Genomic DNA, 83,356 nt, shown 5'->3' on the forward strand with positions numbered 1-83,356 from the left:
GTTTCTCTCAGAGGACTACGTTTCCAAAATTTTTATGAAAACAACGGGAATGTCGCTTCCGAATTATATTGCCGAGCGGCGCATTGAGCGGGCCAAGGAGTATTTACGCAGTTCCTCACTTCCGATCAGCAAAATTGCGATGGAAGTCGGCTATGGAAATTTTTCTTATTTCAGTAAAACGTTCCGGGAGCTGGTCGGATGTACACCAAATGAGTACCGGAGCAGACAAAAATAACAAAAAAACGATGTCAATAACAAAAAAACGTTCTGCTTAAAAAAGAGATGTGAAAAGACATCTCTTTTTTAATATACAGACTGCCGGAAAATAATAGAAAAACGCCCCTCTTTTTTGTATAATATGTTCATCGGTTGAAACGAGAGCATGAAAAAGAAAAATTGTAACGATTCAGAGCCATGCGAAATGGAAGAAAAATCGAGATGGGACTCTGAACAGTTACGAAAAATCTAAAGGAAAGAAGGGATGATATGTGAGCGCCAACCATAGTAAAACCAAAAAGAAGAGCTCCATAGGATTTGTAGAGGGAGTGAGAAGAAGCAAGCCATTATACTTACTGATGCTTCCTTCTATCATCATTTTTGCCCTGTTTACGTACTATCCGATGTACGGAATTGTGATTGCATTTAAAAACTTTACACCTGCGGATGGAATTATGGGAAGCAGCTGGGCAGGACTGAAATATTTCAAGCAGTACTTTAACTCTTATCAGTTCGGTCTGACCATCAAAAACACAATCATCATCAGTCTTTACACCATCGCAGTAACATTCCCGCTCCCTGTTATCATGGGACTGCTGGTTAACCAGATGAAGGCACAGAAATTTAAAAAATTCTTCCAGGTATCGACTTACCTGCCGCACTTCATCTCTACCGTTGTTATGGCCGGAATGCTGATCCTGTTCCTCTCCCCGAGTACAGGTATTATCGCAAAGCTGGTCGGACTGCTTGGATTCAAGCTCCCGAACCTGATGGGAAGCGCAAAAGCATTCCCACACATTTATGTATGGTCTGAGGCATGGCAGCATGTAGGATGGGACAGTATCCTCTATATCGCAACACTTTCCTCTGTAGACCCGACCCTGTATGAAGCGGCGACGATGGACGGTGCCAACAAATGGCACAAAATGATCCACATCGATGTTCCGGCTCTGCTGCCGACGGCAACCATCATGTTTATCATGAGAATGGGAAGCGTCATGAGCGTTGGATTTGAGAAGGTTTACCTGCTGCAGAATACACTGAACAGTACCTCAAGTGAGATCATTTCCACCTATGTGTATAAGATGGGTCTTGTGAGCAGCCAGTACAGCCTTTCCGCTGCAATTGGCCTGTTTAACAACATTATCAACCTGGTTCTTCTTCTGGCAGTCAACTTCCTTTCCAGTAAAATGAGTGATACCTCACTGATCTGACAGAATTTTGAGCCTACATAGGAATGGAGAGCAAAAATATGAGTAAAGCAAAAGCAGTATCAACAAACAAAGTAAAGAAATCCAGAGAAGACTGGATTTTCGATATCATCCTGTATACGATCGGCGTGCTTCTGATCATCATTACCCTGTATCCGATGTACTTCATCGTCATTGCATCGTTCAGTGATCCGGCAGCCGTATCCAACGGACAGATTATGTTCCTTCCAAAAGGAGTTAACTTCAAAGGGTATAAGCAGCTGGCGAGCTACGCAAAGCTGTGGACTGGCTACCGGAATACGATTGCTTACGTAATTATGGGAACGCTTGTGACACTCGTTGTCAATATTCCGGCTTCCTACGCGCTTTCCAGAAAGCATTTATATGGAAGAAGATTTTTCACAGCATTTTACCTGATCCCGATGTTCTTCACCGGCGGTCTGATTCCAACCTACCTGGCAGTACAGAGATTTCATCTGCTGGACACCTTCTGGGTTATGGTTGTTCCGTTCTCCGTTGTAACGTATTACATCATCGTAGGACGAACGTTCTTCAACAACAGTATCCCGGAGGATCTCTGGGAGGCGGCGCAGCTGGATGGATGCGGATATCTTGGCTTCTTCTTCAAAATTGTCCTTCCACTTTCCAAAGCCGTTATCGCTGTTATCGCCCTGTGGGCGGCAGTAGGACAGTGGAATTCCTACTTTAACGCATTGATTTATATCCGAAGCGAAAGTCTGCAGCCATTGCAGATTGTCCTTCGAAGCATTCTGGTCGGCAATCAGACCATGAGTGCCATGAGTACCGGCGCTGCAGCCGTTGAGGCAAAGCAGATGGCCGACCTCATCAAATACGCGATCATCGTGGTTTCCTCCGCGCCGATCATGTGTATGTACCCGTTAGTGCAGAAATACTTCAATCAGGGTGTTATGCTCGGATCACTAAAAGGCTGATCCTGCGGACAGGAGAGAAGTATTGCAAATAAAAAATCATAAAGGAGAGATGATGATGCGAAAGAAAACAAAAATGGCCTGGAGCGTTGCTCTTTCGGCCGCAATGGCAGCTGGACTGCTTGCAGGATGTGGAAGTAATGGAGGAACGGAAAGTAAGAGTGGAAGCACTGCAGCAAGTTCTGCCAAGACAGAATCTTCTGCCAGTGACACGACAGATACCAGTGACCGCCCAACCTACAAAATTGCAACGGTAAGATGGACCGATACCTGGCCGACCGATTTCCTGCATGAAGGCGTCATGAAGGAAATCGAGGACAAGATGAATATCAACATCGACTGGCAGGTTTATTACAACAGTGACTGGTCCGAGCAGAAATCTCTGCTGCTGGCTTCCGGAGACCTCCCGGATGCATTCCTTGGATCTATCTGCTTAACACAGGCAGATATGGCACAGAACAAATCGGCATTCCTGGATCTGACAGATCTGATCGAAAAAGATATGCCAAACCTGAAAGCAGCCTTTGAGGCTGATCCGGAACTGAAAGCAGTCTGCACCAGCCGTGACGGAAGAATCTACAGCTTACCGAAGAAGCTTCCGCTTCGTCCGAAGGTTTGCGGCGATGTTATGTGCATCAACCAGGAATGGCTGGATAACTTAGGACTGGAAACTCCGAAGACCTATAAAGAACTGGAAGAGGTTCTTGTTAAATTTGCGACAGAAGATGCTGACGGCGATGGCGATCCAACCAATGAGATCGGTATCACAAATGCAGCAAGCAGCGGACTGTTAAGCGGTGATCTGCGCCACATCCTTTCCCCGTTCGGAACCATGGTAAGCCGTGACGGAAACTACATGGGACTGAATGGCGAAGGAAAACCGGTCTTCATGCCGATGGAAGAAAATTACAAAGAAGCAGTAAAATGGATGCGTCAGTTATGGGAAGAGGGCGTTGTTGACCCAGAGTACTTCACACAGGATGGCTCCATGCAGACAGCAAAACAGCAGGCTGATGGCGGTTCTCAGGTAGGTCTTATCTTTGGATGGACTGCAGACGCTCAGGTTGGTCCGAACGTAAATCAGTTTAAGACTCTTGAGGCAGTAGAAGGCTACGATGGAAACCACTACGTAGAAGCAGCAACCAATTACCTTGATATCTCCGACCGTGAGCTCATGATCTCCAAAGACTGTAAAGATCCTGACACCCTGCTGAAGTGGGCAGATGAATTTTACACCGATCTTGCATCGTTACAGACCTTCTATGGTTCCGTTGGAAGCCAGATCACAGACAATGGCGACGGAACCTACAATGTAGATGTACCAAGCGATGGATCTTCTCTGGATACCTCTGCATGGTCCAACTCCTTACGTGATTTCGGTCCGAAATACATGAACGAGGATTTCTATGACAAAGTTTCTCTTCCTGAGGATCAGGGCGACGGTGTCAAACTGGCCGATGATGCAATCAATGAGAAATACGTTGATACTGAGAAAAACTGCGGATTCCCGATGGTTCAGTATACCGACGAAGACCTTTCCAGAATCACGGCAATCGGAACCGATATCTACAAATACGTAGAAGCACAGTATGCTCACTGGGTAGTAGACGGCGGCATCGATGATGAATGGGATTCCTACATCGATCAGCTGAAAGCTATGGGTATTGATGAGTTCCTCCAGATTCAGACAGATGCTTACAATGCATACAAAGAAAATCTGGCAAAATAAACAGAAAAAATATTACCTGTAAGAAGCAGGCGTTGATCCGGCGGGTCAATGTCTGAGGTGCAAAACAGCAGGAGAAACGGCAGGCCAGAAATGACCTGCCGTTTTTGAAAAAAGGAGGATTTTTACATGTTTTGGGAAAAAGAGGGTAAGTTAATTTATTCTTACGATGGCGAGACCGTCTGCATCGAAGCGTGGGGAAAAGATGCACTGCGTGTGCGCGCGACAAAAAATCGAAGCTTTACCGGCCGCGACTGGGCGCTGGAAGCAAAGGACGCGCATGCGGGAGAGGTTGAAATCTTTGAGGATCCATCAGCAAAAGGCGGAGCCTTTGCCAATATGTACGAGGGAACGGATACTTCCTACGGAAAAATCACAAATGGAAAGCTTCATGCAGTGATCGATTCCGGCAGCGTCATTACGTTCTATCATGAGGATGGAAGAGTTCTGTTAAAGGAGCATTTCCGCCGTCTGCGCGATGAGGAAAGCATGCCGCTCAACATCATGGGACGCGAGTACAGCAACGGCGTCGGGGATAATTTCCGTATTGTAACGCGGTTTGTAGCAAGAAAAGGTGAGAAAATCTTCGGAATGGGACAGTATCAGCAGCATGAGCTGGATCTGAAGGGCTGTATGCTGGAGCTGGCACAGAGAAACTCACAGGTCAGTGTTCCGTTTTATCTTTCCAGTATCGGCTACGGCTTCTTATGGAACAATCCGGGCGTCGGACAGGTGATGTTTGCGAATAATGGAACGGAATGGGTAACAGAATCCGGGAAAGAAATCGATTATCTTGTGATTGCAGGTGATACGCCTGCCGAGATCGAGGAGAATTATATGACGCTGACCGGAAAACCGCCGATGATGCCGGAGTACGGTATGGGCTTCTGGCAGTGCAAGCTCCGCTACTGGAACCAGGAGCAGCTCTTGTCTGTAGCAAGAAAATACAAAGAGCTTGGCATACCGCTTGATGTGATTATCGTCGATTTCTTCCACTGGACGAAGCAGGGCGAGTTCAAATTTGATCCGAAATACTGGCCGGATGTGCCGGGCATGTGCCGCGAATTAAAGGAGATGGGAATTCAGGTTGTTGTGTCGGTATGGCCGACCGTTGACATTTATTCCGAAAACTTCGAGGAGATGAAAGAGAAGGGCTATCTGGTTCGCACGGAGCACGGTGTACCGCTGACGATGCTCTGCGGCGGAAATGAAGTTTTCTTCGATGCGACTAACCCGGATGCAAGAACATATGTCTGGGAGAAGATCAAGAAAAATTATTATGATCAGGGTGCCAAGCTCTTCTGGCTGGATGTGGCAGAGCCGGAATACAGCGTTTATGATTTCAAGAACTACCGTTATCAGCTCGGAAGCGTACAGGAGGTCGGAAATATTTATCCGAAATATTATCTGAAAGCGTTCTATGACGGCATGACGGCAGAAGGCGATACCATGCCGATCAGCCTGATCCGTTCTGCCTGGGCAGGCAGCGCAAAATACGGTGCGCTTGTCTGGTCGGGCGATATTGTAAGCTCCTTTGAGTGCTTCCAACGCCAGGTACAGGCCGGCCTTAACATGGCAATTGCCGGTATTCCGTGGTGGACGACCGACATCGGCGGCTTCCACGGCGCGAGAACGGACGACCCGGATTTCCACCGTCTGTATATCCGCTGGTTTGAGTATGGCTGCTTCTGCCCTGTCATGCGTCTGCACGGAAACCGTAACCCGCAGGAGGGCTACGGCGCAGAGCAGATTGGTTCCGGAAGCGACAATGAGATCTGGAGCTTTGGCGATGAGGCATATGAGATTTCAAAGAAATACATTTTCCTGCGTGAGCGCCTGAGAGATTATATCCGGGTACAGATGAAGAAAGCACATGAGGACGGAACCCCGGTGATGCGGCCTGTTTTCTATGATTTCCCGGCCGATCAGGAAAGCTGGAATGTGGAGGACGCTTATCTGTTTGGACCGGATCTCTATGTTGCACCTGTGATGGAGGATCACGTAACGGAGCGCGAGGTTTATCTCCCGGATGGAACAGCATGGTTTAACGCATGGACCGGAGAAAAGTATGAGGGAGGACAGAAGGTAACGGTTGCTGCACCGCTGGATACTATTCCGGTATTCGTAAAAGAAGGAGCGGATGCAGAAAAGCTGCTGAACATTTTCTCTGAATAAGAGAATGTTACCGCTCACCGGTACCAGGCGAACGGTAACAAAGAATCATGTTCTCACCATGTAAAGCACGGACTCTGCATGGACAAAGCCCAAAAATGTGATATAATGGGCTGTGTTACAAAGAACATAGTTGCAAATATATTCCGTGAGTGTAAAACGACTGCCGGAGCTGCGCGGTAAGGTGCGGCGTCCGGCAGTCGCTCTACAGACAGAAAAAAAGGAGGGGTGGATGCGCTTATGAATCTCTGGCAGAAAGGAAAACGAAGGATGCTGCGCAGCGTTCGAATACGCAGTTTGAAGGATACGTCCCTGCGGCTTGGAACTCCGGTTTTTCTGGTCCTGATGGGGCTTGTTGTCTGCCTGCTCTGGGGCGTTTGGGAAAACCGCAAGCTGGCAGATAAATATATTGCCGATACGGCAAAGCTCTATGTCGATCAGATCAACCGTGATATGTCGCAGATCAACAGTGAACTGATCTATCTGCTGGATTCTGACAGCAACATCAAAGAAATCCCGGATCAGATAACATCGACAGATGCTCAGTATTATGAAATGGAGCAGACGCTGCGGGAGCGAAACCGCGTGCTGAAGATCCGTTACCATGAGATACAGACCTTCTTTGTCTACGGCCAGAAAGCCAATGTTCTGATTACGGACAGCGGAACTATGTTTACCGAGAGTAAGGGAATGACAACGCTGAATCAGATGCTGATGTCCTATCTGCAGATTATGACATCCAAGGATTCGATCAGCACACAATGGACCGTGATTACGTTTGGCGACGACGACTATATTGTCGGCTGGTACGCGAAAAACAAAAAAGTTATCGGCTGCGTCATCAATCTGAATCTGATTTTCCGGACCATCCGCGCCAAAACAGAGGAGTATGATGTCATTCCGTTTATGGTAGATGCCAGAGGGCGCGTGATGACGCAGGCAGACACATCGGAAAAATATAAGAATGAGATTATCGATTTTTCCAAAGCGGGAAAGAAAAAGGAGAAAAATGCGACGGTCTATTCCTACCAGCTTGGCACGGTCGGAAAAATCAATCTTATGGTTCTTCCGGGAGGAGGTATTCTTGAGAATGTACTGATTATGCAGATTGCATTCGTCGTCCTGATCGCGGTTCTTCTGATTGTCTGCGCACTGGAAATTACAGCATATTACCACCGGATTCTGGAACCGCTGGAAAAATTCGGACAAAAACTGGAGGAGCTGGAAAAAGAACAGAGTCTGAATGACGATGGAAGCAACAATCTGTTAGAGCTGGAGTCTGTGAGCGGCAAATTCAAGGAACTGCTGCGGAAAATACAGGGATTGAAAATTGCAATCTACGAAAAAGAGCTTGCCGAACAGAAAGCCGAGCTGGAATACACGCAGGAACAGATCAAGCCGCATTTTTTCCTGAACTGCCTGAGCCTGATCCATGGCATTGCGGATAAGAATAATGAGGGAGAGATTGTGGAAATTACAACGGTGCTGTCGGATTATATGCGCTATATTTTTCAGGATTCCAAAAAACAGCGAGATGTAGAGGAAGAACTGGAGCATATTGAGGCATATATCCGCATCCAGAAGCTGCGGTACGGGGAAGAAGCCTTTTCCTTTGAAGCGACGATGGACGGTGATATCGGAGAATGGAAGGTTCCGTCTCTCCTGTTGCAGACACTGGTGGAAAACTCCGTGGTACACGGTGTATCCCTGGATCGGAAGAGTGAGATTTCCCTGTATCTGACAAATGAGACGTATGAAGACGGCGAGTACCTCTACATTTGCATTTCCGATACCGGAAACGGATTCTCAAAAGAAGCATTGGATGCGATCGAACATGACACGCCGATTATCTATCACGGCCGCCACCATGTCGGCATTTCCAATATCAAACGCCGTCTGGCACTGATGTACGGGGAACGGGCAAGTATTACGTGTTCTAACATGGATGAAAATTACGGAGCTGTTGTAGAAGTACGGCTTCCGAAGACAGAATAAAGAGAAGAGAGAATAGCAAAGGCGGGAACTCCGGGAAAAGATGCAGGAGGTTCCCGTTTTTTTGTCGGGAGAGCGATCGGACAAAAGGAACTCCCGGGAGGCGTTTGAAAAAAATGACAGGAGTTCCCGGAAGCTTTGGATTCCGAAGAACTCCTGTAAAGGGGAGAGATGATTCAAAAATTGTGGTAACGATTCAGAGCCCCATCTCGATTCCGCTTCCGCTGCATCTCGATGTTGCTTCTCGCCATATGAAATTCCAGAAAAATAGCTCATTCATGTAAACATGATTCGCGATTTTTCTTCCATTTCGCATGGCTCTGAATCGTTACAAATTGTGTTTAAAATCAGATGCGGGAAACTCCGTCATCGGTATAACGCTCGTAGGAAGCGCCTTCGTATCCGACCATGCGGATGCTTTCCTCTTTGATATCCGGTACGGATTCTGCAAAATCGGCAACCGGGATTGCGCAGCCTTTGCGGATGAAGAGCGGAACCTCATTCAGCGCAACTTCTACGTAGTGGATACCTTTCGGAAGAACCTCCTGGAACATGTTTCCATTGCCGAGGAATTTTACAAACATCATTTCTTCCGGCAGATATACGTAACGGCCAATGGCATTCTGGGTGTAAACCGGTGCGATCATGATCTCATTACCGATCATCAACTGATCTTCTGTATTTCTTGCCAGCTTGTCATCCGGGTAAACGAAGGCAAGCGGTTTGAAGTACATATCATCGTTTAAAGCAGCCTTCATGTACTCACTGTACAGATACGGAACGAGGCGGTAGCGGACGCCGATGACGTTGCGGAAGTCCTCGATATGCTCAAACTGGTAAGGTTCCTGCTCACGTGTTCCGAGTGCAGCATGGTTTCTCATCAGAGGAGTGAAAACACCAAGTGCCAGCCAGCGGAGCAGCAGGTCTCTTGTGGTATTTGCACCGAATCCGCCGAGGTCGGCTCCGGTATAGAGGAAACCGCACATGTTGAGGGACGGCATCATCTTCAGGTTCAGCAGGATATGTGACCACCACGAGCAGTTGTCTCCGGTCCAGATTCCACCGTAACGGTGCATGCCGATGTAGGAAGAACGGGAGAACATCAGGATTCGCTTATCCGGGGAAATTCGTTCAAAAGCTTCACCGGCAGAACGTGTCATGTTGTAGCCAAACAGATTGTGTACCTTGTCATGGCGGACCTGTTCGCCGTTTACGTTGTGATAGAAGCGTTTATAGTCCTCATGGTTGTTTGCCAGTGCCTGAAGCTTTCCGCCTACCATGTAGTGCGGAACCTCCGGGTCACCTTCCACATATTTCTTTGCAGTCTCCTTGAAATCAGCAAGGCCTTCCTGGGAATAGAAGATGGATGGCTCGTTCATGTCATTCCAGAAGGCATCGATTCCCTTGGAAACGAGAACATCGTATTTGTCACCAAACCATTTTCTGGCATCTGCATTTAAGACATCCGGGAAATGAGTCCAGCCCGGCCATACAGTAGCTTCGAAGTAGGAGCCATCCTCGCGGCGGCAGAAGTAGCCTTTTTCACAGCCCTCTTCGTAAATGTCATAACCCTCTTCGACTTTCACACCGGCATCGATGATCGGAACGAGATGGATCTTTTCTTTTTTCATATCCTGTACAAATCCCTCGAAATCCGGGAAACGTTCTTCATTTACGGTGAAGTCCTTGTAATCCTGCATGTAGTCAATATCCATGTAAACCATATCGAGCGGCACATGGTTTTCGCGGTATTTTTTTACTACCGTGCGGAAATCATCCTCTGTTTTGTAGCCCCAGCGGCTCTGACCGTAACCGAAAGCAAACTTCGGAGCAATGTAGCTGCGTCCGATAATGCCACGGAACTGTTTTACGATATCAAGATCGGAATCACCGGTGATCATGTAAACGTAGAGATCTGCGTTTTCGCAGGAAACGGTCATCGTATCGGAAGTTGTGTAGCCGATATCGAAACGCAGGGTGCCCGGATAATCGAAGAAGAATCCTACGTGTGTCTTGCCGGAGATGATGATGAAGTTGTGTGCTGCATACAGAGAGGTTTTGCTCTCTACGTGGTTTGGATCATCAGCGCAGTCACTGATGTAAAGAAAGCCGCGTTTGTTGATACCGCGGTTGGCTTCGCCAAGTCCGAATACCATGTCATCGTCAGCAAGCTTTGTGGTGAAGGAAAAGCCGTTTTCGGTGGAGAAGGTACCGTAATCCGGGTTTCCTTCGGAAGAGGGGATCTCTTTTACAACGGCTTCGGTTTCAAATGGGGTTCCGTAGACAAATTTTTTTACCATGTCATCCTCCTTGTAACATAAATGGAAAATATAGTGTTTTGGTGAGGTTTAGCGCAACACCTTTATAATTTTATTATAACAGGGATCAGGAAAATGTCTAGCAAAAATCATCCTTTTTTTAACCGAATCAAGTAAGTCCCCTGCTTCCATTGCGAAAAGCAATAAGCAGTGGGTGGGGACTTGCTTGTATCAGGAGTGGTACAAGCCACTCCTGATAAGCTGCGAAGCAGCTATTCGGTTATGAGCAAGTAGCGAAGCGGATTGCGAATATCCGCTTTGCCCCAAAAACGCGGTAACTGCGCAGAGTCATGCGAAATGGAAGAAAAATCAGTCTTTTTCGGAAGCTTCGGCTGATGTTTTCTCTTCTGTGCGTTTTCGGAAATCCCGGGGGCTGCAGCTGTAGGTACGAAGGAAGATTTTGGAATAGTAGCTCTGATGATTGAAGCCGCATGCAGTACAAATTTCCGCGATCGACAGTTTCGTATTGTTTAAAAGATGGCAGCTCACCTCCAGGCGGTAATGGTTCAGAAAATCGATCGGACTCTGGTTCAGATAACGGCGGAAAATCTGACAGCACTTGTTGCGGCAGACTTTTCCGGCGGCCGCAATTTCGTCGAGATTGATGGACTCGCTGTAGTGGCTGTAAATATAAGACACCATATCACGCTGTACGAGAAGATCCGGCTCCTTCGGTTTTGCGGCCGCCTCATTTGGCATCATCGGATGGCTGCGCAAAAGACGGCACCATAAAAGCGATAGAAGTGCGGCGGCTTCTATTTCATAGGCGGCCGGATGCTCTTTTTTAATGCGGAGAATTTCAGGAAGAAGCTGCAGTGCTTCGGCATCCTCCGGAAACTCCGGTTTTAAATGAAGATATTCCAGAGACGGATTCGAGAGAACCGGTGCAATATACGACTGGTACAGAACACTGTTCGTGATGAAAATTTTGGGATGACACAGAATACGGATAAAATCGCAGTCCTGCCCGTTTTCGGAATATCCATAGTGCATTTGGCGGGAATTGACCATGAGTGCTTCACCGGTGTTTAATAGAACACGTTTTCCATTCATATAATAGTTCATCTGTCCGGAGCGGATATACACCCATTCGATGTCTTCATGCCAGTGGCAAAGTGCCCTGTGATTCGGATAGGCGGAAAGAAGTCCTTCCCGAATAGAAAGCGGAATGCCGACTTCATCGTAACGGACGATTTCAGATGCATCCTGCATGATTTTTGTTATAGGATCATTGACCATAAAAAGCTCCTCTTTCGTCTTGTTAAAAAATACAATAATTATAAAAATACGGAATATTGTCATTGAAAAAACGCTAAATTCGAGATAATATGATTATAACATATCAATTCATCCGGCAGCAAGAAATTCTGCTTATGAATATGGGATTGAGGTAACGATCGGTGATAATGTATGGCTTGGCGGAAACACGGTTGTTGTGCCGGGGGTACATATCGGAAGTAATGTGGTTATCGGAGCAGGAAGCGTCGTGACAAAAGATATTCCGGACTGGAGTGTTGCCGTGGGAAATCCGTGCCGTGTGGTAAAAAAGATTACAGAAGAAGATAAACAGTATTATTTCAAGGACAGAAAATTTGATGATGAGGCATGGGAGGTCATCAAAGATCTGTAAAAACGAAAAGCTTTCCTGGGCAGTCATGCGATGAAAAAACTCTGTACCGTATCCATCTGGGAATTTCCGGGGATACGATGCAGAGTTTTTTACTTTACCTATGCGATAGGAGACAGGAAATTCTGCCGGATTTTGCTATGGCAAAAAAAATGTGAATCCTATTTTGGGCAGCAAAAAATGCCCAGAGCCGGAATCGAACCAGCGACACGAGGATTTTCAGTCCTCTGCTCTACCAACTGAGCTATCTGGGCATTTGGATTTCCTGTTGGAAACCTTTGCTAATATAACATGAATTCACGAAAATTGCAACTGTTTTGTTGAAAATCGTGAAAAAATTGTGCTTTTGGGGGAATGGCGGTGTATTTTCGTTCGAGAATGTGGTAGTATAAAAGATATGCAAAGAGGAAGCAAGGAGAAGTATTAAAAAGATTATGAAAATTATTCTGACTGCGGTCAACGCAAAATATATTCATTCCAATCTCGCAGTTTACACGCTGCAGGCGAGCGCGGAGAAAGCCGGTGTGTTCCCGGAGATCCGTGAGTTTACGATCAACCAGTCAAAAGATTCCATGCTGCGGAGTCTGTTTCTGGCGCATGCGGATGTCGTCTGTGTGTCGTGTTATATCTGGAACATATCTATTGTGGAAGATTTGATTACAGAATATCACAAAATCAGCCCGGAAACGAAGATCTGGCTTGGCGGGCCGGAGGTGTCGTACCACGCGGAGGAGATGCTGGAGCAGTATCCGTTCCTTGACGGAATCATGAAGGGTGAGGGCGAAATTACCTTCCGTGAACTGGCAGTGTATTACCAGAATCAGGAGAACGGCACGGAGGGGAAAACGCTTGAAGAGATCCACGGCATTACATACCGTGATGCAGAAGGAGCCATCAAAAGCAACCCGTGGCGTCCGGCCATGGATCTGTCCGAGGTGGATTTTCCGTATGCGAATCTGAAAAAATTCGAGAACCGCATCATTTATTATGAGTCAAGCCGCGGTTGCCCGTTTTCATGCAGTTACTGTCTTTCTTCTATTGATAAGCGGCTTCGGTTCCGAAATCTGGATCTGGTCAAAAAGGAACTCGCCTTTTTCCTGGAACAGAAAGTACCGCAGGTCAAATTTGTGGACCGTACGTTCAACTGCAGGAAAGACCATGCAATGGCGGTCTGGAAATTCATTGCAGAGCATGACAACGGCGTGACGAATTTCCACTTTGAGATCGCCGCTGATCTGATTACTGAGGAGGAACTGGAACTCTTAAATACCCTGCGTCCGGGGCTGGTACAGCTTGAGATCGGCGTTCAGTCTACGAATCCGCAGACGATCGAGGCGATCCACCGGAAGATGGATTTTGGAAGAGTCACAGAGATTGTAAACCGGATTGCGAAGGGAAGAAACATCCATCAGCATCTCGACCTGATCGCGGGCCTGCCGTATGAGGATTATGACAGTTTCCGCCGTTCGTTTGCGGATGTCTATGCACTGCGTCCGCAGCAGTTACAGCTGGGATTTTTGAAAGTGCTGCGCGGTTCTTTCATGTATGAGCATACCGAGGAATATGACTGTCATTATCAGGAGCGCGAACCATATGAGGTACTGTACACGAAATGGCTGCCGTACGACGATGTGCTGAAGCTCAAAGACGTGGAGGAGATGGTGGAAGTCTACTACAACAGCGGCCAGTTCGTCCACACACTGCCGATGATCGAGCGTCTGTATGAGAACCCGTTCGATTTCTTCCAGGAGCTCGGCGATTTCTACCGGGCAAAGGGCTACAGTGAGGCGGCACATAACCGGATTCAGCGGTATGAAATTCTGCTCGAGTTTTTGCAGGACGAAAAACAGCAGGATGAAGCATTCTTCCGTCAGATGATGGTGCTCGATCTGTATGCGCGTGAAAATATGAAGACACGGCCGCGCTTTGCAAAAGATCCGTCCGAATGGAAAAACGAGTCGCGTGACTTTTATCAGAAAGAAGCCGAAACGAGAACGCTTCTGCCATCGTATACGACATACGATTGGAAGCAGCTGCAGCGCATGACGCATGTGGAAGTTTTTGATTACGATGTGCTCGGAAACGGGGAAAAGGCGCGTATGGTACTCCTGTTTGATTATCAGAAGCGCGATCCGCTGACGGGAAATGCGGAGATGATCGACTGCAGTGAGCTTTTTTACGCTTGACATTTCAAAAGAACATGAGATACTAGAAAAGGTAATAAAAGATGAAAATACAAGATTTTGTAGTGCTCGATCTTGAGACAACGGGTCTTTCTGTAAAGGAAGACCAGATTCTGGAGATCGGTGCAGTAAAAGTGCAGGGCGGAGAGGTCACGGCATCGTATGAGACTTTCGTCAATCCGGGCAGAAAAGTGCCGGAGCGGATCACGGAACTCACCGGAATCCGGGATGAGATGATTGCGAATGCGCCCGATGTGGAGACTGCTGTCCGCGGCTTTCTGGATTTCTGCGGCGGCCTGCCGCTTCTGGGACACAATATTCTGTTCGATTACAGCTTCATCAAGCAGGCAGCGATAAATGCCCGTCTGGACTTTGAAAAAGAAGCGTGGGATACGTTGAAAATTGCACGGAAAGCCCTCCCGGATCTGGAGAGCAGAAGCCTTGAAGCACTCTGCGGCTACTATCAGATCCCGCGGGAACACGCACACCGTGCAATGGACGATGTGCTGGAAACGCTGGCACTGTTCCGAAAACTGGAAGAAGGATTTTCGGAAGATCACCCGGAATGGTTTGCCGCAGCGCCTCTGAAGGCAAAAATGAAACGCGAGGTTCCGGCGACGGAGGCACAGAAAAAATATCTGGCGGATCTGATCCGGTACCATGAGCTGGATCTCGAACCGGAGTGGGGAGCACTCACAAAAAGCCGTGCATCCCGCATGATCGATCAGATTATTCTGGCACATGGAAGAATGGAAAAACGACAGAGAACTGAGAAAAAATAGAAGAGAAAAAGAAAGGATGGAACGATGAGTAATAAAGTCAATCGAAAAGCCCCGACAGAGGCACAGAAAAAGAAGAAAGATCCGCTGGCAAAGAAGAGAAATGCAGCAAAGATGCTGGCATTGATTCTTGCAGTGGTTATGGTGCTTGGTATGGTTCTTCCAGCACTTTTATGGCTGGTGTAAAGAGATTCTGTAAAAGACAGAGTGAAATGGGAAACGGATCAAGAAGAGGCACAGTATGAAAAACAGCAGAAAAATGAGAGGCCTGCTGGTGATGCTTATCGCATTTGCATTCTGCTTTCTGGCAGAACCAGTCAAAGCGGATGACCGGACAGCGCTGGACGGAATCTATGTAGAAGACATTTCCGTCGGCGGTATGACCGAAGAGCAGATCACACAGGCAGTAAACGACAAAATTGAACAGTTAAAACCCTCGGTTATCAACCTGTCTGCCGGAGAGCAGAATGCACAGGTGACAGCAGGGGATCTCGGACTTTCCTGCGCCAACCCGGAGGTGGCAAGAGAAGCCGTCACAATCGGGCAGGAAGGCAATGTACTGAAGCGGTTCCTGACACAGAACCGGCTCAAAAATGGAGAGACGGTGACGTTTTCCCTGAAATATACAGTCGATGGCGAGGCAGCGCGCCAGGCGGTAGAAAACAACACGGCCGTGCTGAACCGCGAGGCAACAGATGCAACGCTGACCCGCGAAAACGGCGAATTTATCGTCAATCCGGGCCAGACCGGATGCAGCGTCAACGTGGATGAGTCCACGGCGAAGGTTGTCAATTACCTGACGACAAGCTGGCGGGGCGGCATCGGCGGCGTAGAACTGGTAACAGAAGAAACACCGGCAGGCGGTAATCCGGAGCAGCTTGCACTTGTCAAAGATCTGCTCGGCGAGGGTACGACGGAGTATGGCAACGGTACGAGCGGCAGAAAACAGAATGTCGCAGTCGGCGCAGAGAAGATTAACGGAACGCTGGTACAGCCGGGCGAGGAATTTTCCGTAGAGGCGGTCGTTGTGCCGTTTGATGCGGAAAATGGTTATGCACTGGCGGCATCGTATGAGATGGGCAAGGTCGTCGATTCGTACGGCGGCGGTATCTGCCAGGTTTCCACAACGCTTTATGTTGCGGTTCTGAAAGCGGAACTTGAGGTGACGGAGCGGTACAGCCATTCCATGATTGTCCACTATGTGGATCCGTCGATGGATGCGGCGATTGCAGAAGGATTGAAAGACCTGAAATTCGTGAACAACACCGATGCGCCGATTTACATTGAGGCGAGCGCTGATGGAAGCACCCTGCGTTTTGCCATCTATGGCCATGAGACGAGAGATCCGAACCGCACGGTCCGCTATGAGAGTGAGACGACAAGCACGGAGGATCCGACGCCGAGCCTGACGGAAGATGCGAATGCATCGTTTGGAACAATTGAACAGACATCGTACGGCTATCAGGGTTCGACGGCGCGGCTGTGGAAGATTGTGAATGACAATGGAAATGAGACGAAGGAACAGGTGAATTCCAGTACTTACCGGATGACATCGAATGTCTATACCGTGGGAACAAAGACGGACAATGCAGCGGCGCGTGCGGAAATGCAGGCGGCGATTGCGGCAAATGATCTTGCAAAAGCAAAGGAAGTTGCAGCGAAATACAGCCAGAGCAGTTCGTCATCGAGTTCTTCGGAGAAGAAGGAAGACAGCAGCGATGATTCGGATTCGGATGGTACGGAAAAGACGGACGACAGCAGCGATACAGAGAAAACGGAGGACGATGAGGACTAGGCGTTTTCTGGTTACTGTTCACTTAGCAGTGAAACACTTGCTGTTTCGCTGCGTAAGAACATGATTCAGGTGTGAGCAGCCCTCCTTTTGCGAAGCAAAACTTTAGATGAGGGCTGCGAATGTTACAATTCGCTGGGAACCAGTGAATTGTAACATTTTCCGTGAAAAATGGGAAAGCAGAGGGAAAAGGAGTACGGATTCCGTCTGCTTTTTCGTTTGAAACAGGAAGTTCGAGGAGGACAAGGGATGCGAAAGGGTAAATTACAGCAGAGCGTGCTGGTGCGCTCGGTGTTTAAGATGCTGGGGCAGAAAAGAGAGGACGCAGCGGGGCCGGCGGTCGGACGCGGGGTATCGGCACTTGCAGGAGAAAAGGAGACGCAGGTGTTTTCGTGTGCGCCGGTGCTGGTGAAGGATCCGGAGGACGCGGTGCTCGCGGTCTGCCGGGTGTGCAACAGTATGGCTGCGGCGGGGGCATCGGCAAAAGGAGTGCTGGTGTCGCTGATGCTGCCGGAGGCGATGGAAGAAAAGAATTTAAAGGAGCTGATGCGGGCGGTTGACGGTGCGTGTGTGCGGTATGGAACTGCGGTGATCGGTGGGCATACGGAGGTGACGGACGGGGTTTTGTATCCGGTGCTTACCGTGACGGCGGCAGGCGGGACAACGCGTGCGGGGCTGTTTGATCCGTCGTGTGTGACAGCGGATTTGGATCTTGTCGTGACGAAGGGGATTGCGCTTGGCGCGGTGTCTTATCTGGCAAAGACAAGAAGGGATGAGCTTCTGACGAGATTTTCTCCGGGATTTATCCATGGGGCGGCGGATTTTTCGGAGGATTACTCTGTCTGCCGTGAGGCGGAGATTGCGATCGGGCACGGTGCGGCTGCGATGCAGGATCTCTCGGAGGGCGGGATTTTCGGGGCGCTCTGGGAGATGGCGGACGGCGCGGGTATCGGGCTTGATGTGGCGCTGAAGAGGATTCCGATCCAGCAGGAGACGGTGGAGATCTGTGAGTTTTTCGGGGTGAATCCGTATCAGATGCTTTCGACGGGGGCGCTGCTGATTGCGGCGGCGGACGGCGAGGGGCTGGTGCAGAAAATGGCACTCGAAGGGATTCCATCGGCGGTGATTGGGCGGACGACATCCGGGAAGGAGAGGATTCTCCGGAACGGGGAAGAGGTCCGGTATCTGGATAAGCCGCAGATGGATGAGATGTACCGGGTTGGCAGATAAGGCTTAAATATACGACAGGAGTGATTGATAAAATGGCACATTTGAATATTGTTCTTCATGAGCCGGAGATTCCGGCAAATACAGGTAATATCGGACGGACGTGTGTGGCGACGGGGACGAGGCTGCATCTGATTAAGCCGCTGGGGTTTGATATTTCGGACAAGGCGGTGAAGCGCGCGGGGCTGGATTACTGGCCGAAGCTGGATGTGACGGTGTATGAGAGTTACGAGGATTTTCTGGAGAGAAATCCGGGGGCGAAGATTTACTATGCGACAACGAAGGGGCCGCAGACGTATGTGGATGTGCATTACGAGGAAGACTGCTTCATCATGTTCGGAAAAGAAAGCGCAGGAATCCCGGAAGACATTCTGTACGACAACCAGGAGACAGCAGTGCGGATTCCGATGATTAATGATATTCGGTCGCTGAATTTGTCGAACTCGGTGGCGATTGTGCTATACGAGGCGCTGCGGCAGAATAACTTTGGCCATATGCAGCTCGCGGGGCATTTGCGGACGCATGAGTGGAGGTAGACGGCCCGGAGTCCCTGACTACGTAGTGGCGGGGGACGCCATTGCTGTGCTCGGCTGAGTAAAAAGGGTGAAAGACGTAAGGCTTTGGAAAGTCGTTGCGTCTTTTTTTGTGTTGAATAGGGTTATTTTGATTTCTTATGGTTCAGGATTCGAAGAATCCTGTCGCGGTTGTAGCGTTGGGTGATGACGAGGAGGAGGTCGAAGAGGGAGGCGGCGAGGGAGGTCAGGAGGAAGACGGGGAAGGCGTGGAACCAGTGGGAGGCGAGGATGGGGAGGAGGCTTAAGGGGATGATGACTTCGTGGACGAGTTCAGCCTGGCACATGGCGCCGGCGATTTCGGGGAGGGTGTGGAGGGATGGATCGAAGAGGTCAGGGTAGTAGGTGGGGAGTTTGTTTTTCCAGGTTTTGACGCGGAGAGTGCGGTAGAGCTTTTGCTCGAAGGGGCGGAGCTGGTACCAGGAGCGGGTGAGATCGGCACGGTTTTTCATCGTATGCTGGAAAACGAAACCGGTCAGGAGGCGGATGGCGAAGTGGTAGGTGGTGGTCGCGAAGGTGATAGCCAGCGTCAGAGAGAGATCGGTGTGGGCTGCGGCGTGGAGATAGATAAAAAAAGCGGTCGCGGCGAGGAGGAGGGCGGTGACGATGTTGAGGGTCAAGGGGAGGTTTTTGGTCTGTTTCATGGGAGCATCTCCATTCTTTAACTTGAGTTTTTGATAAGAACATTGTATCATGGAACGGAAGTGACATCAAGAAACTCATATCAGCGGGATGGAGGGAATCGAATGCTTACCATTATTTATGGTGATGAATCAAATTGTGTTTATAATACCAATGTTTATTTTAAAAATACGTATGAACCGGAGTGGTTTGAGACGGAACTTGCAAAACAGATTGTTCGAGAGGTGGATGATTCTGAAGTTCTGAGCAGCGAATGTATTCAGAGTCCGGTTCTTGGACAGATTCCGCCGGAACGCTTGTCTGGTGGTGTGAAGACACTGCTGTTAATACTAAATGAACCGGAAAAAATTTTCAATGCATCTACTTGCGGAGATAATTGTGCAAAATGGATTCTGGAAATTGGAAAACGAGAAGATGTGACGATTAATTTACGGCATATGATGGATTTTGGAAAAGATACGGTGTTTGAAATAAAAATTAAAAATGGCGGAGAAATTGTACATTCTATGAAGGAACTGATACCGATTGCAAGTAAATATTTGAATGAAATGAAGCAGGAGTAAAACGGATGAAAGGGTCACATAGAATTATCGTTGAATCAAGAAAAGTAAAATATGATTTTACGGTGAAAAGAAATATTACGATTCTGACAGGAGACAGCGGATCCGGGAAAACGGTTTTAATGGAGCTGATTCGTGATTACAGAAGATACGGGGCAGACAGCGGTGTTCAGGTATCCTGTGATTGTGAATGCAGAACGATAGAAAATGAAGATTGGGAAAGAACCATACAGGAAGCCTCGCCATGTATTTTTTTCATTGATGAGGGAAAACGTTTTTTATATACGAAAAACTTTGCCAGAGCTGTACAGCAGTCGGAACATTATTTCGTGATTGCAACACGCGAAAAGCTGCCAATGCTTCCATACAGTATGAATGAAATCTATGGCTTTCGTAAGTCAGGAAAATTTCATGAGGCGAAACAGACATATAACGAAATTTATCGCATTTACGGAGATTTTACAGAAGGTCAAAAAGTTACACCGGAATTTGTAATTACAGAGGATTCGAATTCGGGATATGATTTTTTCAAAAGTTTGGCAGATAAAAAAGAAATTCCATGTATTTCGGCGAAGGGAAAATCAAATATTATTTCTACTTTGCAGGAAAGAAAAAAAGCAGAAGATAGGATACTGGTGATTGTAGACGGAGCTGCGTTTGGAGCGGAGGCGAAGGATGTTGTTACGTATTTGAAAACGTATGGCGGAGCTTTATATGCGCCGGAATCATTTGAATGGATGATCCTTACAGCGGGTGTTATTCCTGGAAAAAGCCAGAAAGAAATTTTGGCGGAACCAGAAAACTATATTGAAAGTGCAAAGTTTGTAAGCTGGGAACGGTTTTTTACAGACTTATTGATAACAGAAACACAAAATGACCCTGTATGGGCATATTCCAAAAAGAAATTGCCTTCCGCATATCTGTCCGCAAAAGTCATGACAGCAATGCAGAAAGTAATGGATTCTATTGAATGGGAATAAAAAGAATGCAGCTTCCGGAAGAAAAGAGGGAGCTGCATTCTTTTTATAAGGAAGAAGTTAAGATCATTTCCAATTCGGCGAAGACCTGCTCGGCGTAAAGCTGTTTGATTTCGTGGCGGGTCATGCCGGAGACGTTGGTCTGGAAGGTGAAGGTGTGGGCTTGGGCTTTGTATAAAATACAGAAGTAGACGACGCCCTGTACGCTGTCAGCGTTGTTGGGGTCGAGATTTCCGGTTGTGCCGGTGATTCCGATGGCGATGGCGGTGTGCAGGTTTTCTTGTACTGTGCGGGCCATGGCTTCGGCGCATTCGGGGGAGTAGACGCCGTGGATTTCGATGACGGAAGGGTCGACGCCGACGAGGACTTTGGTTTCGTTCAGATACGTGACGTAGCCGCCGGGGAAAATGGCAGAGGCGCCTTCGGTGTCGGTGATCAGGGAGGCGATCAGGCCGGAAGTGCAGCTTTCCATGGTGGAAATGGTGGTGTGGGATGCAATGAGCTGTTTGATGATGGAATCAATGGTGTTTGGGTTCATAGTGAAAATTACCTCCAGAGTTAGTTTGATATGTCTGGCAAAAAAGCCCCTCGGCGGAGGGGCTTATTTTGGTGCTTCGCCTTTGGCGAGTGTAAAGATAAATTCGGTACCAACGCCCTCTGTACTGATGACATTGATATTCTGGTTATGCGCAGTGATGATCTCTTTGACGATCGAAAGCCCAAGTCCCGTTCCTTTGCGGTCCTTGCCGCGGGAGGCGTCGAGCTTGTAGAAGCGCTCCCAGATTTTCGTGATGCTTGCCTTTGGAATGCCGCAGCCGGTGTCCTTGACGGAGACGAAGACTTTACCGTGCTTCTCCGTTGTCTCAACTGTGATGGTGGAATCGTTGTTGCTGAATTTGATTGCATTATCAATGAGATTGTACAGCACCTGCTGGATTTTTCCCATATCGGCGCAGACGTATAAGGTGCGCGATGCGAGGATCAGTGAAATGGAAATCCGCTTTTTTGTGCAGGTTCCCTCAAACGAAGCGGCGGTATCCTTGATGACGGCGTTGATGTCAAACGAGGTCAGATCGAGAATATTCCCTTTATCGTCGATGTCGTTCAGCGTCAGCAGGCTCTGCGTCAGCTTGTGCAGCCGTTCTGTCTCAAACAGAACGATTTTCAGATATTTTTCCTGCATTTCCGGCGGAATCGTTCCGTCGAGGATTGCCTCCACATAGCCTTTGATCGAGGTCAGCGGTGAGCGGAAGTCGTGAGAGACGTTCGCCACAAATTTCCGCTGGTATTCGCCGGTCTTGTTCAGCTCGCCGGACATGTAGTTCAGCGTGGAAGCGAGATACCCCATCTCATCGTGAGATTTAACATCAATTTTGTGGGTCAGGTTGCCGGAGGCATACTCCTTTGCACCGTTGATGATCTTTTTCAGCGGCCGGTACACGACGAGGGAGAAAAAAATCAGAATCACAAACGAGAGTCCGAACACGAGCAGGAACAGAAAATCAATCCGTGCCAGCAGACTTTCCCTCTGCTGATAGACGTCCTGCAGCGGAAGGTGGATGGCGACATAGCCATTGATCCGGAAATCGGAGGTGACGGGAACCATGACGCTCAGCATCTTGTCTTCGAAATAGCCGAAAAACGTTCCCGTGCTGTAATACTCGCTGCCGAGCGCAACCGGATCAAAACCGTCGATGATCTCCGGGTTTTCCTCATCGAGTGCAGCTGCCGTGTTCAGCAGAATTTCCCCGTCTGCGCTGATGAGCCAGATCTGGGAATTGTGATAGGAAGCCAGTGCACTGAGCGAATTGTAAAGATCCGTCAGGGAACGCTCACTGTGGTAATAAAGGTCGCCCTGTTTGGAAGCGATCTGCGTGGCCTCCCGGTACAGACTGGTGCTCGCGCTGGAGACCAGACTGTCCTCCACCATGCGGGAGCCGACCGTTGAGATCAGCGTAAAGCCGGCAATGGCGAGAATGACATAAATGAGAATTAATTTCCGGTAAAGCGTGCGTCGCATTATTTTTTAACCTCAAACTTGTAACCGATGCCCCAGACCGTCGTGATGGCCCAGGAGGAATGGTCCTTGATTTTTTCGCGGAGACGTTTGATATGAACGTCTACCGTGCGGGTATCGCCGATGTACTCATAGCCCCAGATATGGTCGAGGAGCTGTTCTCGCGTAAAGACCTGGTTTGGTGAGGAAGCAAGGAAGTAGAGAAGCTCCAGTTCCTTCGGCGGCATATCGACGGTGCGGCCCTGGTAAATGACGGAATAGTTCGTCTGGTTGATGATAAGATCCGGGTACTCGACACATTTTCCTGCGGTCGCGGACACCGGGATCGTGCGTGATGGCTGAAATCTCCGCAGCACTGCTTTCACACGGGCAACGAGCTCCTTGGAATCAAATGGTTTGATGATGTAGTCATCCGCGCCGAGTTCCAGGCCGAGGACTTTGTCGAACACCTCGCCCTTTGCCGAGAGCATGATGATCGGAACATCGGAATCGTGCCGGATTTCGCGGCAGACCTGGTAGCCGTCCATGCCGGGCAGCATCAGGTCGAGCAGAATCAGGTTCGGCTGGAAGGAGTGAAACTCCCGGACAGCCTCTTCTCCATCGTTTACAATTTTTGTGTCATAGCATTCCTTGGTCAGATAGAGAGAAATCAGTTCTGCGATATTGTTATCGTCATCGACGATCAGAATTTTCTGTTTGGAAGCCATAAAAGATTCTCCTTCACTGGGGACAGGACGGAACCGCATACAGTATGCGTTCCGTCCCATATTTTCCTGAGTTTTTATTTCTTAAACGTAACAATCGTAACGCCGGCATCGCCCTCGCCAAATTCCGCTAAATGGAAGTCCGCTACGTGTTTCTGGCGGCGCAGATAATTGTGAATGCCTTTCCGCAGTGCGCCCGTTCCTTTTCCGTGGACAACGCGGACACTCGGCAGATGGGAGAGATAAGCGTCATCGAGATATTTGTCGAGTTCGGCAACCGCTTCATCCACCGTTTTTCCGAGCAGATTGATCTCGGTAGAAATCGTGGCAGCCTTGGAAAGCTTCGATTTTCCGCTGCTTGTGCAGGAGATGGACGGGCCGGTGATGACAGCCTCGTCGATCAGCACAAGGTCGGAGATATGCACTTTGGTCCGCATGATACCCATCTGGACGAAGAGATTTCCCTTCGAATCCGGGCGGGTGCTGACAGTACCTTTGAGATTCATGCTTAAGACTTTGACGGCATCGCCGAGATGAAGATCCTGCGGGCGGAGATTTCCGGTGCGCTTCGGCACTTCCTTCGCCTTTTTCTTATCGAGCTTGTTCATTTTTTCACGCAGAGCGGTACGTTTCTGCTCCATTTCGCGGACGGAAACATTCTCTTTTCCAAATTTCTGGAAATCGCGCATCGTCTGGTCGGCGTATTCCTTCGCCTCGCGGAGAATTCTCTGTGCCTCCTCGGTTGCATCGGAGATCATCTTTTCTTTTCTTGCGTCGATCTGTTCCTGATTCTTGGCAAGGCTCTGCTTCAGGGATTCGACTTCCGCGCGGGTGCGGGCAAGCTCTTCTTTTTCGCGTTCCAGCGTGATCCGGTTCTGCTCGAGAGTGGTCAGAACGTCTTCAAACGATTCATCCTGCTCGCTGATTTCGTCTTTTGCCTTGTTGATGATGTAGTCCGGCAGGCCGAGTTTGCTGGAAATCGCAAACGCATTACTCTTTCCAGGAACGCCGACGAGCAGGCGGTATGTCGGGCTTAAAGTCTCGACATCGAATTCACAGCAGGCATTCTCCACGCCCGGTGTGGATAAGGCATAGATTTTCAGTTCACTGTAGTGTGTCGTTGCCATGGTGCGGATGCCGCGCTCGTGGAGCGTAGAGAGGATCGCGATGGCAAGCGCCGCGCCCTCTGTCGGGTCGGTACCGGCGCCGAGCTCATCGAACAGGACGAGGGAATTGCGGTCTGCCTTGTCGAGGAAGGAAACCACATTCGTCATGTGGGAGGAGAAGGTACTCAACGACTGCTCGATGCTCTGCTCATCACCGATATCGGCGTAAACCTCGTCGAAAACGGAAAGGGAGGAGCGGTCGAGTGCCGGAATGTGAAGTCCGGACTGGCCCATCAGTGTTAAGAGTCCGACCGTCTTTAAGGAAACCGTTTTACCGCCGGTATTCGGTCCTGTGACGATCAGAAGGTCGAAATCTTCGCCGAGCGACAGATCAATCGGAACGACTTTTTTCGCATTGATCAGCGGGTGGCGTGCCTTGCGCAGGTGGATTTTACCTTCGGTGTTGAAGATCGGCTCATTGGCGTTCTGCTCCATTGCAAGAGCGGCGCGCGCGAAGATGAAGTCAAGCTCTACCATGTTTTCGAGGTCGTAACGGATCTCATCGCGGTGCAGGTCTGCCTGGGCACTCAACGTAGAGAGGATGACCTCGATTTCTTTTGCTTCTTCAATTTCCAGCTCACGGATATCGTTGTTCAGTTTGACAACGGCCATCGGCTCGACAAAGAAGGTGGAACCGGTCGAGGACTGGTCATGTACCATGCCAGGAACCTGGCCTTTGTACTCGGATTTGATCGGGATACAGTAGCGGCCGTCGCGCATCGTGATGACGGCATCCTGCAGATACGTGCGGTAGGAACCGTTGACGAGCGAGATTAACTGGCTGTGGATTTTTTCCTCACACGATTTGATGGAACGACGGATGCGGCGTAGATTCGGGCTTGCATCATCGCTGATTTCATCCTCGGAGAGAATACAGCGGCGGATTTCCGTGGAAAGCAGCGTCAGAGGCTCCAGTGTTTCGAAGAGATCTTCGAGGCTGTCCGGCGTCTGGTCCGCATTTTCGCGGCGGCCGTACGCTTTGACGCGTGCCGTGTTTTCCAGAAGTGCGGCGGTCTGCAGAAGCTCCGTGATGTTCATGGAGCTGCCGATTTCGAGACGCTTTAATGCGCCGCGGATATCTTTGGCATCACCAAAGGAAATGTGGCCTTTTTTAAAGAGCCGGGTGAGCGCGTCGTGTGTCTCGTGCTGCATCCGCGTAATCTGGGAGAGGGAAGAAGAAGGAACGAGCTCCAGACATTTCTTCCGGCCCAGCGGAGAACTGGCATACGAAGCCAGTTGTTCGATAATTTTGTCGTATTCGAGCGTTTTTAATGCTTTCTGATTCATAATACTTACCTTTTCGTAATTCATAATTCAGTCATTGTCTACAGATAACGCGGTATTTTTGATGCAATACCGCACGGATCTGATGTTACAGTTCACAGGTACCCTGCGAACTGTAACATTCGCAGCCCTCATTTAAAGTTTTGCTTCGCAAAAGGAGGGCTGCTCACACCTGAATCACTTTCTTACGCAGCGAAACAGCAAGTGTTTCACTGCTGAGTGAACAGTAGCGATCTGATCATATATCTGCACGGGAAGTACAGACCGGAAGTGGAATGTGGGTCACAGGTTTTTCCACTCCCCCAATTATACCTTAAAAAAGAAAAGAAAGAAACCCCAAGAACGAGAAAATGCAGGATGTTGCGCAAATGAGAAAAAAATGTAACAGTCTTCATAAAATGTTCATATCTATCTGGTAAAGTTTTTTGTATATGTGAAGATTGCGGAAGCGCATATGCGCAGAGCAGTTCGGTATGGAATACAGATGTATGGAGAAAGAAATGTATGGAAAATGACCCAAAACCTTACAAATTCATGAAAGAGAGCATCAAAAAGCAGCCGCCCGACTGGAAAAAGATTGTTCTTCTGATTGCCGGATGGCTGGCACTTGCGGCGCTTGGCGGTCTGGTTGCGGCCGCGGTATTTGCGGTGACAGAGCCAAAGATTGCAGAAGCAGTTACCAGGGAAGAGCCGCCGGCGAAAGTGGATATCCCGGGAGATGAGGATCCAAACAGCGGACAGGAGCCGGATGAGACAATTACCGCATCTTCGGCGAGTGCGTCGGTAGACAGCAGCGGCTCCGGTTCGGAAATCAGCAGTTCTACAGTGGATAGCAGTACTTCAGAAAGCAGTGTATCCGAAAGTACGGTTTCCGAAAGCATAGAGGAGAACGGAGCGGCAGGGGGAACGGAAAGCAGCACTTCCGAAGAGCCGGAGGAGGGCAGCGAGGTTTCCAGTGTCGATGGGGAAACGGATGCGGAGGAAAAGGACAGCAGCCTGAAAAATTATGAAGCGCTCTACCAGGATATGCTGGAAGTAACGGAAAAACCAAAACGAGCGCTGGTTACTGTCATCGGCATTACCAATCAGATGGACTATTTTAACCAGAACTATGAAAACCAGCAGCAGATTTCCGGTCTGATTGTTGCGGACAATGGGCAGGATCTCTTTATTCTGACGGAATACCGCATCGTGGAAAATGTGGAGCGGATTCAGGTCACCTTCTGGGACGAGACGATGGTGGATGCCACATACCAGCGCCACGATCCGAGCACCGGCCTTACGATTGTGAAGGTGGATGAATCGAAGCTGGATGAGGAAACACGGGACGGTCTTGCGGTTGCGCCGCTCGGCAGTTCGTATCTCGTCAGCCAGGGTGACCCGGTCGTGGCTGTCGGAAGCCCGGTCGGCTACAGCAATTCGATTGCGTACGGTGTGGTGACTTCGGTTACGAACAAGATTTCCGCGCTGGACAATGAGTACAATCTGCTGACCACCGACATCCTCGGCAGCACGGACGGCAGCGGCATTCTGGTAAATCTTGACGGCGAAATCGTCGGCATTATTGCGCAGAGTTACAGTGCCAAGGGAAACAACGTGGTGACGGGCATTGCGATTTCCCAGATCAAAAAGCTGATCGAAAATCTTTCCAACAACGTGAGCCGCGCGTATATCGGCATCCGCGGACAGGATGTCACAGAAGAACTTTCCGATAAAACCGGCATTCCAAAAGGCGTTCTCATCAGCCGCGTCGCAGACGATTCTCCGGCGATGATGGCGGGCATGAAAGAGTACGATGTGATTGTAAAGCTCGGGGAGCACAAGGTTGAGACGATCAAACAGTACCATGAACAGCTTGGCAAATACAGCACAGGAGACGTGGTTACCGTGACGGCGATGCGGAAAGGCGCCGAAGGGTATGCGGAGATGACGTTTGATGTGACGATGGGGGAAGTATAAAAAACAGAGGCTTTCGGGAGCAGAAAAAGCCGGTTTTAGCCGGTGGGGCTTCCGGAAGCTTTTCTTTTCGAATGGTTTTTCAATGGCGGATGAAAAAATACGTGCATTCTGCAGGAAAATCTGGTAGAATTGGTAAGGCATGCAGGAGCACAGGCTTTGCATCATAAAAACGGCATCATAGAAACAAAAACGGAACACTGTGTCCGCATTTATTTTAGAAAAAGAGGATTTATTTTTATGAAGTATATCAACGAACTCCGGGAAGGAAACCGCATTTCCGGAATTTATCTCTGCAAACATAAACAGTCGGCTGTTACCAAAAACGGAAAACAGTACGAAAACGTGATCTTACAGGATAAAACCGGTACGATCGATGCGAAAATCTGGGATCCGAATTCTATGGGAATCCGTGAATTTGAAGCACTGGATTATGTAGATATTATGGGAGATGTTTCCAGTTTTAATGGAGCACTTCAGGTTTCCATTAAAAATGCAAGAAAAGCGGAAGAGGGCGAATATAATCCGGCGGACTATCTGCCAACGAGCCGTTACGACATCAATACGATGTATCAGGAGCTGCTCTCCTGGATCGGAACGGTGAAAAATCAGTATCTCTCCGAACTGCTGACGTATTATTTTATCCAGGATCAGGAGACCGCAAAACGGTTCCGCATGAGCTCTGCAGCAAAAAGCGTGCATCACGGATTCGTCGGCGGCCTTTTAGAGCATACGTTAAGTGTCACCCGTTTCTGCGATTTTATGGTAAAATCGTATCCGATTCTGAACCGCGATCTGCTGATTACGGCAGCAATTCTGCACGATATCGGAAAGACGAAAGAACTCTCCTTATTCCCGCAGAACGATTACACCAATGACGGACAGCTGCTCGGCCACATCATGATCGGTGCGGAGATGGTACACGATGCGGCGCAGAAGATCGACGGTTTCCCACAGGAACTCGAGAATCAGTTAAAGCACTGCATTCTGGCGCACCACGGCGAGCTGGAATACGGTTCCCCGAAAAAACCGGCAATGGTAGAGGCGGTAGCGCTGAACCTGGCGGACAATGCCGATGCCAAAATGGAAACCCTGACCGAGCTGTTTGACGCAGCGCCGGCCGGCAATGAGTGGCTTGGCTACAACCGGTTCTTTGAGTCCAACATCCGCAGAACAGGAGACTTTTCATGAGCTATCAGAAAAATGATGTACTGACGGTGAAAATTGAAGATATGGGACACGACGGAGAGGGTATAGGCAAATGCGAGGGCTATACCCTCTTTGTCAAGGACACCGTCATCGGCGATCTTGCCGAGGTAAAAGTGATCAAAGCAAAGAAAAATTACGGCTACGCGCGCCTGATGCGCCTGATCGAGCCGTCCGTACACCGCGTCGAGCCGGTCTGCCCGGTTGCACGTCCGTGCGGCGGATGCCAGTTGCAGATGCTCGACTATGCGGAGCAGCTTCGCTTTAAGGAGAAGAAAATCGCCGGAAATCTCCAGCGCATCGGCGGCATGACGGAGATCCCGATGGAGCCGATCGTGGGGATGGAAAATCCGTTCCGCTATCGAAACAAAGCCCAGTTTCCGATCGGGCAGGATAGAAATGGAAAGCTGATTACGGGATTTTATGCGGGAAGAACGCATCAGATCATGGAAAACCGGAACTGTTATCTCGGCGTGGAGCAGAACGAGGAGATTCTGAACCGCATTCTTGCCTGGATGGAGGAGAACGGCGTTCCGGCATACAACGAGGAGACCGGCAAAGGCCTGGTGCGCCATGTGCTGATCCGGTTTGGATTTATGACGAAAGAGATTATGGTCTGTCTCGTTGTGAACGGAAAGAAACTGCCGGCCGAGGAGAAACTCATCAAATCGCTGACAGAATTCGAAGGCATGACAAGCATTACCCTAAGCGTAAACCGTGAGCGGACCAATGTGATCATGGGAAAAGAAATCCGCTGCCTGTGGGGACAGGGGTATATCACAGACTATATTGGAACCGTAAAATATCGGATCTCCCCGCTGTCCTTCTACCAGGTCAACCCGGCGCAGACGGAAAAGCTGTACGGTCTTGCCCTGGAATATGCAGGTCTCACCGGAAATGAGACGGTCTGGGATCTCTACTGCGGCATCGGAACGATTTCCCTGTTCCTCGCGCAGAAAGCCAAAAAAGTCTACGGCGTCGAAATCGTCCCGGAGGCAATTGCGGATGCGAAGAACAATGCGAAAATCAACGAGATCGAAAACGCTGAATTTTTCGTTGGAAAATCGGAAGAGATTCTTCCGGCCTACTACGAACAGTACGCCAAAGACCACCCGGGCGAACACGCCCACGCGGACGTCATCGTCGTCGATCCGCCGAGAAAAGGCTGCGAAGAAAACCTCCTCCACACCATGGCCAGCATGCAGCCGGACCGCATCGTGTATGTATCCTGCGATTCCGCAACGCTGGCACGAGATGTGAAGGTGCTTGGGGAGCTGGGGTATGAAGTAAAGAAAGTCCGAGGGGTTGACCAATTCCCGATGACGTGCCATGTGGAGACTGTGGTGTTGCTACAAAGGAAAAATATGTAGAAATCCTTGAATTTACGCACTTTGTGGAGTTTTTCAGTTTCAGAAAAATAGGTGAAAATCACAAAGAAAAGAGCCTTGTGAAGAAAGTAACCGTTGTTGTTGCGTTAGACCTCGGGACGGGGAACACAAAGAATCTTGAATATGAAAATGAATAGAGAGCTATCAGATCATTGATAGATTATAGGGATACTTGTTAAAAGCGGGTGTCCCTATTTTTTATAGGGCATTCCAGAAATGGAGTGTCTTTTTTATACCAAAATATTAAAAATTCAGGAGGAGAATGAAAATGACAAACACAGCGTTAAGAGCAGAGAATAGCAATTCTCGCACAATTACTTTCAAGAGCAGGGAACACGAAAAATTTTATGAGGAATATCTGAAAAAATGCAGATATCAGGATGTTTACCATCGGGCTTTGGTTTATTGCCTGGGTATCGACAGGGACACAAGAAATAATGTGAATAAAATCTATAATTTTAAAACTGGATGTGTAAAAACGGAATGCCTGCAGGAAGGGTGGCAGACCAGTGGAAGTTTACGAATTGTCCGTATGGCATTTAACCTGTATTGTAATGGAACACCAAGTGTCGGAGATTACGAAGCAGAAGAAGATCAGTTGAAAGAATGTCAGTGTTATACCGTAGAGGATCTGTTTTGCTGTGGATATGCCCGGTATTTCTGGGAAGCCATTAAAATCCGTTATCCAGAGTATTGCTTTTACAAAGACTGGGAGGATATATATGCTGAAAATTAGATTACAGGGTACTTTGAGGGACATTCAATGGTTTCGCCGTATTTTGGAAAAGCATAAGGAACTGGATGTCCTGGAAATATCTGATGCTTACGCAAATAAAGGAACAAGTAAATATTTTCGTGTTTATGTAGAAGTAGAAGAAAAACAGTAAATCGGAGGAAAGTATATGTGTAAAGTAATTGCTATTGCAAATCAGAAGGGCGGAGTAGCCAAAACAACGACAACCATCAATCTGGGAGCCGGATTGACAAAGAATGGGAAAAAAGTAGTGCTGGTAGATGCAGATCCACAGGGGCATCTGACAATGGGACTGGGATTTCCCAAAAATCTCAAAGTGACTTTAAAGAGTATGATGGAAAATATCATCATGGGACTGGAGTTTGATCCAAAGGAAGCAGTCTTGCACCATGAAGAAGGGATGGATCTGATTCCGTCCAATAAATTGCTTGCCGGAATGGATATGTCCTTATTTACTGTTGAGGATAGGGAAAAAGTACTGAAAGAGTATCTGGAACTGCTGAAGGATGAATATGATTATATTCTGATTGACTGTATGCCATCCCTGGGAATGCTGACAATCAATGCGTTGAGTGCAGCGGACAGTGTATTGATTCCGGTACAGCCACAATATTATGCGGCAGATGGACTTATGGAACTATTGAAAGTGGTAAAAGGAATCCACCAGAGGTTTAATCCGGAATTGCAGATAGAAGGCATTTTGTTCACAATGGATAATTGCCGTTACAACAATGCAAAGAGAAATAAGCAGGCAATCATAAGCACATATGGAGATGATATTAAGATTTTTGAGCAGACGATTCCAAGAACGGAAAGCCTTGCAGAAACAGCATCTGAAGGTGTAAGCATATTTGCTTATGATGGAAAAAGCAAAGGGGCAGACAGTTACAGGGAACTGGTTCAGGAGGTGTTGAAACATGCGTAGACCGAAAAAAGAGATTCAGCTTACCTCTTATGATGAGTTACTGGGATTAGAAGAATCACCGGAAAAGAGTATGAACCAGGTTATGGAAATAGAACTGGAAAAGCTCTATCCTTTTAAAAATCATCCGTTCCATGTAAACGATGATGAAAAAATGGCAGAAACCGTAGAGAGCATTAAAACATACGGTGTTTTGACTCCTGCATTGGTAAGACCTCGACCAGATGGCGGATATGAGATGATTTCCGGGCATAGAAGAAAAAGAGGCTGTGAACTGTGTGGAAAGACTACATTGCCAGCTCTTGTCCGAAATTATACGGATGATGAAGCGGTCATTATTATGGTCGATTCCAACATTCAGCGTGAAAATCTACTGCCAAGTGAGAAAGCTCATGCCTATAAGATGAAATATGATGCAATGAAGCATCAGGGAAGTAAAGGTGAGAAATATACAGCAGATATGGTTGGGGAAGCCGCAGGGGACAGTGGAAGAACTGTGCAGAGATATATCCGTCTGGCGGCATTATCAGATGCTTTGCTGGAATATGTGGACAATAATAAAATTCCTATGATTGTGGGAGAAAAGCTGTCTTATCTGAAGCCAGAGGAACAGGAGTGGCTTCTGGAAGTGATTACCAACAGCAGCATTTTTCCGACAAAACAACAGGCAGAACAGTTAAAAGAATGCAGTGCAAATGGAAAATTAAACCAGAGTTATATCTATGCTGTTTTATTAAAAAAGGAAAGCAGTAAGATCAATGTGACGATTCCGGCAAAGAAAATTGGAAATTATTTTCCGGAGACATATTCTAAAGAACAGATAGAAGAAGTCATTTTTATGCTTTTGGATAAATGGAAAGAAAACAAAGAAGGAGTAGCAGATGCAGAAGATACAGTTTGATTATTTTACGGGGATGGAAGCGGAACAATACAGCTTTTATCGTGTCCCTAAAGTGCTGTTTACCGAATCATGCTTTAAAACTCTTTCTTGTGAAGCAAAGGTATTATACGGTCTGATGCTAGACCGTATGAGCCTGAGCATTAAGAACAGATGGCTGGATTCAGAGGACAGAGTATACATTATTTTCACTGTGGAAGAAATTGCAGAGTTGATGAACTGCGGAACTCAAAAGGCAGTGAAACTGGTAAAAGAGCTGGACAGCAGTAATGGGATTGGATTGATAGAGAAGAAACGTCTGGGACTGGGAAAACCGAATGTTATTTATGTGAAAAATTTTATGATCAGAGAGGTTCCAGATCAAAAGCCGACAGGTAATTGTGCAAATCTGCAATCTGAGCAGGAAGATCATAAAAAAAATGCAGATTTGCAATCGAAACAGGAAAGACATAAGGAATGTGCAGATTTGCAACAAGAAGCAGAAAACAAGGGGAAAACAGGCATTTCTCTGAATTGTGAAAATCATCATTCAGGAGTAGTGAAAACCACAATTCAGGATTATGGGGAATCACAATTCCAGAATAGTGAAAATCACAATTCAAGAATGGTGGAAACCACAAATCCAGAATTTCCAGAATCACAATTCCAAAATAGTGAAAATCATCATTCCAGAATAGTGGAAATCACAAATCCAGAATGCCCGAAATCACAATCTAATAATACTGATATTAACAAGACTGATATTAGTGAAACTGAGATAAATCAATCTTATCCAATCACATCAGGTAATTCCAAAAGGAAAAAAGATGTGATGGAGGAGATGAGAGCATATCGTGAAGTAATTCATGAAAACATAGATTATCAATATCATGCCAAAGAAGATGTAGATGAACTGGTAGAACTGATAATTGAAGTTATGATGATGCCGGAGGACAGTATGATTCGGATTGCAGGAGTAGAAAAACCAGTTGCTTTGGTGAAAAGCAGGTTTATGAAACTGAATTATTCACATATCGAATATGTGCTGTTCTGTCTGAACCGGAATACAACTAAGGTTGGGAATATTAAAGCCTATCTTCTGACTGCCCTGTATAATGCCCCGGCAACGATAAACAGTTATTATCAGGCAGAAGTTAATCACGATATGTATGGAGGATAAAGGAACATGAAGAAGATGATTAAAAAAGTGATAGCACCAGTGCTGGTGATTACGGTATTGTTTGCAGTATTAAGACCGTTTTGTATCCAGGATGGGGAGTGCAATTATTTCTTGCTGTTACTTCTGATGGGGATACCGTTTGGAATTGGAAAAATGTGTGTCTGGATGGTTCCAAGAGGCTTTGACCTCGGAGGAACACTGGCAGTATGGACAATGAATCTTCTGATCGGAGGATTGATCGGAAGCATCATTCTTCTTGCAATGGTTGGACAGGCGATCATTTATCTCTGCGTTTTTCTGATTACACTTCTTACAGGGATACATAAAATACCAAGAATAAAATGAAATAGATTTTTTGAAAAGCAGCTAAGACAAAAATTAGCTGTTTTTTTTCGAGAAACTTTGCGACACAATGGCGTAAAGTTGGAACAAATTGCAGGAAAGGAGACACCGTATTGAGCAATCGTGCAATTTCCACAGAACTTATTGAATTGGGAGAACGGATCAGAAAACGCAGACAGGAAATGAAGTTGTCACAGGAATCTTTTGCGGAAAAAGCAGGTATCAGTGTCAATACGGTCAGCAGGATTGAAGGCGGGCAAACGGCAATGTCTGTTGAGATTTTCAGGAAGATGATTGAGATATTGGAAACAGATGCCAATATCCTGCTGGGGAAAGAGGAAGGTGATACAGAAAGGCAGGAATCAGTTCAGGAAGTGCTTTACCAGATTCAGAAGCTGGAATGGAAAGAGCAGAAAATTATCATGCAGACCATAGATTCTCTGATAGACAGTTTTAATGAATACAGGTGAAATTTCACCATATATGGGGTGCAAAATAAAAAAACTCCCCATATATGCTAAGGATAATAGAATCCTGTGTTGTTAAAATGGAAAACAGAGAGATAAAGAAGGGAGATAGGATTGATGACCAGAGAAGAAAATTTGCTTTATCGGAGGCAGTGTCCTTATGATGCAATGGGAGACTATTCTGTTTTGATGGAAAATGAAAAGAACATAAAAGCAGAAAGAAATGCCAAGAAGTCTGATCCTGGCATCAGACGGAAAATAAAGTAGAGAATATTGTAACTATTAGAAAGGGCAGTAAGGAAGTTTCAGGCTCTCGTTAAAAAAAACGGGTGTACCGGAAGCTGTTTTTTACTGTCCTTTTTGTCAGTTGATCAGTAAAAATCCTATCCTTTCTGCCGATGGGCACCTGTTGCCAGCAGGCAGAAAGGTGGTAATTATGCTTACATTGCAGGAATTGAAACAGGTTGTAAGTAACAGGGAAGAAAGAAGAAAGGTTCCGTCCGCTAAATATTTAAGAGAAAACGATGTAGCAGTTGCGAAGCAAAGGTTGATGGATTGTGCGGAAATTATCGCATATCAGACCGGATATGTTCTCTATTGTGTGGGGGACTATGCAACGGTTTTTCCGTTATTTACCTGTCGAGATTATGTGTATGAAGCAGAAAGAAAAATAGCAGTTGTTGAGGAGAATTTTTTTGATGATCAACCCTGGTATGTAAGGCTGATATTAGAAGGCGAAGACAGGCTGTGGAGAAACAGGGAAACACGAGAACATAATAATTGCATTTCGTATAGCTGTATTTCCGAAGAATGGTGCGAAGTGGCAGATAAAGGACAATGTCTGCTTGAAAGAATCATTGCAGAGGAAACAGTCAGGGAGTTGATGAATCTGTTGACAGAGCGACAGAGACAGATGATCCAGCGTATTTATTTTCAGCAGCAGACACAAAAAGAAGTCTCGCATGAACTGGGTATTACAGTTCCGGCAGTATCAAAGTGCATTTCACAGGCAATGCAGAAAATGCGGAATAATTCGGATGACTCTGCCAGAGTATTGAAAAAAGGAGACTGGAAGTATGCCTGGTAAAAAGCCAAAAGAAAGACAACGCTATATGCTGCGTGTAAATGATACGCTTGTGGAAGTTACCAGGGCAGTATATCTGGCTTGGTATCAGGCTGGAAGAAAAGAGCGATACCAGGTTGAAAAAATGCAGAGGCATGGAGTATGTAGTATGGAGGAATTACAGGAAAAAGGCTATGACTGCTCTTTTTCGGTATTATCACCGGAAGAAATCATTATCGGATTGTCAGAAATACAGGAACTGGAAGAAGCTCTGGGATATTTGACTAAAGAGGATGCGGAACTGATAACGCTATTGTTTTTTGAAGAATTTACAGTAAAAGAAACAGCACAGTATTTTGGGTGCTGCCCAAAGACGATCAGAAACCGGAGGAAGAAAGTATTGGAGAAATTAAAAGAACAACTGGAAAACACATAAAACAATGTTGAAATAAAAATATCTAAAAAATTTTTCAAACAGGTTAATTTTTGCCCTTTCACACATGCAGTTAGTGAAGGGGCAAATGTCTATTTGCAATTCAAGAAGATAAATCCCCTTAAAAATTGCACCTTGACAATTTCATACCAGCAGCGAGAGGATACCCGGAATTTTTCAGCTACGCATTTTTGCGGCGGGAATCCGGTGAAAACGTGAAGGGATACAGATGGGAGGCACCCTTTGCAGGAACTATTACGAATTACCTCTTGCGGCTTAATGCTTGATCCTGAACTTTACCTGAGTGTCATTCCTGTTTTACAGGATGACAGCAGATACCATGTGGCGGTGTTTCAAAAAAGGCACTGCCATATGAATGTGCTGTTATCAGAGTTATTTCTGTATCAGCAATAAGATGTGGGAGGTGGTTCCAATGATTGAATAATGTAGGTGTGAGCCTGCATGAAAACAGAGCAGATAATAGAAGAAAGAGAGGATTCAGTCAAAATGAAAATGAGATTCAAAAGATTCTTGTCCGGATTTATGGCAGTCGCAACACTGGCTTCTGTCATTATTCAGCCAGTAGCAGTTTCGGCTTCTGAATTAGAACCGGAAGAAATACCATTTGAACAGCAGTATGCAGAATTAAAAGATGTTCAAGATTCCCTTGATCCGGATGAAATCGTAAAGGCAAATGATATTGAACTTTCTTACGGGCAGGAATTTGATGTAGAAGTTGATCTGTCGGGAATTGAAGGTGTAGATGAAAGCAAAATCAAGATTTTATTCCATGAAGCAAAGAACGAAACTGGTACAGATTTTGACACACATACACCGGATACTTACAAAGCTGTCTATGCAGTAAAACCAGTCAGCGGTCATCCTGCTTATAGAATCAGCAGAAATATTACAGTGAAAGAACCGGAAACAGAAATGCAGTCAGAGCGTTCTTCGGACAGTACAGTGAATGTTGAGGATGATACTAGGGATACGGAGCAGAGCGAGGAGGATTCGGAGTCGCACCGGGAAACACAAAATTCTGAAAACACAACAGATTTGGAATCTGAATTAACCGTTTCAGAAGTACTGGAACAGGCAGAGGGTAATGGCATTGATCTGTATGTAATGGAAGCCGGAGAAACAGTAACCTTTATGGCTGCGGCAGGCAATGCCAGAAGTTCACAGCAGGTTTCTGTGACCAGAGGGGCAGAATACCGATATGCAGATTATGGATATGGAACCTATCTGACTTATCAGTACACTGTAAAATTCGGTAATATATCTGCCACGGCATACTGTGTGCAGCCATCCAAACCAGGGCCAGGAAGTGGAACCTATACGATCAATAAAGTTGGTGATGGGAAAGCACTTGCGAAAGTGTGCTATTACGGCACAAAGGCTTCCGGTGATGATGGTTTTTTTACAGAAGAAAACGGATATGGCAATTTAAGTACAGGAGCCAGATTTATCTTGGTACATCTGGCAGCATCTTATGCAAATGGAAGTGGGGATGCTTTTTCAGGTGCAAACAGTACAGCACAGAATCTGGCAATGAAACTCTATAATTACTGTATTTCACAGCCGGAAATTCCAGATGTGGCAATGTCCTTTTCGGATGCAGATGTAAAAGCCTATGTGGATGGCAACAGTCAGAGAACAAAGGATATTACATTTAATGCGGATGCGTTACAGACCATTACCATGAAACTTCCGGCAGGTGTACAGCTTCATAACCTGACAACAGGTAAAACAAGTAAAGCCGGAGAAAGTGTGGAAATTTGTGGTGGTACAAAGTTTTATCTGTCTGCACCATTAACACAGGTGAGTGATGTGGCAGGAAGCTGGTCTGCAACCATGAAAGGAAGCATTACCAAAGATTATTCTGCATACAAAATTTCAACAGGTTCCGGAAACCAGGATCTGGCTCTGGTATTTGGCGAAGGCGTTGATGATGAGAAATATGTAGATTTTAAAATATCCTGGGTACAGCAGGCAAGTGTAAAGGTAATCAAGAAAGATGCCAAGTCAGACGCAAAGCTGTCTGGTGCTGTGTTTGGATTATACAGTGATGCTGAATGTACCAAACTGATCACAAAGTTACCTGCGACGGATGAAAACGGTGAAGCATCCGTACAGATCACCAAGACACAGGATACCGTATATCTGAAAGAGATTACAGCTCCAAGCGGATATCGTATCAATGCAACAGCTTACAATGTGAAACTGGAGGTCAGCAAGACCACAACCGTTACGGTTCCAGATGAAGAACAGATGGGACAGCTTACCGTTTATAAAGAAGGTGAGGTTCTGGTTGGTGCTGATGTAACAGAAAATGGAACAACATTTAAATATGAGAAACGCAGACAGAGTGGTGCTGTTTATGATGTGTATGCTGGAGCAGATATTAAAACTGCTTATGGTACAAAAGTTTACAGCAAGGGTGATCTAGTAAAAGAGAATCTGACAACAGATACAAACGGAGCTACCGTTCTTAAAAATCTGTATCTTGGTACATATATCGTAAAAGAGAAACAGGCTCCGACAGGATTCTATAATGCCGGAGAGGAAAAGACAGTAACATTATCCTATGCAGGACAGAATGTGAATGTTGTTTTCACTGAGACAACCTTTACTAATGACAGACAGAAAGTAGAAGTAATGGTAACAAAACAGGATAAAGATACAGAAAATCCTCTAGCTGGAGGAATCTTTGGACTTTATGCTGCAAGTGACATTACCAACGTGGATGGAACCGTCATTGTAAAGAAAGGGACACTGATCCAGAAAGCGACAACAGGAGCAGACGGAACAACGAAGTTTACAGCAGACCTGCCGCTTGGATTTTCTTATGATGTGAAAGAAGTGCAGGCACCGGAAGGGTATGTGAGAAACATAGATGATGTTTATACGTTTGCTTTCTCTTATACGAATGATAAAGAAGCAAAACAGACATTCAAGCATACATTCAAAAATGAACGTGTGACAGCTAAGATTTCTCTGCAGAAGCAGGATAAAGAAACCAAAAAGGCAGTTTCACAGGGCGATGCCACTCTGGAAAAAGCAGTATATGGACTGTATGCTCGTGAGGATATTGTGCATCCGGATGGTGTTACTGGCGTGATTTATAAAGCAGGAGAACAGGTTGCCACTCTTACGACAGATGAGAATGGACAGGCTTCTGTGGATGGATTATATCTTGGGAATTACTATGTGAAAGAGATTACTCCTCCAACTGGTTATCTGGCAGATGAAGAAGAACATGATCTGGTCTGCAATTACGAAGGAGATCTTGTAGCAGAAGTAAAACGTGACTGTCTGTCTCTGGAGCAGGTAATGAAACAGCCATTCCAGATTATCAAGGCAGCAAATAACGGAAAGACCGATGCCGACTTACTGAAAGGGGCAGGATTTACCGCTTATCTGGTATCTTCCCTGAAAGTAAAAGAGGATGGAAGCTATGATTTTGATTCTGCAAAACCGGTAGTGATCGGGGAAAACGGAGCAACAGAAATCTTTACAGATGAAAAAGGTTATGCCTGCAGTATTGCGATTCCTTATGGAACTTATATTGTGCGTGAAACCACGACACCTCATAATTACACTCCGGTAGATGATTTTACAGTGCGTATCACTGAGAACAACCCGAACCAGCCACAGACATGGAGAGTGCTTCTGGATGACGAGTTTGAAGCGAAACTGAAAATCATCAAACAGGATGATGAGACGAAAAAGGCAGTGCTTCAGAAGAATACAGAGTTCAAGATTTTCAACATGTACACTGAGAAATATGTGGAGCAGGTAACAACTTATCCGACTACGGTAAAACATAAATCCTATTTTACAGATGAGCAGGGATATTTGATTCTTCCGCAGAATCTTAAAATCGGACATTATCGCATTGAGGAAGTAAATGCACCTTATGGATATACTTTGAATGAAAATTACTATGAGGTAACCGTAGATTCCAATACTGCATACCAGATGGATGGAACTTCCGGGGATGTGATCATTGAAGCTGTTTATGAGAACCATCCAGTTAAGGGAGAACTGACTATTGTGAAAAAAGGCGAAGTTCTGGACGGATTCAAGGATGATTTTACATATCAGACAGAAAATCTGGAAGGGGCAGAGTTTGAGATTTACGCTGCCGAGGACATCTATACTGCAGATTTCCAGAAAGATGATAATGGAAACCGTATTCTGGAATATGCTGCCGGAACACTGGTAAAAACGGTTACAACGGATAAAGACGGGAAAGCAGTCCTGAAAAATCTGCCGCTTGGAAGTTATAAGATTGTAGAAAAGACAGCTCCGGATGGATTTGTTTTAAACAGTGAAGCACAGACCATTACTTTCTCTTACAAAGATCAGGAAACACCTGTCATTGAGCAGACAGCTACTTTTGAGAATGAACGTCAGAAAGTAGAAATTTCAGTGGTAAAACAGGATGCTGATACAGAAAAAGCAGTTGCAGGGGCAGAATTTGGACTTTATGCGAAGAATGACATGGAAGCTCATGGAACTGTGATTGTGAAAGCTGACACACTTCTTGGAAAAGCTGTTTCCGGAGAAGATGGAAAGGCTGTATTTACACAGGATCTGCCATTTGGTGAGTATTATATCAAAGAACTGGCAGCACCAGATGGTTATGTATCTTCTGATGAAGTTCTGGAAGTAAAAGCAGAATATCAGGGACAGAATATTAAAGTCGTGCAGTTATCTTCTGTATTTAAGAACCAGCCTACAAAGGTTGTATTTTCCAAGTCGGATTTAACTACTGGCGTGGAACTGTCAGGTGCGACACTTACTGTTCTGGACAAAGATGGAAATGTAGTTGATACATGGAAATCCGTAAAAGGCGAGCAGCATCTGATTGAACGACTTACCGTAGGGGAAACCTATACTCTCAGAGAAGAGATGGCACCTTATGGATACCTCAAAGCAGAGGAGATCACCTTTACGATTGAGGATACCGGGGAAATCCAGAAAGTGGAAATGAAAGATGATGTGCCGACAGGAACGATCATCATCAATAAAAATGGAGAATTTCTGGATAAAGTAACTGCACTGGATTCTGTTGGAGGCTGGATCAGCCATTTATTCCAGTATGTAATAGGCAGCCTGAAAGATGTTACCTTTGAAGTATACGCTTTAGAAGATGTGAAGTCTGCTGACGGAGAAAGTGAAGATTATTATAAAAAAGATGAGCTGGTGGCAACCATTACCACAGATGATACCGGTATTGCAAAGATATCCGGACTTCCGCTTGGCAAATACTATGTAAAAGAAAAAGCTACAGTAGAAGGCTTTGTTCTGGATGATGAAGCAAGAGAGATTGATCTGACATACCGGGATCAGGATACTGCAGAAGTTACCTATTCTGCTGACTGGCAGAATAACCGCCAGAAAGCGGAAGTGCAGGTTGTGAAAAAAGAGAAAGATTCTGATCGTGTACTGGAAGGTGCGGTATTTGCCCTTTGTGCCAAAGAGGATATTACAGGAACAGACGGAAAAGTGATTCTGGAAGCAGATACTGTGATCGAGGAGCAGGCAACAGACAAAGAAGGAAAGCTGACTTTTACGGCAGATTTACCGATTGGTTTTGCGTATTATATCAAAGAAACATCACCGGCACCTGGATTTGCAACGACAGATGAAACGCAGGAGTTCACGTTTGAGTATGAAGGTGCAGAAAAGGAAAAAGTATCTTATGCGTTTACCTTTGAGGACGAGCCGACTGTAATCGAGATCACCAAGACTTCCCTGACAGACGGAAAAGAACTGGAAGGAGCTAAGTTACAGGTAACTGACGAAAGCGGTAAAGTTGTAGATTCCTGGACTTCCGGTAAAGAAGCCCATGTCATCAAAGAACTGGTAGTTGGACAGAAATATACTCTGACAGAAACAAAACCGGCAGATGGTTATGTGACAGCAGAAAGCATCACGTTTACAGTTGAAGATACTGCAAAGTCACAGAAAATCGAAATGAAAGATGATGTGACCAAGGTAAAAATTTCCAAAACAGATATTTCCGGTAAGGAACTTCCAGGAGCAAAACTGACCATTCTTGACAAGGACGGTAAGACAGTAGAGAGCTGGACTTCTGAGGAAAAACCACATTACATAGAAATGCTTCCGATTGGGGAGTATACACTTCGTGAAGAGTCTGCCCCTGATGGATATCTGGTAGCTGAAGATGTGAAATTTACAGTGAAGGATACCGGGGAGATCCAGAAAGTAGTGATGAAAGATGAGGTAAAACCGGAAGAAACACCAACACCGAAAACACCGTCTACACAGGTAACAGATACACCGAAAACCGGAGATGATACACACATGCTGATTTGGATTCTGCTTGCGATTGCAGGTATGGCAGGCAGTGTATCAGCAGTCTGGATTGCGAAAAAAAGAAAATAAAAGTTGATGGAGGGGCATTTATGGGCAGCAAAGTCATAGATGCCCTTTTGAATGATGAAAGGGGTATAAAATGAGACAGTTATTGATTATTGCGGGGATTCTTCTGGTGTTAGCAGTCAACTTTGTTCTGTACTGCTGTATCCGGGTAGGAGCAAAGGAAGACCGTTTGTTGGAAGATCATAGAAAGGAACAGATTGATGCAGGAAGAAGTGAATGAAAAAACAGTGTCCCTGTGTATTACCGGTGGAAAAGTGACAGTCCGCTTATTGAAACAGGCAATGATGCGTTTTCTGGCAGCAATGGAGAAAGAAAAAGCAGAGAAAGCAAGAAAACAGCAAGTAAAGGGTCCGCCAGACAAAGATTATCATGGGAAGCAGAGTTTAAAGAAGCTGGCACAGCAGAATGTTCAGCTTTCCAACATTGAGATTACAGACAACAACATTAAGGCTTTTGAAAAAGTGGCAAAGAAATATGGCATTGATTTTAGCCTGAAACGTGATAAGTCCGTAGATCCACCGAGATATTTTGTTTTCTTCAAGGCAAGGGATGTGGATGTGATGACAGCGGCATTTCGGGAATTTACCGGAAAGACATTGAATAAAACAAAGAAACCGTCTGTCCGTAAGAAATTACAGCAGGCAATCGCAGCCCGCAGCCAGGATAAACAGAGAGAACGGGAAAAATCGAAAGAAAAACAGAAGGAGCCGACCTTATGAGTGGGATAAAAAATATAAAGAAAAAACTGAAAGGATTTCAGGTGCGTCCCCCGAACGCAGAAGTGATAAAAAAGGTTCTTCTGCATATTCCGTATGTGGTTGTATTTTATGTGGTAAATAAATGTACCTGGCTGTATCAGTATTGCAGAGGCAGTACAGTGGTGGACAGGCTGATGGTTCTCTTTATGAACTATCCGTTAGCGTTTAAAAAGTTGCTGCCAAGTATACAACCGAAAAGTCTGGCTGCGGGAACTATTGCTGCAGTCAGTGTGTGGGCAGTGGTATATTTTAAGGGAAAAAATGGAAAGAAGTTTCGCCAGGGAGAAGAATATGGTTCTGCCAGATGGGGAAATGAAAAGGATATAGCCCCTTTTATTGATCCGGTCTTTGAGAACAATATTCTGCTGACACAAACGGAACGTCTGACCATGAACAGCAGACCGAAGAAACCAAAGTATGCCAGAAACAAGAATGTCATAGTAATCGGGGGATCTGGCAGCGGCAAGACCAGATTTTATGTGAAACCACAGCTTATGCAGATGCCGGATAATGTGAGCTTTGTGGTTACTGATCCCAAGGGGACAATTATCGTAGAATGTGGTAAGATGTTAGCACGAGGGACACCGAAGAAAGATAAAAATGGGAAAATCCTGCGTGATAAAAATGGCAGAGTGGTAATGGCTCCTTACAAAATCAAGGTGCTGAATACTATCAACTTTGCCAAAAGTATGCACTATAATCCGTTTCATTACATTTGTTCGGAAAAAGATATTCTGAAACTGGTAAATACGATCATGGTAAATACCAAAGGAGAGGGAGAAAAATCTTCCGAGGATTTCTGGACAAAAGCGGAACGTCTGCTGTATTGTGCTTTGATTGGTTATATCTATTATGAAGCACCAGAGGAAGAACAGAATTTTTCAACCCTGCTGGAATTTATCAATGCCAGTGAAACCAGGGAAGAAGATGAAGAGTTTAAAAATGCAGTGGATCTGTTATTTGAGGAGCTGGAAAGAGACGAGCCGAATCATTTTGCAGTAAGGCAGTATAAAAAATACAAGCTGGCTGCAGGAAAGACAGCAAAAAGTATTTTAATCAGTTGTGGTGCCAGACTCGCACCCTTTGATATTGCGGAACTGCGGGAGCTTATGTCTTATGATGAGATGGAGCTGGATATGATCGGAGATCAAAGAACTGCATTGTTTATTGTAATCTCTGATACGGATGATACATTTAACTTTGTGGTTGCCATGATGTACAGTCAGCTTTTCAATCTGTTATGTGATAGAGCCGATGACGTTCATCATGGAAGACTGCCTTATCATGTAAGAATCCTCTGTGACGAGTTCGCAAATATCGGTCAGATTCCGAAGTTCGATAAGCTGATTGCAACGATCCGAAGCAGGGAAATTTCTGCTTCTATTATACTCCAGTCCCAGTCGCAGCTCAAGACCATTTACAAGGATGCAGCCGAAACCATTACCGGGAATTGCGACACAATGTTATTCCTTGGAGGTAAGGAAAGTACCACTCTGAAAGAAATTTCAGAAACACTGGGTAAGGAAACCATTGACTTATATAACACTTCTGATACAAGAGGACAGAGCAGGTCTTATGGTCTGAACTATCAGAAAACAGGAAAAGAACTGATGAGCCGGGATGAACTGGCAGTCATGGACGGCAACAAGTGTATTTTACAGCTTCGTGGTGTCCGTCCGTTTTACAGTGATAAATTTGATATTACAAAACATAAACGGTATAAGCAGTTATCCGATTATGATAAAAAGAATGAGTTCCATGTGGAAGAATACATGAAACATCAGATGGAAGTCCGGTTAGATCCGGAAGAACAGTTCGACCTTTATATGTATGAAGGCAGTGAACTGGAAGAACAATCAAATAGTGAAAATGAAGGCACAGAGCATGTAACGTAAAACATACATAGCTCTTTTTTTATGCCCTTTTGGGAGGTAGCGATATGCGTAAGCATGAAAGACCGCCCATCAGGGCGGAACCCTCCGAGTAGTAACCGTTAAAAAATCACAATGAAAACAGCAGTTACGAAAGGAGAACATAGATTATGGCGTTTTTTACATCCGCAATTAATATTTTACAGACTCTGGTTGTTGCAATCGGAGCTGGTCTGGCAGTTTGGGGAGTTATCAATCTCCTGGAAGGATATGGAAATGACAATCCCGGAGCCAAGTCCCAGGGAATCAAGCAGTTCATGGCTAATTAAAGGGAACAAAAAGAAAGGGAATGCACAATCCAGACGGTATCAGCGGCAGGCTACAAGAATAAATTGTGATTTCACAAGATTGGTGTTATAATAAGAGAAAAGTTCCTGCCGGGGCAACCGCCCCGGTGGTATGGATAGAAAGGCAGGAAAACAATATGCACATCAGCTATAAACCACTCTGGCACACACTGTTAGAGCGTGATATGAGAAAAGAGGATTTAAGGCTTGCTGCTGGTATGACAACAAATATGATTGCCAACATGAGCAAAGAGGGAAAGCACATCAGCATGGATACATTAGCCCGTATCTGTGAAACTCTGAATTGTGAGATTACTGATGTGATTGAGTTAGTACCAGACGAGCCTGCTTCCACAGGAGGTAAGGAACATGAGCGAATTGAAACCAAGAATAACGGAAAACGGAATTGATTATATCCTTGTCGGAGATTACTACATTCCAGGCTTGAAACTGCCGGAGGAACACCGCCCTATCGGAAAGTACGGACGAATGCACCGGGAATATTTAAGAGAAGTCCACCCAGCCAGATTGAATACATTGATACTGACCGGAGAATTGTTGACATATCTTGCAGACCTGAATGAACAGGCACAAAAACGGTTAGACACTATCATGGAGCAGATGAAAGCTACCGAGGGCGTGACAGAGGAATTGAAGTGTACCCGACAAATGGAATGGGTGCAGCGTTGCAATAACATTCACAACAGGGCAGAAGAAATTGTTTTGTATGAGATGATTTATTCATAACGGGAGCAATTAAATCGGAGGTATATAAGATGATTGAAATTGTATTTGGTGAAAGTGCCTGTGGAAGTTTGAAAATTGCCCAAACTTACGGCAAGGGAAAGTATAGAGGAAGTGCTGTTTCAATATTTATGAGGCACGAAGACGGGAGTGTTCCATCTTCAGATGAAATGAAAAAGGCACAGCTTCAAGCACAGGAACAAGAACGCATTGCTTGGGAGAATGCTATTCCATTGGGAGGCAAGAGCAGTGATGTTTATTGTTTTGATATGGTTCTTAGTGTGGGAGATATTTCTGATAATGGAATTGGCGAACAGCGGAAAAATATTTTCAAGAAAATGCTGTCTGTCTGCTTTGTAGAGGATTTAGATTATCAGGTTGAAGAAAAAATACAGAAAATTAAAACTACATTGACCTCAGTGATTGAACGATATGTAGCTGGGGAAGAAATTCGCATTTGGTATAGCTATAATCCAGATGAGCTTTGTGGTATGTATTGGCTTATGAAACAACTTCAACCATTAAACTGCCAGACAACAATTTATTTGGTTAAGTTACCTACATGGGAATATGGAAAAGAAAATACTATGACATCCAAAATAGCATGGGGCGAGGTCTCTCCTGGCGAATGGGGAAACTATATAACTCTACAAGAGAAAGCTAATCCTGTATTTCTTTCAGCTTGTACTATGAAATGGAATCAACTTCAAAATGAAAATGCACCTTTGCGTGCAATGTTAAATGGTAAATTGCAAAGCGTTTCAGAAGATATATATGATAGTTTCATTCTTCGTGAAATTGCGGAACAGCCAGAGCAATTCAAAATGGCTATTGTCATAGGTAATGTTTTAGGAAAATATCAACTTGGAATTAGTGATGTATGGATTTCCAATCGCATTGATAAAATGCTTGAAGATGGTGTGTTGGAAATTATACAGGACGCACCAAAGGGAGAAACAAATTATCGCCGAATATTAAGAAAACGAATGAAATAATAACCACAGCACAAACCGCTGCTACATGGAATCCAACAAACCATGCAACAGCGGTTTTCCTTTACCGTTTTTTCCTCTGGCTGATAGGCGTTCCCATTTTCTTTGATTTTTTGAGAATACGAATGAACCAGCGAAATTCTTCTTCTGACAGGTTTTTATAGTTGATACCAAGCTGCTTGCAGTAAAGGATAACCAGTTTTTCATCTCGACTGCCCTTGAAATTTTCGACCGCTTCCAGATTTTCTTTCAGTTCATCGGCAACGGTAGTTTGGGGCGCACTCTCGCTGTCCTTTTTGTGGAATTCCCGAATATCCCGGATAATCAGGTTGAGGTCATCCAGAACCATGTGACTGAAATACTCATCATCACTGATATGTGCGGCTTGCAGCACCTTCAAATGCGGGTCATCTTCGCCGGGGCGATACCGTTCAATAATTTCATGCCGGACGGTATCAACAAGGGAGTTGAGATTTTGGATTTGCATGGTGGCAATCCCGTCCACATAAATCTCAATGTCCGCAAGAAACTTGATAAAGTCCTTATGGGTGGCAAGTTCGCAGAGCAGACGGTTGTTAATCCGACCGCTTTTCAGCAGTGCCACCATCTCATCGTTCAAATGCAGCTCCGTCAGTGGCGTGTTGATCTGCTCCCTGTTCTCTGTCCGGCACAGCAGATAATCGACGGAAACCCCATAGAAGTCTGCCAGCGTGATAAGGTTGCCATGATTGATTTCCTTATAATCCTCTTTTTCATAACTGCCAAGGGCTGATTTAGAAATGCCCGTCAGCTTTGATAGTTCTTCCAGATTTAAGCCTTTGTCTTTGCGGAGTTCCCAAAGGCGTTCCTGTATGCTTGTTGCAACTTTCATGGGCGCACGCTCCTTTCCGGTGGTTTTATTTCTGCCGTTTAACTGGATTATATCACACTTTCCGCAATCGTGGAAATTTCTGATTTTCCCCCTGATTCCTACTTTGTGGATATACGGCACAGGGCACAAAAATGTTCTATGATACAGGTAGTTCATCGATGGATTATTCCAATCGAATGACCAGCCTGTGTGGGATATGCTTCCCCGGCGATGTAGCGCCATGACTTTTGGCAGGGATATGGAGGAACCCTGACCGAAACGAGCGTACCAAAGGGAGCGATACGCCGCTGTGAGATTCAGGGGAGGAACGACACCGGGGAGAACTGGCGAACTGACACCGAAATGATACCGAAACACGACAATCTGATAGGGGGATAGTCTACCCTATCGCTGATACTTCGGGAGATTTTAAGCGGCTCTATGACCGTAATTTTGCCGAAAATCGCCCCGAAACCATACACAAAAACGGGAGGAAGCGCAATATGCCGAGAATGAGCAAAAAGAGGAAGCATGAGCTTTCCTTTTACCTCAATGACCGGGGGCGTGTCACTTACAACGAATTATGCCGGAAATGCCAGCATGGGTGCAGGCAGAGCTTCCGGGCGGTTGTGGTTGACTGCCCCCGTTATTTATCCAAACGAGCAAAGAAAAAGGAGGAACACACCGAATGAATTTTGAATTTATGACGATAGACACACCATTGCCGCCGTGTATGCCATTTCCCATAGCGTTGACAGGATTTCCAGTCAGCAGCACCGCAAAGGTCATGTACTGCCGGATGCTGGACGCTATGCTATCCAAAGGGCAGGAGGACGAAAACGGAATCCTGTTTGTCTGCTTCCCTGTCACAGCCATTGCTACAGTCCTGTCCCGCAACTCCATGACGGTCAAGCGTTCTCTGAATGAACTGGAAACCGCTGGGCTTATCATGCGGGTGCGTCAGGGCGTGGGAGAACCAAACCGGATTTATGTGCTGATACCGGGAAAGGAGGACGCTGCCCTTGCCTGAGACCTCAAAGCTGGAAAAACTCAACTGGGAGCTGGAGAAAAGCGAAAAGAAACTGCGGAAAGCCATCAATGATGAAAAGGCATTGCAGTACCAGTTAAAGCAGCTTACCCGAAAGGAACGAACGCACCGGCTCTGTACCCGTGGCGGTATGCTGGAAAGTTTTCTGCAAGAGCCGGAACGCCTGACAGATGATGATGTCATGCTGTTGTTGAAACTCATTTTTCACAGGCAGGACACGCAGGAACTATTGAAAAAACTGCTGGAACGGGAGAAGCCGGAAACCCCTTAGTTTACTAAGGGCGCAATTATACACCACCCAGAGGTTGGTGCATTGCGTTCTCCGAAGGCTCCTTGCCGGAGGGCTGTGATTTTCCGCAGTCAAGGTCTGCTCCAAATCATACAGGGGACGCTACGCTTCCCCTGCGCTGGCTGCCGCCAGCTACCCTTTTGTGGACTTGCCATCTGGGGACACCTTGCGTTGCAAGCTGTTCCCAGCCGATAAGTTTCATAAAATATAATGCAAATGGAAAGCTAACTTGACATAAAAGAACTATGTGATATAATGGAAGCATGGAAAGTTAACTTTCCATAAGAGAGGAGGATGACATGAAAAATCGCCTGGAAGAATTACGAAAGCAACGAGGCATAAAGCAAGAAGATTTAGCAAATGCATTGGAAGTATCACGACAGACCATCGGCTCTTTGGAAAACGGACGCTATAACCCATCTATTCAGTTGGCATTTAAGATTGCCAGATATTTCAACATGAGTATTGAAGAAATTTTTATTTACGAGGAGGATTGATTATGAAAAAAAGGTTGTTGATTTTAATGACAGTTACAGGAATGATTATTCTACTGGGAGGATTGCTAACATACGGTTTGGGAGTACATGAAATAATACCTGTGCCACGTCCCGACTTAATAGTAGTAGGTACATCTCTCATTGGAATTTTGCTGATTGTATCTGGTGTGTGCGACTTGTTCGTTAAGAAAACCAAAGAAATGGAAATAGAGGAAAATGACGAGAGAAATATTTCGCTTAGTAATGCTGCTATGGCAAGTGGCTTCAAGGTAATGAATGTTACGATTGCTGTTTCTATTTTTGCTTTGATTTTCACCGGATATATGACAGTAGTCCCATGTTTCACTATTATTGGGGCTTATGCTATTGGACAAATTGTATTTATTGTGCGACTTTGGTACTTGCACAAAACTATGTAAATGTATTACTAAATACCCGCCGCCCCCAGCGGCACAACAAGCAGGAAATCTGAAAAGGTATCCTGCTTTTTCTATGTCCAAAAACGGAAAGGAGGAACACAAAATGCCCTGTCCACACAACGAAATCTCTATTGTGCAGCGCAGCCACCGCCAGTCTGCGGTTGCCGCCGCTGCTTACCAGAGCGGCGAAAAGCTGTTCTGTGAATATGACCAGGAAGTAAAACACTACCCGGAAAAGCGTGGTATCGTCCACAATGAAATCCTGCTCCCGGCAAACGCTCCCCTGGAGTACACAGACCGCAACACCCTCTGGAACGCTGCCGAAGCTGTTGAGAAGCAATGGAACTCCCAGCTTGCAAGGCGGTGGGTGCTTTCCATTCCCAGAGAGATACCGCCCGACCAGTACGCCGCCCTTGTACGGGATTTCTGCCGCCAGCAGTTTGTTTCCAAAGGAATGTGCGTGGATTTTGCCATCCATGACAAAGGGGACGGAAACCCACACGCCCATGTCATGCTGACCATGCGGGCAATGGATGAGCGTGGGAAATGGCTTCCCAAGAGCCGCAAGGTCTATGAACTTGATAAGAACGGGGAACGAATCAAGCTCCCGTCCGGCAGGTGGAAAAGCCACAAGGAAGATACGGTTGACTGGAACGACCGCAAATATGGCGAAATCTGGCGGCATGAATGGGAGGTCATCCAAAACCGCTATCTGGAAGCCAACAACCGCCCGGAACGAGTAGATCTCCGTTCTTACGAAAGACAGGGGCTTGATATTATCCCTACCGTCCATGAAGGGGCTGCTGTCCGGCAGATGGAAAAGCGTGGGATTCAGACGAACATCGGCAACCTGAACCGAGAAATCAAAGCCGCCAATAGTTTGATGAAGTCCATCCGGCAGCTTATTAAAAATCTCAAAGGCTGGATTGCGGAGCTTAGCGAAAAGCGGAATGAACTGCTTGCCCAAAAAGCTGCGGAGGAAGCGGTCTTTCTTCCCAATCTGCTGATGAAGTATATGGAGATACGAAAGGCAGAACGGAGCAGCTGGACACGGGCGGGACAAAGCCGGGGGACTTCCAAAGACTTAAAGGCAGTCAGCGAAGCCCTGTCCTATCTCCAGAGAAAGGGACTTTCCACCGTGGAGGATTTGGAAAACTTTATAGAAACGTCCGGGAAATCTGCCGCCGACTACCGAAAGCAGATGAAGCCAAAGGAAACCCGCAGCAACGTGATTGACGCTATCCTTGCCGCCCGGACGGACTGTAAGGAATGTAAGCCCGTTTATGAGAAATACCAGAAGATATTTTTCAAGAAAACTAAGGAAAAATTCAAGCTGGAACACCCGGAGGTTGCCCGGTTTGAGAAAGCCAGTGCCTACCTTGCCAAGCACCCGGACGATAAGGACAGCACGAAAAAGGAGCTTTTGCAGGAACAGGCGAAGCTTGTGGACGAAATCGCAGACTTGAAAGTACCGTTGACCGAGGTGCAGGAAGATTTGAAGAAGCTGTGGGACATCCGCTACTGGGTACGGAAAGCCACACCCGGCACAGAGGAAAGCAAAGAGCCGCCCAAGAAGCAGCCCCTCAAAGAAGTCTTGCAGGATAAGGCTGACGAGAAGAGAGCACAGAAAAACGCCCCGGCGCAGACGAAACACAAACAACAGGATATGGAACTTTAACAGGCACTTGCCATTTTCAGATTGAGAATGATAAGTGCCTTTTCTTTTTTACAAGGAGGAATTGATTTGAATGTATTTGAAGCTGTGAAGCAGTCCGTTACGACAAGACAGGCTGCGGAGCATTACGGAATCCGGGTAAACAGAAACGGGATGGCTTGCTGCCCGTTCCACAACGATAAGACCCCCAGCATGAAGCTGGACAAGCGTTTCCACTGCTTCGGATGTGGTGCAGATGGGGATGTGATTGATTTTGTAGCTGCCCTGTACGGGCTGGGGAAAAAGGAAGCCGCCGCACAGTTGGCGAGTGACTTCGGGCTTGCCTATGAGGACTGGAAGCCACCGGGCAGGGCAAGGAAGCCCAAGCCCCGGCAGAAATCCCCGGAAGAACAGTTCCGGGAAGCAAAGGCACATTGCTTCCGTGTCCTTGCCGATTATCTACACCTCTTACGGGTATGGAAAACCGACTATGCCCCGCACTCCCCGGAGGAAGCGTTTCATCCCCGGTTCGTGGAAGCCTTGCAGAAGCAAGCCCATGTGGAATATCTGCTGGATGTGCTGCTGTTTGGGGATACGGAGGAAATCGCTTCACTGATTACGGAACATGGAAAGGATGTGATACAGCTTGAACAGCGAATGGCAGAGCTTGCCGCCGCAGACGCAGCAAGAACTAAAAAACACCATGAACGCCATGCAGCCGCCCCAGAGCGTTGAGGAAGTAAAGGCAACTCTGGAAACCACCGAGAAAGGCGGTGTCCGCCAGAGCATACGGAACTGCCTGACCGTATTCCAGCGTGACCCGGTGCTTGCCGGGGCAATCGCCTATAACATCCTGACCGACCGAAAGGACATCATAAAGCCCATCGGTTTTCACAGAGAAAGCACAGCCCTGACCGATACAGACATGAAGTATCTGCTTCTCTATCTGGAGGAAACCTACGGGCTGACCAGTGAGAAAAAGATTGAAACCGCCATCGGGATTGTGGCGAATGAGAATAAGTACCACCCCATCCGGGATTTTCTGAACAGCCTTGCATGGGACGGGACGGAGCGCATCCGCTTCTGTCTGCGGCACTTTCTGGGGGCGGATGTGGACGATTACACCTATGAAGCCCTAAAGCTGTTTCTTTTGGGGGCGATTACAAGGGCATTTAAGCCCGGAAGCAAGTTTGAAATCATGCTGTGTCTGGTAGGCGGTCAGGGGGCTGGCAAGTCCACCTTCTTCCGTCTGCTGGCAGTCCGGGACGAGTGGTTTTCCGATGATTTGCGGAAGCTGGACGATGATAACGTGTACCGCAAGCTGCAAGGTCACTGGATAATTGAAATGTCGGAAATGATGGCAACCGCCAATGCCAAGAGCATTGAGGAAATCAAGTCTTTTCTAAGCCGACAGAAAGAGGTTTATAAGATACCCTATGAAACCCACCCGGCAGACCGTCCCCGTCAGTGCGTGTTCGGCGGTACTTCCAACGCCCTTGACTTTCTCCCCCTTGACCGTTCCGGCAACCGCCGATTTATCCCGGTCATGGTGTACCCGGAGCAAGCCGAGGTTCACATTTTGGAGGACGAAGCCGCTTCCAGAGCCTATATCAGCCAGATGTGGGCGGAAGCAATGGAGATTTACCGAAGCGGCAGGTACAAGCTGTCATTCAGCCCAGCCATGCAGCGGTATCTCAAAGAACACCAGCGGGATTTTATGCCGGAGGACACCAAAGCCGGGATGATACAGGCTTACCTTGATAAGTACACCGGGGAAACGGTCTGTTCCAAGCAGCTCTACAAGGAAGCCTTAAATCACACCTTTGACGAGCCGAAGCAATGGGAAATCCGGGAAATCAACGAGATAATGAACCAGTGCATTACCGGGTGGAACTACTTTTCCAATCCAAGAATGTTTGCGGAATATGGCAGACAAAAGGGCTGGGAGCGTGAAATCCCGGCAACGGACACCGACAACCCGCCCGAAAAATCTATGGACGGTTTTGTGGAGGTCACGGAGCAGATGGAGCTTCCATTCTGAAAATGACAGCCCGTTGCCGACTTCGTTGCTATCCCGTTGCCGAGCCGGTTGCCGGGGAAAAACCCATAACTGCGGGCTTTTCTCCCCTATGACAACCAAAACAACAGAAAAATAAAAGAAAAGTATAAATAGTAACCACCGCCAGATTGAGATTGTTTGCAAGGTCTTTTGAAGCCCGTTGCCGGACTTCGTTGCCGACACCCTCTGTCTGGCTATTTTCATGTATGGAGGATAACTGCCTATGGCAAAAAACAAAACAGAGATTCATGTGACCACTGTATTTGACGGGGAGCTGGACGCCACCGATGTGTTCGTCAGCCTGATTTCCCAGAAATACGGCAAGACAAATACAAAAGAATATCTTGCTAAAAAGAAAGAATTGAAGTATAATGAAGATGAGGTTCAAAAGAGCCGGATACCGTCTGGATTGTGTGGGTAAATGGCTATGATGAACGAAATGGAATACAGAACAATCGGTTCGGCACTTGCCGGGGGCTATCGTGCAGCGGTCTATTGCAGACTGTCAAAGGACGATGACCTGCAAGGCGAAAGTGCCAGTATCGCAAACCAGCGTGATATGCTGGAAAAATACTGCGAAAAGCAGGGATGGGAGGTTGTGGCAGTCTATCAGGACGATGGCTTCACAGGTCTTAATATGGAGCGTCCTGATTTACAGAGAATGTTGAGATCCATTGAGCGCAGGCAAATCAACCTTGTTATCACGAAAGACCTCAGCCGACTGGGGCGTAACTATCTGCAAACCGGGCATTTGATTGAGGACTTTTTCCCAAGAAACGGGGTGCGCTATATCGCCATGAATGACGGTATCGACACCTTACGGGATAACAACGACATTGCCCCGTTCAAGAATATCCTGAACGAGATGTACAGCAAGGATATTTCCAAGAAAGTCCATTCCTCTTATCTTCTGAAAGCGCAGAAAGGACAGTTTACCGGGTGTCTTGCCCCCTTTGGGTATCGGAAAGACCCGGAGGACAAGAACCATCTGCTCATTGACGAGGAAACCGCCCCGATTGTGCGGCTGATTTTCGGGTATGCCTTAAACGGTCATGGTCCCAACTATATCCGCAGACGGCTGGAGGAAGAAAAAATCCCCTGCCCCACATGGTGGAACCGGGAACGGGGGCTTCGCAATACCCGCACCAAATGGGAAAAGAAAGACCCGGAAAACGGGCGGTATATGTGGGACTTCTCCGTTATCAAAGACCTTTTGATGAATCCCGTCTATACCGGGGCGATTGCTTCCCAGAAAAAGGACTACCGCTTCAAAATCGGCACGATTGGGGAAAAGAAGCCGGAGGACTGGATTGTGGTGGAGGGGCAGCATGAACCGCTGATTGACCGCATGAGCTTTGACATTGTGCAGAATAAGCTGAAATCCCGCCAGCGTCCGGGGCAGACCAATGAAATCAGCCTGTTTGCCGGACTGATAAAATGCGGCGAGTGTGGGAAGTCGCTGACGATACGCTACACAAACGCAAAACATCCCCAGCAGATTTATTCCTGCAAGACCTACAATGCCTTTGGAAAGAATCACTGCACCCAGCACCGGATTGACTATGACACCCTTTACAGCCATGTGCTGCGGAAAATCCGGGAATGTGCCAGAGCTGCCCTGATGGACGGGAAAGCGGTTGCCGACCGCCTGACCAATACCTGTGAAGCCAAGCAGCGGGAACAGCGGGAAGCAATGGAACGCTCCCTTACAAGGGACGAGGAACGGATTGAGGTTCTGGACAAAATGGTCATGCGGCTTTATGAGGATATGATTGCAGGGCGTATCAGTGAGCAGAATTTCAACACCATGCTGGAAAAGACACAGACCGAGCAGACGGAGCTTAAAACAAAAGTGTCCGAGGGCAGGAAGCGGCTGTCCGATGAGGTCCAGCTTGCCAATGACGCAAAACAATGGGTGGAAGCCATTCAGGAATACGCCAACATCACAGAGCTGGACGCAGCCACCCTCAACCGCTTAATCAAAGAAATCGTCGTGCATGAGCGCATTGACGAAGATAAAACAAGACACATTTCTATCGAAATTCATTTTAATCTCAAACCCATCCCGGAGGTGGAACAGGTCACTGCCTGACCTGTCCCGCCGGGACGGTTCTCTTAAAAAATACCATATAGATTTTTTGTACGCCGCCGCCCGCCATCGAGCAGAGTTTTACACCTAATTGGGGATAAAACAGCTTATGGCAGGTGGAGGTGTCGTTCTGATCGGTACACAGCTTGTACCATTACTGGCGAATTTGTTTTAGCCGGGGCAGTAAGAAAGGAGAACACGCATGGATAAGATTTTTGAGTCCATAGAAGAATGGATGCGTAACCTCCTTACAGGCATGGTCAGCTCAAACCTGACGAACATGTTTACCGATGTGAATGAAAAAACCGGTGATATTGCAAGTCAGGTTGGGCAAACGCCCCAGGGCTGGAGTGGCAGTATTTTTAGTCTGATCCAAAATCTGTCGGATTCTGTGATCGTACCGATTGCCGGAATGATCATAACCTTTGTGTTGTGCTATGAGCTGATTTCCATGCTCACCGAAAAGAACAACATGCATGACATAGATACATGGATGTTTTTTAAATATTTTTTCAAGATGTGGGTAGCAGTCTGGTTCGTGAGCAATGCTTTTACGATCACAATGGCAATTTTTGATGTCGGGCAGAATGTAGTGAACCGGGCGGCAGGTGTTATCAACCAGCAGACGGCAATTAACATTGATTCAGTAGTCACCTCGATGGAGACTGCAATGGAATCAATGGAAGTAGGGGAGCTGATTATACTGGCACTGGAAACGCTTCTGGCGAGCCTGTGCTTAAAGGTTATATCCGTTTTTATAACGGTCATTTTATATGGCCGTATGATAGAAATTTATCTGTATTCGTCAATCGGTGCAATTCCATTTGCCACTATGAGCAACCGGGAATGGGGACAGATTGGCAGCAATTATTTAAGAGGATTGTTCGCACTGGCATTCCAGGGATTTTTTATCATGGTGTGCGTGGGCATTTATTCTGTGCTGGTTGCAAACATACAGGTATCAGACAATGTGCATACGGCACTGCTCAGTGTAATGGCATATACGGTGATACTGTGTTTCAGTCTTATGAAAACAGCTAATTTCTCGAAGAGTATTTTTAATGCACACTAAATGTGGAAAAGGAGACGATGAAAATGGCTTTTGTATCAGTACCAAAAGATTTGACAAAAGTGAAAAATAAAATTATTCTCAACCTTACAAAACGACAGCTTATCTGCTTTGGTATTGCAGCGGCAGTAGGGCTTCCGTTTTATTTCCTGTCAAGGGGATTGATTGGTTCGAGTAATGCGGCAACCGGAATGTGTCTGTTGATGCTTCCGGCTTTTTTATTTGCAATGTATGAGAAAGATGGACTTCCTTTAGAGAAAGTCCTCAAAAACGTGATTACAGTAAAATTTATCCGTCCCCCGGTACGGAAATATGAGGTGGAAAACCTCTATGAAAAAAAGAAAATTTTGATAAAAGCGAAAGGAGGTACCGTTCGTGGAAAAAGTAAGAAACGATAAGAATCTTCCAGAGCAGACAGAAGAATTTTCCCATCCGGATGACTGGTGGCTGGATGAAGAGGATTCTGCTGATGGTTTACCAGTGTTTGATCCGGACGAGGCAGAAGATTATGCAAAGGACAGACAGCGTTTGACGGGAGTACCGATGGTTACTGGGTATGAAGCACTGGAGCGACACCGAGGTGTCCGCAGACCAAGACGTAAATTAAGCAGACGGGAAAAACGTGCCTGGGAAAAAGCCCAGAAATATGAACTGAAATTACATAAGGCACACGAAAAAGAAGAAAGAAAACTTGCGAAGCAGGCGGCAAAACAGGCTGTTCGTGAAGAAAAGGCGGCACAGAAACAGGCAAAGAAAGAAGAAAAGCATAAAAAAAAGACAAAGTCGCCGGGTTCTGTAAAATCCAGCGGAAAGAAAGGTACTGTAAAGAAAATATCCAGTACAAATAAAGACAATAGAAATAAAGGGAAAAACATTACCGCACAGCAGTCCATTCCATACAGGGAAATGGGAAAAGACGGAATCTGTCGTGTGGAGGATGGGTATTATTCAAAAACGATTCGTTTTTATGACATCAACTATCAGTTGGCACAGAATGAGGATAAAAATGCGATTTTTGAGAACTGGTGTGATTTCCTGAATTATTTTGACAGCACCATCCATTTTCAGTTGTCTTTTATCAATCATCACAGCAACATGACGGAATATGAAGACGTGATCCGTATTAAAAAGCAGAATGACAGCTTTGATGATCTGCGTATGGAGTTTGCCCAGATGCTCAGAAATCAGTTGGCAAAAGGAAATAATGGTCTTGTCAGAACCAAGTATATTACATTTGGAATTGAAGCTGACAATATCCGGGAAGCAAAACCAAAACTGGAACGTATCGAAACAGATATACTCAATAATTTTAAGGCTTTCGGGGTATCTGCGTATCCATTAAATGGTGCGGAGCGTTTGCAGATCATGTATGAAACATTCAACCAGAATGTCAAAGTGCCATTCAAGTTCAGCTATGATGATATGCTGCGTACCGGGTTGAATACAAAGGATTATATTGCACCATCCAGTTTCCTGTTCAAAAATGGAAAGGATTTTCAGATGGGAGATACCATCGGAGCAGTATCCTATCTGCAGATACTGGCACCAGAGCTGACGGATAAAATGCTTGCCGAATTTCTGGAAATGGACTGTAATCTGCTTGTGAATCTGCATATCCAGTCCATTGACCAGATGAAAGCAATCAAGCTGGTAAAGAGTAAGGTTACGGACATTAACCGTATGAAAATCGAGGAACAGAAAAAAGCGGTACGTTCCGGATATGATATGGATATTATCCCATCTGATCTGAACACATACGGAGGGGAAGCGAAAAGACTTCTGGAAGATTTACAGTCAAGGAATGAGAGAATGTTCCTTGTGACTGTGGTGTTCTTAAATACAGCGAAAAATAAACAGGAGCTGGAAAATGTGGTATTTCAGACCGCAGGTATTGCACAGAAATATAACTGTGCGTTGAAAAGACTGGACTATCAGCAGGAACAGGGACTTATGAGCAGCTTGCCGCTGGGAAGAAACTGGATTCCGATCAAGCGGGCCTTAACTACCACGTCAACAGCTATTTTTGTCCCTTTTACAACGCAGGAACTGTTTATGGGTGGGGAATCTATCTATTATGGATTAAATGCCCTGTCTAATAACCTGATCATGGCAGACCGGAAAAAGCTGAAAAATCCAAATGGTCTGATACTTGGTACTCCTGGATCTGGTAAATCTTTTGCGGCAAAAAGAGAGATTACCAATGTATTTATTATCACAAAAGACGACATTATCATCTGTGATCCGGAGGGTGAATATTTTCCGTTAGTCCGGGCATTTAACGGGCAGGTTATCCGTATTTCTCCGACCAGTCACGATTACATCAATCCAATGGATATTAACATCAATTATGCGGATGATGATGATCCGCTATCTTTAAAATCAGATTTTATCCTTTCGCTTTGTGAACTGGTAGTAGGAGGAAAAAACGGTCTGGAACCAGTGGAAAAAACAATCATTGACCGATGTGTACGTCTGGTATATCAGGACTATCTTGCTGATCCGATTCCAGAGAAAATGCCAATCCTGGAAGATTTATATAATCTGCTTCGCAAACAGGAAGAGGCAGAGTCGCAGAGGCTGGCAACTGCACTGGAAATCTATGTAAATGGTTCCCTGAAGGTGTTTAATCACCGCACAAATGTAGAGTTGAACAATCGTCTGGTATGTTTCGATATTAAAGACCTTGGTAAACAGCTTAAAAAACTTGGCATGTTGATCGTTCAGGATCAGGTTTGGAACAGGGTAACAGTCAACCGTTCTGCTCATAAATCCACCAGATATTATATTGATGAGTTCCATCTGTTGCTGAAAGAGGAACAGACAGCAGCATACAGTGTGGAAATCTGGAAGAGATTCCGTAAGTGGGGCGGTATCCCGACTGGTATCACGCAGAATGTAAAAGATCTGCTTGCTTCAAGGGAAATCGAGAATATCTTTGAAAACTCAGATTTTATCCTGATGCTCAACCAGGCATCCGGGGATCGACAGATTCTGGCAAAACAGCTTAATATTTCAACACACCAGCTTTCCTATGTAACAAACAGTGGAGAGGGAGAAGGGCTGATTTTTTATGGAAATACAATTATTCCATTTAAGGACAGATTCGATAATACCCTTATGCTTTATGCGTTAATGTCATCGAAACCAGAAGATGTAGAGAAGCGTGAAAAACTCGGCATCAAAGGCAGAGACGATAGTTAAAGGGGTGACAGCAGAGCATGAGAAAATGGGTGGCAGGATTGTTACTTTCTATATCTGTTATATTGCTTACGATCAGTCTGTATTTTTTAATGGGATTTTTTATGCAGGAAAGACAGGATAATCAGTTACAGCAGGAACTGCAGGAGCTAATGCAGAAAAGAGAGGATGAACCGGAAGAAGATGTTTCCGGCGATTCTTTGATAGAGGTGGATGCTGGAATTTTGGCATTGCATGAAGAAAATCCGGATTGTATTGGCTGGCTGACCATTGATGGAACGAGAATAGACTATCCGGTCATGTACCGGCCGGGAGATAAAAATTATTATCTGCATCGGGATTTCAACGGGGAATATTCTGCAAATGGATGTTTATTTCTGGCAGAGGAATGTGTACTAGGGGATTCGGACAATCTGATCATATATGGACATCACATGAACAGTGGGAAGATGTTTGCTGACCTTGAGAAATATAAGGACGAAGGATTTTACGAAGAACATCCGACAATCCTGTTCCGCACGATATGGGGAAATGAACAGTATCAGATATTTGCAGCATTTACAACGCCTGTTTATACAGGAAATGATTTTGATTATTACAGTTTTATCAAAGCTGGAACAGTGGCTGATTATAAAAAATTTGTTGTTTCCGTTAAGGAAAAATCACTTTATCAAACAGGAACAACAGCAAAATACAGAGATAAGTTACTTACACTGTCTACTTGTGAGTATTCCCAGAAAAATGGACGTATGGTATTGGTTGCAAAGAAAAATAACGGAAAGGAATAAAACGGAAAATTACCAGAGATCAGGAGATGATGACCATGCAGGAGCATGAATATAAAGCAAGGGATAAGACTGTCCAGAAGATGAGCCGGGATGGACTCCGGGAAAAAAATCTCCGCAGTAAAAAGGAAAAGCGGATTACCGGGCGTGAGGCAGATGAGAAGAAAACAGCCGGACACAGGGAACAGGAGCTGGACTTTGGAAAGGTCAGAAAAACTCATACTGCAGAAGAAACAGTTGAGGGAGTGAAAGAAGGAAAACACAGACTGCAGTCCAGACACGCTTTTCTGGAACAGGAAGAAATTGCGGAAGCGGAGGAAATGGAAAACTCAGAAATGAGTGATGATAAAGCAGGCGGGGAGAAATCTCCGCCTGTTTCACGTTCCAGACTTCGGAAAGATAGTATCCGGGGGCATCCGGAACGGAAATTTGAACATGATTCTGAAATAACAGAATCGGACAGGCAGAACCGAAAGAAAAAGATGGTCACAGCCTATGCAGCAAAAGAGCAGAAACGCTACCATGAAAAGGCAGAAGTTGATGAAAAATCAATGGAAGACTTTCGGGAAGAGATCAAAGGCAAGACAAAAAGGGAACAAATACGAAAAGAACAGAAGAAATCAAAATCCCGGCTTTCCTTTGAAGATGAAAGCAAGGGTGTGATTCCTGGCAGTGGGATGGCAAAAAGGGGAGCTTCCGCCGTTTCGGAAACGGTATCTGATTATGGTCAGAAAAAGGTCAGAGAAGATACCGATGATAATGCTGCTCTTGATGCGGCAGATCAGATGGAGCTTGCAGGAGAAAGTCTTGCAAGAAAGTCTGTTTACGTTCGGGAACGATTGAAAGAGAACCGACAGAGAAATAACCGGTTAAGAGAATCTGTTCTGGAAGAAACAGAAAAATCCCGCCTGCAGTTTGGCACCAGTGCTTCCAATGAAGCAAAAAGGGCGGTTCAGAAAGAAACGGAACAGAAAAAACAGTCTGCCTTAAAGAAATTATTGCAGAAAAAGCGTTACCAGAAGCAGTATCAGGCTGCGAAACAGGGAAAGGCTGTGAAAGATGCAGTGCTTGTAAATGCACAGCGATTTACAGAAAAAGCCAAAGCTGCGGTCAAGGAGCTTGTGGTACAGAACAGAAATATCCTCTTGTCCATAGGAGTTCTGGTTCTGCTGTTTGCGTTGATGGCAACGAGTCTGTCAAGCTGTGCTGCGTTATTCCAGGGCAGTTCCAATGCGATTATTTCTACCAGTTATTCCAGCGAGGATGCAGATATTTATGCAGCGGAAAATGCTTATGTGGCTTTGGAAAAAGCACTGAATGAACAGATCAATCAGATGAAAGCAAACCATTCCGATTATGACGAGTTCCAGTTTCAGATTGATGAGATCGGACACAATCCGTATCAACTCATTTCTTATCTGACAGTCAAGTACGGCGGTTTTACTTATGCAGAGGTTGCGGATGAGATTCAGGAGATTTTTAAGGAACAGTATGGCTTATATACGGATTCGACACGAGAAACCGTAACAGAAAAGAAAACGGTCAGAGTTGGAGAATCACTGGGACAGGTTGTAACCAGTGGATATTGTAACTGCCCGATCTGTTGCGGACAGTGGAGTGGAGGCCCGACAGCAAGTGGAGCCTATCCACAGGCAAATCACACGCTTGCAGTAGACGCCTCCAATCCATTTGTGCCAATGGGAACTCATGTAATTATGAATGGTGTGGAGTATGTAGTTGAGGATACTGGAAATTTTGCACAGTATGGTGTTCAGTTTGATGTATTTTATGGCGATCATGCTTCTGCATCAGCACATGGGCATCAGACCTGGGAAGCATACATAGCAGACAGCAATGGAAGTCAGGAAGTAGAAGTAACGACAACAAGAGAAGTGAACCGGCTGGATGTAACACTCACGAACCATAACCTGGATGCAGTTTTAAGAAACAGTATGACAGATAAGGAGCAAGAACAGTATGACGCTTACAACAAATACTATGGAAATCGTGATTATCTGTTTGATCTTAACACAATTCCAACAGGTGGGGCGGGATTTGGATATGATATTCCGGCAGAAGCACTTTCTGATCCGCAGTTTGCCAAGATGATCCAGGAAGCGGAAAAATATCTGGGTTATCCGTATGTCTGGGGCGGTGCATCGCCATCTACCAGTTTTGATTGCTCTGGTTTTGTATGTTGGGTAATCAATAACTGCGGAAATGGATGGAATGTGGGAAGAGAAACAGCGGACGGACTTCGTTCTTATTGTTCCTATGTATCTCCATCTGATGCAAAGCCGGGCGATCTGATCTTTTTCCAGGGAACTTATGATACGCCGGGGGCGAGCCATGTTGGAATTTATGTAGGAAATAACATGATGATTCATTGTGGAAATCCGATTCAGTATACAAGCATTGCAAGTTCTTACTGGCAGCAACATTTTATGGCATTTGGCAGACTTCACTAGAAGGGAGCGAACAAGAGATGAATATGCGATTAAAAAAGGTTCTGGATGATATTCAGAAAACTGAAAACAAGATTCTGGAACTGCAGGAGCATGTAAGGCAACTGAGAATCCAGAAAAAGCAGATGGAAGATGCAGAAATCATTAAGGCAATCCGTTCCATGAAAATGGATAGCCGAAAGATGCTGACTTTTCTGGATGGAATTCAGAACGGAACAGTTACCATGCAGTTTGATGAAGAGGGCAATCTTTCTATGGATAATTCTGAAACGGGTATAAAGAAAGAAGAAAATATGGATAGCGAAATGTCAACCGGACTGATAGAAGAAAGAGAGGATTTGGAAGATGAAGAATAAAGTAATGAAAAAAGTTTTAATGATTATGCTGTCGGCAACGATGCTGATTGGTTCTGCCAGCGTGACCGCATTTGCACAGGCAAATGAAAACGCAGAGCAGACTGAAACTGCGGAACAGGTGATAGAAGAACAGCCGGCGGAGCAGCCTGCCACAGAGGGAACACCATTTTCCACGCCGGGAAACGGACAGCTTGTGGATGATAAGGAGAATGACAGCTCCAAGCAGTTTCTGACTGTCCAGACAAAGAATGGAAATACCTTTTATATGGTTATTGATCGTTCCGGTACTTCTGAAAATGTGTACATGATGTCACTGGTAGATGAACAGGATCTGGCAGAGTTCTTAGATGAAAATGAGGAAACTGAGAAAAAAGAGGAATCTGCAGTTGTTCTTCCGGAAATAACTGCAACACCAGAACCAGAAACTACCGTACAGCCAGAAACGGAAGTAAAACCGGAATCCAGTGGTAATAAAATGTTTGGCTCTGCGATCCTGGGCGGAGGCATTGTACTGGTATTTGGTGGTTTAGCTGCTTTTGCTTTAAGTAAATTCCGAAAGAAAAAAGAGGATGGTATTGTAGAGGAAGGTCTGGAATTTGCTGATGACAGTTACATCAATGAAGATGAAGAAAATGTAGAAGATCAGCAGAAATAGCGAAAAATCATAAGGTATGGAGAAAGGGCAGTTCTTTATGGACTGCCTTTTTGACAGGAACAGGAGGAAAATATGGCGAAATTTTTAGTGATTGCAGAGAAACCAAGTGTGGCACAGAGTCTTGCAAAAAATTTATCTGCTTATCAGAGAAAGGACGGGTATCTGGAGGGGAACAGTTGCATTGTTAGTTGGTGTCTGGGGCATCTGGCAGAGTATGTTCCACCGGAAATCTATGATGAAAAATATGCAAAATGGCAGTTTGAGGATTTACCGATTATTCCGGAAGTATGGAAAGTTCAGGTATCAGAGGATAAAAAGAAGCAGTTTGATGTGATATGCAGCCTGATGAACCGGGCAGATGTAGCATATCTGGTGAATGGCTGTGATGCCGGAAGAGAAGGAGAACTGATTTTTAAAAGAGTTTATGATCTGGCAGGCTGTCAGAAACCAGTGAAGCGTCTGTGGATCAGTTCAATGGAAGATGAAGCCATTCAGAAAGGATTTCAGTCCTTAAATGACGGGAGAGACTATGCAGGTCTTTGTAATGCTGCGGTATGCAGGGCACAGGCAGACTGGCTGATCGGAATGAATGCAACGAGAGCTTACACAACCAGGTATTTTAAACGTCTGGTAGTTGGCAGGGTGCAGACACCGACGCTTGCTATGCTGACAGAAAGAAAAGAGAAAATTGAGCATTTCAAGAAAGAAGCCTATTATAAGGTTTCTCTGTCAGATGGGAAACTTGCGGTAATTTCAGAAAATATTCAGTCTGAAACAGAAGCGGAAGAATTAAGAAAACTCTGTGATGGAACAGAAGCTGTTGTAACCAGAGTGAAAAGAGAACAGAAAAAGATTTCCCCACCCAAACTTTATGACCTGACCAGTCTGCAGAGGGAAGCAAACCGATTTTTCGGATACACTGCACAGAAAACATTGGATATGCTGCAGGAACTGTATGAAGAAAAGATGGTTACATATCCGAGAACAGACAGTCAGTATGTAACCGAGGATATGAAAGAAACTGTAAAAATGCTTGCCAAAGGCATGACAGATTTTCTTCCGTTTCTGGAATCTGGACAGACTGGAGGAAACATAGATCGTGTGGTTAATAATGCAAAGATATCTGATCATCATGCAATCCTACCGACGAAAGAAACAATAGAAAAGGGAATGGGAGGACTTTCCAGTGGAAAGAAAAATCTGCTGATGCTGATCGGACAGCAGCTTGTCCAGGCAACAGGGGAAGATTATCTTTATGAGCAGACAGAAATTTCCGTACAGTGCAAAGAACATGAATTTACTGCGAAAGGAAAGCTGCCTGTACAGTTGGGATTCAAAGAAACGGAAGAAGCTTTTCGGAAATATTGTGTAAAGGATAAGAAATCTGACGAACCGGATAATAAGGAAAAACTTCCAGAAGGATATGAAGAGGGAAGGACGCTTGCTTCTGTGAAAGCCGAGAAGAGTACCCATTATACTTCACCGCCGAAGATGTTTACTGAAGATACCCTGCTTGCGGCAATGGAAACAGCGGGAAATAAGGAATTTGATTCTGAAACAGAGAAAAAGGGACTTGGGACACCGGCAACCAGAGCCAATATTATTGAGAAGCTGGTATCTTCTGGGTATGCAGAACGTAAAGGAAAACAGATTCTTCCTACGATGGCAGGCTGTGAGCTGATCCATGTAATGCCTGAGAATCTGAAATCCGCAAGTCTGACAGCAGAATGGGAAAATCAGCTTTTGATGATGGAAAAGGGAAAAATCCAGGAAGATGGATTTATGGATGGGATTGTATCCATGATCACTGAGATTCTTTCCGTATGCAGGGCAATTCCGGAAGAAGAACGAAAGCGTTTTCAGACTGCAAGAGAAGTGCTTGGAAAATGTCCGGTGTGTGGTTCTGACGTATATGAAGGAAAGACAAATTATTACTGTTCTGACAGAAACTGCCCGTTTGCATTGTGGAAGGCAAACCGTTTTCTGGAAAGCATGAAAAAGTCGATGGATAAAAAGATGGCTGTGGAACTTTTGAAAAAGGGGCGTACCCATGTGAAAGGTTTGTATTCCCAGAAAAAGGACAGCAAGTTTGATGCAGATCTGGTACTGGGCGTGGAAGATGGAAAAGCCAGATTCAGCCTGGAATTTCCTAAAAAGAAAAAATAAAGCACAGTCAGAAGGAGGAATAGGTTATGGCTCATTTAGATGAGATACGTGGACTTGCGGAATATCATGCAACCCGTATCAGCAGTTCACCAAGGGACTGGATGAATTATCTGGATACCGCAGCCAGGTTGTACAGGTATCCATTTATGGATCAGCTTTTGATCCACGCACAGCGTCCAAAAGCAACTGCCTGTGCTTCGTTGGAATTGTGGAATGAAAAAATGCTACGGTGGGTAAACCGAGGAGCAAAGGGAATTGCTCTTTTGGATGAAACCATGCAGAAAACAAGACTCCGATATGTATTTGATATTCAGGATACTCATAAGGTAAAAGGTGGAAGGACACCTTACCTGTGGCAGTTGCAGGAGAAACAACAGGAGGCATTATTAAACCATTTAGAAGAGGTTTACGGACTGGAAGCCAAAGATACAGGAAGTCTTTCTGATGCACTGATGGCAACAGCAAAATACATGGTGGAAGAAAACCTGGAAGAATATCTGGATGGCTTGACGTATGTGACGGAAGGAACGTACCTGGAGGAACTGGAAGAAGATACCATACGCAGTGAATTTCGTAGTCTGTTGACAGACAGTATTTATTATACGCTGGCTTCCAGATGTGGGCTTGATCCGCTGGAACGGCAGGAAGAAATGGACTTCGTACATATCACAGACTATAACAGTTTATCAGTGTTGACATTTATTGGAAATGCAACGAGCATGGCCAGTGAGTCTGTGCTAGTGGATATTGGAAGATTTGTACACCGTATTTCATTAGAAGAAATGAAAAAGGGTATTGAAAATTCGGAAGAAAAGAATTATAATAAATTTAACACGTTAATTTGTGAAAGTGAAGAAAACAACAACAGAATCATAGAAAACGAATATTCACAGGAAAATCAAGGAGGAAATGAGTATGGAACTGACATATCATCGCAAAGGAGATTATCTGTTTCCGAACCTGACAATCCAGGAGACAGAGGTACAGATCGGGAAATACGGAATGCTGCGGAGGACATTTCTGAAAGAACACAAGAACAGCCTGTATCAGAGCCTGTTACTGACCGGGAAACTGAACAGCCATCTGGAAGAGATCGAGAAAACAGCACAGAAGAGATTGGAAGTACAGATGGAGAAACTGTTGGAGAAGAATCCGGCACCGTCGAAAGAGGAGAATCCGATGGCGTGGACAGCACATATGAACAGTCTGACGGCAACAGCGGAAGAGAGCATCTTGACGGAATTGGTATACAGCTAATTGAAGACACAAGTGAAGATCAGTTGAGTAAAGCAGAGGAAGAAATTGCCTCTGCTTTATTTTTGCCCGAATTTCCGTCTGTAAATGAACAGAAAAGGGAAATTGAAAACAGAATAGCAGCCCTCTATGCCGGGGAGATTGCGATTCCAAGTGAAGTAGTCGATGAGGTTTTAAGAACCGGAGGAAACCGAAGCAAGAGCCAGCTTCGTATTATCTATAATTTTATGAGTGAGCAGACACCGGAAGAATATACGGAGTTTGTGAAACGAGAGTATGGGACTGGTGGAAAAGGTTTTGAGATCAATGGAATGGAATACTCAGTCTGGTTTGATGAAACAGGATTGCAGATTGCAGTAGGGCATACAGTTACCGATCAGATTCTGGATAAGGCGTTTTTATCCTGGGAGGATGTGAGTGGCCGTATCCATCAGCTCTTGAAACAAGGGGAATATGCACCGCAGTCCGTACTTGATATTGCAAGGGAAAATGCAGTAAAGGAACATGCACAGGCACTTGCCTATATGAAGGCAGATATGGCAGAGGGTGTAGCAGAACTTGTCTTTGCTGAAGAAGATTTGCCACATCTTCACAGCATTTATCCGGAAATAACAGATTATCTGGAAGAGAAACTGACAGATCCGCAGTGGTTGACAGATCTGAATGAGCGTCTGGAAGGACTGGCAATGGCTTATGAGGAAGATAAAAGCATTATGCGGTTCTGCACCTATAATCCAATCAGAATATCCGGTCAGTTTCAGAAATTTGCTGCAGAAGTAATTCCATACAGTGCAAGAGATGAATTCGCATGGCAGGAACATAAGGTATTTATTACTCAGGATGAAATAGACGCTTTTCTTGCCGGTGGAGGTCCATATTCGGATGGAAGGCTTTCTACCTATTCTTTTTATCTCCTGAATGAAGATGATAAAGCAAGAACAGATTTTATCAAGGAAAGATATGGAACAGGTGGCTGCAGCCATGCCTTATGTGGGGCAGATGATTCACATGCAGATTATGACGGGAAAGGTTTGAAGCTGGAGAGAGGGGACTATGGAAATCCAGATACTTCGGTACTGCTTCCCTGGGCAAAAGTGGCAAAAAGAATCGGATATCTGATTGATAACCAGCAGTTCTTACATTCTGCAGATTATTCCCGTATGCCAGGCTATGAGAGGGAAATGATTGCAGGGAAAGTGATCAGCTTTTATGCAAGACTTCCGGAAGAAATCGAGCGTCCGTTTAAACAGGATTTCTTTAATGAAGAAGCAAGAAAAGAACTTCCTGTTATGCTGAATGATTCGGAGCAGACGCAGAAACTGTTACAGGCTATGGATGATGCCCTAGCAATGCTGCCATTGGATTTTGAAGCAGTGGGATATACCTATGAACAGAAATTACAGCTTTTGACGGAAGTACATCAGTATGTGGAGGGAAGTTACACGATTTTTCTAGAGCAGAAAGTACCAGATCAGGCAGATGGCTTAAATGGATACCAGATGTCTTTATTTGATATTGTGAGTGCTTCCGAACCAGAAGAAAATGCAGAAGAACCAGAAGTGGAAGAATCGGCTGCAGAAGTGGAGGAGGTACAAAAAGGAGAACCAGAATCAGAATCTGAGTCGGAATCCGTAATTGTGCAGGAAGAATGGGACGAGAATGTATTTGAATATCAAGGGTATCATTTTAAAGCAGTGGGGGTTCTTCCACAAGGTCTGGAAGGGAAAGAACTGGTAAACCAGACGAGGGGAAATACAGAATTGCACTTGACTACCTATGAGCGAGAAGATGATATTTTATATTCCTACGCAGGATTCTACGAGGCAAGTGGTTCATCAAAAGCTGATATTTTCCGATGTATGGAAACTGGACGAAATTATATTCCAGGAGAGAACGAACTGTTTGGCTATGAGGGGGAATTTTTACCATATCTGCAAAATGAACAGGTGCAGGAACAGGAACCTCATAATTTCCATATTACAGATGATGACCTTGGTGCTGGCGGTCCGAAAGCAAAGTTTAAAGCAAATATGGAAGCTATCCGGCTGCTGAAAGAACTGGAACAGGATCAGAGATTGGCAACACCGGAAGAACAGGAAGTGCTATCAAGATATGTTGGATGGGGCGGTATTCCACAGGCTTTTGAGGAAAGAAACAGTGCCTGGGCAGAGGAATACACGCAGTTAAAAGGAATCCTCACGCCAGAAGAATACAGTGCTGCAAGGGCATCAACGCTGAATGCTTTTTATACTTCTCCGACAGTCATCAAAGCAATGTATGAAGCACTTGGAAACATGGGACTGAAACAGGGAAATATCCTGGAACCGTCCTGCGGAGTAGGAAACTTTATGGGACTTTTACCGGAAAGCATGAGTGCTGCAAATATGTATGGTGTGGAGCTTGATCCGGTTTCCGGGCAGATTGCAAAGCAGCTTTACCAGAAGAACAGGATTGCGGTACAGGGATTTGAGGAAACCAGTTATCCGGACAGCTTTTTTGACTGTGTAATCGGAAATGTACCGTTTGGGGCATATCAGGTCAGTGACCGCAAATATGACAGATACCATTTTATGATCCATGATTATTTTATTGCAAAATCCTTAGATATGGTGCGTCCGGGCGGAGTGGTGGCAGTTGTCACATCAAGCGGTACGATGGATAAGCAGAATCCAGAAGTCCGACAGTATTTTGCAAACCGGGCAGATCTGCTTGGGGCAATCCGCTTACCGAACAATGCTTTCCAGAGAAATGCCAATACCAGTGTGGTTGCGGATATTCTGTTTTTCCAGAAAAGGGACAGGGCTGCGATCACAGAGCCAGACTGGGTACAGTTAAAAACTACACCAGAAGGCTATACAGTCAATTCCTATTTTGCAGACCATCCGGAAATGGTGCTTGGGGATTTCACAACAGAAAGTACCCAGTATGGAAAACAGGAAGTGACGGTAAAGGCAAAAGAGGGAGCAGATCTGGCAGAACAGTTAAAAGAAGCGGTACAGCATATTCAGGGAACCATCACAGAGCAGGAGATTTCAGATACAGAACTGGAAGAACAGGTAGTATCCATACCGGCAGATCCGGGCATTAAGAACTTCAGCTTTGCACTTGTCGGAGAGGACATTTATTACAGGGAAAATTCTGTTATGAATAAGATGGAACTTCCCGTTGTGACAGGCGAGCGTGTCAGAGGCATGGTTGCTATCCGGGATGCAACAAACAGACTTCTGGAACGTCAGTTGGAAGAATGCAGTGATGAAGAGGTTGCCAGCTTACAGGCTGAATTGAACCGGGTTTATGACAGTTTTACTGCAAAGTATGGACTACTCAGCAGCAATGCAAATAAAAGAGCGTTCAGCATGGACAGCAGCTATTGCCTTTTGACTTCCCTTGAATTTCTGGACGAAAAGGGCGAGTTGAAGCGGAAAGCAGACATATTCACAAAGAGGACAATCCGCAGGGCAGAGCCGGTAACGTCGGTGGACACTGCAAGTGAGGCACTGGCGGTGTCTATCGGGGAAAAGGCAAAAGTGGATATTCCTTATATGATGCAGCTTACCGGGAAAACAGAAGAAGAGGTCACAGAGGAGCTTACAGGCGTTATCTTCAAGAATCCGCTTACGGATAAATGGGAGCCATCCGACGAGTATCTTTCCGGGAATGTCAGGGAGAAGCTGAACATTGCAAGGAATTTTGCAGAAAACCATCCGGAATATATGGTCAATGTGCAGGCACTGGAACGGGTACAGCCAAAAGATCTGGATGCTTCCGAGATTGAAGCAAGGCTTGGTGCAACATGGATTTCTCCAGAATATATTACAGAGTTTATGGCAGAAACATTCCATACGCCACGACAGCATATCAATTATGAGCGTATCAAAGTACAGTATGCGGAAGTAACAGGACAGTGGAACGTAAAAGGAAAGAATGTGGACAGCAGCAATAACCCGCTTTCTACCGCAACTTACGGAACACAGAGGGCAAATGCTTACAGACTGTTGGAGGACGCACTGAATCTGCGTGACACAAAAATTTATGACACAATACATGATGCCGATGGAGAACACCGGGTACTGAACAGGAAAGAAACCACCCTGGCACAACAGAAGCAGGAACTGATCCGGGAGGAATTTAAAGAGTGGATCTTTAAGGATATGAGCCGACGGGAAACGCTCTGTAAAATTTATAATGAACGGTTTAACAGTGTCAGACCAAGGGAGTATGATGGAAGCCATATCCAGTTCGTCGGAATGAATCCGGAAATTAAGCTGATGGAGCATCAGAAAAATGCGGTGGCACATATCCTTTATGGAAATAATACCCTGCTTGCACATTGCGTAGGTGCGGGCAAGACATTCCAGATGATCGCAGCCGGTATGGAGAGCAAACGTCTGGGACTGGCACAAAAGAGCCTTTATGTGGTTCCTAACCATTTGCTGGAACAGTGGGGAAGCGATTTCTTACGCTTATATCCGGGAGCAAATATTCTGGTGGCAACGAAGAAAGACTTTGAACCGGCAAACAGAAAACGGTTCTGTTCCAGAATCGCAACTGGGGATTATGATGCGGTCATTATTGGGCACAGCCAGTTTGAGAAAATCCCTCTTTCCAGAGAAAGACAGATTGCATTATTGGAAGACCAGATCGCAGACATTACCTATTCCATTGAAGCGGCAAAAGAGGAAGCGGGACAGCAGTATACGGTTAAGCAGATGGAAAAAACGAAGAAAACCCTGAAAGCAAAACTGGAAAAACTGAATGACCAGACACGAAAGGATGATGTAGTGACTTTTGAGCAATTAGGTGTGGACAGGCTGTTTGTAGACGAGTCACATTATTACAAAAATCTTTTTTTATACACAAAAATGCGGAATGTGGCAGGCATTTCACAGACTGATGCACAGAAAAGCTCAGATATGTTTATGAAATGCAGGTACATGGATGAGATTACCGGGGGAAAAGGAATCACGTTTGCAACGGGAACACCCGTATCAAACAGTATGACCGAATTATACACCATTATGAGATACCTCCAGTATGATACTTTAATGAATATGGGAATGGGACATTTTGATTCGTGGGCAGCAACTTTTGGAGAAACAGTTACGGCAATTGAATTGTCACCGGAGGGCTATACTTTAGTAGGACGATAAATAATGCGTTCCTAAATTGAAAATAGGTTATCAAAGTCGGTTGCAGAATTTCAAAAAATATTTTTTTGATTCTTTGAAAAACAGTTCCGCTTTGTATCCCTATTTTCTCCTATTGGTAGAGGGAGTAATACTTTTAATACCAAAACAGATTACATAAAGAAAGGAGGATAAGAGAATGTCAAGGACTTCAAAGATTACAGCACTCTATGAGCGTTTATCAAGAGATGATGACCTCAATGGTGAGTCAAATTCAATCACCAACCAAAAGAAATACTTGGAAGATTATGCTCGCAGAAATGGGTTCACGAATATTCGCCATTTTACTGACGATGGTTTTTCGGGTGTGAATTTCAATCGTCCGAGTTTTCAAGAACTGATTAAGGAAGTAGAAGCAGGAAATGTCGCAACGATTATTGTTAAGGATATGAGCCGATTAGGACGAAACTATCTGCAAGTCGGCTTTTATACGGAAGTTCTGTTCCCACAGAAAGATGTCCGTTTTCTTGCAATAAACAACAGTATTGACAGCAACAATGCTTCGGATAATGACTTTGCCCCGTTTTTGAATATAATGAACGAGTGGTATGCCAAAGACACAAGCAATAAAATCAAGGCTGTGTTTGATGCCCGTATGAAAGACGGAAAGCGATGTAGCGGTTCTATTCCCTATGGATATAACCGATTAGCAACCGACAAACAAACGCTTGTCGTTGACCCTGTGGCTTCTGAGGTGGTAAAGCGTATCTTTCTGCTTGCCAACGAGGGCAAAAGTCCGAGAGCAATCGCTGAATTGCTTACCGAAGAAAAGGTTTTAATTCCGGCAGCACACGCAAAGGAATATCACCCCGAACAGTATAATGGAACGAAGTTTTCAGACCCATATACTTGGGGAATGTCAACCATAAGAGCGATTTTGAGCAGACAGGAATATCTTGGTCATACTGTTTTGCGTAAGTCGGTCAGCACCAATTTCAAACTGCACAAAAGGAAAAATACCGATGAAGATGAACAGTATGTATTTTATAATACGCACGAGCCTATCATCTCGCAGGAACTTTGGGACAGCGTTCAGAAGCGAAAGAAACGAGCCAACAGAACAGCGGCAAGAGGAACGCACAGCAATCGTTTAAGCGGTTATCTGTTCTGTGCTGACTGTGGCAGAAGAATGACCTTGCAAACGCATTACAGTAAAAAAGACCGTTCGTTACAGTATTCTTACCGTTGCGGTGGGTATGCCAGCAGAGTAAACTCCTGCACTGCCCATTCGATTAGTGCTGATAATGTTGAAGCCTTGATATTATCGACTGTAAAACGATTATCAAGATTTGTTCTGAATGACGAAGAAGCCTTTGCAAAGGAACTTCAAGTATTGTGGAACGAAAAGCAGACAGAAAAGCCAAAGCACAATAAATCGGAGTTGCAGCGTTTTCAGAAGCGATACGATGAACTGTCAAAACTTATTCGTGGGTTGTATGAAAATCTTGTTTCGGGATTACTGCCCGAAAGACAGTACAAGCAACTAATGAAGCAGTATGATGATGAGCAGGCTGAACTGGAAACGAAAATTGAGGAAATGCAAAAGGAACTGACCGAAGAAAAGGCGAATACGGTTGATATTAAGCATTTCATTTCTTTGATACGCAAGTGCAAAGAGCCGACAGAAATTTCCGATTTGATGTTTGCCGAACTCATTGACAAGATTGTGGTTTATGAAGCAGAGGGTGTGGGAAAAGCAAGGACACAAAAGGTTGATATTTATTTCAACTATGTGGGGCAGGTCGATATTGCCTACACAGAAGAAGAACTTGCTGAAATCAAGGCACAGGAAGAACAGATTGAAATGGAACGACTGGCAAAACAGCGTGAGCGTGAAAAAGTTTACCGAGAGAAGCGAAAGGCGAAAAAACTCGCTGAAAACGGTGGAGAAATCGTAAAAGCAAAGGTATGCCCCCATTGTCAAAAGGAGTTTGTACCTACAAGCAACCGACAGATATTCTGTTCAAAGGATTGTTGCTATCAGGCAAGGCAAGACCAAAAGAAAGCCGACAGAGAAGCAGAAAAAGGAAATCATTATTATCGTCAGCGTGTCTGTGCTGTGTGTGGCAGTACCTACTGGCCTACACACAGTCAGCAGAAATTCTGTTCCGAAGAATGTCAAAAACAAAATCACAACGAAAAATCTTTGGAATTTTACCATAAGAAGCAAAAGGAGAAATCAAAATGCAAAGATTTATTACAGACGAAAGAACCGGTATCCAGTACGAACTCATCGGAGATTATTACTATCCCTGCTTGACGATAGAAAACGAAGAACCGCCCACTCTCACAAAATACGGAAGAATGAGGGAAAGATATTTAAGGGAACACAGGAAAATCTTGTATATCAATCTGCTTACAAGCGGAAAGTTATATGAACACCTTGCCGATATTGATACTTCGGCGTGTGATATGGCGGAGTATCTGATAAAGGAAATGGCAAGAAAGCAGGGTGTGACGGAAGAACTGAAAGGAAAGGATATGATGAAATGGATAGGATTGATGAACAATATCCGAGCCTGTGCAGATGAGATTGTATTGAACGATATTGTGTATTCTTAATAGCATACCAGCCGAAAAGGAACTGCTGTCTTAACGGATGGCAGTTTTTCTTTTTCGGGAAGTATTTAAGAAGTTATTAAGTCGTGAGTATAATCGAAGTGGCTAAGTTGAAAAATTCACAAAAATATGGTACAATACGTCTAAATCAGCGAGATAAATCCGAAGTTGTGGAGGTAAAATATAGATGAATCAAGGTAGAATTATTGTAATCACAGGTGCGCCGGGGACAGGAAAAACTACAACGGCATCTGTTGTTGCAAAAGAATCAGATTTGGAAAAGTCTGTACATATGCACACAGATGACTTTTATCATTATTTGAGTAAAGGGGCAATACCACCGCATTTGCCAGAATCAAATGAGCAAAATTTGATTGTCATTGAAGCGTTTTTAGAAGCTGCGAAGCGATATGCTCGTGGTGGATATGATGTAATTGTAGATGGCATTGTAGGACCGTGGTTTTTAGAGCCGTGGCTCAACATTGTTCAAGAGCATTATGAAGTACACTATATCGTTTTAAGGGCAAGTAAAGAAGAAACCATGAAGCGAGCTATCGAACGCTCAAAGTTAGACAGAGAAACAAATATTGAATTAGTTGAAACAATGTGGAATCAATTTTCCAATTTAGGAATCTATGAATTAAATGTTATAGATACAACTGCGCATTCAATCAAAGATACTGTTTCAGCAGTAAAAGAAAAAATAGTAAGCGGTACGGCCTTACTATTTTAGACAATTATTGGTGGTAAGTTTGTTAAAATTAGAACATTCAAATTGCCTAATCAAGAATTGCCAGAAAATGTTTATTATTATGACTCTATTTAGTTATTAAGAATGAGGTGCAAAGATGGATATTATAAGTAGAAAATACATAAATGAAGGCTTTAATAGTAAGGCATATATTATAAATGATGATTATATTTTACTTGATGGAGTAAATCAAAATTCATATAAAAACTATCAAAAATATGTGAACGTAATTAATCAAATAAGTAATGTTAAATCGTTGGAAATACCAAGAATTATTGAATTGATTGAGCCTTGCGAAGAATATCCAAATGGCGCATTAATTTATAAAATGATTAAAGGACATACTTTTAGAAAAGAACATATTGAAATAGTTAATTTAGATAATATTGCTAAAAAACTCGCTGAATTTATGGATGAATTATATGAAATAAGAGTTGATTTTGATAAAGATGAATATATAAAAAATGAATTAGAAATAACTGAACAAAGTGTTATTGAATTAAAAGAATATTTAAGTGAATCTAATTATGAAAAAATATTATCTTGGTTTAATGAATATAAAAACTATTTATTAACATTTAATGATTATCATTTTATACACGGAGATTTATGGTATGAGAATTATATTCTTAACGATAATAACGAATTAGTTGGAATAGTGGATTTTGAAGGCTCTGGTATGGGTGATCCTGCTTATGATATTGCTGCACTTTATTATTTAGGAACAGGTTTTATAAATAAGGTATTAAGTTATTATAAATATACAGATGAAGATTTAATCAAAAGAGTATCAATGTTAATAAAGGCACGTGAAATTGCTGATTTTGATGATATGGTTAAAAACTATCCGGAAGAAGTAGAAGAACAAGTTGATAAAATAAAGAAAGTTTTATAAATGGTGGTACAAATGGATATATATGAGTTAATGAAACAAGTTAATGAATGGGTTAAAGAAATATTACAAGATAATTATGTTGGAGTTTATTTTCACGGCTCATTAAGATTAGGAAGTTTTAATCCGAATAAATCTGATTTAGACTTTATTATAGTTGTAAAAGAAAAAATAAATTCAGAAACAAAACAATTTATTTGGGATAAAATGTTAGAAAATGAGCAATTATTTCCTAAAAAAGGTTTTGAATTTAGTGTTGTACTAGAAGATAATTGTAGAAATATAAAACATCCAATACCTTACGAACTTCACGGTAGCAGAGATTGGATAGAAAGATATAAGGAAGATAAAACAATAGTCATCAATGATGATTATAAAGTTGACCCTGATCTAGCAAGTCATTTCAATGTTATAAATGTTCCAAATGATAAGATGGATTTTGGTAAGCCATCAAAAGAAGTGTTTTCAAAAGTACCAAAGGAATACATTATTGATTCCAATTATTCTGATACATTAGATTGTGTAGAAGAAATTGTGAATAATCCCGTATATTGTATTTTAAACCTTTGTAGATTTTATGCACTAATCAGAGATGATTTAACTTTATCAAAATATGATGGTGGTAAATGGGCATTAGAAAATATGGATTCAAATTATAATGATGTTATTAAAAATGCTATGGAAGATTATTTAAGTGATACAAATAATAGTTATGATAATACAAGATTAAAGGAATTTGCTGGGGAAGCAATTAGTTTAATTAATGATTGTGTAAATACTAATAAAATTAGAAAATAAAATAGTAGATGGAGTTGAGATAGATGGAATATAAATTATTAGAAGAACAAGATTTGGAACTTATGCTAGATTTTGTTGATGATGAAAATACAAAATATAATGTAGATGTTTTAAAAAAATTTATAGATAATAAAAATGATTTTGGATTTATTGCAAAGATAAATAATAAGATAGTAGGTTTTGCTTTTGGTTATATTTTATTAAAACCAGATGGAAGAAAAGTATTCTATCTTGACGCTATTGATGTTATGCCAGACTTTCAAGGCAAAGGTTATGGAACAGGTTTAATATCATTTGCTCGTGATTATGCTAAAACTATTGATTGTTATGAAATGTTTTTAATAACAAATAGAAGTAATATTTCTGCTTGTAAATGTTATGAAAAAGCAGGAGGAATAAATGACGCAGATGATGAAGTAGTGTATGTGTATGATTTTAGGGAGGAAAATTAATGGAAATAGTACAAGATAAAATAAGAATAAGAACTTTGACAAATGATGATTTTCCTTTAATGCTAAAATGGTTAACTGATGATAGAGTATTAGAATTTTATGGTGGTAGAGATAAAAAATATACATTAGAATCATTAAAAGAGCATTATACTGAAAAATGGGAAGATGAAGTATTTAGAGTAATTATAGAATATGATAATGTTCCTATTGGATATGGACAAGTATATAAAATGTATGATGAACTTTATTCTGATTATCATTATCCAAAAACAAATGAAATAGTTTATGGAATGGATCAGTTTATAGGAGAACCTGAATATTGGAGTAAAGGCATTGGCTCAAAATATACAAAAATGATTTTTGAGTTTTTAAAAAAAGAAAGAAATGCTAATGCAGTTATTTTAGACCCTCATAAGAATAATCCAAGAGCAATTAGGTCATATCAGAAATCTGGATTTAGAATAATTGAAGATTTGCCAGAACACGAGTTGCACGAGGGTAAAAAAGAAGATTGCTATTTAATGGAATATAGGTATGATGATAATGTTACAAATGTTAAAGCAATGAAATACTTAATAGAACATTACTTTGAAGATTTTAAAGTTGAAAGTATTAAGGTAATTGGTAGTGGATATGATAGTGTAGCATATTTAGTAAATGGAGAATACATATTTAAAACAAAATTTAGTGCTAATAAGAAAAAAGGATATGAAAAAGAAAAAGCAATTTATGATTTCTTAAATCAAAGATTAAATACTAATATAAAAATACCAAATGTAAAATATTCATATTTTAGTGATGATATTTCTATATTAGGTTATAAAGAAATAAAAGGAACTTTTTTAACACCAGAAATATATTTTGCTTTATCAAAAGAAAAGCAAGAATTATTAAAGCAAGATATTGCTATGTTTTTAAGACAAATGCACGATTTAGATTATAGTGAAATAAGTTTGTATACGATAGACAATAAACAAAATGTTTTGGAAGAATATCAATTACTCAAAGACACAATATATGATAGTCTTACTGATATTGAAAAACAATATGTAGAAGACTTTATGCAAAGATTACATAGTACAACTATATTTGATGGTAAAAAATGCTTATGCCATAATGATTTTAGTTGTAATCATTTATTACTTGATGATGAAAATAGATTATGTGGTGTAATAGATTTTGGAGATTCTGGAATTATAGATGAATACTGTGATTTCATATATTTGCTAGAAGATAGTGAAGAAGAAATTGGCGTGTCTTTTGGAGAAGATATATTAAGATTATACGGAAATATTGATATTTCAAAAGCAAAGGAATATCAAGATGTTGTAGAACAATATTATCCAATAGAAACTATTGTATATGGTATTAAAAATAATAGACCTGATTTTATAGAAAAAGGTAGAAAAGAGATTTATATAAGAACTCGCAAAGATGAAAAATTAAGGAAGTGATGATATGGTTAAAAACTATCCGGAAGAAGTAGAAGAACAAGTTGATAAAATAAAGAAAGTTTTATAAATGGTGGTACAAATGGATATATATGATTTAATGAAACAAGTTAATGACGCATTCAATCAAAGATACTGTTTCAGCAGTAAAAGAAAAAATAGTAAGCGGTACGGCTTTACTATTTTAGACAATCCCAGTTTGTCAGTATCTTAAATAGAATATATGTGACAGAAAACATCGTAGAAATACGGTGTTTTCTGTTACCCAAAACCCCACAATTTCATACATAACCACAGGTTAGTACGAATACCTTGTGTGATTTTTTGAAAGGCTTAGAAAGGCAATTTTGCCCGATTTTCGCCCCGAAAAATGACAGAAACAAGGCAGTAAGTATCTTCCCTGTGGTTTTTTTGTTTTCAGGCGGAAAGGAGGATTGATATGCCGAGAATGAGCAAGAAACGGAAACAAGAGTGGGCGTTGTTTCTGAATGAAAGAAATCGCATTACCTACAACGAACTTTGCAGAAAGTGCAGTAATGACTGCAAGCAGAGTTTCCGCTGTATCGTAGTGCTTTGCCCGAAGTATTTATCGAAAAGGAGAACGAAGAACAATGAAGCAGACGGAAAATGAAATGAATGTAAATGTACCTCTTGAAGTTATCAAGGCAAGTGAAATCGAACCGAAAGAAGGTAAGCGCAAAATATTGCTACGTTACTCATGAATTACGCTTGCACCAAAATGATAGATGCAAGCGTTTTACTCTATTTTAGTTTTGACAGTTCGTTTTCGCAGTCTCGCTCCATGGGGCAAGCTGTTCCAACTGTTCATCTGACATTTTATCGTCTGGCCGCTGTGATAAGAGATATGTCAGATATTTATAGGTATTCAGATCATTCGCTTTTGCCATCTCGACCATTGTATACACAATAGCACTGGAGGCAGCTCCTTTCGGACTGGCACTGAACAGCCAGTTCTTCCGGCCGACAGTGAATGGCCTGATTGCATTCTCGCTAAGATTATTGGACAAACTGCAATGACCGTCTTCCAGATAAGTCATCAGGGTGTCTTTCCGATTTTGGGCATAGTTTACCGCTTTCGCCAAACGGGTTCCTTTGTTTGGGCGCTGTTGATCCAGCCAATTCCAGAATGCCTCCAGTATTGGCTTCTCCTTTTCAAGACGAAATTGTTTTCTCTGCTCCGCAGTGTGATTTTTTGCTTTTGAGTACCGCTCACAATCAAACAGCTTGGAACAGAACTGTACTCCCTGCACTGCCGGAAGGCTGTAATCATACTCTTTCCCTTTCGGTATGGCATCTGTGAAGTAACGTCTCACATGTGCCCAGCAAGAGCAGCGTTTGATATCCGGCAGATTATTATAACCCTGGTATCCATCTGTCTCCAGATATCCGCTGAACCCCTGTAGGAAAGATGCTGCATGGAACTTTGCCCTTGTCTCTGTGTAATGGTAGAGCAGGATCGGCGGAAGTCCATCTTCTCCACTGCGGAAGAGCCACATCCAGGAATCCGTTTCAGGATTACGCTCCGGCTCATTCAGTACCTGAACCCGGGTTTCATCTGCCATCAGATATTTACGCATCCGTAACTGACGGTGAAAATAATTATAAACATGACGGAGATAATTCTCGGCACAGTAAATGATCCAGTTAGCAAGCGTAGCCCGGCTTAATGGGACACCCAGTTGCTTCCAGTCCTCTTCCTGCCTGTTTAACGGCAGACCATTCTGGTACTTCTGGTGCATTGCCCATCCGACAACGGATTCCGATGCATAACTTTCCGGGATCAATGCTTCCTGAACAGGGGCTTTGACAAATGTCTGATCATCCGGATGTTCCTCTGATATGGCACACTCCGGGCATTTATAGGTTTCACGATAGATATTTACTACTTTTCCCTTGGCAGGGGTAAAACGAAATTCATGGCGGACGAATTCTTTCCCAATACATTCCATCTGCGTTCCGCAGGTTGGACAGTTTCGCTCCTCTTCCGGAAGAGAAATGATCTCGTCGCAGGAAGGAACATTTTTAAAGAGATCAGCATGTGTCCGTCTTGCTTTTCTCTTATGTTCCGGAACAGTGATGTCATCAGGAAGTTCCTGTTCCCATGTCGGATCTGCTTCCTGCTCGGCTTCATCAAAAAGATTCAACTGGCCAGCGATATCTTTCCGTTTTTCACTGGAAGTACCAAAAAGTTTCTTCGTGAGATATTCAATCTGCTGACGAAGGTTTTCTTTTTCCAGCCGGTCTGCTTCCAATGTTTTTTGTAAAGACTGGATCAGTTCTGTCTGTGTGGAAATCGTCTTATTCAGTTGGTTGATCATGTCCTTGTACGCAAGGATTTTTGAATCTTTTGAATTGCCAGCCATATGTTTTCTGCTCCTTTTTCACTGCTCTTATTATACCATAAAAAGCAATGAAAAAGAAGCAGAAAACCCAGCATTTACAAGGGATTTCAGACATGATACAGGGTGAGAAGCCCCTCCGTTTCTGTTGGTTGGCATAGATGTTTTACGCGATCATTCCGTAGGTTTGAATGCCTTGGGTTGTTCGATTTCAAGCCCGGACAT

The 83,356-nt window shown here is 44.6% G+C and carries 70 protein-coding genes, 1 tRNA gene and 4 pseudogenes (1 of these 75 cut by a window edge); 65 read left to right on the forward strand and 10 right to left on the reverse strand.

Annotated elements, in window-relative coordinates; genetic code table 11:
* The 6 genes from DW915_RS03890 to DW915_RS03915 form a co-directional block, all read left to right on the forward strand.
* Positions 1-235, forward strand: partial view of a helix-turn-helix domain-containing protein gene (locus DW915_RS03890; protein WP_118741625.1) — the end only. 1,328 nt of this gene lie to the left of the window's left edge; 235 of the gene's 1,563 nt are visible here — the last part of the coding sequence; its start codon lies off the left edge, out of view; its stop codon occupies positions 233-235.
* Positions 236-488: 253 nt separating this feature from the next.
* On the forward strand, positions 489-1,430 hold the full coding sequence (locus tag DW915_RS03895) for an ABC transporter permease (RefSeq protein ID WP_243033780.1): 942 nt from the start codon (positions 489-491) through the stop codon (positions 1,428-1,430).
* Between the two features lie 38 nt (positions 1,431-1,468).
* A complete protein-coding gene (locus DW915_RS03900; protein ID WP_055220601.1) occupies positions 1,469-2,380 on the forward strand; it encodes a carbohydrate ABC transporter permease in 912 nt (303 codons plus the stop codon).
* 55 nt (positions 2,381-2,435) lie between these two features.
* Positions 2,436-4,106: an extracellular solute-binding protein gene (locus DW915_RS03905; RefSeq protein WP_158581015.1), complete on the forward strand. Its 1,671-nt coding sequence runs from the start codon at positions 2,436-2,438 to the stop codon at positions 4,104-4,106.
* 126 nt (positions 4,107-4,232) lie between these two features.
* Positions 4,233-6,278 (forward strand): glycoside hydrolase family 31 protein, encoded by a 2,046-nt coding sequence (locus DW915_RS03910; RefSeq protein WP_118741627.1) that lies wholly within the window; start codon positions 4,233-4,235, stop codon positions 6,276-6,278.
* A gap of 237 nt (positions 6,279-6,515) precedes the next feature.
* Entirely contained in the window at positions 6,516-8,270 is a 1,755-nt protein-coding gene (locus tag DW915_RS03915; protein ID WP_118741628.1) for a sensor histidine kinase, read from the forward strand.
* Between the two features lie 344 nt (positions 8,271-8,614).
* On the opposite strand, the gene DW915_RS03920 is transcribed toward DW915_RS03915, so the two are convergent.
* Positions 8,615-10,567, reverse strand: a complete 1,953-nt coding sequence (locus DW915_RS03920; RefSeq protein WP_118741629.1) for a glycoside hydrolase family 31 protein — start codon at positions 10,565-10,567, stop codon at positions 8,615-8,617.
* Positions 10,568-10,894: 327 nt separating this feature from the next.
* A complete protein-coding gene (locus DW915_RS03925; RefSeq protein ID WP_118741630.1) occupies positions 10,895-11,824 on the reverse strand; it encodes an AraC family transcriptional regulator in 930 nt (309 codons plus the stop codon).
* Positions 11,825-11,930: 106 nt separating this feature from the next.
* Here DW915_RS03925 and DW915_RS03930 point away from each other — a divergent pair.
* Positions 11,931-12,215: pseudogene (locus DW915_RS03930) on the forward strand (DapH/DapD/GlmU-related protein); the annotation flags it as partial.
* 178 nt (positions 12,216-12,393) lie between these two features.
* On the opposite strand, the gene DW915_RS03935 reads toward DW915_RS03930, so the two are convergent.
* A tRNA-Phe gene (locus DW915_RS03935) sits at positions 12,394-12,466 on the reverse strand.
* A gap of 180 nt (positions 12,467-12,646) precedes the next feature.
* Here DW915_RS03935 and DW915_RS03940 point away from each other — a divergent pair.
* From DW915_RS03940 to trmL, 6 genes are all read left to right on the forward strand, one after another.
* Positions 12,647-14,398 carry a B12-binding domain-containing radical SAM protein gene (locus DW915_RS03940; protein WP_118741631.1) on the forward strand — a complete coding sequence of 584 codons (1,752 nt, stop codon included), beginning with the start codon at positions 12,647-12,649 and terminating at the stop codon, positions 14,396-14,398.
* Between the two features lie 41 nt (positions 14,399-14,439).
* A complete protein-coding gene (locus DW915_RS03945; RefSeq protein WP_055220616.1) occupies positions 14,440-15,177 on the forward strand; it encodes a 3'-5' exonuclease in 738 nt (245 codons plus the stop codon).
* Positions 15,178-15,201: 24 nt separating this feature from the next.
* On the forward strand, positions 15,202-15,360 hold the full coding sequence (locus DW915_RS15690; protein WP_156327578.1) for a hypothetical protein: 159 nt from the start codon (positions 15,202-15,204) through the stop codon (positions 15,358-15,360).
* Between the two features lie 55 nt (positions 15,361-15,415).
* On the forward strand, positions 15,416-16,969 hold the full coding sequence (locus DW915_RS03950) for a VanW family protein (protein WP_118741632.1): 1,554 nt from the start codon (positions 15,416-15,418) through the stop codon (positions 16,967-16,969).
* A 246-nt stretch (positions 16,970-17,215) separates the two neighbouring features.
* Positions 17,216-18,196, forward strand: coding sequence for an AIR synthase-related protein (locus tag DW915_RS03955; protein ID WP_158581016.1), 981 nt, complete (start codon positions 17,216-17,218; stop codon positions 18,194-18,196).
* 32 nt (positions 18,197-18,228) lie between these two features.
* Positions 18,229-18,729: a tRNA (uridine(34)/cytosine(34)/5-carboxymethylaminomethyluridine(34)-2'-O)-methyltransferase TrmL gene (gene trmL / locus DW915_RS03960; protein WP_055220623.1), complete on the forward strand. Its 501-nt coding sequence runs from the start codon at positions 18,229-18,231 to the stop codon at positions 18,727-18,729.
* 122 nt (positions 18,730-18,851) lie between these two features.
* On the opposite strand, the gene DW915_RS15620 is transcribed toward trmL, so the two are convergent.
* The gene (locus DW915_RS15620; protein WP_147398415.1) at positions 18,852-19,409 is read right to left on the reverse strand and encodes a hypothetical protein; all 558 of its coding nucleotides are present in this window, start codon (positions 19,407-19,409) and stop codon (positions 18,852-18,854) included.
* Positions 19,410-19,511: 102 nt separating this feature from the next.
* Here DW915_RS15620 and DW915_RS03970 point away from each other — a divergent pair, with 102 nt between their 5' ends.
* Both DW915_RS03970 and DW915_RS16025 read left to right on the forward strand, forming a co-directional pair.
* The gene (locus DW915_RS03970) at positions 19,512-19,970 is read left to right on the forward strand and encodes a DUF4869 domain-containing protein (protein ID WP_055220627.1); all 459 of its coding nucleotides are present in this window, start codon (positions 19,512-19,514) and stop codon (positions 19,968-19,970) included.
* A gap of 368 nt (positions 19,971-20,338) precedes the next feature.
* On the forward strand, positions 20,339-20,947 hold the full coding sequence (locus DW915_RS16025; RefSeq protein ID WP_243033781.1) for a hypothetical protein: 609 nt from the start codon (positions 20,339-20,341) through the stop codon (positions 20,945-20,947).
* Between the two features lie 43 nt (positions 20,948-20,990).
* Here DW915_RS16025 and DW915_RS03980 read toward each other — a convergent pair whose 3' ends face one another.
* The 4 genes from DW915_RS03980 to DW915_RS03995 all read right to left on the reverse strand — a co-directional run bounded on the left by DW915_RS03980 (position 20,991) and on the right by DW915_RS03995 (position 26,118).
* Complete coding sequence (locus tag DW915_RS03980) at positions 20,991-21,482, reverse strand: CinA family protein (protein WP_022461605.1); 492 nt, start codon at positions 21,480-21,482, stop codon at positions 20,991-20,993.
* A 63-nt stretch (positions 21,483-21,545) separates the two neighbouring features.
* Positions 21,546-22,964 carry a sensor histidine kinase gene (locus tag DW915_RS03985; RefSeq protein WP_118741635.1) on the reverse strand — a complete coding sequence of 473 codons (1,419 nt, stop codon included), beginning with the start codon at positions 22,962-22,964 and terminating at the stop codon, positions 21,546-21,548.
* Positions 22,964-23,668, reverse strand: coding sequence for a response regulator transcription factor (locus DW915_RS03990; protein ID WP_118697660.1), 705 nt, complete (start codon positions 23,666-23,668; stop codon positions 22,964-22,966). Before DW915_RS03990 ends, DW915_RS03985 begins: the two co-directional genes overlap by 1 nt.
* Before the next feature lie 74 nt (positions 23,669-23,742).
* Positions 23,743-26,118: an endonuclease MutS2 gene (locus DW915_RS03995; protein WP_118741636.1), complete on the reverse strand. Its 2,376-nt coding sequence runs from the start codon at positions 26,116-26,118 to the stop codon at positions 23,743-23,745.
* Between the two features lie 501 nt (positions 26,119-26,619).
* Between DW915_RS03995 and DW915_RS04000 the strand changes: the two genes are divergently transcribed.
* From DW915_RS04000 to DW915_RS04090, 21 genes are all read left to right on the forward strand, one after another.
* Positions 26,620-28,074 (forward strand): S1C family serine protease, encoded by a 1,455-nt coding sequence (locus tag DW915_RS04000; RefSeq protein ID WP_118741637.1) that lies wholly within the window; start codon positions 26,620-26,622, stop codon positions 28,072-28,074.
* Positions 28,075-28,311: 237 nt separating this feature from the next.
* The gene (locus DW915_RS04005; protein WP_055228015.1) at positions 28,312-29,262 is read left to right on the forward strand and encodes a 3'-5' exoribonuclease YhaM family protein; all 951 of its coding nucleotides are present in this window, start codon (positions 28,312-28,314) and stop codon (positions 29,260-29,262) included.
* A complete protein-coding gene (rlmD, locus tag DW915_RS04010) occupies positions 29,259-30,647 on the forward strand; it encodes a 23S rRNA (uracil(1939)-C(5))-methyltransferase RlmD (protein ID WP_118741638.1) in 1,389 nt (462 codons plus the stop codon). Before DW915_RS04005 ends, rlmD begins: the two co-directional genes overlap by 4 nt.
* A gap of 286 nt (positions 30,648-30,933) precedes the next feature.
* On the forward strand, positions 30,934-31,401 hold the full coding sequence (locus DW915_RS04020; protein ID WP_044987252.1) for a DUF6075 family protein: 468 nt from the start codon (positions 30,934-30,936) through the stop codon (positions 31,399-31,401).
* Positions 31,388-31,552 (forward strand): hypothetical protein, encoded by a 165-nt coding sequence (locus DW915_RS15870; protein ID WP_182448590.1) that lies wholly within the window; start codon positions 31,388-31,390, stop codon positions 31,550-31,552. The genes DW915_RS04020 and DW915_RS15870 overlap by 14 nt, the downstream gene beginning before the upstream one ends.
* A 15-nt stretch (positions 31,553-31,567) precedes the next feature.
* Entirely contained in the window at positions 31,568-32,344 is a 777-nt protein-coding gene (locus DW915_RS04025) for a ParA family protein (protein ID WP_004612804.1), read from the forward strand.
* Complete coding sequence (locus DW915_RS04030; protein WP_117801605.1) at positions 32,337-33,242, forward strand: ParB/RepB/Spo0J family partition protein; 906 nt, start codon at positions 32,337-32,339, stop codon at positions 33,240-33,242. Before DW915_RS04025 ends, DW915_RS04030 begins: the two co-directional genes overlap by 8 nt.
* Positions 33,223-34,398 carry a DUF6017 domain-containing protein gene (locus DW915_RS04035; RefSeq protein WP_118741640.1) on the forward strand — a complete coding sequence of 392 codons (1,176 nt, stop codon included), beginning with the start codon at positions 33,223-33,225 and terminating at the stop codon, positions 34,396-34,398. Before DW915_RS04030 ends, DW915_RS04035 begins: the two co-directional genes overlap by 20 nt.
* A gap of 6 nt (positions 34,399-34,404) precedes the next feature.
* The gene (locus DW915_RS04040) at positions 34,405-34,743 is read left to right on the forward strand and encodes a DUF6050 family protein (protein ID WP_118367359.1); all 339 of its coding nucleotides are present in this window, start codon (positions 34,405-34,407) and stop codon (positions 34,741-34,743) included.
* Positions 34,744-34,853: 110 nt separating this feature from the next.
* Complete coding sequence (locus DW915_RS04045) at positions 34,854-35,210, forward strand: helix-turn-helix domain-containing protein (RefSeq protein ID WP_118741641.1); 357 nt, start codon at positions 34,854-34,856, stop codon at positions 35,208-35,210.
* 114 nt (positions 35,211-35,324) lie between these two features.
* Positions 35,325-35,474 carry a hypothetical protein gene (locus tag DW915_RS15875; RefSeq protein ID WP_015543441.1) on the forward strand — a complete coding sequence of 50 codons (150 nt, stop codon included), beginning with the start codon at positions 35,325-35,327 and terminating at the stop codon, positions 35,472-35,474.
* 169 nt (positions 35,475-35,643) lie between these two features.
* Positions 35,644-36,294 carry a sigma factor-like helix-turn-helix DNA-binding protein gene (locus DW915_RS04050; RefSeq protein WP_118741642.1) on the forward strand — a complete coding sequence of 217 codons (651 nt, stop codon included), beginning with the start codon at positions 35,644-35,646 and terminating at the stop codon, positions 36,292-36,294.
* Positions 36,284-36,706, forward strand: a complete 423-nt coding sequence (locus DW915_RS04055) for an RNA polymerase sigma factor (RefSeq protein WP_118741643.1) — start codon at positions 36,284-36,286, stop codon at positions 36,704-36,706. Before DW915_RS04050 ends, DW915_RS04055 begins: the two co-directional genes overlap by 11 nt.
* A 504-nt stretch (positions 36,707-37,210) precedes the next feature.
* Positions 37,211-43,120 (forward strand): SpaA isopeptide-forming pilin-related protein, encoded by a 5,910-nt coding sequence (locus tag DW915_RS04060; RefSeq protein ID WP_118741723.1) that lies wholly within the window; start codon positions 37,211-37,213, stop codon positions 43,118-43,120.
* Positions 43,121-43,190: 70 nt separating this feature from the next.
* Positions 43,191-43,337, forward strand: coding sequence for a hypothetical protein (locus DW915_RS15880; RefSeq protein WP_015543446.1), 147 nt, complete (start codon positions 43,191-43,193; stop codon positions 43,335-43,337).
* On the forward strand, positions 43,318-43,836 hold the full coding sequence (locus tag DW915_RS04065) for a PcfB family protein (RefSeq protein ID WP_015543447.1): 519 nt from the start codon (positions 43,318-43,320) through the stop codon (positions 43,834-43,836). The genes DW915_RS15880 and DW915_RS04065 overlap by 20 nt, the downstream gene beginning before the upstream one ends.
* Positions 43,833-45,770, forward strand: coding sequence for a VirD4-like conjugal transfer protein, CD1115 family (locus DW915_RS04070; RefSeq protein ID WP_118741644.1), 1,938 nt, complete (start codon positions 43,833-43,835; stop codon positions 45,768-45,770). The genes DW915_RS04065 and DW915_RS04070 overlap by 4 nt, the downstream gene beginning before the upstream one ends.
* A 146-nt stretch (positions 45,771-45,916) precedes the next feature.
* Positions 45,917-46,075 carry a Maff2 family mobile element protein gene (locus DW915_RS04075; protein ID WP_002595213.1) on the forward strand — a complete coding sequence of 53 codons (159 nt, stop codon included), beginning with the start codon at positions 45,917-45,919 and terminating at the stop codon, positions 46,073-46,075.
* A gap of 155 nt (positions 46,076-46,230) precedes the next feature.
* A complete protein-coding gene (locus tag DW915_RS04080; RefSeq protein WP_002593556.1) occupies positions 46,231-46,503 on the forward strand; it encodes a helix-turn-helix domain-containing protein in 273 nt (90 codons plus the stop codon).
* Entirely contained in the window at positions 46,463-46,840 is a 378-nt protein-coding gene (locus DW915_RS04085) for a TnpV protein (protein WP_005335912.1), read from the forward strand. Before DW915_RS04080 ends, DW915_RS04085 begins: the two co-directional genes overlap by 41 nt.
* 29 nt (positions 46,841-46,869) lie before the next feature.
* The gene (locus DW915_RS04090; protein ID WP_005601707.1) at positions 46,870-47,832 is read left to right on the forward strand and encodes a DUF3658 domain-containing protein; all 963 of its coding nucleotides are present in this window, start codon (positions 46,870-46,872) and stop codon (positions 47,830-47,832) included.
* A 61-nt stretch (positions 47,833-47,893) separates the two neighbouring features.
* Here the strand turns inward: DW915_RS04090 and DW915_RS04095 are convergent, their stop codons facing one another.
* Entirely contained in the window at positions 47,894-48,700 is an 807-nt protein-coding gene (locus DW915_RS04095) for a helix-turn-helix domain-containing protein (protein WP_008372835.1), read from the reverse strand.
* 482 nt (positions 48,701-49,182) lie between these two features.
* Here DW915_RS04095 and DW915_RS04105 point away from each other — a divergent pair, with 482 nt between their 5' ends.
* The 29 genes and pseudogenes from DW915_RS04105 (at position 49,183) to DW915_RS16050 (ending at position 81,402) form a co-directional block, all read left to right on the forward strand.
* Positions 49,183-49,371, forward strand: a complete 189-nt coding sequence (locus DW915_RS04105; protein ID WP_002592123.1) for a hypothetical protein — start codon at positions 49,183-49,185, stop codon at positions 49,369-49,371.
* Positions 49,368-49,709 carry a hypothetical protein gene (locus DW915_RS04110; protein ID WP_002595108.1) on the forward strand — a complete coding sequence of 114 codons (342 nt, stop codon included), beginning with the start codon at positions 49,368-49,370 and terminating at the stop codon, positions 49,707-49,709. The genes DW915_RS04105 and DW915_RS04110 overlap by 4 nt, the downstream gene beginning before the upstream one ends.
* Complete coding sequence (locus DW915_RS04115; RefSeq protein WP_002592121.1) at positions 49,702-49,998, forward strand: DUF3847 domain-containing protein; 297 nt, start codon at positions 49,702-49,704, stop codon at positions 49,996-49,998. The genes DW915_RS04110 and DW915_RS04115 overlap by 8 nt, the downstream gene beginning before the upstream one ends.
* Positions 49,999-50,315: 317 nt before the next feature.
* The gene (locus DW915_RS04120; protein WP_002595107.1) at positions 50,316-50,513 is read left to right on the forward strand and encodes a helix-turn-helix transcriptional regulator; all 198 of its coding nucleotides are present in this window, start codon (positions 50,316-50,318) and stop codon (positions 50,511-50,513) included.
* Positions 50,514-50,515: 2 nt separating this feature from the next.
* Positions 50,516-50,932 carry a hypothetical protein gene (locus DW915_RS04125; RefSeq protein WP_002595106.1) on the forward strand — a complete coding sequence of 139 codons (417 nt, stop codon included), beginning with the start codon at positions 50,516-50,518 and terminating at the stop codon, positions 50,930-50,932.
* A gap of 103 nt (positions 50,933-51,035) precedes the next feature.
* Positions 51,036-52,610, forward strand: coding sequence for a MobQ family relaxase (gene mobQ, locus DW915_RS04130; protein ID WP_002595105.1), 1,575 nt, complete (start codon positions 51,036-51,038; stop codon positions 52,608-52,610).
* 66 nt (positions 52,611-52,676) lie between these two features.
* Entirely contained in the window at positions 52,677-53,321 is a 645-nt protein-coding gene (locus tag DW915_RS04135) for a CHC2 zinc finger domain-containing protein (protein WP_002595104.1), read from the forward strand.
* The gene (locus DW915_RS04140; protein WP_007047420.1) at positions 53,290-54,627 is read left to right on the forward strand and encodes a virulence-associated E family protein; all 1,338 of its coding nucleotides are present in this window, start codon (positions 53,290-53,292) and stop codon (positions 54,625-54,627) included. Before DW915_RS04135 ends, DW915_RS04140 begins: the two co-directional genes overlap by 32 nt.
* A 241-nt stretch (positions 54,628-54,868) precedes the next feature.
* On the forward strand, positions 54,869-55,066 hold the full coding sequence (locus DW915_RS04150; RefSeq protein WP_002595102.1) for a hypothetical protein: 198 nt from the start codon (positions 54,869-54,871) through the stop codon (positions 55,064-55,066).
* Positions 55,067-56,737 carry a recombinase family protein gene (locus tag DW915_RS04155; protein WP_118741645.1) on the forward strand — a complete coding sequence of 557 codons (1,671 nt, stop codon included), beginning with the start codon at positions 55,067-55,069 and terminating at the stop codon, positions 56,735-56,737.
* 91 nt (positions 56,738-56,828) lie between these two features.
* Positions 56,829-56,909, forward strand: a pseudogene (locus tag DW915_RS04160) (Maff2 family mobile element protein); the annotation flags it as partial.
* A 27-nt stretch (positions 56,910-56,936) separates the two neighbouring features.
* Entirely contained in the window at positions 56,937-57,806 is an 870-nt protein-coding gene (locus DW915_RS04165) for a VirB6/TrbL-like conjugal transfer protein, CD1112 family (RefSeq protein WP_015543459.1), read from the forward strand.
* Between the two features lie 23 nt (positions 57,807-57,829).
* Complete coding sequence (locus DW915_RS04170; RefSeq protein WP_117844681.1) at positions 57,830-58,201, forward strand: PrgI family protein; 372 nt, start codon at positions 57,830-57,832, stop codon at positions 58,199-58,201.
* Positions 58,202-58,346: 145 nt separating this feature from the next.
* On the forward strand, positions 58,347-61,004 hold the full coding sequence (locus DW915_RS04175; protein WP_442857843.1) for a VirB4-like conjugal transfer ATPase, CD1110 family: 2,658 nt from the start codon (positions 58,347-58,349) through the stop codon (positions 61,002-61,004).
* Between the two features lie 17 nt (positions 61,005-61,021).
* Positions 61,022-61,789, forward strand: a complete 768-nt coding sequence (gene srtB / locus DW915_RS04180; protein WP_118741647.1) for a class B sortase — start codon at positions 61,022-61,024, stop codon at positions 61,787-61,789.
* Positions 61,790-61,824: 35 nt separating this feature from the next.
* Complete coding sequence (locus DW915_RS04185) at positions 61,825-64,254, forward strand: CD1108 family mobile element protein (RefSeq protein WP_117844675.1); 2,430 nt, start codon at positions 61,825-61,827, stop codon at positions 64,252-64,254.
* 17 nt (positions 64,255-64,271) lie between these two features.
* A complete protein-coding gene (locus DW915_RS04190) occupies positions 64,272-64,607 on the forward strand; it encodes a DUF4315 family protein (RefSeq protein WP_005421645.1) in 336 nt (111 codons plus the stop codon).
* Positions 64,597-65,262 carry a CD1107 family mobile element protein gene (locus DW915_RS04195; RefSeq protein ID WP_118741648.1) on the forward strand — a complete coding sequence of 222 codons (666 nt, stop codon included), beginning with the start codon at positions 64,597-64,599 and terminating at the stop codon, positions 65,260-65,262. Before DW915_RS04190 ends, DW915_RS04195 begins: the two co-directional genes overlap by 11 nt.
* Before the next feature lie 72 nt (positions 65,263-65,334).
* Entirely contained in the window at positions 65,335-67,428 is a 2,094-nt protein-coding gene (locus tag DW915_RS04200; RefSeq protein ID WP_118741649.1) for a type IA DNA topoisomerase, read from the forward strand.
* Between the two features lie 26 nt (positions 67,429-67,454).
* Entirely contained in the window at positions 67,455-73,832 is a 6,378-nt protein-coding gene (locus tag DW915_RS16535) for an N-6 DNA methylase (RefSeq protein ID WP_118741650.1), read from the forward strand.
* Between the two features lie 175 nt (positions 73,833-74,007).
* On the forward strand, positions 74,008-76,128 hold the full coding sequence (locus DW915_RS04210; protein WP_004452872.1) for a recombinase family protein: 2,121 nt from the start codon (positions 74,008-74,010) through the stop codon (positions 76,126-76,128).
* Positions 76,053-76,430 carry a TnpV protein gene (locus DW915_RS04215; RefSeq protein ID WP_032511034.1) on the forward strand — a complete coding sequence of 126 codons (378 nt, stop codon included), beginning with the start codon at positions 76,053-76,055 and terminating at the stop codon, positions 76,428-76,430. The genes DW915_RS04210 and DW915_RS04215 overlap by 76 nt, the downstream gene beginning before the upstream one ends.
* A 184-nt stretch (positions 76,431-76,614) precedes the next feature.
* Positions 76,615-77,160 carry an AAA family ATPase gene (locus DW915_RS04220; protein ID WP_004452869.1) on the forward strand — a complete coding sequence of 182 codons (546 nt, stop codon included), beginning with the start codon at positions 76,615-76,617 and terminating at the stop codon, positions 77,158-77,160.
* Positions 77,161-77,275: 115 nt separating this feature from the next.
* Positions 77,276-78,073, forward strand: coding sequence for an aminoglycoside phosphotransferase family protein (locus tag DW915_RS04225; RefSeq protein ID WP_004452867.1), 798 nt, complete (start codon positions 77,276-77,278; stop codon positions 78,071-78,073).
* Positions 78,074-78,868: a DUF4111 domain-containing protein gene (locus DW915_RS04230; RefSeq protein ID WP_004452865.1), complete on the forward strand. Its 795-nt coding sequence runs from the start codon at positions 78,074-78,076 to the stop codon at positions 78,866-78,868.
* A gap of 23 nt (positions 78,869-78,891) precedes the next feature.
* Positions 78,892-79,320, forward strand: coding sequence for a GNAT family N-acetyltransferase (locus DW915_RS04235; RefSeq protein ID WP_004452860.1), 429 nt, complete (start codon positions 78,892-78,894; stop codon positions 79,318-79,320).
* Positions 79,320-79,844: pseudogene (aac(6')-I, locus tag DW915_RS16040) on the forward strand (AAC(6')-Ie family aminoglycoside N-acetyltransferase); the annotation flags it as partial. The gene DW915_RS04235 and the pseudogene aac(6')-I, both read left to right, overlap by 1 nt.
* Positions 79,845-79,895: 51 nt before the next feature.
* Positions 79,896-80,774, forward strand: a pseudogene (aph(2'')-I, locus tag DW915_RS16045) (APH(2'')-If/Ih family aminoglycoside O-phosphotransferase); the annotation flags it as partial.
* Positions 80,775-81,210: 436 nt separating this feature from the next.
* Complete coding sequence (locus tag DW915_RS16050) at positions 81,211-81,402, forward strand: hypothetical protein (RefSeq protein WP_044906491.1); 192 nt, start codon at positions 81,211-81,213, stop codon at positions 81,400-81,402.
* 136 nt (positions 81,403-81,538) lie between these two features.
* Here the strand turns inward: DW915_RS16050 and tnpC are convergent, their stop codons facing one another.
* The gene (tnpC, locus tag DW915_RS04250; protein WP_118741651.1) at positions 81,539-83,155 is read right to left on the reverse strand and encodes an IS66 family transposase; all 1,617 of its coding nucleotides are present in this window, start codon (positions 83,153-83,155) and stop codon (positions 81,539-81,541) included.
* Between the last annotated feature and the right edge of the window lie 201 nt (positions 83,156-83,356).

The organism is Blautia sp. AM42-2 (assembly GCF_003480245.1).
In the GTDB taxonomy this organism is placed as follows: Bacteria; Bacillota; Clostridia; order Lachnospirales; family Lachnospiraceae; genus Fusicatenibacter; species Fusicatenibacter saccharivorans.

Bases quoted from the DNA above. Each gene is read 5' to 3' on its own strand.
- DW915_RS03900 (WP_055220601.1), top strand. From the start codon at position 1,469: ATGAGTAAAGCAAAAGCAGTATCAACAAACAAAGTAAAGAAATCCAGA.
- DW915_RS03905 (WP_158581015.1), top strand. From the start codon at position 2,436: ATGCGAAAGAAAACAAAAATGGCCTGGAGCGTTGCTCTTTCGGCCGCA.
- DW915_RS03910 (WP_118741627.1), top strand. From the start codon at position 4,233: ATGTTTTGGGAAAAAGAGGGTAAGTTAATTTATTCTTACGATGGCGAG.
- DW915_RS03915 (WP_118741628.1), top strand. From the start codon at position 6,516: ATGAATCTCTGGCAGAAAGGAAAACGAAGGATGCTGCGCAGCGTTCGA.
- DW915_RS03920 (WP_118741629.1), bottom strand. From the start codon at position 10,567: ATGGTAAAAAAATTTGTCTACGGAACCCCATTTGAAACCGAAGCCGTT.
- DW915_RS03925 (WP_118741630.1), bottom strand. From the start codon at position 11,824: ATGGTCAATGATCCTATAACAAAAATCATGCAGGATGCATCTGAAATC.
- DW915_RS03940 (WP_118741631.1), top strand. From the start codon at position 12,647: ATGAAAATTATTCTGACTGCGGTCAACGCAAAATATATTCATTCCAAT.
- DW915_RS03945 (WP_055220616.1), top strand. From the start codon at position 14,440: ATGAAAATACAAGATTTTGTAGTGCTCGATCTTGAGACAACGGGTCTT.
- DW915_RS15690 (WP_156327578.1), top strand. From the start codon at position 15,202: ATGAGTAATAAAGTCAATCGAAAAGCCCCGACAGAGGCACAGAAAAAG.
- DW915_RS03950 (WP_118741632.1), top strand. From the start codon at position 15,416: ATGAAAAACAGCAGAAAAATGAGAGGCCTGCTGGTGATGCTTATCGCA.
- DW915_RS03955 (WP_158581016.1), top strand. From the start codon at position 17,216: ATGCGAAAGGGTAAATTACAGCAGAGCGTGCTGGTGCGCTCGGTGTTT.
- trmL (WP_055220623.1), top strand. From the start codon at position 18,229: ATGGCACATTTGAATATTGTTCTTCATGAGCCGGAGATTCCGGCAAAT.
- DW915_RS15620 (WP_147398415.1), bottom strand. From the start codon at position 19,409: ATGAAACAGACCAAAAACCTCCCCTTGACCCTCAACATCGTCACCGCC.
- DW915_RS03970 (WP_055220627.1), top strand. From the start codon at position 19,512: ATGCTTACCATTATTTATGGTGATGAATCAAATTGTGTTTATAATACC.
- DW915_RS16025 (WP_243033781.1), top strand. From the start codon at position 20,339: ATGAATGAAATCTATGGCTTTCGTAAGTCAGGAAAATTTCATGAGGCG.
- DW915_RS03980 (WP_022461605.1), bottom strand. From the start codon at position 21,482: ATGAACCCAAACACCATTGATTCCATCATCAAACAGCTCATTGCATCC.
- DW915_RS03985 (WP_118741635.1), bottom strand. From the start codon at position 22,964: ATGCGACGCACGCTTTACCGGAAATTAATTCTCATTTATGTCATTCTC.
- DW915_RS03990 (WP_118697660.1), bottom strand. From the start codon at position 23,668: ATGGCTTCCAAACAGAAAATTCTGATCGTCGATGACGATAACAATATC.
- DW915_RS03995 (WP_118741636.1), bottom strand. From the start codon at position 26,118: ATGAATCAGAAAGCATTAAAAACGCTCGAATACGACAAAATTATCGAA.
- DW915_RS04000 (WP_118741637.1), top strand. From the start codon at position 26,620: ATGGAAAATGACCCAAAACCTTACAAATTCATGAAAGAGAGCATCAAA.
- DW915_RS04005 (WP_055228015.1), top strand. From the start codon at position 28,312: ATGAAGTATATCAACGAACTCCGGGAAGGAAACCGCATTTCCGGAATT.
- rlmD (WP_118741638.1), top strand. From the start codon at position 29,259: ATGAGCTATCAGAAAAATGATGTACTGACGGTGAAAATTGAAGATATG.
- DW915_RS04020 (WP_044987252.1), top strand. From the start codon at position 30,934: ATGACAAACACAGCGTTAAGAGCAGAGAATAGCAATTCTCGCACAATT.
- DW915_RS15870 (WP_182448590.1), top strand. From the start codon at position 31,388: ATGCTGAAAATTAGATTACAGGGTACTTTGAGGGACATTCAATGGTTT.
- DW915_RS04025 (WP_004612804.1), top strand. From the start codon at position 31,568: ATGTGTAAAGTAATTGCTATTGCAAATCAGAAGGGCGGAGTAGCCAAA.
- DW915_RS04030 (WP_117801605.1), top strand. From the start codon at position 32,337: ATGCGTAGACCGAAAAAAGAGATTCAGCTTACCTCTTATGATGAGTTA.
- DW915_RS04035 (WP_118741640.1), top strand. From the start codon at position 33,223: ATGCAGAAGATACAGTTTGATTATTTTACGGGGATGGAAGCGGAACAA.
- DW915_RS04040 (WP_118367359.1), top strand. From the start codon at position 34,405: ATGAAGAAGATGATTAAAAAAGTGATAGCACCAGTGCTGGTGATTACG.
- DW915_RS15875 (WP_015543441.1), top strand. From the start codon at position 35,325: ATGACCAGAGAAGAAAATTTGCTTTATCGGAGGCAGTGTCCTTATGAT.
- DW915_RS04050 (WP_118741642.1), top strand. From the start codon at position 35,644: ATGCTTACATTGCAGGAATTGAAACAGGTTGTAAGTAACAGGGAAGAA.
- DW915_RS04055 (WP_118741643.1), top strand. From the start codon at position 36,284: ATGCCTGGTAAAAAGCCAAAAGAAAGACAACGCTATATGCTGCGTGTA.
- DW915_RS04060 (WP_118741723.1), top strand. From the start codon at position 37,211: ATGAAAATGAGATTCAAAAGATTCTTGTCCGGATTTATGGCAGTCGCA.
- DW915_RS15880 (WP_015543446.1), top strand. From the start codon at position 43,191: ATGAGACAGTTATTGATTATTGCGGGGATTCTTCTGGTGTTAGCAGTC.
- DW915_RS04065 (WP_015543447.1), top strand. From the start codon at position 43,318: ATGCAGGAAGAAGTGAATGAAAAAACAGTGTCCCTGTGTATTACCGGT.
- DW915_RS04070 (WP_118741644.1), top strand. From the start codon at position 43,833: ATGAGTGGGATAAAAAATATAAAGAAAAAACTGAAAGGATTTCAGGTG.
- DW915_RS04075 (WP_002595213.1), top strand. From the start codon at position 45,917: ATGGCGTTTTTTACATCCGCAATTAATATTTTACAGACTCTGGTTGTT.
- DW915_RS04080 (WP_002593556.1), top strand. From the start codon at position 46,231: ATGCACATCAGCTATAAACCACTCTGGCACACACTGTTAGAGCGTGAT.
- DW915_RS04085 (WP_005335912.1), top strand. From the start codon at position 46,463: ATGAGCGAATTGAAACCAAGAATAACGGAAAACGGAATTGATTATATC.
- DW915_RS04090 (WP_005601707.1), top strand. From the start codon at position 46,870: ATGATTGAAATTGTATTTGGTGAAAGTGCCTGTGGAAGTTTGAAAATT.
- DW915_RS04095 (WP_008372835.1), bottom strand. From the start codon at position 48,700: ATGAAAGTTGCAACAAGCATACAGGAACGCCTTTGGGAACTCCGCAAA.
- DW915_RS04105 (WP_002592123.1), top strand. From the start codon at position 49,183: ATGCCGAGAATGAGCAAAAAGAGGAAGCATGAGCTTTCCTTTTACCTC.
- DW915_RS04110 (WP_002595108.1), top strand. From the start codon at position 49,368: ATGAATTTTGAATTTATGACGATAGACACACCATTGCCGCCGTGTATG.
- DW915_RS04120 (WP_002595107.1), top strand. From the start codon at position 50,316: ATGAAAAATCGCCTGGAAGAATTACGAAAGCAACGAGGCATAAAGCAA.
- DW915_RS04125 (WP_002595106.1), top strand. From the start codon at position 50,516: ATGAAAAAAAGGTTGTTGATTTTAATGACAGTTACAGGAATGATTATT.
- mobQ (WP_002595105.1), top strand. From the start codon at position 51,036: ATGCCCTGTCCACACAACGAAATCTCTATTGTGCAGCGCAGCCACCGC.
- DW915_RS04140 (WP_007047420.1), top strand. From the start codon at position 53,290: ATGAACGCCATGCAGCCGCCCCAGAGCGTTGAGGAAGTAAAGGCAACT.
- DW915_RS04150 (WP_002595102.1), top strand. From the start codon at position 54,869: ATGGCAAAAAACAAAACAGAGATTCATGTGACCACTGTATTTGACGGG.
- DW915_RS04155 (WP_118741645.1), top strand. From the start codon at position 55,067: ATGGCTATGATGAACGAAATGGAATACAGAACAATCGGTTCGGCACTT.
- DW915_RS04165 (WP_015543459.1), top strand. From the start codon at position 56,937: ATGGATAAGATTTTTGAGTCCATAGAAGAATGGATGCGTAACCTCCTT.
- DW915_RS04170 (WP_117844681.1), top strand. From the start codon at position 57,830: ATGGCTTTTGTATCAGTACCAAAAGATTTGACAAAAGTGAAAAATAAA.
- DW915_RS04175 (WP_442857843.1), top strand. From the start codon at position 58,347: ATGGTTACTGGGTATGAAGCACTGGAGCGACACCGAGGTGTCCGCAGA.
- srtB (WP_118741647.1), top strand. From the start codon at position 61,022: ATGAGAAAATGGGTGGCAGGATTGTTACTTTCTATATCTGTTATATTG.
- DW915_RS04185 (WP_117844675.1), top strand. From the start codon at position 61,825: ATGCAGGAGCATGAATATAAAGCAAGGGATAAGACTGTCCAGAAGATG.
- DW915_RS04190 (WP_005421645.1), top strand. From the start codon at position 64,272: ATGAATATGCGATTAAAAAAGGTTCTGGATGATATTCAGAAAACTGAA.
- DW915_RS04195 (WP_118741648.1), top strand. From the start codon at position 64,597: ATGAAGAATAAAGTAATGAAAAAAGTTTTAATGATTATGCTGTCGGCA.
- DW915_RS04200 (WP_118741649.1), top strand. From the start codon at position 65,335: ATGGCGAAATTTTTAGTGATTGCAGAGAAACCAAGTGTGGCACAGAGT.
- DW915_RS16535 (WP_118741650.1), top strand. From the start codon at position 67,455: ATGGCTCATTTAGATGAGATACGTGGACTTGCGGAATATCATGCAACC.
- DW915_RS04210 (WP_004452872.1), top strand. From the start codon at position 74,008: ATGTCAAGGACTTCAAAGATTACAGCACTCTATGAGCGTTTATCAAGA.
- DW915_RS04215 (WP_032511034.1), top strand. From the start codon at position 76,053: ATGCAAAGATTTATTACAGACGAAAGAACCGGTATCCAGTACGAACTC.
- DW915_RS04220 (WP_004452869.1), top strand. From the start codon at position 76,615: ATGAATCAAGGTAGAATTATTGTAATCACAGGTGCGCCGGGGACAGGA.
- DW915_RS04225 (WP_004452867.1), top strand. From the start codon at position 77,276: ATGGATATTATAAGTAGAAAATACATAAATGAAGGCTTTAATAGTAAG.
- DW915_RS04230 (WP_004452865.1), top strand. From the start codon at position 78,074: ATGGTGGTACAAATGGATATATATGAGTTAATGAAACAAGTTAATGAA.
- DW915_RS04235 (WP_004452860.1), top strand. From the start codon at position 78,892: ATGGAATATAAATTATTAGAAGAACAAGATTTGGAACTTATGCTAGAT.
- DW915_RS16050 (WP_044906491.1), top strand. From the start codon at position 81,211: ATGCCGAGAATGAGCAAGAAACGGAAACAAGAGTGGGCGTTGTTTCTG.
- tnpC (WP_118741651.1), bottom strand. From the start codon at position 83,155: ATGGCTGGCAATTCAAAAGATTCAAAAATCCTTGCGTACAAGGACATG.